The organism is Halomonas sp. FeN2 (assembly GCF_020595105.1).
GTDB lineage: Bacteria > Pseudomonadota > Gammaproteobacteria > Pseudomonadales > Halomonadaceae > Vreelandella > Vreelandella neptunia.
In genome coordinates this window covers 4660685-4776027 of record NZ_CP074200.1, presented here as the reverse complement: position 1 = coordinate 4776027, position 115343 = coordinate 4660685, and the positions used below count along the sequence as shown (strand labels likewise).

Sequence of the window (115343 nt, the reverse complement as noted above, 5' to 3'; positions counted from 1 at the left end):
CCTACTCCCCTCTAGCCGACAGCGTTCCCTCCCAAGAGCGCATTTTAGTTATTTACACGGGCGGCACCATCGGTATGCAACAACATGCAGAAGGGCTCACGCCTGGCGGTGACTTCACTAACCGCATGGCGACAGCGCTTAACCAGCTACCGCTTGCCCAACAGCAATCACTTCCGCCTTATGAGGTGGTTAGCTATACCACGCTGATTGATTCAAGTGCCGCTACCCCGCTCACTTGGCAGCAGATTGCCCACGACATTAACGACCAATTAACGGCCTACGCCGGTTTCGTGATTATTCATGGCACCGATACGCTCAGTTGGACGGCCGCTAGCCTTGCCTATCAACTCCAGGGGATAGATCGACCAGTGATCGTCACGGGCTCAATGCTGCCATTGGAATCGCCAGGCAGCGATGCCTTGGACAACTTGCACGGCGCGCTGCAGTTTGCCGCTAAGCCCGAGCTCCAAGAAGTGGCTATTTACTTTGCAGGACAATTATTGCGGGGCGCCCGTGCCATCAAGCAGCACAGCGAAGCAGCCAACGCCTTCGCCAGCCCCAACTACCCACTGCTCGGTGAGCGGGTAGGCGAAGATTTCGTTTATTACCCCAGCCGCGGACTTGGCCTGCAGCAGCGTGGTGCGCCGCGTTTCGAGCTCCCCGACTACCGCTTGGTCAATCAGGGAGAGATCGTTCGCATCGCCCTTTGGCCGGGCATATCAGCTTGGCAACTAGACGCCTGGCTGAGTGATGCGCGTGTCAAAGGGGCGCTGCTCCAGCTCTGGGGCGCGGGTAACCTCCCCGACGACCCCAGTTTGCTTCACGTACTTGCCAAAGCCAGCGGGGAAGGCAAACTGCTCGCCGCCATTAGCCAGTGCCCCCAGGGAAGTGTCCACTTGGGTGCTTATGCGGCGGGGCATGGCCTGAGCGATGCAGGCGTTCTCGCCGGCGATGATATGACGCCAGAAGCGGCATACACCAAGCTAGCCCACTTACTGGCACAGCCACTCGCGTTAGAGGATCAGCGGCAGCGCTTTTTAACGTCGCTAATCGGTGAACGCTAGCCAATCACAGCATTTGAAAGGTGGCGTAGGCTGAGAATCAAGCTATGTTGTAGGAAGCATTCTAACCGTTTGAAGGAGCAACAGATTATGGAAAAACCGGTGCACCATTTCAGCGAACTATTCGAGCAGTTGGGCCTAGCATCTGACGCAGCTTCAATCGAGCGCTTTATCCAGCGCAACGCCCCGCTTCCAGAAACAATGCCATTGGCTGAAGCCCCTTGCTGGAACGAGGGCCAAGCAGAGTTTTTAAGAGAAGCCGTCGATGACGATGCCGACTGGGCAGAGGTCGTCGACCACCTTGACGCCTCAATGCATAAACCACAGTAAGGCGGAGGCCTATTAATCGGAGGCTTGATAACTTATGCGCCGCTAGTACGGCGCTATCCATTCAATCGCGCTTCTACACGTTCAAGAATTTGGCGGCTGACTTTGCCGACTAGCGGCTTGGCCGCTTTGTTAACGGCTTTCTCCATTAAGCGGTTGCGAATCTCATAGCTCAACATCAACGCCACTTCGGTTCCTTCTGGCACCTCGCGAAGGCGATAACGCCCCTGGTTCTTCACCCCATCCAACGACTCCCAGGCAAGCACATGGGGCGGCTGGATCTCGGTCACCATGACATCAAATGCCCAGTCCATACCCACGGCACGCACATGCCACCGATAGCGGTTTTCGCCCAGCGTTTCTATTGAGCGAATCAGATCCGAGTAATCGGCAAAATCCTCGACACGGCGCAATAGTTCAAACACACGTTCGGGCGGAGCGTTAATGATTTCACTATGTTCAATCGTTGCCATTGGTTCGCCTCTAACGACATGGATGGATAGCGTAGCATGTTGATATTAATGCTGCCCGCCTACGCACTTTCTACCTCACCAAGGTACTTCGATAAGCGCTAGAACTGGTCAGACTAACGGCTATTGCGTAAACTGCCGCCCTTCCGGACCGGACCCCGGAACGCCGCGACAGCTAAACACTGCTCGTGATTAATAAATTCTCCGACAAAGAGTGTTTTCTCATGTCATCAACACCCCCGATGGCGGCTGATACAGCCACCACGACCGTTGTTATCTATTCCGGTGGAATGGACTCTTTTACCGTGCTCCACCGCGCACTGCGTGAAGGGCTTAACGTACACGCGCTTTCGTTTGACTACGGCCAGCGGCACGCCCGCGAACTCGATACTGCACGCCAGGTGTGCGCCTCGCTAGGGCTCCCCCATCAAGTGGTCGATATTCGCGCTATACACGGCCTGATTGATAATTCGGCGCTCACCAACCCAGCCCAGGCAATGCCCCAGGGCGACTATGGCGCAGACAACCTGCGCGCTACCGTGGTGCCTAATCGTAATATGATTTTGCTCTCCCTGGCGATTGCCAAGGCCGTCAATATTGGCGCAGAGCGCGTCGACTACGGCGCCCATGGCGGCGACCACGTTTTATACCCCGACTGCCGCCCCGGGTTCGTCGAGGCTATGAATCATGTCGCGGGCATCGCCAACTTCGAGCCGGTTAAGCTACACGCCCCTTATCTCAAAGTAAGCAAGGCCGACATACTGCGTGACGGCCTGGCAATGGGATTGGATTACCGCCATACATGGACCTGCTATGAAGGCCGTGAACTTGCCTGCGGCGTATGCGGCAGCTGCCGCGAGCGGCTGGAAGCCTTTGCCGCCAACGGCGTGACCGACCCATTGGCTTACAGCGTAGACAGCGCAGTAGGTCAGCGCTGATGTATCAAGTCAAAGAAGCCTTCTACACCCTGCAGGGGGAAGGTGCCCAAGCGGGCAGAGCGAGCGTTTTCTGTCGTTTTAGCGGCTGCAACCTGTGGTCAGGTCGTGAGATTGATCGGGCGACGGCTAAATGCACTTTTTGCGATACTGACTTTATTGGCACTAACGGCATCAATGGCGGTAAGTTTGCCACTGCTACCGCCCTTGCTGAGCACATTGCAGCGCTCTGGCCCAGCCACAGCAGTGACGCCAAGTCGAAGGCAACACCCTATGTGGTGTTTACTGGCGGCGAGCCACTGCTGCAGCTTGACACAGCGCTGATTGCCACGTTGCATAGCCATGGGTTTGAGGTGGCCGTCGAGACCAACGGTACTTTGCCACCGCCCCCAGGCATTGACTGGCTGTGTGTCAGCCCTAAGGGCAGCAATCCGCTGGCCGTTACCCAAGGCGACGAACTAAAGCTCGTTTACCCTCAAGCAGAGGCTCCTCCAGAGCAGTTTTCAAGCCTGGGGTTTCGCCACTTCTTTTTACAGCCGATGGATCTTGCTCCTCTCAATCAGGATAAGACCACCGTCGCTGAAGCGACCGCCTACTGTATGGCTAACCCCCAGTGGCGTCTATCGCTGCAAATGCACAAATTAGCAGGTTTTGATTAATGTCCCTATTCGTAAACCAACTGACCCATATTGACGTTTCAATTTGGTGTTCTGAGCGCGGCCTAGTGGGCTGTAGCTGGCAGGTAGACGCACTGCTGGATGGCGAGCTAGGCGAAGATGGCATGCTCTTCGACTTTGGTGAAGTCAAGCCGTGGATCAAGCGCACGCTTGATAGCGGCTTAGATCATACTCTACTGGTGCCCACCCAAGCCCCCGGGGTGATTGTTACAGAGTGCCTCGAAGGTGTGTGCATACGGACTACCACGCCCTACCCGATGGAAGTAAGGGGGCCAAAAGAGGCGTTTAGCCTGCTGCCGTGGAAAACCATTGAGCTTGACACGGTCGCTGAGTATTTAAGCCAGCAGCTCACTGAACAGCGTCCTAACAATGTCCACCAGGTCACCCTAACGCTGAACGACGAGGCCATTGAAGGCGCTGCCTATGGCTACACGCACGGCCTAAAGCGCCACCTAGGCAACTGCCAGCGTATCGCCCACGGCCACCGTTCGCGGCTACATATCCTTCAGCAGGGGGTACGTCAACTTAAGCTCGAACAGCAGTGGGCCGCATGGTTAGATAATCGTTACCTGCTTGAAGAGGCGGATATCACCTCACGGGATAACGACTTCCTGATCTGCGCCTACCGGGCCGCTCAAGGTGATTTCTCCATTACGCTGCCACAGTCGCTATGCGCGATCCTCCCCGGCCCCACCACGGTAGAAAATATCGCCGCTTGGCTGGCAAAAGAGGTTGCCACGCAAAGCGGCGTAACCACGCGCATTCAGGCCTTTGAGGGCATCAACAAGGGCGCGATTGCCATGTCTACACCTAGTGCTACACCAAGTCAGCTATGAGTGAAGGGTGTCGTGCGGGGTGTGGCGCCTGCTGCATCGCACCTTCAATTAGCTCAGCTATCCCCGGCATGCCTGAGGGCAAGCCGGCGGGCGTTCGCTGCGTGCAGTTAGACGAGGATAACCTGTGCCGTTTGTTCGGAGATCCGAGCCGCCCCAGGGTCTGCGAGCGGTTTAACTTTGACGCCAGTGTGTGCGGCGAGCACCGGGAAGAGGCGCTCGCCACCTTGACGTGGCTGGAGCAGGACACCCGTTAAACAGTGCCCTGCTTTAGTTTATCAACCTTCAGCGCCTACCGGCCGCGGTAAACGGCGATCCAACAAGCTGATCCAACGGGTTAGCACCGGCGCATCGCTGTGGCTGACTTCACTCAATAGCTGCCTAAAACTCTCTTTCGCCTGCTGGTCGTTAGGCTCGATACGCGTCAGCCATAGCTCAAGGGCCGCTAGCTCCTGGTGGCGATTGCCGTGCTCGCGGGACTGGTTTATCGCCATTTCAGCCAATGCTTTGACTTCATTGGCGGGGTGTCCCAGCAGATCACGCACCTTGGCCAGTTGGGTGGCTAATTCAGGCAAAAATAGCGTGGTACGTTCACGGGCAATCACCAAGCACTGGTCGAGGTACTCCTCTGCGGCATTTAGCTCGCCTAGTTCAATGCAGGCATCCGAGTACCACAGCACCGGCCGCTGGTAGCGGTCACGACCATTCAGCTCCGCCATCTGATCCAGGCTATCGCGTAACTGAGTCAACCCGGTGGCATCGCCTGCCAGGGCTCGTTGCCAACCGAGAATGCACTGGCTGGAAATTTGCCACAGCTGTAAATCGGGCGTTCCGGTCATTGCCGCCGCTCGTTCTGCATGCCGCGCGGCCAAGTGAACGTGACCTAGCTGACGGTAGAGCGCAGCGGCAAATAGCAGCGCCAGCGCCAAGGTACCGGGGTGGGCGATTTTCTCCGCCAGCCGAATCGCCGCCGATACTTGCCGCTCGGCACGCTGATAATCACCGCGCAGGCAGAGCGCCCAGCCCTGAAAGCAGGCGGCCGAAACTTGCGGATGATCGGAGAACGGTAGCCACTCGATCATCATTTGCGCATTGAGGGGATCGATTTCATCTAAATGGTCGTGAGCCTGCTGAATGCGACCTGCCCAGTATTCGCAGTTAGCGCGGGCATAGTCGGCCAAACGACGATAGCGAGGGTCTTCAAGACGTGCAGCGAGATCAGCGAGCGTCGACGCCAGTGCAAAGGCATCGGCATGAGCATAGCGCTGGCTACGCCCTACCCAAAGCCCCCATTTGACCAGGAATATCTGCTCTAGATCTTCTGGGTCTTCTAATCTATCGGTACCCGATTCGCGCAGTAGCTCCCTCGCACGCACAAAGCTTTCGTGAGCGGTAGGCGAGCCATGCCCCTCAAGTGAGAAGGCCGCCTGGCCGCGCACGGTGAGCAGACTCACTTCACGCTCAATCTCATGCTCGACGTGGCGCAAGCTCGCCAAACCGAAATCGGCCATGCGTAGTGCAGTTCGGTTGGCGCTCACCTTAAGCGCTTCCCGGGCGGCCAGTTCGAAATAGCGTGCACCACGGGCATAATGACCGCTACGGCGCAGATGGGTGGCAAAATCGCCGGGGTGGCGACTAATCCACACCGGGAAGCGCTCCTCAATTAAGGTCACTACTTGCTGATGCAGCTTGACCCGCACATCCCGCGGACAGGAAAGATAGGCCGCTTCTTGCAGCAGTTGATGGCTAAACTGGTATTCGTGTTCGCCGCTCTCTTTATCGACCGGCTCGACAATCTCAAGCGCCCGCATATGTTCGAGCGCTTGGTTAAGCCGACCTTTTTCCCAGCCGCTACACTCCAGTAGAAAATCCAACCGGAAGCGCTTACCCAGCACTGCCGCTATGTGGGCAATTTCTCGGTCACCCTCAAGCTGATCAATACGGCTTGCCAACAGACCTAATAATCCTTTGGGCAGTTCATCGAACTGGACACTGCGCCCTTCGCGACGATCCATATCCAGACGCCGGCAAATCTCCTGCATATAGAGCGGCACGCCATCGCAGCGCTCAATAATCTGGTTGCGTAACCGCGGGCTCAAATGAATGCGGTAGCGCCGTGACAGCTGTGACAATAGCCGTGAAGACTGCTGCGGATCCAGATTCCCCAAACTAATCTGTTGATCCCAATGTAGCTTCACCGGTAGCAGCTCTCTGCCGTGATGGCTGGCTACCAGCATAAAGGCGGTATTGATTGGCAAACGTGCCTGCAACCCAGCGAGCACTTTAAACGACGGCTCATCAAGCCACTGTAAATCATCGACCATCAGTACCAGAGTATGGGTGGTCGCCTGACGCTCGATTAAGCGGTGCAGCAACATCACCACCAGTTCAACGGCTTCACCGCTTTGGGCAAGCTGGGTGATCTCCTGAACTTCGTGCACCCCAAGCGCCTCTTCCAACAGGTGCTGGCGCTCGGGCGTAAGCTGGTCAAACTCCAGCGTCGCCTGTAGTTCGTGAATCGCCTCAACGGTTAGTGGTCGCTTGAGATACCAGCTAACCAAAGTGCGGGCAACGCCGTAGGGATCCAGCACCGACAGCCGCGTGGTGGGCTGCCAGCAAATTGCCGCATCGCGACTGAGCTCTAACTGGCGGAAACCGACCATCAGTGCCGATTTACCCATACCAGACGCCCCGCGTACTAATACGCTTTGACGCAAACCTATACCTGCCCGCGCCAACGCATCGCGCAGCGTACGCAGCGAGGTTTCACGCCCGACCAGGCTAGGCGGCAGCGCATCTCGGCCGCCTTCGTTTAGGCCAAGCACTAAAGCACGCAGTCGAACGCGACCGTCACTCGCCACCAAACGCGATACCAGCCGCGGCTGTAGATCCAACGCGGGCGGCATGTGCTGGCTGGCTTCTTGAGAGATGACCAGCTCACTGCCTTCGGCCGCGCTCATTAGCTCCAGCGAGGTTTGGGTGACTTGCCCCAGCGGATCAGCCAGTTGCCGCTCGGGTAGATAAACGACTCGCCCGCTATGCAAACCAGCGGCCAGCTCAAATTGCGGCACTTCGCCTTCGCCAGACCAGTGGCGGGCACTCTCTTGGGGAAGCGCCTGTCGGCAGTGCTCATAGAGCGCCACTAACTCAGCCAACTGATGAGCAGGCCCGTGGGTGCCGAAACAAGCTAACCCCAAGCCGCCGGTGGCGCCAGGCAGCCAGAAGCCGCCCAAGTGATGGCACTGCTGCTCTAGCCAACGCAATAGCTCCAACTGCAGAGTGAGACAGTGGCGCGTCGCGGCACGATCTTGCCACTCCCCTTTTAGGCGCAACCGGATAGCCATTACGGAAAGCTGGCGCAGCTCAATCTCATCTTCACGTAGAGGTTTGCTATCCGCCGCCAGCGCGCGGGAAAAAGCCCCTTGAGGACTCATCATGCGCGGGTCATGGTGGCCGTCAGACCAGTAACTGGCCAGCTGTAAGAAGCTAGGTTCAGGCTGCTGACCTGACAATGCCAGTAGCTGCAAGTAGCTATTATACTGCTCATGAGCGGCGGCCATTTGATTCTGTTCAGCCAGTTGGCGTACCAAGCGCTCATGAAACGGGCCATAGCCGGAGAAGCGACTCACCAGGGTTTCCAGGATCAAATCAGGCACATCGGTGTGAGCTTCGAGCACCTGTTCGGCAAAACGAATGACGCGCTGGCGCCATTCATTGCGCACCTGGACTAACCAGCGCTGAAACTCACTACAGCTGGCCAATTGAAGCTCTTCAATCAGGTCACCTTGGTAACAGGTCATCAGTGCTTCCAGTGTATCCAAGTCACGCGGCCCTTCGAGCAGCTGCTGCAGCGTATGCAGGTCGACTTTCCAATTGGCCGGAAGCTGGAAGGCAATCGTTTGCCGGGAGACGCTTAATACTTGGTCAGCACTCTCTCCCAACGACTGCCGTAAACAGTGCAGCGCGTGACGCAGGTTAGTCCTGCCGGAAGATAACCCCTGATCGGGCCACAGCAGTTCCGCCAGCGCGGCACGATTAACCGGCTGACGATGTAGTAACAGATAAACGAGCAGCGCTTTCACTTTGTCGTAGCTGAAGTGAGTTAATACATCTTCACCCTGAGTGAGTGAAAAATGGCCAAATAGGGTTAACTGGTCTGTCTCACGAGCATCGCGCATGATAAACATCCTGCCGGGCTAAGCGGGTTAAGCTGGCACGCCGCTATGAAAACGAAAAGCAGTATCGGTCGAAGTAATCAGCTCCGCTTCACGCGCTACAAAAAAAGCGATCCGCTCGTCAATTGAGTCCGATGTCTGCTGGCGAGCCAGTAGCAGATAATCCTCGAAGTGACGGCCTTCTGACTTCACCAGGGTGCGATAAAACTTGGCAAGCTCTTCATCTAAATAAGGAATTAAGCAAGCGAAGCGTTCACAGCTGCGCGCTTCAATAAGTGCGCCGATGATGAGCACATCAATTAACCGTTCGGGGTCATTGCTGCGCAGGTGTCGCCTTAGCCCTTCCGCGTAGCGTGAAGCGGTCAAGTGCTGGTAGGCCACACCGCGTGCTTCCATGAGCGCGACTACTTGCTCGAAATGCAGCAGCTCTTCACGAGCTAATTGCGACATTTTGCTCAGCAAAAGTGGTTGATCTACATAACGATAGAGCAAGCTCATAGCGGTAGATGCGGCTTTTTTTTCGCACTGCGCATGGTCAATTAGCAGCGTTTCTGGATTTTCAAGCGCCCACTGCAGCCATGCTTCAGGGGTCGCACAGGCCAAAAACTGGTGCAAACTTTCCGGCAGCAAATCATCCGCTTTCACTGCGTGATCAGCCGTTTGCAAGCCACTCTTTTTTGTAGTTTGTGTAGAAGGTTGTATCAACATAACACCATCACCAAGCTTATATCTCACTATTGTACAACATATAAGGCCATAAGGCGCTTATAGTTCCCTGTTGCATACCATTCTCTACGATCTGAATCATCTATTACTAATGTAGCTACGCGTTTAAAAATGCTCCACACACTTTTAATCAATACGCTTGCATAAGCACTACAGCAGTAAAACGGCTCTCCAGTTAAGTAAGTGAGGAGTATGGTAACGCGCTGTAACGATAATCACACCCGCATAGCCTAAGGTTCGCTATGAAATGGAAAAAACTTTCCTGATTTTGAGCCAATTGGCTAATAAAAAGCGTTTTTTTGATCCGTTTAAATCGTGACATCAACATAAAGTACAAGAGTCGTCTCAGCTTGCCAGCTTAACATTGTCGACAGTTTGCCGTAGAATCGCAGCCATCCAACCACACGCTGTTTGTCAAGCGTATGTCATATGTGATCGGCCCCACTTTATAAAAACTGCGCAGCCAACACCGTGCAATGTGCAGGCCGTCACCATAAAGTAAATGAAACGTGAATGAGAGGGCCCCAACGTGCTTGAAGCTTATCGCCAACATGTCGAGGAACGTGCCGCCGAGGGCGTCCCGCCCAAACCCCTAAATGCCGAACAAGTAGCCTCACTAGTTGAGCTACTGAAAACGCCACCGGCCGGTGAAGAGGAGTTTATCCTTGATTTAATCACCAACCGCGTTCCGCCGGGCGTTGACGAGGCCGCTTATGTAAAAGCAGGCTTCCTCACCGCTATTGCGAAAGGTGAAGCGAGCTCTCCGCTGATCGACAAGATTCACGCCGTCAAGCTGCTGGGCACTATGCAAGGTGGCTACAACATCGTTTCAATGGTAGAGCTACTCGATAACGAAGAGCTTGCCCGCGAAGCAGGCGAGCAGCTCAAGCACACCCTACTGATGTTCGACGCCTTCCACGATGTGGAAAGCCGCGCCAAAAATGGCAACAGCGTCGCGAAAGAGGTGATTCAGTCCTGGGCAGACGCCGAATGGTTCCTGTCTAAACCCGCACTGGCTGAAAAAATCACCCTGAGCGTGTTTAAAGTTCCTGGTGAAACCAATACCGATGACCTGTCACCTGCACCGGATGCCTGGTCACGCCCGGATATTCCGCTCCATGCCAACGCCATGCTCAAAAACGAGCGCGACGGCATTGAGCCAGTGGTTCCAGGCACCACTGGCCCGCTCAAACAGATCGAAGATGTTAAAGCCAAAGGCTTCCCCGTCGTCTATGTCGGCGACGTAGTCGGCACCGGCTCATCGCGTAAGTCAGCCACCAACTCGGTGCTGTGGTTCTTCGGCGACGATATTCCCTACGCACCCAACAAGCGCGCTGGCGGCTTCTGCTTTGGTAGCAAAATTGCACCTATCTTCTTTAACACCATGGAAGATTCAGGCGCTCTACCGGTTGAAATGGACGTCACCAACCTGAACATGGGCGACGTCATCGATGTTTACCCCTACGCAGGTAAAGTGTGCAAACACGGTAGCGATGACGTTATCACCACTTTTGAGCTTAAAACGCAGCTGATTCTGGATGAAGTACGCGCTGGCGGCCGTATTCCCCTAATCATTGGCCGTGGTTTGACTGGTAAGGCGCGTGAGTCACTGGGCCTACCCACTTCTGACGTTTTCCGCCTACCCGATCAGCCTAAAGATACTGGCAAAGGCTTCACCTTAGCGCAGAAAATGGTCGGTAAAGCCTGTGGTCTTGAGGGCGTTCGCCCCGGCATGTACTGCGAGCCCAAGATGACCACCGTAGGCTCGCAAGACACCACAGGCCCGATGACCCGTGATGAGCTGAAAGACCTTGCCTGCCTTGGTTTCCAAGCCGACCTGGTTATGCAGTCGTTCTGTCACACCGCAGCTTATCCGAAGCCCGTGGATGTGGATACTCACCACACCCTGCCCGACTTCATTATGAACCGTGGCGGCGTTTCACTACGCCCCGGCGACGGCATCATTCACAGCTGGCTTAACCGCATGCTGCTGCCTGATACGGTGGGCACCGGCGGTGACTCGCACACCCGTTTCCCGCTCGGCATCTCATTCCCGGCGGGTTCAGGCCTGGTAGCGTTTGCTGCTGCCACCGGCGTTATGCCGCTGGATATGCCGGAGTCAGTACTGGTTCGCTTCAAGGGCAAACGCCAGCCCGGCGTTACGCTGCGTGACCTGGTTCACGCCATTCCGCTCTACGCCATCAAGCAAGGCTTGCTGACCGTTGATAAATCCAACAAGAAAAACGCCTTTTCAGGGCGCGTGTTGGAAATTGAAGGTCTGGAAGACTTAACGGTTGAGCAAGCCTTTGAGCTTTCTGATGCATCCGCTGAGCGCTCCGCCGCTGGCTGTACCATTACGCTGTCGGAAGAGAGCGTTACCGAATACTTGAAGTCTAACATCACCCTCTTGAAGTGGATGATGGGCAACGGTTACGGTGACGAGCGCACCATTAGCCGTCGTATTGAGGGCATGGAAGCTTGGCTGGCTAACCCCAGCTTGATGCGTGCTGACCAGGATGCCGAGTACACCGAAGTTATCGAAATTGATCTGGCTGAAATTAAAGAGCCCGTTCTGTGTGCGCCGAATGACCCTGACGATGCGCGTCTACTGTCTGAAGTCGCAGGCCAGAAAATCGACGAAGTCTTTATCGGTTCTTGCATGACCAACATCGGCCACTTCCGGGCTGCTGGCAAACTGCTTGAGAAGCAGCCTGCCGGTAGCTTAAAAACCCGGCTGTGGCTGGCACCACCGACGAAAATGGATCAGCATCAGCTGACCGAAGAGGGCTACTACGGCATCTACGGCCGTGCCGGTGCCCGTATGGAAATGCCGGGTTGTTCACTGTGTATGGGTAACCAGGCCCGCGTTGCCGCTAAGAGCACCGTGGTGTCTACGTCTACACGTAACTTCCCGAACCGTTTGGGTGACGGTGCCAATGTGTACCTCGCCTCTGCGGAACTGGCGGCCGTTGCCGCAGTAGAAGGACGTCTCCCCAGCGTTGAAGAGTATCAACGTTATATGAGTGAGTTTGACGCTATGGCGGGCGAGATTTATCGTTATATGAACTTTCACGAAATTGAGGAGTATCAAAAGATCGCCTCAAACGTGATTCCGGTCGCTCAAGAAGCCTAACGCTTGTTAAGCACTTGAGACAGACCGCCCCATCGCCGATGCTCGCACCATCGCAGAAGATGTGAAACATTGCATTTTCTGAGCCGATGACCGAACGTCCCGCCACTGTTTTACAGGGCGGGGCGTTTTTTTATGCTCTACCTTTCTAAACTGAACGGTAATACAACAGTGTTTACCCTTAGGAGCGTGTAATGACCCATTCGATTGATATCGTGACGCCCGATCTCTGCGATGCGCACCCAGAGGTTGCGGTGCTTGACCCGATGTTTGCCAATTTTGGCGGGCTTGAAGCTTTCTATGGCCCTATTCGTACAATCAAATGCTTTGAAGATAACTCCATGGTGAAACAGGCCGTTGCCGAGCCAGGCAACGGCGCGGTGCTGGTGGTTGATGCGGGTGGTTCGCACCGCTGCGCCATGCTGGGGGATATGCTCGCCGAGCAGGCAGTCGCCAACGGCTGGGCGGGGGTCGTTATGTACGGCTGCGTGCGCGATGTGGAGATACTCGCCTCTCTGCCCATTGGTGTTCAGGCGCTAGGTAGCCATCCGCGCAAAAGCGAAAAACGCGGCGAGGGACAGCGAGATATCGGCGTTACCTTTGCCGGCGTTACTCTTCAGCCCGGCCAGTGGTTGTATGCGGATAACAACGGCATTATTGTTGCCGAGCAAGAGCTGCCACTTTCTTAACAACGACCTCCGTAGTCATTAAATTTGTCTTAAAAGAGGCCCTTGCCAGGTGTGGCGGTTACTGCCACCCTGGTGACTCATTCTTACCGTTTAATGACGATGCAGCCTTTGACCTATCTTGGCTCTGCCTTACTGCGCACGTTACGCGATCACCTTCGTCCACTGATCGCCTATCACCTGTTTTTTACGCTGCTCGCCTCAGCCTTGCTGCTGCCAGCGATCACCTGGGTAACTCGCTGGCTGCTGGCCCAGCTCAACCGAACCGTGGTCACCAACGATGAATTGATCTCGCTACTGTTTAGCCCGCTGGGTTTAGTAGGCATGCTGGTGGGGCTTGGGTTCGCGTTTCTGATTATTTACTGGCAGCAGGCAGGCATGCTGCAGGTTGCCGTCAGGCCCCGTGACAATCACTATCGGCTGGCTCTTGAAGCACTCTGGCTAAGCACTCGTCGGCTGCCTGCCCTGGCAGGTCTCGTCATACTGCAGGTAGGCACCCACTTACTACTGCTCGCCCCCTTTATGGCCGGCCTCGCATGGCTTTACGATTTCTGGCTGAGCGGTATAGACCCTTACTATCTACAGCGCGTGCGCCCTCCCTCACTGTGGTATTTCATAGCTTGCGCACTACCACTGCTTATTACTTGGGTATGGGCGGCATCATGGCTCTACCTGCGATGGCTCTTGGCGCTGCCCTTTGTTGCCCTGGAAGAGTGTAATCCCTGGCAGGCACTTAAACGAAGCGTTAGCCTAACCCGCGGCTGGCGCCGCTCCATTGGCGCAGCAGTACTTCTACTATTGGTCGTCATTGTTAGCCTGCCGCTACTGGTGACACTGCTCTTTGACCGGCTATTCACGCCGCTTCTGTGGTGGCTGCCGGAACACAATGCCGTGCTCATCCCAGCGATGCTGGCGTATTTACTTGGCTATGTGCTGGTCACCCTGGCCATTACCTTCATCGGTATTGCCGCCAATGCGCTGCTTTCCGCCTGTCTCTATATGCAGCTGGCCCATCGAGAAGCTCGCCCTGCACCGCCACCTGAGGATGTTAACGCAGGCAAACTGGCCTGGGCGGTAGAGCTGAGCGTACTTATTTTTGCCGGTCTTCAAGCGTGGTGGATACTCAATAGCTTTGAGATACGTGACAACGTCGCGGTGATTGCCCACCGTGGAAGCTCCATGGTGGCACCTGAAAATACCCTTGCCGCGCTGGAGCAGTCGCTGCTTGATGGCGCTGACTATATCGAGATAGACGTACGTTTGAGCCGTGACCAGCAGGTTATGCTTTACCATGATCGCAGCATGGCACGGTTAACCGGCGACAACCGTGAGTTTGGCGAGCTTACCAGAGAGCAACTCAGCCAATTCGATGTTGGAAGCTGGTTCGGCGATGCTTTTCAAGGTGAGAACATTCCAGGCTTGGATGAAGCGCTGCAAAGGGTACGTGGAAAAGCCGGACTAATGATCGACATCAAGCCGCTGCCGGGTCAAGAACAGGCGCTAGCCGATGCCGTTATTGAGGCCTTAAATGCAGAGAGCGATGTGCGCTATCGCTGCTGGGCGACACAACAAAGCGCCTTCGATGGCTATACAGCGTGCGGTTTTCCCAATGCGCTAATGGATATGCGCATGGCAACCATGTCGCCATCATTACTGGAGTATTTGAGTCAGCGAGCTCCATCGCTGCGCGTTACCTTGCTGGCTCAGCTTATTCTGCCCGGCACGCTAAACCGGCGTGACTTTGCTGCCCTTGGGCTACGCCATAATCGCATTACGGAAGGGGAAATTCACTTAGCACGACTGTATGGCTACGAAATACACGCCTGGACCGTTAATGATCGAGCCAGAATGTCGACGCTAATTGACCTGGGTGTCGATGCGATTATCACCGACTACCCAGACCGTTTAACCGAGCTTATTCAAGTCCGTCGCGAATTAAGCGACGGTGCGCTGATGCTAGTAAAGCTGCGCAACTGGCTTCGCCAATAGAAATTGGCCTAGTCACCCATTACCACCCCTTCGCGCCGGGGGTCAGCACCACCAAACAGGGTGCCATCATCAAGGCGCATAATGGCTTGAAGGCCGCTGGTTAGCTCCCGCTCACTTACCACATGGCCACGCTCGCGCAGTGATTCGATGGTCGCCTCAGGAAAACGCCCCTCTTCCACATAGACATCCCCGCCCAGCGTAATAGCATGGGGAAGGTTGAGCGCCTCTTGAGCGCTTAGCCCCCAGTCGCGCAGTGCTACTAGCGTACGGGCGGTGTAATGAATAATTGCGGCGCCACCAGGTGAGCCCAAGCTGGCGACTAGCTCGCCGGTTTCTTGATCAAATACCAAGGTCGGACTCATGCTAGAGCGTGGGCGCTTGCCAGGCTCTACCCGGTTCGCTACGGGCTCGCCATCCATTTCAGGTGTAAATGAAAAATCGGTGAGCTCGTTATTTAGCAGGAAGCCTCCCGCTAACCCCGTGCCACCATCGGACATAATCCGCGAACCAAACGCCTGCTCAATAGTGGTGGTCATAGCCACCGCGGTGCCCTCCTCATCGACAATACTGATATGGCTGGTACCGTACTCGGGCTGTTCTGGCTGGCTAGCCCAGCTAACGTCTAGCTCCCCAGGGTTACCCGGTTCAGCGCTGTCGCCCATACTCATCTCTTCGATAAGTGCACTGCGCTGCTCCAAGTATTCCGGGGCTAGCATTAGTGACCAGTCGCCTCCCGGCGCCTCGACAAAGTCAGGATCGGCGATGTAACGGCCACGATCCGCAAAGGCCAAGCGCGAGGCTTCCAAGAATTGATGCAGCCACCCACTGCTTGCAGCACCACTGTCTAATGGGGCTTCAAGCAGTGGCTGCTGATCAAGCATACCTAAAATCTGCATCACGGTAAGATGACCCGATGAGGGTGGTGGAAAACCGCATACTTCCCACTGCTGCCAAGGCGTGCATAACGGCTCACGGGTAAGCGCTTCGTACCCGCTCATGTCCTCAATCGTCAAACCACCAGGGCGCTCAGAGTGGTTCTGAACGCGCTCAACAATGTCTTGTGCCACGGTTCCTTCGTGCAAGGCGACGCTGCCTTGCTCAGCAACGCGGCGAAGAACAGCTGCCAACGCTGGGTTTTTGAGCGTTTCGCCAACGGCGATAGCCTCACCGTCTGAATCATAATAAAACTTGCTCGCTACTGGGTCTTGGCGCAGAAACTCATCGTTTGCCAAGCTGGTATGCAACCGATTGCTAACCTCAAAGCCCTCCTCGGCCAAAGTGATTGCCGGGGTAAATAGCTCCTCCCAGGCTAGCTCACCGTGCTCAGCGTGGGCTTTTTCCAGCATGCGCAGCGTGCCCGGCACGCCCACTGAGAGACCGCTAACCACTGCGTCATTAAACGCCAGCGGCTCACCATCTTGCATAAACAGCTCACCGTTAACGCCTTGGGGAGCGGTTTCACGACCATCGTAGGCACGCACTTCATCGCCATCGAAGTGCATCAGAAAAGCACCACCACCAATACCACTGGATTGCGGCTCGACCAGGTTCAACACCATCTGTACCGCAATGGCCGCATCAATGGCATTACCACCGGCTTTAAGGACTTGGTAACCGGCATCGGTGGCGAGCGGGTTAGCTGCTGCTACCGCAAACGACTCAGCTTCCCAGCCGGGCTTCTCTTCGTAGCCCGATTCGCTTTCAGGAGAAATGGAGGGTGTCTCATAGCTAAACCCCCAGCTATACAATGGCGCTACCAGCAGAACAGGTAGCGCAAACTTAACCGATTTTGGTGACATCTCAGCGCTCTCCATGACAAGTTAAAAAACCACTCCAGAAGAGTAGCCTATTAAAACATCAACGCCCGGCACAATGGCCGGGCGTAAAGTAAAAACCAATGTAGGCTTGATTAGTCGATTTTTTGCCCTGCGAGCATAAACCAGGTCTCCAGCACCGCATCCGGGTTGAGTGATACAGAATCGATACCCTGTTCCATCAACCATTTAGCCAAATCAGGGTGGTCTGACGGCCCCTGCCCGCATATACCGACATATTTGCCCTTTGCCTTACAGGCTTGAATGGCCATGGCCAGGAGCTTTTTAACCGCCCCATTACGCTCGTCAAACAGATGCGCCACTATGCCGGAATCACGATCCAAACCTAACGTTAACTGGGTCAGGTCGTTTGAGCCAATCGAGAAACCATCAAAATACTCAAGGAACTCATCGGCCAGCAGCGCGTTGGCGGGAAGCTCACACATCATAATCACTTTAAGCCCGGTGGGGCCACCACGCTCTAGGCCATTAGCCGCCAACAGCTCTACCACCTCACGTGCTTCGTCGGTGGTACGCACAAAGGGCACCATGATTTCGATATTCTCGAAGCCCATCTCTTCACGCACCCGCTTGAGCGCTCGGCACTCGAGTTCAAAGCAGGGCCTGAACGCCTCTGAAATGTAGCGCGATGCACCCCGGAAACCGAGCATGGGGTTCTCTTCACCCGGCTCATAGAGTTTGCCGCCAATCAGGTTTTCGTATTCGTTGGATTTAAAGTCGGACAGCCGTACGATAACGCGCTGGGGATGGAACGCTGCCGCTAGCGTGGAGATACCTTCAACCAGTTTATCGACATAGAAGCTGACCGGGTCGGTGTAACCTGCAGTACGTAAATCGATCACCTGCTGTAGATCAACCGGCAGGGTGTCGTACTCCAACAGCGCTTTAGGGTGGACGCCGATCATGCGGTTAATGATAAATTCCAAACGCGCTAAACCCACGCCTGCGTGAGGCAGACTGGCAAAACCAAAGGCGCGGTCAGGGTTGCCCACATTCATCATAATTTTAAAGGGTATTTCCGGCATCGCATCGACGCTGGAGACTTTGCAATCAAACTCCAACAGCCCTTCGTACACATTGCCGGTGTCGCCTTCCGCACAAGAAACCGTGACGTCGATACCCTCTTTTAGCTGGGTAGTCGCATCACCACAGCCAACCACAGCGGGGATACCCAATTCGCGGGCGATAATCGCCGCATGACAGGTGCGCCCACCGCGATTGGTGACGATCGCGGAAGCACGTTTCATGATCGGTTCCCAATCAGGGTCAGTCATGTCAGTGACCAGGATATCGCCATCATGGATCTTGTCCATGTCGTCTGGACTTAACACCACTTTAACGGTACCCCGGCCAATGCGTTGACCAATCGCTCGACCGGTTATTAGCGTGCGGCCCTTTTCACGCAGCTGAAAACGCTCAAGCTTGCCGCCCTCCTGCTGGGACACCACCGTTTCAGGACGCGCCTGGACGATGTAAAGCCGGCCATCATCGCCATCTAATGCCCACTCAATATCCATGGGCCGCTGGTAGTGCTGCTCGATAGTCATTGCCTGACGGGCCAGATCCATCACTTGCTGATCGTTGATACAGAAGCGGCCGCGGTCGGCATGGGGCACATCGATGGTTTCAACCGATTTACCAGCGCTGGCATCTTGGCCATAAACCATCTTGATCAGCTTGGAACCCAAATTACGGCGCAGCACCGCCGGGCGGCCCGCAGCCAGTGTCGGCTTGTGCACGTAGAACTCATCGGGATTGACGGCGCCCTGTACCACGGTTTCGCCCAGGCCCCAGGAGCCAGTGACAAAAACCGCGTCTTTAAAACCAGACTCGGTGTCCAGGGTAAACATGACGCCGGCCGCGCCGGTCTCTGAACGCACCATTTTCTGAACGCCCGCCGACAAGGCGACATTTTCGTGGGCGTAGCCACGGTGCACTCGGTAGGAGATCGCACGATCGTTAAACAGCGAAGCAAAAACCTCGTGCACTGCACGCTTGATATTGTCGAAGCCTTCAATATTCAGGAAGGTTTCCTGTTGGCCTGCAAAGGAGGCATCGGGGAGATCTTCCGCGGTGGCTGAGCTGCGCACGGCTACTTTCAGTTGCGGGTGCTGTTGCTGCAGCTGGCCGTAGGCATCGCGCAGGGCCGCTTCAAAGCTAGGGGGTAGCGGCGTGTCAATGATCCATTGGCGTATATTGCGACCCGCCTCGGCCAGCGCCTTAACGTCATCGACGTCCAAGCGTGCCAGGGTGGCATTAATGCGTTCGTTTAATCCTTCATGGGAGAGAAATTCATGATAAGCCTGGGCGGTGGTGGCAAAACCGCCAGGAACCGTCACGCCAGCACCGGACAGGTTAGATATCATTTCACCCAGCGAGGCGTTTTTACCACCTACGCGTTCGACGTCCGCCATGCCCAACTGATCGAACCACAGAATGTACTCTTCCACGTAACCCCCTCGCTCATAGATATCTGCATGACCTTGACGATCATGGATAATTGATTGAGACACCCTAGCACCGCGCCAATATATTCGCCATTGGTCTAATAGCGAAGAGAGTGGAGGATTTTTACAACAGCAGGGCTTTTTGGGCTATTTATGTAGTCGGGCGTATTCGATGCAGAAAACCCTATTAGAGATGGCACGTTGTGCTGGCAAACAGCTCGGCTCACAATAGGCGTATCACTCACCCGTGGATTTAGTTATGAAACGTACGGCTTTTTTTATTTCAGATGGTACCGGCATCACGGCGGAAAGTTTAGGACGAAGCTTGCTGGCCCAGTTCAGCGATGTTGAGATTGATATGCAGACCAAGCCCTACATCGATACGTTGGAAAAAGCGCAGGCGTTAGCAGCGATTATTGAGTCGACGGCCAATCGCGATGGTCATCGACCAATCATTATCGACACCATTGTGGATCAGCAAATTCGTGACGTCATTCGTCAGGCATCCGGGTTTAAAGTCGATATTTTTTCAACCTTCCTGGAGCCCTTAGAGCAAGAGCTGGAGACCCACTCTTCCTACAGCGTTGGACGCACTCACTCGATTGGCAGCGATGATGTCTATATGGATCGTATCCACTCCGTCCACTTCGCGCTGGATAATGATGACGGTGCACGCACCCACCAATACGATAAAGCGGATATCATCCTGGTTGGCGTCTCGCGCTGCGGCAAAACCCCTACCTCGCTTTATCTGGCACTGCAGTTTGGCATTCGAGCAGCTAACTATCCGCTGACAGAAGACGATTTAGATGAAGATGGTATGTTGAAGTTACCCAAAGCGCTCGTGCCCCATCGGCAAAAGCTGTTTGGGTTAACCATCGATGCGCGACGCTTATCGGCAATTCGCAATGAAAGACGCCCCAACAGCCGCTATAGCTCAATGGATCAGTGCCTACAAGAAGTGGAACAGGCCGAGTCGCTCTACCGCACCATGAACATTCCTTATATCGATGCGACGCGCTTCTCGGTGGAGGAGATTTCAACGCGGATGATTGCTGAAACAGGCTTAGCGAGGCGTTTTTCGCCCCGCTAATGCAAAACTACGCAAGTGATAAACTGCGCAAGCCCCCAGTGAATTACATGCCTTTGGGGGCAAAAATCCCCGGTGCGTTGCGCCAGTAGCCTTTGTAATCCATACCAAAGCCAAACACGTAGCGGTCAGCGACTTCAAGGCTGCAGTAGTCAGCTTTCAAACCGGGCACGGCTTTGCGGTTGTGCTGTTTATCCACCAGTACCGCTGTGGTGACGCTGGCGGCCTGAGCTTCTTCGCAGTATGCCAAAATAGCCGCCAGGGTCGCACCCTCGTCCAGGATATCGTCAACAATCACTACGTGACGGCCCGCCATGGGCACTTCAGGTGAAACGCGCCAAAACAGCTCGCCTCCGCGCAGCTCGTTACGGTAGCGAGTGGCATGCAGATAATCCACTTCCAGCGGAAAGCCCAAGCGGGTAAGCAGATGACCGGTGGTAATCAAGCCACCATTCATTACGCAGTAAAAAACCGGCAGTTTATCGCCTAAATCCCGAGTAATCTCTTCCGCCATACGATCCAGCGCCCTCTCTACCTCTTGCTGAGAAATTAGGCAGTCGGCGTTATCCATCAGCTCGCGCATCGAGTCCAGCGACTCTAATGCTTCTTTATCCAACTTTGACATCTACCAACTCCACGGCGGGTGAAAAGCTTTATTTAAGTAAGGGATTTAATCAGCGCTGGGCTTCGGCTTATCCGCTAGCGCTTCCAACTTAGCATGAGTACGACGCCAACGGCCCAGTGCACTCAGCGCGTCTAGGTCTGGCCGTGCTCGGCTATAACGCAGTTTAGCGGGGCGTTTAGAATTGATTCCTTGGCATGCTTCCATCACTTCAAGCGCAGCGGCCCGGTCATTACAAACCAATAGCATATCGCACCCAGCTGCCAGCGCTGCCTGGGCACGCGCTTTGGGGTCTCCCGCTTCGTGGGCGCCTGCCATACTCAGATCATCAGAAAAAACGCAGCCTTTAAAGCCAAGCGATTCCCGCAACATACCCAACCAACTGGGTGAAAATCCTGCTGGGCGCGTATCGAAAGCACTATAAATAACGTGCGCCGGCATGACCCCATCTAACTGCGGGGCTAATTGGGTAAAGGGCACAAGATCGTGCTGTTTAATCACTTCCAGCGGGCGATCGTCTACTGGCAAGGCAACGTGGGAGTCCGCCGCAACCCCGCCGTGGCCGGGAAAGTGCTTGCCCACAGCAGCCATACCGGCATCATGAAGCCCTTGAATAAAGGCGCTACCTAGTTGCGCCACGTGCTGGGGGTCACTACTAAAACTACGATCGCCGATAACGCTGGACAGACCGCTCTCAACATCTAATACCGGGGCGAAGCTCAGATCCAAACCACAGGCAGCCATCTCCATACCTAACAACCAGCCGGCATCTTTGGCTAACGCCAGCCCCTCTTCCGGGGTGGTGCGGTAGCTCTCACCGATACGCGCCATGGCTGGCAGGCGTGTTAACCCCTCTTTGATGCGTTGAACGCGACCGCCCTCTTGATCCACGGCGAGCAGTAAATCAGCACGCACGCGGCGAATATCGCTGCAGAGCTTGCGAACCTGATAGCCATTTTCGACATTGCGGGCAAACAGAATAACGCCCCCGACCGTCGGGTCTAGCAGCAAGCGCTTTTCTGCAGCCGTCAATTTGGTGCCTTCAAGGTCAAGCATGACCGGGCCTAACGGTTGAGTCATCGTGATAGGTCCATTAAAAGGGGCGATGATTCTAGACGATCGTCTAGCGGTGTCAAAATCTGTGTAGTTTTGCCAAGGCAATCGTCGTTGGCAATCGATAAACTTCGATGATGAGGGCAGGTTTCCGCGAGGGCGCTGTTACCCCATCCATGGGCGCTACTTTCGCCGTCCCTGAAGCGAAAGACCCTCGCTTCAACCTACCCTCCCCATGTGATCATGGATTTTGAAACAATTGAAAAAGGTCAATCAAAGGATTGGCGGCCACCGTGCAACCAAACAGGTGTTCCCGGCAACGCTAACGAAAAGATATAGAGCAGATCAGGATTGCGTACACGAATACAGCCGTGGGACGCAGCTACTCCCATAGGCTCTTCATACGGCGTCCCGTGCAGGTAGATATAGCGCCTTTGCGAGTCCACCTGACCACCGCGGTTCACGCCTTTTTCCAAGCCACACAGCCACAGTATGCGGGTCAAAATCCAATCACGCTCAGGATGCTCTTTGGCGAGTTCGGGCGAAAAGGTCTCGCCCGTCCAGCGACGACCGCGAAACACCGCATTTTCGGGCATGTCTCCACCAATAGCGGCTCGCACATAATGCCAGCCGTGGGGCGTTTTACCACTGCCATTGCGCTCCCCGCTTCCAGCAGCACCGGAGGAGATTGCACACTCATGGAGCACTTTAGGCCCTCGCCAACAGCGCAGCGCCTGTTGGGTAGTATCAATCTCCAGCCAGATATTCTCAGTGGGAGGTAGCTCAGCTAGCGTAGGCGTTCGCATGTTTTCCTTCTTCAGGTTTGGCTTCTTCAAGGGTCATGGGTAACGGCGCATTCATGGCAGCCACAACGACAGGAAGCAAGCGTCTGACCAAATCACGCACCGAGACCTGTTCGTGGTAATCCTTCTCCGCGATATCGCGCAGTGCATCGAGGCCAGAAAGGGTAAATATTACCGTCCCAAGCATAAAGTGTAGCCGCCAAAAGCGCTCAGCGTCAGGCAGATCCGGCGTTGCTTTACGTACAAGCTCGGTGAAGCGGGTAAACACATCACCATACTCTTGCTGGATATAGCGCCTGAGATGCCCCTGTGCCTGGCTGTAGGCAAGACCGAGCAAGCGCATGAACACTTTTAAGCTATTACGTTCGGCGGGTACCGCAAGAACGGTGGTGGCCATGGTTTCGAGCAGTGTTTCAAGTGGAATAACACGACCAGCGTGTTGGCCTTCCAGCTCATCCAGCGCGGTATGAAAACGCTGAGTAAAAGGATCCAAATAGCGGGAAAAAACGGCCTGAATCAGGGCTTTTTTGGAACCAAAATGGTAATTAACAGCGGCCAGGTTAACGCGCGCTTTGCTAGTGATGTTGCGCAGCGAAGTTTCGGCAAAACCCCGCTCTGCAAACAGCACCTCAGCAGTATCGAGTATACGGGTCACCGTATCAGATTGAGCCATGTCGCTCTCCAGGGAAACAGGTGTTTAAAACATAGCAAAATACTATGCCATAACCTTGGTGGGCTCAACGCTTGATTTACTGACAAAATGTGGCAGGTTAAATAAGCAGAAACTTAGTTTCAAACGATTAAGGGGCCTCTGTTTAACGTAATGAGCGAAGACCAGACAAGGCAAAAATCAACGAAAAAGCGGAGTTTACGGGTTGTAAATGAGCATTTTGAGGCGATTTTTAACGCCGTATGGTCGAGCGCAATAGTTAATCAGAGGTTTCTTAGGAAAATTGTATAGACATAGTCGATAGGCACTGACAGGCCATATACTGGACAGAGGAACATACTGTATACTTAAACACTTATTGATTAAGTCGACATTTAGCTTGTTACTGTCTATTCACTATTTATGGAGTCTGGTATGTCGCGTCCGCTAACCGCTCGCCAACAGCACGTGTTTGATTTTATCGTTAAGACTATGGGCGAATTTGGCTACCCTCCTACCCGTGCTGAGATTGCCAAAGCACTCGGCTTCCGCTCCCCCAATGCGGCTGAAGAGCACCTGCGCGCGCTGGAACGCAAAGGCGTTATTCGCATTATCCGCAACACGTCTCGAGGCATTCGCCTGCCCAACCAGGAACCTCAAGAGACCCTCGATAGCGCAGTCACCGCGTTACCCGCTGCCAACGTTGAACCCCTGCCCGCTGGCCTGCCAGTGATCGGTGAGGTGGCCGCTGGAAGCCCCATTTTAGCCGCTGAACATATTGATCGTTACTGCCCCCTGCCGGCTGAGTACTTCACGCCCAAAGCTGACTACCTGCTGCGTGTGCGCGGGCTTTCCATGAAGGATATTGGCATTTTGGAGGGTGATTTATTGGCGGTTCATCGCACCGAACGAGTGCGCGATGGCCAGATCGTGGTTGCCCGCTTAGACGATGAAGTAACGGTTAAACGCTTCAAACGCCAGGGGCATCAAGTGACGCTGTTTGCAGAGAACCCTGATTTTGCGCCCATTGAAATCGACCTGCGCTCCCAATCCCTCGATATCGAAGGCGTTGGAGTCGGAGTGATTCGAGGCGGTAACGGCCAGGCACTCGGCTAGCAGCCTGTCGGACTTAACACTGATCTACTGCGAATCCCGGTATTTTGGCCAACTTTATTCGATCGATTTCGTTAAATAGCGCGCTATTCGCCTCAATCGATCGATAAATTTGGCTCAAAATCCGTGCTTCTCGCGACGATCGGTCAAGCCCGACAGGCTGCTAGCCCCCACACTATTGCATGTCGATATAGCGGTGGTCATTGAAGGTGGCCACCCAGTTAGGGTGATAGACCAATAAAATACTTAGCAGCATGCCGGTAATAAACGCCTCTGAAGGCATTAACAAGGGCAGGAAGCGCGCGTACTCCTGGGCAAGGTAGATCGCCTCAGGGTCAGTCCCTGCGACGATAATCAGCACTACCGCCGCCAGACCTCCCCCTAGCGTTGCCAGCGCCGCGCCGAAAAAACCGCAGGCAAACAGAAAGACCATCAAGTTATCCGGCAGGCGGCGATCTACCAGCCGCCATACCGTGCCAATAACGGCCGCCGGAACGATCCCGGTAACCAGCACATTTGCCCCCAACAACATCCATTCATTGCGACCAATCACCACCATGGCGATATTGATCAGCACGTTGCTGATCAGCGCTAACGGCGCTTTAAAAACCAGTGTCATCAATACCGTAAAGACAAGGTGCAGCGTTAGCCAATCAACCGCCTGCGCGCGAAGCTGCCACATAAGCATCACCGCCAGCGTGGCGCCTAACCAGCGGTGCTGAAGCGCGGTATCCTCGATCAATACCTGCCAGGGCCGCCGCCAAAGTGTCCACGCTATCACGCCCAGCGAGAGTAGCCAGGTGAGCAGCAGCGCCCAGGGCGCTAGTACACTTTGCGCAAATGACATGGCGGCCTCTAGGGTTGATGAGCGTTAACTAAATACCACTGTCTTGTTGCCGTGCACCAGCACGCGATCTTCCAAGTGCCAGCGCAAGCCCCGAGCGAGCACGGCTTTTTCTACATCACGTCCAAAGCGCACTAGATCAGTGGGTGTGTGGCAGTGGCTAACACGATGGATATCCTGTTCGATGATAGGACCTGCGTCGAGTTCCTCGGTTACATAGTGACAGGTAGCGCCGATCAGTTTAACGCCACGCTGGTAAGCTTGATGGTAAGGCTTAGCCCCGGCAAAAGAGGGCAAAAAGCTGTGGTGAATATTGATCACTCGCCCCGCATAGCGCGCGCACAGCTCGGGGGGCAGTATTTGCATATAGCGCGCCAGCACCACGCAGTCAGCGCGAGCGCTGTCGATTTCAGCTTGAACCTTGGCAAACGACGCTTGCTTATTGTCGGGGTCGACCGGCACATGGTGGTAAGGAATGCCGTACCACTCGGTCAGCGAACGCATATCGTCATGGTTGGAGATAACCCCAACAATATCGCAATCCAGCTCACCCGCCTGCCAGCGGTAAAGTAGATCTACCAAGCAGTGTGACTCCCGCGACACCATCAGCACTACGCGGCGACGCTGCTGGGTATCCACCAGTGACCACTGCATATTGAATTCGCTGGCCACCGGTTCAAACGCCGCGCGCAGTGCTTCCACCGACATACCCACCGAATCCGCCAGAATTTCATAGCGCATAAAAAAGCAGCCGGTTTCTAAATCAGAGTGCTGGCTGGCTTCGGTGATGGAGCCACCCTGCTGGGCAATAAAGTTTGAAACCCGTGCAACAATACCTACCCGATCAGGACAGGAAACCACTAAACGATAATAATGAGACATGTGAGCTACTCTTGACCTATTTCTAAGGTAATTATGACAAACCAGCGGCTTAGGCTGCATATTGTATCGGAAGGCCAAGGATGATTGTTAGCCGCCCCTGCCTTCCCGTATAGTTAAGTCACTACTTTTTAGGTTTTTCATAACAGATGCATTCATCACGCGTTCAAATTCGTCCCCGTCGTCGTCCACCGCTGCGCATTTTGCCGCTGGGGGGTTGCGGTGAGATTGGAATGAATCTAACGCTATACGGCTATGACGAGCACTGGATAGCCGTGGACTGCGGCATGATGATCCGCCAGGATCTTCCCAACTCGCCGCTGCAGGTACCCAATCTCGATACGCCGAAAGCACTAGGGATCGTGCCCAAAGCGCTATTTATCACCCATGGCCACGAAGACCACATTGGTGCGGTCGCCTGGCTCTGGCCAATGTGGAACTGCCCCATTTATGCCACCCCACTGGCAGCTGGACTGTTGCGGCTAAAATTTGCCGAGCATCAGCTTAGCAGCGCAGCAATCCATGTTATTGAACCTGGCGAGGCGTTGGAAAGCGGGCCATTTACGCTGCGCTATCTGCTTTTAACCCACTCGATTCCCGAAAGCTGTGCGCTGATCATGATGGCCGGAGGCTATCGCGTTCTACATACCGGCGACTGGAAACTCGATCCTGAACCGATCATCGGCACGCCGATAAGCGCGGCCCAGTTCAAGGCGCTTGCGCCAGTTGATTTAGTGGTGGGCGATTCTACTAACGCCCCCATGCCCGGGCACTCAGGCAGCGAGGGGGACGTCGCCCGGGCGCTGGCAAAAACTCTCAGCAACTGCCAGGGCCGCGTAGTGGTCTCCTGCTTTGCCAGCAATCTTGCCCGGGTGTTAGCGATAGGGCGCGCAGCCCATCAATGTGGCCGCCGCATCAGCTTGATGGGCCGTTCTATGGAGCGCATGGTCAGCGTTGCACGTGGGCTTGGCTATATGGATGATTTACCGCCGCTGGTGCCCAATCATGACTTAGGTTACCTCCCCCCGGATGAAGTGGTGATTATCGCCACCGGCAGCCAGGGTGAACCCCGCGCTGCACTACAGCGTCTAGCTCAGGGGCGGCACCCTTTTGTGGATCTTCAGCCGGGCGATAACGTCATCTTTTCGGCTAAAGCCATCCCCGGCAATGAGCGCCCCATTGAGCAGCTTAAAAAGCGCTTGGCGCACTTAGGTGTCAGCATCTATGACGAGGTCAATCATCCTGAGTTGCATGCCACCGGGCATCCAGCTGAGGATGAGCTCATCAAGCTTTACCAGTGGGTAAGACCCAAGCATCTTATGCCAGTGCATGGCGAAGTGCGCCACCAGCAGGCTCATCAGGCAATTGCCCAACAGCTGGGCGTTAGCGCGCCGCTAGCGCCGGTGAATGGTGATCTAATTTTCTTCGATAGCCACGGGCTGCGCTGTGAGGCGCGCTATCCGCAGCCGCCCTGCATTGTCAGTCAAAACAGTGTGGTACCCCACCCTGGCCTCGAGGTAAACGACGCCAGCAAGGCCCGTCGCGGCAGCTTATACTTAGCGCTGCCGGTGACGGCTACTGAGACAGGATGGGCGCGTATTGGTCGCTTGATGCTGGATGCCTCGGGGGCCAGCCCGCTGGATGAAGATAGCTTTAGCGATTGGCTGGACGATCAGCTTGATGAGATTGCTGCAGAGACGCTTGCCGACTTGCGCCAGGCATTGCAGCCCCGCTTGGTTCACTGGTTAGCGGAGCATATGCAGCACCTGCCCGACGTGCACCTACAGATTATGGCCGCCGAAATGCCCGAACAACCCATCTTGAAAAATGCGGCTAATCGCTAGCGCCAAGTCATCGCGAGCAACGACGCGGGAAACTCATTCCCACCGCGCGGCATCCTGTTGGTCGGAGTGGCGCTCTTTGACCCAATACTCGCCCTGGGTAGAGTGCTCTTTCTTCCAGAAAGGCGCCTGGGTTTTCAGAAAATCCATAATAAAATCGCAGGCTTCAAACGCTTCACGCCGATGCGCGCTAGCCACCAGCACGCGCACAATCGGATCGCCGGGCCCCAGGTAACCGACGCGGTGAATGATTCGTACCGCCTGGAGCGACCAGCGCTGCCAGGCCTGCTCACCAATCTCCGTCAGCGTACGTTCGGTCATGCCCGGGTAGTGCTCCAGCGTTAACCCTGTGACGTCCGGCGTTTCATTAAAATCACGCACAAGGCCGGTAAAACTCACCACTGCGCCAATATCGCTGCGCCCCGCCAAGGCATCGTCATAGCCGTAGGCCATTGAGAACGGGTCTGCTTGAATGACTACTTTAATATCCAGCTTATTATCCACCCTCACCCCCCTGTTACTGGCGGGAAAAACGCCACTTCGTCATCATCGGTCACTAACGCCTCGTCATTGGCCATGACCTGGTTAATCGCACACAGCGTACGCTGGTCGGTAAGCTGTTTAAAGCGACTATCCTGCTCGGCCAGCGCGGCTTTTAATCCGCTAATGTCGCGGCTAGCCAGTTGATCAAGACTCACGACGGCCTCACTCTCGCCTACCCGCTCGCGTAGTTCGGCTAAAAACTTAACCCGCACACAGGGTGAAGGGCAGCGCTCGCCCAAGCTGACTTCTCCGGCTACACCGTCACCGGTAACAATCGGAGCCTGGGCACTCATACGCTGATAGTCGCCGCGCAGCCCACCCTGCTTGCTATCGAGCTGGATGGCCTCAATACGCATACCTTTATCGACCGCTTTGCACATATCGTAAAGCGTCAAACAGGCTACTGAGACGGCGGTAAGGGCTTCCATTTCAACCCCGGTGCGTCCATTCAAGCGACACAGCGAGGTCACATGAACACAGGATTCGGCCATATCGATATCGAACTCAACCGACACCTTGGAGAGCGCCAGTGAATGGCAGAGAGGAATCAGCTCATGGGTGCGTTTGGCCGCCTGGATACCAGCGATTCGCGCGGTGGCCAGCACATCGCCCTTGGGCAGTTCACCATCACTAAGCAGTTTCAGCGTTTCAGGTTGCATCACAATGCGCCCCGAGGCGACGGCTTCGCGACGGGTTTCTTGCTTATCGCCGACGTCCACCATATTGGCTTCGCCACGGGTATTAAGGTGGGTCAGATGCATGTTTTCACCATTGCTGTTTTGAAGGCATATGTTTTGAAGACGTATTTTTTGAAGACATCGTATCGTTTTTAGCGCTTAACCAGGTCACTACCCATTGTGCAACCGCTTCGCTATCGTCTAGATCTAACTGAGCCACCGAAGCCGCCAGGTCGATAGGCGGTGGCGCACTGAGCGCGACGGCCTCAACCCACTGGCCGGTTAAAATCGCCGCATCGCCAATCCCGTCGCGGTATAACACCAGCTTGGGAATCGGCCAAGCCTTGAAACCCTCGACAATCACCAGGTCAGGTTTGTGCGGCACCATCATGGCAATTAACTGGCCTAAATCAGGCTCATCCTGGCCGGGGGTTTCCTGCATCAGCGCAAACCGCTGACGGGAAGCCACTAGCACCGGTGCGGCACCTGCGCTGCGCAGCTTATAACTATCCTTGCCGGGCTGGTCGACATCAAACGAATGGTGAGCATGCTTAATCACCGCGACGTTTAAGCCATACTCGCCTAATCGTGGTAGCAGCTTCTCTAACAGCGTCGTTTTTCCGGTGCCGCTCCAGGCAGCAATCCCCAATACTGGAAAGGATGCGGTTAGTTCGTTTTCCATGCTGCCGAGACTCCTGATAATCACTAAACGCTACCGTTCTACCGTTTCACACAGCGTTATAGAGAATGACTCTACTCGCCCTCTTGCTCACGGGGTAATAGCCAGTTCAACACAATACCCACCAAGGCGGCTAGACTAACGCCCTGGAGCGTAAACTGGCCACCGCCAAACTGCATGCCGCCAATCCCGAACACCAGTATCAGTGAAACCACGACTAAATTGCGCGGTGCCGTCAGCGATTGCCCGGCACGTACCAGGGTGTTCATACCGACGACCGCAATGGAACCAAACAACAGCGTCATTATACCGCCCATTACCGGCCCAGGAATGGTTTGCAGCAGCGCGCCAAGCTTGGACACAAACGCCAGCACAATGGCAATAATCGCTGCAACGATCATGTACTTGGGATTAAACGCCCGAGTGAGGGTTACCGCTCCGGTGACTTCCGAGTACGTGGTGTTCGGCGGTCCGCCGAATAGCGCTGCTACGCTGGTCGCCAAGCCGTCGCCTAACAGGGTGCGGTGTAGGCCAGGCTTTTCCAGGTAGTTTTTGCGAGTCACTGAGCCAATCGCCACCATATCACCAATGTGCTCTACCGCTGGGGCAATAGCGACCGGAATCATAAATAGAATGGCAGCCCAATGAAAACTGGGTGCGGTAAAGCTGGGGATCGATAGCCACTGCGCCTCGTGCACCGGCGTAAAGTCAACCACCCCCATCAACAACGCTAACAAATAGCCCGTGACAATGCCGCCCATAATCGGTACAAGGCGAAGTAGCCCGCGACCAAATACCGCCAGCACCAGGGTTACCAGCAAGCTGGTCATTGATAAGAAAATCGCTGCGCCATAACCGATGTTATCGCTGGTTTCACCGGTCGCCATGCTAACTGCCACCGGCGCCAGCGCCAGGCCAATCACCATAATCACCGGCCCCACCACCACGGCGGGCAGCAAACGGTGCAGCCAGGCAGTGCCTTTTAAACGCACAGCCTGTGAGATCGCCACATAGACCAGCCCCGCCGCCATTAGCCCACCCATGGTCGCCGAAACTCCAAAGCTCGCCACAGAGCCTTGGATAGGCGCTATAAAGGCAAACGATGAGGCCAAAAACACCGGCACGCTCTGCTTGGTCACCCCATGAAATACCAGCGTGCCCACCCCAGCCGTGAACAGGGCAACGCTTGGGTCTAGTCCTGTCAAAAGCGGTACTAGCACCAAGGCGCCAAACGCTACAAACAGCATTTGTGCGCCGGTTAAGATGATTTTCGGCCACGACTCAGCCTGACTGGCAGCTTCACGCATAAGTGAATTCCTAGTGTTTATTGAATAGCAGGTGTGCAAAAAAATGCCCCTGACGCTAAGCGTAAGGGGCAATCAATATAAGGACGCTTAGCGCGTTCCGAAAATCTTATCGCCAGCGTCACCCAATCCGGGGACGATGTAGCCATTTTCGTCGAGGCGGTCATCTATTGAGGCGGTGTAAATTTCAATATCGGGGTAAGCGTCCTGCACCCGCTTGATACCTTCAGGGGCGGCGACGAGCACGATCACCTTCATATGCTCACAGCCTCGCTCACGCAGCATATCCAGTGTTGCGACCATCGAACCACCGGTGGCCAGCATGGGATCTATCACGATCGCCATGCGCTCTTCGATATCGTTGGCAAACTTGGCAAAGTAAGGCACCGGCTGCAGCGTCTCTTCATCACGATAAAGACCTACAACGCTTACCCGCGCACTCGGAATTAAATCCGTTACGCCTTCCAGCATGCCAAGCCCGGCACGCAGAATCGGTACGACGGTGACTTTTTTACCTTTTAATCGACGCGTTGCAATTGGCTCACCGTTCCATCCCTGAATTTCATGATATTCCAGTTCAAGACCTTTGGTTGCTTCATAGGTCAGCAGCTTGGCGACTTCACCTGCCAGTTCACGAAAGCTCTTAGTGCTCAGGTCAACTTCGCGCATCAGACCCAGCTTATGTTGTACAAGCGGATGGTTAATGGCGTAAACACTCATGGGACTTCCTCACTGCAGGGGATTCAGAATGGCAACCAAGGTTGCATCAACTAGGCACAAAATTGCGCGTATTCTACCCGCAACCACTTACAAGGTTAAGGGGTTTCCGGCAATTGCCACTCGATAGGTGCTCGCCCTTGCGCTTGCAGAAATTGATTGGCTTGGGAAAAATGCCGAGTGCCAAAAAAACCCCGGTGCGCAGAAAGCGGTGAAGGGTGCGGGGCTTCCAGTATCAAGTGGCGCCCCTGGTCGATCAGTGCCTTCTTCTGGCGGGCATGACTGCCCCAGAGCAGAAACACACACGGCGGCGCGTGCTGGCTGACGGTTTCAATCGCGCGGTCAGTGAACGGCTCCCACCCTTTACCGCGATGCGAGGCCGCATTGCCCTGCTCCACGGTCAGCGAGGTGTTTAGCAACAGCACGCCCTGCTTGGCCCATGCTTCTAGATGGCCGTGGCGCACGGGGGTAAAACCGACATCGGTGGCCAACTCTTTGTAGATGTTGACCAGCGACGGCGGCACGGGTACCCCGGGCTGCACGGAAAAGCATAACCCGTGGGCCTGATTGGGCCCGTGGTAGGGATCCTGGCCTAAAATAACCACCTTCACTTCGTTCAACGGGGTCAGCTCAAAGGCACGAAACCACTGCGTTGAGTGGGGATATATGATCTTCTTCGCGGCTTTTTGCTGGGCCAAAAAATCTTTTAGCGCCAGCATATAGTCAGCCTGAAACTCATTACCCAGCCACTGACTCCAATCGTCGGGAAGCGGATTGGCCATTATTACCTCTTCATTTGATCAACAAGCGGCTCAACGTAGGCCACGCCCATATCCCACGGGAATTGAATCCAGCACTGCTGGGCAACTTCAGTCAGATATTGATCCACCAGGGGGCGGCCGTCCGGCTTGGCATAGATAGTCACAAAGTGAGCTTTAGGCAGCATTTTGCGTACTGCCCGCGCCGTTTTGCCGGTATCCACCAAGTCATCGACCAGCAACCAGCCTTCACCGTCATGATCGACGCCCTTCATAATATCCAGGCCGCCTTGATCCATATGGTCGTAGCTTTTAATACACACGGTATCGATCAAGCGGATATTAAGCTCCCGAGCAATCAGCGCGGCGGGAATTAACCCGCCCCGGGTAATCGCTACGATGCCTTTAAAGTCACGTTCGATCATCTGGTGACAAAGCGTACGCACATCACGGTGCAACTGATCCCAGGAGACGGTGAAGTGTTGGTGGTAGCGATCGCTGCTCATGGGGAATTACTCGTCTTCATTGAAAGAACAAACGGCGAATACGCTGTAACCGGCATCGCGAATTTTCTGTGAACCACCCAGCTCGGGTAGATCGATAATAGTGGCTGTCTCAACCACCTGGCCTCCGCTGCGCTGGATCAAGTTGGCCGCTGCCAGCATGGTGCCACCGGTGGCGATCAGGTCATCCATTAGCAGGATACGATCATCTTTCTGGAACGCATCGGAGTGCAGTTCCACTTCAGAATGCCCATATTCCAGCGTATACGTCTCGCTGATGGTCTTGAAGGGTAGCTTGCCCTTCTTACGCACCGGCACAAAGCTGCAGCCCAACTCATACGCAAGCGGCGCGCCAATGATAAAACCACGCGCATCAATCGCCGCGATGGCATCCAGGTTCATCTCCTGATAGCGATGAACGAAGCTATCGATCAGTTTGCGAAAGGCCGCACTATTTTGCAGCAACGGGGTGATATCACGAAAATTCACCCCTTGTTCAGGCCAATCAGGAACCGTGCGAATAACGGACTTAATGTAGTCGCCGTAGATGCTCATCGCGTCTCTCATTGAGTAATAAAAAGTGGTAATGATTAATCAAACCAAGAAAAGATATCTTGTCGCAAACAGCAGCGCCAAAATAATCACCGCCGGGTTCAGGTCGGCAAAGCGGCCCGACAGCGTTTTGATCGCCACATAGCTAATAAAGCCAAGCGCGATACCTTCGGCAATCGAAAATGTCAGTGGCATCGCCAGGGCAGCAATCAGTACCGGCGCGGCATCAGTGGGGTCTTCCCAATTAGCGTGGGCCAAACTACCTGCCATTAACACCGCTACATACAGCAGTGCACCCGCGGTAGCGTAGGCTGGAATTGAACCCGCCAGCGGAGCAAAGAAGAGGCTGATCAGGAACAAAACGCCAACCACTACCGCCGTTAACCCAGTACGGCCACCCGATGCGATACCCGCAGTAGATTCAATGTAGCTCGTCGTAGTGGAAGTACCCAGGGCGGCACCCGCCATTGACGCGGTACTGTCGGCCATCATGGCACGACCAATGCGTGGTAACTTGCCATCCTTGTCCAGCAACTTGCCGCGGTGAGCAACGCCAACCAGTGTGCCTGAGGTATCGAAGAGATCTACAAACAAGAAGGCAAAGATCACGCTAAGCATTGCTACATCCAGCGCGCCCACCAAATCCATTGCCATAAAGGTAGGTGCAATAGAGGGCGGCATCGACATCAGACCGCCGTATTCGTTATGGCCAAGCACCATTGCAGCAATAGTAATACCCAAAATCCCGATCATGACGGCACCCGTCACTCGCAAGTAAGATAGCGCGGTAATCACAAAGAAGCCCAGCAGCGCATAAATAGCCGGAGGTTGGGAAAGATCACCCAGGGAAACAAAGGTCGCAGGGTTGGCAACCACAATACCGGCGTTCTTAAGCGCAATCATCGCCAAGAACAAACCTATACCGGCGGCGATACCTAGCCTAAGCGTCATGGGAATGGAGTTAATAATCCACTCGCGAATTTTAAAAATACTTAGCAAGAAGAAGGTTAAGCCGGAGAAGAAGACCGCACCCAACGCGGCTTCCCAGGTATAGCCCATCCCCAACACCACGCCGTAGGTGAAAAAGGCGTTCAAGCCCATACCGGGCGCCTGGGCAATCGGGTAGTTAGCCCACATCCCCATGACGAAACAGCCAATCGCCGCTGCGAGACACGTCGCCACGAACACCGCGCCGTAGTCCATCCCCGCCTCAGACAGGATGCTCGGGTTTACAAAGATGATGTAGGCCATCGTCAGGAAGGTGGTAATCCCTGCGATAACTTCTGTTTTCACGTTGGTTTTTTGCTCGGAGAGCTTGAAATAGTTATCCAGAAGTTTCATGAAGTTTGTTGTCCTTAGCGCTAACGTCGCATGACGTGTATGCATTCTGGTGCTGAGAAAAGCCGCACATACTACCGAAACGCGCGCCTCGACGCGAGCCTCTTAGCATGGCGACCAATGTCGGCGGAAACCGCTCCGCTGCCGAATACCTAGCAATCTTCAGGCCATGATCTAACCGATCGGTCAGCCCAACAACCAATAAACAACATTACCGGTTCTGTTGCGACAATATGCGCTCAACGGTTTCAACGATTACCTGGGTTTGCGGGTCAATTTCAATATTGACCTGATCCCCAGGTGCACGATCCTGAAGAATGGTGCGCGACAGCGTTTCAGGAATTAAATTGACGCTGAACTCCACGGCCCCACTCTCAGTAACGCGTACATCGCCAATGGTTAAGCTGATGCCGTCTACCCCGATGTAGCCCTTTTCAAACACGAATCGGCCCAGCCTTTCGGGTAGCGAGAACCACAGCCGACGGTTGTTGGGCGCCTCTTCGATGGCCACTACTTCTGCCATGGATATAATATGGCCCGACATGGAGTGCCCACCGATTTCATCACCAAAACGCGCAGCGCGCTCTATATTGACGCATTGCCCAGGGGTGATTGCACCAAGATTAGTCAATCGCAACGTTTCACGCATCAAATCAAAACTAACGTTGCTGCCCTCAATCGCCGTTACTGTTAAGCAAACGCCGTTATGAGCAACGGACGCTCCGATCTCAAGCCCCTCACGCATTGAGGGCGGCAACTCCACCACATGCACACGAAAATCCTCTAGCTCACGCACCGCCACTACTCTGGCTACCCCTTGCACAATGCCAGTAAACATAAGGCTCTTCTCTCCTAAATGTAGTAAAAACCGTGTGGTAAAAATTGAGTCGTAAAGACCGAGCAGTAAGGCCTGTGCAGCCAAAACATTAAATCATTGGCGCAAGCTTACTACTGGTGCCTCATGCTTGTGCACTCAGTAACGATGGTTTCTTGAGCGACCTATTGTACGCCACCCACTTTCCCATGGCTGCTTAAGCTAATTTCCTCCAGTGGAGAGCTTTTCAAACCACGCCCACAGAACTAAAAACCAAAACATTCATAAAAATTAGAAAATAATGCTAATTCACAAGCTTAAAACATAAAATCAGGCGGCTAAAATTGACAAAACAGCAACCTAACTCTAAAATTTTGCCGCAAATGTAATGACGCCGATTTGTACCCAGATTGCGGGCGTCCACTTGGTCACTGACGTAGTATTGGTGATTGACCTAGTGAAGTGCAGCTAAAAGGGTGTGTCCAGCGTTGATGGCCGCCCATTAGGGTGGCCTTTTTTATTTTCACTTCAACACTGGCCCGCTCTCTGTTCGCACCCCGCTCTCCGTCTTCGGCCTACCGTTAAGGCAGACGCTATGATTGAACTTAGCAACGTCAGTAAAACCTATTTCAGTAACAACAAGGGCAGCGGCACTAATGCCGTCCATGCGCTCAAAAATGCCACTCTCAGTGTGCCCAAAGGCACTATTCACGGCGTCATCGGCCTCTCAGGCGCAGGCAAATCAACGCTGATTCGCTGCGTTAATCTCTTAGAGCGCCCCACGAGCGGTAGCGTCACGGTCGATGGTCAGGAAATGACCCAGCTGAGCAACGCAGCACTCAACCGCGCGCGCCACCGTATTGGCATGATTTTTCAGCACTTTAATCTATTGACCACACGCACGGTGTTCGACAACGTCGCCCTGCCTTTAGAGCTCATGGGGCAAAAACGCCGAACCGTTCGTGATCGCGTTATTCCGCTCCTGGAAATGGTAGGTCTGGCGGATAAAGCCAACCAGTACCCTGCTCAGCTTTCCGGCGGTCAAAAACAGCGGGTAGCAATTGCCCGGGCGCTAGCCAGTAAGCCTCAGGTACTGCTCTGCGATGAGGCAACCTCTGCCCTAGACCCACAAACCACCAGCTCAATACTGGAACTGCTGCGCGATATTAACCATCAACTGGGCATTACCATCCTGCTGATCACCCACGAGATGGAAGTAGTCAAATCGATTTGCCATCGGGTGAGCCTGATTTCAGACGGCGAACTGGTGGAAGACTCGGAAGTCGGCGACTTCTTTACCGCCCCACGCACCCAGCTGGGTCGTGAGTTTCTCAACGACTTCCTGCAGCTAACGCCGCCCAAAGAGCTGATCGAGAGGCTTCTTGACGCTCCCGGCGAAAACACCCACCCAGTGGTACGCCTAACCTTCTCTGGCGATGCGGTCTCGACGCCGTTGATTTCCCGCCTTGCTCGAGAGTGCGGGGTCGATGTCAGCATTTTACAAGCAAAGGTAGAGTCGATTCAGGAGCGCACCCTGGGCCTGATGATTGCGGAACTATTAGGTTCACCAACGCAAACCCAGCAAGCCATGCACTATCTCGAATCTCATCAACTGCAAGTGGAGGTACTCGGCCATGTCCAGCGCAATGATTGATCTCATTTTACAGGCCACGCTGGATACCCTTTATATGGTGGCCGTTTCAGGACTTATTTCTACCCTTGTGGGCTTGCCCCTTGGGGTAATGCTGTATGTCACGCGTCCGCGGCAAATATTGGCAAAGCCCGTACTTAATCAAGTACTGAGTATTATTACCAACGTTGGCCGTTCCATCCCGTTTATTATTTTGATGGTGGCGATCATTCCTTTTACGCGCATGCTGGTGGGCACCTCGATTGGCATTAACGCTGCGTCGGTACCGCTTACGATTGCCGCTATTCCGTTTGTCGCTCGGCTGGTCGAGGCGGCACTTAATGAAATCTCGCCAGGATTAATTGAAGCCGCCCAAGCCATGGGCGCAACGCCTTGGCAAATTATTGGCAAAGTGCTGATTCCAGAAGCTCGCGGCGGGATCATGACCGGCTTAACGATTACCGTGGTCACGCTAGTGAGCTACTCAGCCATGGCGGGTGCAGTGGGTGGCGGTGGCCTTGGCGACTTAGGCATTCGCTATGGTTACAACCGCTTCAACCCGACTATCATGCTGATTACGGTGGTTATCTTGGTTGTCATGGTGCAGGGCTTTCAGAGTTTGGGTGACTACTTGGTGCGCAAAAGTGACCGCAAGTAGCAGCCCGATCATTAGCCATCCAATATAACCAAAATGCATTAGACAACGGTTTTTTATTGCCGCATCATTGCATCATCAAGCACAACGTCACTGGAGAGACCTCATGCAAAAACTGATCATTGGTAGTCTTACAGCCCTGGCGCTTGCGGTTAACGTCGCCAATGCTGAAACGCGCAGCATCAAAATGGGCACCGTTGCGGGCCCTGAAACAGAAGTGATGGAAGTGGCGGCGCGCATTGCCAAAGAAGAGTACGACCTTGATGTGGAAATCATCGAATTCACTGATTATGTTACCCCGAACGCCGCCTTGGCCGACGGCAGCTTAGACGCTAATGCTTACCAGCATGAGCCCTACTTACAGTCGATGGTCGATGACCGTGGCTATGACCTGGCAATCGCTGGCTACACCTTCGTATACCCGATTGGCGCTTACTCAGAAAAATACGATAGTATCGATGACCTACCTGACGGCGCGCAAATCGCACTACCCAACGACCCTTCCAATGAAGGTCGCGCGCTGATTTTGATGCACAACGAAGGCCTGATAACCCTCAACGACCCTGAATTTCTCGAATCAACACCGATCGATATTGCTGAAAACCCTCGCGACTTCCGCTTCCGCGAAATTGAAGCCGCCCAGCTACCCCGCGTGCTGCCCGATGTGGACATGGCATTCATCAACAACACCTTCGCGCAGCCAGCTGGTTTAAGCCTAGATGACGCTTTGATCAAAGAGGGCCCTGAGTCTCCTTACGTCAACCTGATTGCGGTTCGCGGCGGTGACGAAGAGCGTGAAGAGATTCGCCAGTTAGTCGACGCCTATCAGCGCGACGAAGTGATCGAGAAAGCTGAAGAGCTGTTCAAAGGCGCAGCAGTTCCTGGCTGGACCGAGTAATACCGCAAGCTATCAATAAATGACATCAGGCCGACACTTTCGCATAGGTAGCCCCCTATGCAAAAGTGTCGGCCTGCTGCGTTAGTAGCAAAGGATCCCTCATGCAAAACAGTGTTGACTACCCTCTTCTCAATCGACAGCTTGAAGCGCTGCTCGATACACGCGATTGGCTCACCAACAGCGCGCAAACCTGTGCGTTTATTCACCAACAGCTTAGCGACTTAAATTGGGCAGGCTTTTATCTTCAGCGCCAGCCTGATGTGTTAGGTCTAGGCCCATTTCAGGGCCAGCCCGCCTGCCATCCAATTCCCTTTAGCAAAGGCGTATGCGGCGCGGCCGCTCGCCAACAAACCACCCAGCGAGTGGACGACGTGCACGCGGTTGCCGACCATATTGCCTGCGACGCCAACTCTCGCTCAGAGCTGGTGATTCCCATCGTGGTGGACGGTCGCGTATGGGGCGTTCTTGACCTGGATAGCCCGCTGCACGGGCGCTTCACCCAACAAGATCAAGTAGGCATTGAGGCCCTGGTAGCAACGTTTAAGCGCCAAACTGACCTGCCCGACCTAATTCAAAAGAGCTCGTAAAAAAATAGCGGTAAAAAAATAGTAACTGTTCAGCTCATGCTGGCAGCCTAAAGGGTCGCGAGCTAAAGCTCCCTCCCACAACACCCTATAGCCAGCACTAAGCCAGAAGCTATTTGTGGGAGGGCGATTTATCGCGCGAAGGGTGCCGAAGGCACCCCTTAGTGTCTTCCGGCTGGAAGCTTGGAGGGTCGCGAGCTAAAGCTGCCTCCCACGGGGCAGCTATCTATGCCTGATGAAACAGCAGGTTGGCGAGTACAGCCTGAAACCTACTGAATAGTTACAAAAAATAAAGGTTAAAAGCCATCGTCTACAAAGTGAAAAGCACCATATAACGCCCACACAAAAACGCCCCAAGCATCACTGCCTGGGGCGCTTCTGATAAAAGCTGGTAGGACCAGGCGGATTTGAACCGCCGACCTCCACGATGTCAACGTGGCGCTCTAACCAACTGAGCTATGGTCCTAAAAAGAGGTGTCACATAGGGCTGGTAGAACCAGGCGGATTTGAACCGCCGACCTCCACGATGTCAACGTGGCGCTCTAACCAACTGAGCTATGGTTCTATTATACTATCTGGAGTGAGCTATTCGGATAGCAACACGCCTTGCAACGGATGCATATCTTACGCTTTTATCACTGAATTGCAAGCTCTTTTCCCATGCGCTCCCTCTCCCGCCAGCGTTAAACCCATTACGAATAGATGTTCAATTCGACACCTACAACCTTCTAGCGCTAGGCTTAGCGCTTCAATGTGCTGGGTGTTATCTATAGGGAGATAAACAATGCTGGGTATTTTGCTAGGAAGCATAGCGATCCTACTGTTATTGGCTACGCTGATTGCACGGATACATTTACACTGGTGGTGGATCCGCAGTTTTGAATTTCCACGCCTGCAGATCGCCTTCCTAGCCTTAATCACCTGGCTATTAGCGGTTATCTTCGTTGAACCTGGCCCCTGGCTATGGGTAGCTCTACTTGCCTCCGGTATCACTGTATTGTTTCAGGTCTACTATATTCTGCCCTGGACACCGCTCTGGCCGGTGCAGGTTAAAGCGGCAGAGAGTAACGACTCAGATAAAACGATTACGCTGCTGATCGCCAACGTGCTGACCCCTAACCGGCAGGCCCAAGCGCTGATCGACATGATCAAACAGCATCAGCCCGACATAGTACTGACCCTGGAGTCAGACCAGTGGTGGCAGGATCAGTTGGATCCGGCGCTCGCAGAGCAGTGGCCACATAGCGTTAAAATCCCGCTCGACAACCTTTACGGCATGCACCTTTACTCTCACCTGGAACTCTCTAGCACCTCGGTGGAATGGCTAATTCAGGACGATATTCCGTCTATTCATACCCGAGTGAGGCTTGCTAACGGCGATAGCATTCGCTTTTACGCACTCCACCCTCGTCCACCGGCCCCAAGCGAGAGTGAAAAATCCCTTTGGCGGGATGCTGAGCTGCTGTTGGTTGGCAAGAAGATTCATGAAGATCCCCAAGCGACGTTGGTCGCCGGGGATCTGAACGATGTAGCGTGGTCACGTACCACACGGCTGTTTTGCCGCGTTGGCGGCATGCTCGATCCACGCCGTGGGCGTGGTTTATTCAGCACCTTCCACGCCAAATATCCCGTTTTGCGCTGGCCCCTTGACCATATTTTTGTGACCGAGCACTTCACCTTAGTCGGCATGCAGCGCCTTAACTACTTCGGTTCCGACCACTTCCCGATACTGGCTACCTTTTGCTATCGCCCCTCACGTCAAGATGAGCATGAAACCCCCGAAGCCGATGCCGAGGAGCGCAGTGAGGCCAGCGAAACGATTCAGGAAGGTAAAACCGAAACGCAGGAGACCTGAACTCGGGTGGCCTGAAGTTAGCTGACCTTAAAAGTGTTACTCAGGGATGCCTCCGTGTGTTAACGCGACCGGATCCAGCAGCCGCTCTAGCGTCTCCCGGTCAAGGTCAGTTTTCTCTTCCGCCACATCAATAATCGGCCTTCCCGCCTGGTAAGCCTCTTTGGCGACTGCGGCGGCGGCGTTGTAGCCAATCACGCCATTGAGCGCCGTCACCAAAATGGGGTTTCTAGCCAGCGGGCCTTGCAGGTTATCTTCACGCACTTTAAAGGTGGCAATCGCACGATCAGCCAGCAGCCGAGCGGTATTACTCATTAAGCTTATGGATGTTAGCAAATTGGAAGCCACCAACGGCAGCATCACGTTCAATTGAAAGTTACCACTTTGGCCGGCCACGGTAATCGCGGCATCTAGACCAATGACTTGCGCGGCAGCCTGAGCGGCCGACTCAGGAATAACCGGGTTCACCTTTCCAGGCATAATCGAACTGCCGGGCTGTAACGCCTCAAGCTCAATTTCTCCTAGCCCCGCTAGCGGCCCCGAGTTCATCCAGCGCAGGTCGTTGGCTATTTTCATGATCACGCAGGCTAAGCCTTTCAACTGCCCCGAGAGCTCTACCGCTGCATCCTGAGACGAGAGGCTGGCAAAGAAGCTGTCGTTAGGGGTAAACATCAAGCCGGTCTGTTCGCTCAACTCCTGGGCGACCTGCTCAGCAAAACCGATAGGCGCGTTAATGCCGGTGCCCACGGCGGTGCCGCCCTGAGCGATGCGGCACAGTCGTTTCATGGCGCTATCAAAACGTTCAATGGCCTGACTTAGTTGACTAGACCAGGCGCCCAGCTCTTGATCCATACGCAGCGGCATGGCATCCATAAGGTGAGTACGGCCGGTTTTTACCACATGGCTCAGCTCACTGGCACGTTGGTCGATAGTGTCGCGTAGATGAACCAAGGCTGGGCGGAGTGATTCGTGCACCGCGATGGCAGCCGAAAGGTGAATGGCCGTGGGAATCACATCATTGCTGGACTGCCCCATATTGACATGATCATTCGGGGTCACCTCAACGCCCTCTCGACTTGCCAATGTGGCCAGTACCTCGTTGACGTTCATATTGGTGGAGGTGCCTGAACCGGTTTGAAACACATCGATGGGGAAGTGCTGGTCATGCTTGCCCGTTAACACTTCGCGCGCCGCCTTTTGAATCGCCTCCCCGCGGGCGCTATCAAGCCCTCCTAACGTTTGATTAGCCCGGGCTGCCGCTAGCTTGATACGCGCGACTGCATGAATGAAAGCCGGGGGCATGGGCGAATGAGAGACAGGGAAGTTATTGATTGCCCGCTGGGTCTGCGCACCATAAAGGGCGTCAGAAGGCACTTCCAATTCGCCCATGCTGTCACGTTCCATCCGTGTTGCCATTGCTCTTTCTCCCATCGGTAAGATCAGTAGTGATACTTATCTGAGCGCAAAGCCGATCTATCGTTCGCCAGCTAAGGCTGCATCCACTACCTTCAAGCTAGCTGGTTAGTTCATGCGGGTAAACACGCCCTTAGCCCGCGGGCATTAAAATGCCAAAAACCAAATGTTGCACTGCACAAAAACAGTTGCTATGCTGCAACGCAAGATAGCTTAAAGAGCTACTCATTCAATAAGCAGCGCCAACCACTGGATAGCTGCTTTTGGCAAGACTAAACCCAGGAGGGTATGACGATGCGTACATTAAATACTAACGAAATGACTCAACAGTTTGACAACATGTTTATGGCACCAGTACGCGCTTACATGGCGCTGAGCATCGATTACAGCGAAAAAATGCTTAACGCTCAGATGGATGCCAGCAAAGCCTATGTCGACACCGGCATTGCGCAAATGCGCCAAATGATGGACGTAAAAGACGCAGAAGGTCTGCGTAGCTACATGGAAGGTCAGCAAAAAGTAGCGAAAGAGCTGGCTGAGCGTGTTAAAGGCGATACCGATAAAGTCGTATCCCTGCAGCAAGACTTTATCCAAAAAAGCCAGAAAATTACCGAAGACAACGTTAAGCAGGCGCAAACCGCTGCTAGCAAGTTGAGCAAAACTGCTTAATCGCTTATTGAATTAAATAAGCTGGTAAGTAAGTCTTAAAAAACGCCCCTGTTGGCTCACGCTGACAGGGGCGTTTTAGTCGTTGCCTTTAGCATTTTTTTACCAGCCACTTCACCAACCGAGGGCGGATTTCACAAACGGAATCGTCAATTTACGCTTGGCTGATAGCGATGCTTTATCCAGGGTCTCAACCGCGCGGCACAGCTCACCTAGATCGCGGGGGCCACGATGCAAAATATAGCGACCAACGTCATCGGGAAGCTGCATTCCTCTCACACTGGCGCGCAGCTTTAGCGCTGCCAACCGCTCGTCATCATCTTCTAAGGGGTGAACGTGAAACGTTACCCCCCAGGTCAAACGAGAAGCCAAATCCGGTAGCACCACGTTTAGCTGTCGCGGGGAAACACTAGCCGCAATCACTAATTTCTTGCCAGCATCTCTGAGCCGGTTAAAGGCATGAAACAGCGCCTCTTCCCAGCGCTTACGGCCAATGACGCACTCCAAATCATCAATGGCGACAAGATCCAGACGCTCGATGTCTTCCAGCATTAGCGGCGGAAAGTGGCCCAAATCATCCAGTGGCAAGTAAAGCGCGCGCTTATCCGCATCAGATGCGGCATGACACGCCGCCTGTAAAAGGTGGCTGCGCCCTACCCCTGGCGCCCCCCAAAGATAGAGAAACTGCTCCCCCTCTGAAGTAAGCTGCTGAGTAAGATGCTCTACCAGCGGCGTATTTGAACGCGCCACATAGTAATTATCAAAGGTCGCGTCATCGCGCAGACCAATGCCCAAAGGAAGCTGTGCCGGTAGTCGGCTCATGATGACTCACCTTGATCATTACGACTATTTCCATCACGACTAGGCCCACTATGCCCCAGCTCATCATGATACGAAGAGCTGACCTCGATAATTGAGGCATGTTTGTCGGTATTATTTTCGTCGTATAACTCGCTATGCTGATAGCGAACTTTTACTTCTTTTAGCAGCACTAGAATCACCGCGGCAACAGGCAGTGCCAGCAACACCCCTGTTAGACCAAACAGATTGCCACCCGCCAGCACGGCAAATATAACCGCCACCGGATGCAGACCAATCTTATCGCCCAACAATTTAGGCTGTAGAACCACACTCTCCGCCATTTGGCCAATACTGAACACCAGGATGACGCCTAGTACCGCCCACCAGGTGGCGTACTGGAACAGCGCGACAACAAGGGCAATCACCAAGCCGACAATAAAGCCCAGGAACGGCACGATGCTTACCAGCCCGGACACAAAGCCGATCAACAGGCCAAAGTTGAGCCCCATCAGCGTTAAGCCCACCGCATAAATAATCCCTAAGCAGAGCATGACCAGCAGTTGGCCACGTAGAAACGATGACAACACTTCATCGCAGCGACGCGCCAACCGGAAAGTATCATCCGCCCACTGGCGTGGCACGAGATTGGCAATATTGGTCAGCAGGCGATTCCAGTCCAAGAGTAAATAGAAGGTCACCACGGGGATTAGCGCTACATAGGTGATCCATGAGGCAAATGCCATTCCGGAACGGCCAATTTGGCCTAACGCCTGAGCTAAGTAGCCGCCAGCATCGCGCCAGTTTTCGACCAGCGTCTCACGCGCATTGATTAACTCCGCGGTTAAGTCATAACCCGTCCACTCTTGCACCTGAGGTGCGAGCGTATTTTCTACCCAATTGAAGATACCCGGGATAGCTTCGCCCAGCTGTTTAAGCTGTTGAACAAGCAGCGGTATTAATATCAACAGACTCGCTACCAGCACGACCAACAGTACTAAAAACACACTGCTCACCGCGAATGGCCGGTTCATGCCCCAGCGCTGGAAACGGTTAGCCAGCGGATCAGCTAAGTAAGCGAGAATCATCCCGGCAATAAAAGGCATCAGCACCGCGTCTAACAAATAGATTAAACCGCCTATTACCACCAAAAATAGGACACCCCACCAAGAATTCCGCATAGTTCCCTCTCAAACGTGGATTTAAACCAACCATTTTCACTTACCGTCACTATTTTACTTATCACTACTATTTTACTTGCCACTACTATGCCGCATATAAGCAAAAGTCGCTCGTAAGCTTTTCATCATGTGCGACAGCGGTGCGGCCTGCGCCGCTGAGTGTTACAATCCGCTTCAGTTATCGTCTAGCACTGGCCATGTCGCCAGCACTACCAGCACCACTATTTGCTTCACAGGATCTGTCATGACCGAGACTTCCTCTTCTTCGGCTACTCCTTCCCTCAGCTACAAGGACGCAGGCGTCGATATTGATGCCGGTAACGCCTTAGTTGACCGCATTAAACACGTTGCCAAACGCACTACTCGCCCAGAAGTCATGGGCGGGCTTGGCGGTTTTGGCGCGCTATGCGAGATTCCCGCGGGCTATCGGCAGCCCGTACTCGTCTCAGGTACCGATGGTGTCGGCACCAAGCTGCGCCTGGCAATGGATCTTGGCAAACACGACACCATTGGTATTGATTTGGTCGCTATGTGTGTCAACGATCTCATCGTGGCCGGCGCCGAACCACTGCTCTTTCTTGACTACTATGCCACGGGTAAGCTCGATGTGGATATTGCTGCTGACGTTGTCACCGGCATTGGCGCTGGTTGCGAACTGGCTGGCTGCGCCCTGGTAGGTGGCGAAACCGCCGAAATGCCGGGCATGTATGAAGGAAACGACTACGATTTAGCGGGCTTTTGCGTAGGTGTGGTTGAAAAAGCAGACATTTTAGATGGCAGCAAAGTGGCCGAAGGCGACGTCATATTGGGGCTTGCCTCATCCGGGCCACACTCCAACGGCTACTCACTGATTCGTAAAATCCTTGAGGTTAGCGACGCTTCGCTAGAGACCGACATCGACGGTCAAACCCTTGGCGATGCGCTGATGGCACCTACCCGCATCTACGTTAAATCACTGCTCTCCTTAATGCGCGGCAGCGAAATTGCCGTGCATGCGTTATCGCACATCACCGGTGGCGGTTTACTAGAAAACATTCCCCGCGTGCTGCCGGACAACCTCGCGGCGCATATTGATATTGCCAGTTGGCAACGCCCCGCCGTGTTTGATTGGCTACAGGCCAACGGCAACGTGAATGAAACCGAAATGCACCGCGTGCTCAATTGCGGTATTGGCATGGTCGTTGTGTTGCCGCAGCATCAAGCAGAGCAAGCAGTGGCTCATCTGCAAGCCGAAGGCGAATCCGTTTATCGTCTAGGCCAGATCGTTGAACGCCAAGGGGACGCCGTTATTCTGGAGAACCTCTCGGCATGACCAATACGGACTACCAGAGCGATACCATTAAAGACGTAACACCAGAGCCTCTTGGTGCACGCCGCATTGTCGTGCTTATTTCTGGCAGTGGCAGCAATCTTCAGGCGCTGATTGATGCTCAGTCTCACGACCGCTTAGGCGGCGGTGAGATTGTCGCGGTGATTTCCAATATCGCTGACGCCTATGGTTTGAAACGCGCCCACGAAGCGGGCATTGAAGCGGTTGCGCTCCCCCACCGTGAATACGATAGCCGCGAAGCCTACGACGGTGCCTTGATCAAAGTCATTGAGCGCCACGAGCCGGATCTGATTGTACTGGCGGGCTTTATGCGCATTTTGACGCCTCGCTTTGTACAGCGCTTCCTGGGCCGGATGCTGAATATCCATCCTTCGTTACTGCCGGACTACCAAGGGCTCAACACTCACGCCCGCGCCCTGGCAGACGGTGTTGCCAGCCACGGCTGTAGCGTTCACTTCGTCACCGAAGAGCTAGACGGTGGCCCAGTGGTACTGCAAGCGGAGCTGCTGGTAAACGCTGACGACACGGCTGAAACGCTGCAAGAGAAGGTTCGCTCCCGGGAACACCTCATCTACCCGATTGCGGTGCAGTGGTTTTTGGAAGGCAGGCTGCAGTTCAGTGCCGAAGGGGCCAAAATGGACGGTCACCTGCTGCCAGAACACGGCATGCGGCTTTCCCATGCCGACGCTGCAGAAGAACTTGATGAAGACCTTGATGAAAAGCTCGACGAAGAGTCTCAGGGCTAGACGGGTATCATCACCATAAGCATTAAAAAGCGCCTTACGGTTTTGCCGTAAGGCGCTTTTTCGTAGCAGTTTACTTCGTATAACTAGGTACGCGGCAGGGTTACCCCACGCTGCCCCATATACTTCCCACCCCGATCCTTATACGAGGTTTCGCACACTTCGTCGGACTCTAAGAACAACATCTGGGCGACCCCCTCATGGGCATAGATTTTTGCCGGCAGGTTGGTGGTGTTAGAGAACTCCAACGTAACGTGGCCTTCCCACTCAGGCTCCAGCGGCGTCACATTAACAATAATGCCACAGCGCGCGTAGGTGGATTTCCCTAGGCAAATAGTCAGCACGTTACGGGGAATACGGAAGTACTCCACCGTACGTGCCAGTGCAAAAGAGTTTGGCGGAATAATGCATACGTCGCCCTTAATATCGACAAAGCTTTTCGCATCAAACGCCTTTGGATCGACAATCGCTGAGTGAATATTGGTGAAGACTTTGAATTCGTCTGAGCAGCGCACATCGTAACCGTAGCTTGAGGTGCCATAGGAAATCACGCGCTGATCGTTCACATAGCGCACTTGTTCGGCTTCAAACGGCTCAATCATCGCTTCGCTTTTGGCCATGCGACGAATCCAATTATCAGATTTGATACTCATTTATTTCGTTATCACTCACTAAAGGAAATAGTTGGGCCGTCGCCTTGATTCGCGCTAACCGCTTCAGCGACTTTTTGGGCAATAGTCGCAAAGGTTTGACTTACCGTCCCCTCAGGTTCAGAGACTACGCTCGGCCGCCCTGAATCCGTCAGTTCACGGATGGAGAGCGTTAGCGGTAACCTTCCAAGCACTTGGGTATCGTACTCCTGAGCGATGCTATCGCCACCGCCGGTGCCAAAGATAGCCGCTTCATGGCCACAGTTTTCGCAGTGATAGAGACTCATATTTTCCACCACGCCAAGCACCGGCACGTTAACCTTGCGGAACATTTCAATCCCTTTACGGGCATCCAATAGCGCAATGTCCTGGGGGGTGGTGACGATCACCGCGCCCGCGACGGGCACTTTCTGAGCCAGGGTCAGCTGAATATCGCCGGTACCTGGGGGCATATCGATCAACAGAAAATCGAGATTATCCCACTGGGTTTGCGTCAGCATCTGCTGAAAGGCACCCACTACCATCGGGCCACGCCACACCATTGGCTCACGGGTATTGACCATAAACGCCATCGACATGGCCTGAATGCCATGGGCCTGGAGCGGAAGGAATTTGTCATTACTTGCCGCCTGAGGGCGTGTGCCCTCTTTAACACCGAGCATTTGTGCCTGGCTGGGCCCATAGATATCCGCATCCAGGACGCCCACGCGGTAGCCCTGTGCTGACAGCGCTAACGCCAAATTCACGGTGACGGTGGATTTTCCCACGCCGCCCTTGCCCGATGCCACTGCAATAATATGCTTAACCCCATCCATTCAATGGCACTCCTCGTTTTAGGCTCTTAATATTTACGTTAGGCTTGCGTGAATGATACGCCTCACAGCCAAAATCATAAACCAACAACAAGAGGGCGGATGCCGGGTTACCGACATCCGCCCCAACTTTACTAACGCGAAAGGTGCGTTACAGCATTACTATTTAGCCATTTATCAGCCTGCGTTTTGCTGTGACTCTTCACTGCCACCATCGCTATCATTGGCGCTCTCACTTGAAGAACCCTCATCTGACGAGCCTTCTTCAGAAGAACTGCTCTGTGAGGAGCTATTCTGTGAAGAGCTATTCTGTGAAGATGAAGCAGCCTCACCGGCGGATTCTTCCGCATCGGCCAAGCGGCTATCTAATGTCGACAGCTCATCGCGCCATTCGCTTAACTGGCCTTCTAAACGCTCCAACTGGCTTTCACGCTCTTCAATATCGCTTTCAACACTCGACACTTCCTCGCGGCCCATCTCCAAAGCGACCATGACGTCGTCGAGCTCGCTGCGCACATCGCTCAAGCTCTGCTCTTCCTCTTCGCGAAGCGCCGTTAGCGAATCAACTTCGTTTTGCAGCTCATCGCGTTCGCTGGTCAGTGAGTCACGCTCATTTTTTAGCTCATCTAGCTCGCTTTGGGCAGCCGAAATATCTTCTTCCAAGCCACTTAGCTGTTCATTAGCCTGACTAATCTGATCTTCGAGCGAGGAGAGTTCCTCTTCGGTGTTGCCCAACTCTTCAACCGCTTCTTGACGCTGCTGCTCAGCTTCCTGACGGGCGGCCTCAGCCTCCTGACGGGCTTCTTCAGCGCTAGAACGCGCTTCTTCTACTTGCTGGAGGGCGCTCTCTGCCTCATCTCGAGTATTAGTGATTTCGTCGCGCTCTTCGCGCAGCGCGGTCATCTCGCTCTCAGCGCTCTCTACCTGCTCACTAAGAGAGGCAATTTCCTCTTCCAGCGCATTACGTTCGGATTCAAGTTCTTCTAAACGCGACTGAACATCGCTGACACTCCCCTGGGCACTATCAAGTGACGAACGTGCTTCTTCTTGCTGCGCTTCCAGGGTTGCCATCTCCTCCTGCAGCGCGGCTAAATTGGTTTCAGCTTCCTCGATTTCGCTAATGCGCTGGCTCATTTGGCTATTTTCCTGCTCAGCGCTGGCGAGCTGCTCCTCTAGGCTATCGACACGATCCTGGCGAGAGCCTGCGTTAGACTGCGCCATAATCGCCCAAATAACCGCAATGGCGGCAATACCGGCAATGGCTTTTACCCGGTTATCCTGGAAGAGGGTTTTCATATCCGACTTTTTAGCCGGCTCTGGCTTGTTGGCTGGCGACTGTTGATCCGAATGGTTTGCTTCCGACATTATGCTTTCCTCTATGGTCTAAGCTAACGTTTGTCCAAGCTAACGATAATCAAGTAAGTGGATATTGCGCTAACCGTGAATGATCTCCCCCTTCAGCATACACAGCTCGCTGTATCTAGCCAGTCTGTTTGCAAAAACGTGTATAAATGTTGCAGTAGTGTTACCAATCAAGCAAAGGTGTTTATCTTTTTAGTCTGAAGGCGGATGCTTTCCCTCATGAAAGCCAGAGGCCTCTCCACTGAACGCATCAAACCAATTCAAGGTGGTATGCAGTGACACCACGCTACCCACTATTAGCAGCGTAGGCGGTTTAATGGAGCCCGCCAAGAAAGCATCTGGCAGCGCAGACAACGTGCCTACGTGAGTAAGCTGTCGGCGAGTGGTTCCCTGCTCAATTAGCGCCAGCGGCGTATCTGGGGCTAAACCATGCTCAACCAGGGCTTGGCTGATTACCTTTACGGTGCCGAGCCCCATATAAAACACCAAGGTTTGCCCTGGCCGCGCTAACGCATCCCAATCAAGCTCACACTCGCCCTGTTGCAAATGTCCGGTAACAAAACGCACCGACTGGGCATGGTCGCGATGAGTCAAAGGAATGCCCGCATAGGCCGCGCAGCCTGATGCGGCCGTCACCCCAGGGATTACTTCCACACTCACTTGTGCCGCCACCAGCGCCTCAAGCTCCTCTCCACCTCGGCCAAAAATAAACGGATCACCACCTTTAAGGCGCACGACACGCTTACCCTGCTGAGCCCACTTTACAAGCGCTTGATTAATACCCTCTTGAGGGACACTGTGCAGCGAGCGTGCTTTACCCACATAAAATCGCTGCGCCTGTGGCGGTATAAAGGCGACAATCTCATCGCTAACCAAACGGTCGTACAGCACCACTTCAGCGGACTGTAGGCGCTTATACGCTTTTAACGTTAATAACTCCGGATCGCCAGGGCCAGCGCCCACTAGACTTACCAAGCCGTATGGCTGAGACATTTGCTCTCGTCCTGCTTCCAAGAATCCACCCCAGGAATAAAAAAGGTTTTTAATATGCAAAAAAGTAATTAATTTTACCACTAAATACCAATAACACCTTGTCTATTGCTTAAAATAGAATCCAATATATACAAGAAAAGAACATGCATATTCTAAAAAAATATAGATAATGGTGATTTTGTCTGCAATGGTTTACAACCTGATTACGTTTTAGGGCTAATCTTCACGATCAAATTCAAATTGGCATATGTTTGGAGATTCACGCATGCCCGTGAATGATATAGACGCACCAGAGCGAGTCAGTGCAGACCACCTTGTACCCCACATACCAGGCGTTATCTTTCAGTTTCATCGCGCGCGCAATGGCCATATGCGGTTCCCCTACTTAGAGGGCGGCGGCGTGGCTCTCAAGCATATTGACCGGGATCTGCTTGCTCAAAATGCTGGCGAGTTAGTTGAACAACTGACCGGCAATGACCACCCCAAGATAATGTCGGCGATCGAACGTTCGGCCCGCTGGATGCTGCCTCTCACGACGCGCTTTCGACTACCGTTTCCAGAAGACAACCCCCGCTGGATTGCGGTGAGCGCCAAGCCAAAGCCCGTTGTCGATGGCGTACAGTGGAACGGCATAATGATGGATATTAGCGATCAAGTCAGCGAAGAGCAGCGGCTTCGCAAGCTATGCGACACAGACCCCCTGACGCAACTGCCCAATCGGCGCAAGCTGATGATGCACTTAACCCATGTTACATCGCTTAGCACCCGCCACGGCACACCGCTCTCCATCATGATGATCGATATCGATCATTTTAAACGCCTTAACGACCGCTGGGGCCACCTACATGGGGATGATGTGCTTAAACAGCTAGCCATGCACGCCCAGTCGCTGCTGCGCTGTGAAGACATGGTCGCTCGGTTAGGAGGTGAAGAGTTTATGGTCGTGCTGCCGCTTACGCCGCTGCAGCAATGCCATGCACTTGCTGACCGCTTACGCCAGGCCATCAGTGTACGCGACTTCGGTATGGGGCCGGGCCAAGTGACATTGAGCATTGGGGTTGCCGAGTATCGCTGTGGCGAACCCCTCACGAGCTTGATCGAGCGGGCCGACCAGGCATTGTATAGCGCTAAAGACGTTGGTCGCGACTGCGTTTGCCATCTACGCTGATAGGGAATCCCCCATTGCAGGAGCCATACAATGACAAGGCTAGCCGACGCCATTTGTGAGCCGTGCAGCAAAGATGCTCAACCTTTTAATAAAGATGAGGCCCAAGAGCGGCTAAAAAGCCTCAGCCAGTGGCAGATTGTCGAGCACGATGGCATCATGAAGCTGTCGCGAAGTTTTAAATTCCGTGACTTTGCCAGCGCATTGGCGTTTACCCAGAGCGTTGGCGATATTGCAGAGCAGGCCGGCCATCACCCCGTTATCGTGACCGAGTGGGGCAAAGCCACCGTTACGTGGTGGTCTCACGCTATTAAAGGCCTGCATCTTAATGACTTCATTCTTGCCGCCAGAACCGACGAGGTAGCCGAATAAATGTTTGAGCATATTGAGCGAGTCCCAGGAGATGCCATTCTCGGGCTGATCGAAGCTTTCAAGAAAGATACCAATCCGCAAAAGGTGGATTTAGGTGTTGGTGTTTACCGCGATACCCAAGGCAATACGCCGGTAATGCGCGCCGTTAAGGAAGCAGAAGCTCGCCTGCTCAAGAATGAAACGACGAAAACCTATATCGGTTCTCACGGCGCGCCTAGCTATGGCGAAGTAGTACTTCCCATGGTATTTGGTGCTGAGTCACCGGTACTGAAAGCCAACCGTGCCAGCGCTACCCAGTCGCCTGGCGGCACCGGCGCCCTGCGCTTGGCAGCCGATTTCATTTCCACTCAGTTGCCGGGCAAAGGTATCTGGGTAAGCGACCCAACGTGGCCCAACCACCACGGTATTTTTACCGCCGCAGGTATTGAGCTACACAAGTACCCCTACGTTGACCCTGACAACCGTCTCGACTTTGACGGTATGCGTGCAGCGCTAAAAAGTATCCCAGAAGGTGATGTAGTCGTACTCCACGCCTGCTGTCACAACCCGACTGGGTTTGATCTTTCCCACGCCCAGTGGCAGGAAGTGCTAGAGATCGTCCGTGAGCGCAAGCTGCTGCCGCTGATCGACTTTGCCTATCAGGGCTTTGGTGAAGGCCTGGATGAGGACGCTTACGGCGTACGCCTGCTGGCGGAAAACCTCGACGAAGCGATCATCACCAGCTCCTGCTCGAAGAACTTTGGTATTTATTGCGAGCGTACCGGCTGCTTGATCATGGTGGCAAAAGACAGCGAGCAGATGGATAACATTCGCTCGCAGGTCGCGATCGTGGCACGGGAAAACTACTCAAACCCGCCTGCGCACGGCGGCGCTATCGTCAGCGAGATCCTCCACGATCCAGAGCTGACTGCGCTATGGCGTGAAGAGCTCACCGAAATGCGTGATCGTATTAATACCCTGCGTCGCGATTTCGTCGAAGCGCTGAAGCCCTACGGGCTTGACGAGAAGTACGCCTGCGTAGCAGAGCAGCGCGGCATGTTCTCCTACACCGGCTTAACGCCGGAACAGGTGGATCGTTTGCGCGATGAATTTGGCATCTACATGGTGCGCTCGGGTCGCGCTAACGTAGCGGGCTTCTCCCATGAGAACCTGCCCTACCTGGCTAAAGCGATTGCCGCTGTTAACGACTAGCTAGCAAGCATTGCCGTACTACAAACGCCCAGGCCTACCTGGGCGTTTTTGTGTGCTGAGCACTTGACCGATCAGTCAACACTTCGGCACACTCAGCGTTGCCTTGTATACAACACACCATAATCAAGAGGCCTACCATGGCGGCTGCCAGCATCCACTACCCCTGGTACAAAAAAGAAGATACCGACGCGTTCTTCGCCCTGTTCCAAAACAATATTGCCAACTTTGTCATTATCGCCATCACCATGTTGGGCATGGGATTCCCCTCATCCATTGTCTATGGGCAGGTGCTGCCGGGAGCGGCAGTCGCGGTCATGGTGGGTAATTTCTACTATGCATGGAGCGCGGCAAGATTGGCCCGTAAGGAGAACCGTGCCGATGTAACGGCGCTCTCTTACGGTATCTCAACGCCGGTCATGTTTGTGTTTCTATTCGGCGTACTGCTGCCCGCCAAACAGCTCACCGGTGATGCTGAAATGGCCTGGAAAGTTGCGGTCGCCGCCTGTTTTATCAGCGGCGCTATCGAAGCCGCGATCAGCGTGGTTGGCCGCTGGGTGCAGTATCACCTGCCCCGCGCCGCGATGCTGGGCGCCGTTGCCGGTGTCGCCCTGACGTTTATCGCCGGTGAAATGCTGTTCAAAACCCTGGAAATGCCGATTATTGGCCTGCTGGTGTTAGCGATCATTATTGTTGGCCTGGTCGCCAGAGTGAGCATGCCGTTTAAACTGCCCACCTCGCTATTCGCCATCATCGTCGGTACTGCCATGGCCTATTTGATTGGCGATGCCGGTACCGAACGCTTTAGCGATGCCTTTACCCACCTAGGCTTTTACCCGCTGCTTCCCAATCTAGCCTGGTTTGAAGGGCTGGGTTTACTGTTCACCAGCATGCTCGCAGTCTTGACCGTCGTTCTGCCGATCACGCTGTATAACGCCATTGAGACGATGAACAACGTCGAGGCGATGGAGGCGGCAGGCGATAAGTACGATGTGCGCGAGTGTCAGGCGGTTGATGGCGCCGGTACCATGATTGGCGCCCTGTTTGGCGGCGTGTTTCCAACCACGGTTTATATAGCTACCGTGGGGGCCAAGTGGATGGGCGCAGGCCGAGGCTACAGCCTTCTCAACGGTGCTGTTTATGCGCTGGCTACCATGTTTGGTTTAATCGCCGCCCTGGCCGCGATTATTCCCGTTTCGGTGGTGGCACCGATTTTGGTCTTTGTCGGCATGTCGATGATTGCCACCGCGTTTCAGGCCAACGACACACGCTACTACCCTGCTGTGGCGCTGGCCATGCTGCCCTACTTCGCCAACTACGTGATGACGCGCTTTAACCGCGGGGCTGGTGAAGTCGTCACCGACATATCCAGTGCCATTGTGGTAATGGGCCAAGGGGCTATGTTTATGGCCATTCTGCTGGGCGCAATGACAGTATCGGTAATTGACCATCAGTTCCGACGTGCGGCCGCCTTCGCAGCCATTGCCGCGGGCTTTTCCTTCGTCGGGCTGATGCATGCCCCCGAGCTGTCACTCAATGCTTCCCCAGAGTTCGCGATGGGCTACTTAGGGATGGCGCTGCTGTTTATCTATTTCTCCTTTCAGGAAGCTGGGCGCCTGCGTTAATTAACGAATCCCGCCTGCCGATGCGGGCGGGACAAAATACGCCGCATGACCTGCCACGCCATCAAGCCCGCCAGCAGGTTGCCTATGGCCGCGCCCGCCGCCAGCCCCCACCAACCGAAGAACTGTGAACCCAACCAGAGGCAGGGCAGATAGCAAACAAACAGCCGAGCGCTGGATAGCAGCATCGCTCGCAGCGGCCAACCTAAGGCATTTCCCGCCGAGACCACTAGCATGCAAACGCCCAGCGCGGCGTAGCTAGGCAGCAGAAAGCGAATCAGCAGAGCCAGCTCGTTTTGTACTTCAGGATTACCCGCTAAAGCCATGGCTAGCCAGGGAGCCCCCAGGGCCAGCAACACGCCCAGACTAAGCTGCCAAACCAGCGCGACCTTGACCGCCAAGCGCATAAGCTGCTGTATCTGCCCCCAATCACCGGCGCCGTAGCAGCGCCCTAACCAAGGTGGCAGCGACATGGTCATGGCTAGAATCACCATCAGCGAGAGTGTTTCCAAACGACTCGCCAACCCCCAGGCGGCTACTTCACTTTCGCCCAGGCCCGCCACCACGGAAATTGCCAGCATCGCCGCCAAGGGCGGCATCAATTGGCTGACCATCGCGGGAGCGGCAATGCCTGTAAACGGCCGCCACGACTGTTTCGCCTCTATCCACAGCCCTAACTGCGACGCCCACTGGCGTTTTAGCAGTTTACGCGTAGTGACCAACAGCCCCACAGAGAAAGCAATTGCAGTTGCCCAGGCAGCACCGGGCAATCCCCAGCCCTGCCAATCGCCTACCCCAAAAATCAGCAAAGGGTCGAGTACAAGGTTAACAAGGCTGCTCAGCACCATCATTTTGCCCGGCAAGCGGGTATCCCCATGGGCGCGGAATACGCTATAGCTAAAATAGAGCAGCGCACCCAGCCATGCAGATAAAAGCTGAGGACCCCAGTAAATATAAATATACGAGAGCGTGGTGTCATCCGCACCCAGCAGTCGAAAAATGGGCACATGAAATAGCCACAATATGATCGCCAATAGGCCGATCACGCCACCGCCCGCCATTAACACCAAACTACTTAAGCGCCTCGCCCGCTCACCTTCCCCTGCACCTAGCGCCCGGGAAATCAGCGCGGCAATCGCAATCCCCATACCCACTTGAATGCCGATAATCAGAAATGACAGCGGAAAGGTGAACGACTGTGCAGCTAGCTGCGCAGTCCCCAAACGGGCAATAAAGGCGCTATCAACAAGTTGAAAACCCAATAGCGCCAACACCCCGATGGCCATTGGCCAGGTTTGCCGCCATAGGGTTATCGCCAACTCGCGTTGCTGCATCACAATTGCCAAGCCAACTCTCCTTTTATTCGCCTTAAACGCAAAAACGCCACCACCCCTAACGGGGTGATGGCGCTTAACTAAGAGTACTCTTTACTGACGAATACCTTCAAACGTGACGTATAGCTCAAGCTCATGCATGGATTCAGGGAAATCGCTCATGTTGATTCCGTAATCGCTCAGAGTCAGCGTGGTGCTGCCTTCGAAACCAGCGCGGTAGTTGCCCCAAGGGTCATCACCCTCACCCATCAGTTTAACCGGCATTTCAATTTCTTGAGTTTCGCCATGCAAGGTCAGATCACCGGTCAGCACACCTTCATCATCGCCCGTTGATTCAAAGCCTGTTGATGTGAAGGTAGCGGTCGGAAATTCGCTGGCGTTGAGGAAATCGTCACTCAGAATATGACGATCGCGCTCTGCGTGGTTACTGGTCAGGCTATCCACCTGTACTTCGATTTCAGCAGAAGATGCATCGAGATCTTCAGGATCGTAGGCAAATTGACCTTCAAACTCTTCAAAGCTGCCTAGAATATAGGAGAAGCCCAGGTGTGAAATTTTAAACTGAACAAAAGCGTGCTGGCCTTCTGTATCAATCTGATAATCAGCTGCCTGCGCTTGGCTCAACGGTACCAGCGCTACAGCGGCGATCGCGGATGCAAATGCGGTCTTCTTGAACATATTGAATTGCTCCTTGCTTTACTTAATAGGCACTGCGGGCAGTCAATTATCTTACCCGCAGTGGTTAGAAAAACTTGTATACAGATAACGTTATTATCTTGGTGCATCGTGACTGCCAGCATGGCTGTGCGCTGGGTTTAGCATACGTACCAAGGTTTTGTGCCGCCCTAGCCAATGATGCTTAAAAGCAGCAAGGGCGTGGCCCGCAGTTAAGATCATTAGTGCCAGTGCGCTGTACCAGTGTACGGTGCCCGCCTGGCTTGCCTGATTGGGCAAGTCATATAGCAACGCCGGCACCTCAAACCAACCGAACACACTAATGCCACTCCCATCGGCAGTAGAAATTAAATAGCCACTCACCATAACGACTAATAAAAGCACATAGAGCGCAATATGACCGAGATGGGCCGCAATAGTTTCTAATTGGCTACCCTCGGCGAAAGGCGTCGGCTGGACGAAGCGCCATACCAAACGCGCAAAGGTAGCCAACAATAGCAAAATGCCAATCGAGCGGTGTACCCAAGGCCCCTGATTATACCAAGGGTTATAATAGCCCAGGTCAGTCATCCACCAGCCCAGTACAAACAGACCAATAATGGCCAGCGCGCTTAGCCAATGAAACAGAATACTAATCAATCCCCAACCGGTGCGACTGTTACGCCACATTGTGCTATTCCTCATTTTTATCTATAGCGGCTTCAACTTAGCCAACGCGCTTATCAGATCTTGGATTACGCTATTCGTCCACGCCCAGAACCTTACCGCTAGAAGCTAATAAAAACTGCTGAAAAAAGCAGGATATTTCATTCGTAAAAACCATTGAATAACCCGATAACAACCTTTACGCAGTTCGCCTTTCTAAAAAGTCAAAGTCAATCCATTCTATAAAATCGAATAAATAGAGCAAATATAACCAATTTTATAATTTTGTTTGCGCGCTTACTATTAGCGCATGTCCTACAAGACATCCAGAAATGACCGAAAAACGGTACATAAACTTTCTATTAGAGAGCGCCAATCATGAAAAAAATGACCCTTATCACCGCTATTGCCATGACATTGACTTCTACTGCCGTTCTAGCTGAACAGGGATCTGGCGAGCTTAACCAGATTATTCAGCCTAGCTCTTCAGCGAATTACAGCACTGACAGCGTGCACCTGACACCAGCTGATTTGCCATTGTTCAACGGCGATGCGAAGAACAACATCATTGTTGCTCCGAGCTCTCACATCAATCACTCTTCCAGCAATGAAGACCAGATTGCGCTGTCAGACTTGCCTCACCGCAACGCTTCTTAAAACAAATAAGGGTGCTTTGTTTGCACAGCATATGACTCATTAGGTTTCAAAAGTACGAAAAACCCACCTTTCAAAGGTGGGTTTTCGTTACTGTACAGGATTGCTTAACATCAATTAGCCAGCCAGAACATCCAGTCCACGAGCAAGATCGCGCTGGATATCCTGCTGACTCTCAAGCCCTACCGCCACGCGGATCAGCCCTGGCGCAATACCCGCCGCATCTTTCTGAGCATCAGACAAACGCCCATGGGTAGTGGTGGCCGGATGAGTAATGGTGGATTTAACGTCACCCAAGTTACCCGTTATCGAAAGCATTCGGGTTGCATCGATCACCTGCCACGCCCCCTCTTGCCCACCTTTCACTTCAAAACCCAGCACCGCGCCAAACCCTTTCTGCTGCTGTTTGGCCAAGGCGTGCTGAGGATGATTCTCCAGGCCGCTATAAAACACATGCTTAACCGCCGGGTGGGCATCCAGCCAACGCGCTAGAGTCAAGGCATTTTCACAGTGGGCCTTCATGCGCAGCGACAGGGTTTCCAGGCCCTTGGTAAAAATCCACGCGTTGAAGGGGCTCAGACAAGGCCCGCAGGTGCGCACCACGCCGAACACTTCTTCAAGCAGCGCATGGCTACCTACCACGGCACCACCGACTGCACGGCCTTGGCCGTCCAGGTACTTGGTCGCCGAGTGGATCACTAAATCGGCGCCTAGCGCCAGCGGCTGCTGGAGCGCCGGGGTAAGAAAGCAGTTATCTATCGCCAGTAGCGCATCGTGACGCTTTGCCAACGCTGCCAGCGCTGGAATATCAGCAATTTCTGACAGCGGATTTGAGGGTGTTTCAGCAAACAGTAGCCGCGTTTTTGGAGTAATCGCCGCCTCCCAGGCTGAAATGTTGGAGAGCTCCACATAGTGCGTGGTAATACCAAACTTACCCAGGTACTTATCGAACAGACTAACCGTTGAACCAAACAGTGACCGGGAGGCAACAATCTCATCCCCTGCTGAAAGTAGCGCCAGCGCGGTAGAGAGAATAGCGGACATACCCGAGCTGGTGGCCACACAGCGCTCGCCGCCTTCAAGGGCCGCCAGACGGCGCTCAAAGGTATGCACTGTTGGGTTGGTAAAGCGCGAGTAGACGTTGCCCGGCTCCTGCCCACCAAATTTACGCGCCGCTTCTGCAGCGCTTTCGTAGACAAAGCTTGAGGTCGGAAAAATAGGCTCCGAGTGTTCCTGCTCGAAGGTGCGCTGATGGCCAGCCCGAATCGCCAGCGTCTCTAGTGACCACTCATCCTGGTGACTTTCCTGGTGATTATCATCCTGCATATGGCTTCTCTCCTAATCGTCCAGGTCATCGTCCTGATTATGCATATCAACCAGGGCATGGTCACCGGCGCTTTGATCCTTGGCGGAATCATTGCGGCTAGCTTCCAAGGCGGCCAGGTAGGCGTCGTCGATATCACCGGTCACGTAGTTGCCGTCAAACACCGAGCAATCAAACTCTTCCATTTCAGGATTCACTTCGCGGCAGGCCGCTTTTAGATCTTCCAGGTTTTGATAGAAGATACGGTCAGCGCCAATCAAATCCCCAACTTCTTCTTCGCTACGGCCATGGGCAATCAATTCAGACGCCGCTGGCATATCGATGCCGTAAACGTTAGGGAATCGCACCGGGGGCGCTGCTGAAGCAAAATAAACTTTACGCGCGCCTGCATCGCGGGCCATTTGAATGATCTGCTTACAGGTCGTGCCGCGCACAATAGAGTCGTCCACCAGCAGGACATTTTTACCCTTAAACTCAACGTCTATAGCATTGAGCTTTTGGCGTACGGATTTTTTACGCTGGGTTTGCCCCGGCATAATAAAGGTACGGCCAATATAGCGGTTCTTCATGAACCCTTCGCGGTAGGTCACACCGAGGTGCTGCGCCATTTCAAGGGCGGAGGTGCGCGACGTATCAGGGATCGGGATGACCACGTCGATATCGTGATCCAGCCACTCATTGAGGATGCGGTCACCCAGCTTGCGACCCATTTGCATACGGGTGCCGTAAACATAGGCGCCATCCAGCAGCGAATCGGGACGCGCCAGATAAACGTGCTCAAAAATACACGAACGTAGCTCGGGACGGTCAGCACATACCTGAGTATGAATATTGCCTTCAATATCGACAAAGATGGCTTCGCCAGGTGAAAGGTCGCGCTCAAGCTCAAAACCGCCCACGTCCAAGGCAACGGACTCGGAGGCGATCATCACCGCCTGCCCGTTCTCCTCTTCGCGAGTACCAAACACCACGGGTCGAATACCGAAGGGGTCGCGGAACGCCACCATGCCGAAGCCGTTAATAATCGCGACAGCAGCATAACCGCCCTTGCAGCGACGGTGAACGCGACGCACGGCGTCGAAGATATCTTCCGCTTCCAGGTGCAAACCCTGTTTGCCCAGCTCGTGAGCAAAGACATTGAGCAGCACTTCAGAATCGGAGCTGGTATTAATATGACGCAGGTCGGTAGAGAACAGCTCCTGCTTCAACTGCTCGGAGTTGGTCAGGTTGCCATTATGCGCCAGCGCAATACCGTAAGGAGAGTTAACATAGAACGGCTGTGACTCGGCTTCACTTGAAGAGCCTGCCGTCGGGTAACGCACGTGACCAATGCCTAGATTACCTTTTAGGCGGGCCATATGGCGGGTGTGAAATACATCACGTACCAAGCCGTTACTCTTGCGCAGTAGGAAGCGTCCCTCGCTCCATGTCATCATGCCGGCAGCGTCCTGGCCACGATGCTGAAGTACGGTCAGGGCATCGTAGATTCCCTGATTTACCGCCTGCTTGCCCAGAAGGCCCACTATACCGCACATTCACGTTACCTCGCTTAATGCCATGGCTTACCTAAGTCACATACCTAAGAAAGCCCGAACGTTCGTAGAATCGACTTCAGTAGCAGGTCAATCACCTGCTGGGATAACCTCACGCTCCGCCGCACCGGGCAGACGCAGTTCAGGTAGAGAGATGTTGCGCAGCGACGATGGCGCTTCTGGGAGCTCGCGATCCCACTGATCTAACTGGCTCACCGCCCAATCGCGCAGTTGAATAAAGGTTGGGCGCAGCTCAGCTTGTTGCCACGCCTGCAGTTCCGCCAGCGGTGTTAGGGTAATCAATACAGTAGCAATAAGCAGAATAACCGCTCCGCGGGCAACGCCAAAAGCGGCCCCCGCCACGCGGTTCAAAAGCCCCATGCCCACCCATTCAATCGCCGCATGCACCAAGCGAATCACTATGCCGCAAAGCAAAATAACGGCAAAAATCACCAGTATAAAAGCGAGTACCAGGCGGGCATCAAAGCTATCGATAAACCCGCTCATCAGTTCGGCCACCGGTTCGGCAAGTACTCGGGCAACCATTAAGGCAACGACCCAGGCTGCCAAACCCAATGCTTCGCGAACAAATCCTCTAACGAATCCGGCTAGCATTGATAGCGCCAGCACGGCCAAGAAAACCGCATCAATCCATGTTAACGCCATGGTTTAGTCTCTTACCCGAACAAGAAGGCCCTGCACATTGGCTCGCTCTTTGATCGAGGTCATGGCGGACTCACCCTCTTCAGAAGTGGCATAAGGGCCCACAAAGACGGTGGTCATATTATTGTCCCGCTCACGCTGATAAACAGTAAACCCCTCCCCCGAAAGTTGCTCGCTAAGGCGCTGCGCATTGCCGGGCTCACCAAAGCTGCCGACTTGCACCGCCCACTCTCCCTGAGCGCTGGCGGCGGGGGGCGAAGAGCTAGACGAGGAGCTTTGCGATGAACGTTGTGAAGAGTCCTGTGAAGAGCTTTGCGACGAGTCTTCACTGCTGCTTTGGGCGCTGCCACTATTGCTGGCAATCAGGTCAGCAATAGGGTCACTATCAGAGATTGACGGAGCTTCATCGGGCTCACTGGATCCCGCCGCCTCGGGACTGGAGGACGACTGATTAGCAGCAGCAATTTGATCGGTTTCCGGTAACCTCGGATCGACGTCAATAGGCATATCCCCCTCTTCATTACGGGGCGCTGACGATAGCGACTGCTCGCCAATGGTTGAAGGCCTTTCCGGTGCAGGAACGTCACGGCGCTCCACTTCAACGGGTTGCTCGATCACAAAGTTCGGCTGGGGACGCTCTTCCCTAGGCGCGGGGTCGCTCATTAACCACGGCACAAAGATCGCCAGTAGCGCGAGTAGAATCACAATACCGCTAATGCGTTCCGTTTTACCGTATTTCATTTCCGTCTCCATCAAGCGACACAGCGCCTGTTGGCAGTGGCCGAGCTAACAGTGCCGCTACTGTAAAGAACGACCCGGTGGCCAAGACACGATCATTGGGCGTTAACACGTTAGCGAGCCAATCGACGCCAGCTTGCGGCGAATCAGCGCGAAAATGCACTCGCCCTCCCTGAGCTATAATACGTTGCGACAACTCGCTTGCCTGGCAACCTCGCTCCCCACTCAGCGAAACGCATACCCAATCACTAATACGAGACGCTAACGCCTGTATGACACCGTCAATATCCTTATCATTCAACATGCCGATAAGGCCCCACTGTCGGCCATCTTCCGGCGGTCGCGGCAAGTGGCGAACGACATACTCGGCGGCATGAGGATTATGCCCCACATCCAGGCACCAAGGCCCAATCCACTGCAGCCGCCCTGGCAACTGCACAGAACTCAGCGCTGCTTGCACGCGCGCCACTTCTAACCCAAGCCCTGCAAGCACAAGCGCCTGCAAAGCAGTGGCGGCGTTATCAACAGGCAGCCCCGGTTCGGGAAGGTCATCAATTACAATGCGTTGCCCATCCACATGCTGCCCCTGCCAGCACCATCGAGAAGGCTCAGAGTCCATCGCCTTATGGGCAAATTGCTGGCCCAAACCAAACATAGGCGCTGCTAGTACCTGAGCACATTCAGCCACACTGGAAGGTAAGGTTTGACTGCCTAACACGGCGGGTCGATTGGCCCGAAAAATACCCGCTTTCTCACGGCCAATCTGGGTTAAATCGGTGCCTAAAAAGTTAGCGTGATCCTGAGCAATAGTGGTAACAATGGCCACGTCCGCATCAATAATATTGACTGCATCAAGGCGACCACCCAGCCCCACTTCGAGGACCGCAAGATCCAGCTTGGCATTGGCCAAGCACCACAGCCCGCACAGTGTACCCGCTTCAAAATAGGTCAGACTGATTTCACCGCCTTGCAATCGCGCACGCTCAACCTGCTCAAAACCTTGCACCAGCAATTGATCGTCGGCTTCCTGGCCGTCGATTTTAACGCGTTCGTTGTAGCGCAATAAATGGGGAGAGGTGTAGGTACCCACTCGCCAACCATGGGCACGGGCAACGCTATCAATCATGGCAAGGGTTGAGCCCTTGCCATTGGTGCCTGCTACCGTAATGACCCGGGGGGCGATGGGGCTTGAAAGCAGCCCCATCCGCTTGGCAACCTGCGAGACCCGCTCCAGGCCCATATCTATCCCTACCGGATGCAGCGTTTCCAAATGCTGGAGCCACTGCTGCAAAGAGTAGAGCGGCAAAGAAGGTGTCTGTAGAGAGTCAGGCATTGCGTGAATGGTCATCACTCTTAGCGGTACTGGTGTCCTTCTGGGGCGCTTCAACCTTCTCAAAGGTGACGTCAGCAGTTTCCGCTAAGGTATCTTCCTCAACGATAGGCTCAACAACCTCCGCATCATCAGGATTGGTCGAACTCACCGGGGTTGCGTCGTGATGCGTTAACTTACGCAGCACGCTGCCCACGCGGGCACGCATTTCATGACGATGAACGATCATGTCGACAGTACCATGCTCAAGCAGAAACTCGCTGCGCTGGAACCCCTCTGGCAAGGTTTCACGCACCGTTTGCTCGATAACCCGCGGGCCGGCAAAACCAATCAAGGCATTGGGTTCGGCAATATTCAAGTCACCCAACATGGCTAGTGAGGCTGAAACACCGCCGAAGACGGGATCCGTAAGCACAGAAATATACGGCACACCCGCTTGTTTGAGCTTTTCAAGCGCGGCGGATGTTTTAGCCATCTGCATCAACGAGAAAAGCGCTTCCTGCATGCGGGCACCACCGGAGGCGGCAAAGCATACCAGCGGGATATTCTCTTCCAGCGCCAGAGTAGCGGCGCGAACAAACTTCTCGCCAACTACGGCCCCCATTGAGCCGCCCATAAAGGTGAACTCAAAGGCAACGGCGACCACCGGCAAACCGTCCAACTCACCGCGCATAGCGACCAGCGCATCTTTCTCGCCGGTATCTTTTTGCGCCGCGGTCAGGCGGTCTTTGTATTTTTTAGAGTCGCGAAACTTCAACCGATCATTAGGTTCGATTTCCGCCGCGATCTCTTCGCGTCCTGCTTTATCCAAGAACCAGTCCAAGCGTTTGCGTGCAGTCAAGCGCAGATGGTGATCGCACTTGGGACAGACGCTGTTATGTTTCTCTAGCTCAGGGAGGTAGAGAACCGCTTCGCACTTGGGACATTTACGCCAGAGGCCGTCGGGCACGCTAGCGCGACGGTCTTTACGCTGGATGCGACCCATAGAGGGTACGATCTTGTCTAACCAGCTCATATCAAAAAGGCTTCCGTTATACGTCAACGCCTGGCAGAACCAGGCTCGATGAGTGTCGTGAATCTATTCAGTATAGGCGATAAAGCATTTTGCCTTAGGCATCCATCGCCGTACGCATCTCTGCTAATACACTTTTCAACTGGCCCGCAATGGTTTCCGGCGCATCGACGCTTTCAGCGATACGGTTAACCAAAGCGCTACCTACAATCACACCATCGGCGACTTTAGCTACTTCTGCGGCCGTCACACCGTCGCGGATACCGAAACCAACACATAGCGGTAAATCGGTCATCCCCCGCAGCGGCGCCAAATGCTCAGCCACATCGTCTGCGTTCAGGGTGGCGGCACCGGTCACGCCTTTCAGCGAAACGTAGTAGAGGTAGCCCTCGCCATGGGCGCATATTGTAGCGGCACGCTCATTAGAAGTGGTAGGTGCAACGAGAAAAATCGCCGCTAAATCCCGCGATTTCAGCAGCGGCCCAATCTCGTCGGCCTCTTCAGGTGGCATATCCACAATCAGCACACCGTCAACGCCCACGCTGGCGGCTTGATCGGCAAAGTTTTCGTAGCCGATACGCTCAATGGGATTCAAGTAGCCCATTAACACAACCGGTGTGGTGGTATCGGTTTGGCGGAACTCTTTGACCATCTGCATAAGGTCAATCAGCCGTGTGCCCTGCTTTAACGCACGTTCACAGGCTTTTTGAATCACCGGGCCATCCGCCATGGGGTCGGAAAAAGGCACGCCTAGCTCAATCACATCAGCGCCTGCTTCCACCAGGGCATGCATAAACCCCACGGTGTACTGCGGCGCTGGATCACCTGCGGTGATGTAAGGAATCAGGGCCTTGCGTCCCTGCTGCTTAAGTTCACTGAAACGCTGATCAATACGGTTCATGCTCGCCCTTAAAAAAGCTGACCTTAAAATTCGATGCCATCAATCTTAGCAACGGTCATGATGTCTTTGTCGCCACGCCCGGAGAGGTTAACCACGATATGCTGGTCAGGACGCATGGTAGGCGCCAATACCTTGGCATGAGCCAGCGCATGGGCCGACTCAAGGGCGGGCATAATGCCTTCCATGTGGGTCAGCTCACGGAACGCTTCGAGCACTTCTTTATCGTTAGCGGCCACATAGGAGACCCGCCCCACGTCTTTCCACAGCGCGTGCTCTGGGCCTACGCCAGGATAATCCAGGCCGGCTGAAATGGAGTGCGTATCCGACACCTGCCCGGCTTCATCTGACATTAAGTAGGTGCGGTTACCGTGGAGCACGCCTCGCGGCGCATTGGATGCCAACGGCGCCGCGTGACGGCCGGTTTCAACGCCATCGCCACCGGCTTCAACGCCGTACATGGCCACGTCGTCATCTTCCACGAAGGGGTAGAACAGACCCAAGGCGTTAGAGCCACCGCCCACACAGGCAATCAGTGCGTCAGGTAAACGGCCGATCTGCTCCAGCGACTGACGGCGCGCTTCGCGCCCTACTACGGCGTTGAAATCGCGCACCAGCAGCGGATAAGGGTGCGGGCCGGCCACGGTACCGATGATATAGAAGGTGTTGTCAACGTTGGTGACCCAGTCACGCAGCGCTTCGTTCATGGCGTCTTTGAGGGTGCGGGTACCTGACTCTACCGGAATGACCCGGGCGCCCAATAGGCGCATACGGTACACGTTCAGCTTTTGGCGCTGGACGTCTTCAGCCCCCATATAAACGTCGCACTCAAGCCCTAAGCGAGCGGCGACGGTTGCCGAGGCAACGCCATGCTGGCCCGCCCCGGTTTCCGCGATAATGCGTGGCTTGCCGGTTTTTTTGGCCAGCAGCGCCTGACCAATGGTGTTGTTTACCTTATGAGCGCCAGTGTGATTCAGATCTTCCCGCTTCAACCAAATCTGTGCACCGCCAAGACTCGCCGACCAGCGTTTGGCGTGGTAGAGCGGCGATGGACGCCCCACATAGTGGGCAAGATCGTAGTCAAACTCAGCCTGAAAGTCGGGGTCATCACGCAAGCTTGAGTACGTTTTCTCCAACTCTTCCAACGCAAAGCTCAGGGTCTCTGACACAAATCGACCGCCGTAAGGGCCAAAATGACCGCGGGCATCCGGCATTTGGGTCAGATCACTGAACTTGGTTTTTGGTGCAGGCGTCGCAGAAACAGTCACAGGGATACCTCACAAGATCGCCAGAACAGGCAAACAATAAATGAATCGTCGTAAACACGTAGCTCGATAAAATACCTATAAGCAATACGTATAAATTACACACAAACTAGTCGCACATAAACGGCGAACGCTAACGGGTGTCGGCTAATGCCACTTGACGCACGAAACACGCCATCTTGTCAGCATCTTTACAGCCGTGGGAGGCTTCAATACCGCCAGACACATCCACGGCATAGGGCGCTACCTGACGCACAGCGTCAGCAATGTTATCAGCACTCAACCCACCGGCGAGGATAACAGGTTTTGCAAGATTTGCGGGGATTCTCGACCAATCAAAGGTCTCCCCCGTGCCCCCTGGCGTTCCCGGCCGATAAGCGTCAAGCAGCAGCGCCTGGGCGTGATGATAGCGCTCTGCCTCCTGAGCAAGATCTATCGCATCGCGCATGCGCAGCGCTTTCATCCAGGGTAGCGAAAAGCGCTGGCATTCATCGGGCGATTCATTGCCGTGAAATTGAAGCATATCGAGATAGGGCAAGCACTGTTCAATGAGCTCTGCAGGCTGGTCGACAAACAGCCCCACGCGGGTCACAAAGGCGGGCACGCGGGCAGAGAGCGCCGCCAGCTGTTCGACATTCACGCTGCGCGCACTTTTTGGCCACATAACGAAACCCAAGGCGTCCACGCCCAGCGCCACGGCGCGGTCAATATCCTCACCACGCGTAAAACCGCAGAACTTGATGCGGGTGCGGGTTAGCGGAGCAGTACTCATGACGACGCCTCCTGTTCAGGGGTAGCTGCCGGGTTACGCAGCGAGCGATTGCGCCGATAAGCCACCCGGGGCGTATCAGGAAGCTCGCGCTCCCCCGTCCACTCTCCGGTAAAAGAGAGCAAATGCGGCCCCAAAGGCTCTTTAGGCAAATCAAAGCGCTCATCGTAAACCGAATCGACAAAATGCAGTCCACAGGCAGGCGCCGTCACATCCCCTTTGCGCCGGTTTTTAAGCGCTAAAAGTTCACCAATATAAGCTTCATCTTGGGCACCACGTCCGACACTCACCAGCGCCCCGGCAATGTTGCGAATCATATGGTGCAAGAACGCGTTGCCTTGAATATCGATCATCACCAGCTGGCCGTACCGCTTCACGTCCACAAAGTGCATATGACGCCAGGGGGTTTTGGATTGACAGCCAGCGGCACGGAAGCTGGAAAAATCGTGCTCGCCTACCAACGCCTGGGCGGCCCGGTGCATGGCATCGGCGTCTAAGGGGTCACGGCACCAAGTCACATTGGCCCGCTCCAACACCGGACGGCTTATCTGATTCAGCAGCACGTAGCGGTAGCGCCGCCCCAAGGCGCACAGGCGGGAATGAAAGTCGTCGCCCACTGGTTTCACCCAGCGCACGGCTATGTCGCGAGGTAACTGGGTATTGGCACCAAAAATCCAGGCTTTCTCAGAACGCCCCGCGGTGGGGTCAAAATGCACGATTTGGCGCGTGGCATGCACGCCCGAATCAGTGCGACCGCTGGCATGCACCTGAATAGGCTCATTGGCCACCTTGGACAGCGCAGCCTCTAACGAAGCCTGGACAGATGCGGCGTGCTTAAGGCGCTGGAAACCACAGTACTGGGTACCGTCGTACTCGATACCCATTGCCAAACGGCCAGTAAGCGGAATTTTCTCATCGAAGTGATAGAACAGCGTCATCAAGCCACATCATTTTGAAGATTTTGAAGGATCGCTATTATCCAGGCCTCGCGGCTTGAATGCTACCTCTTCAATGTCCCACTCCTCTTCAATTGGCCTACGTGGCTGTCTAACAGATGCCTCAGACGGAGCAGATGATTCAGTTGGAAACTCTACCGTGGGTTGCATAGGCGTTTCCAAACGGCTCTGCTCAGCTTTATCGAAGGGAGTTGTTAGCCTTGGGGGCTGATAGTCAATAAAGCGATGACCAGGTTCGCTAACCTCTTCAGAAGCGCTCGTTTCAGCTGATTCCTGCTTTGATGCCGCTCCCCCCTCAGTGACGTCGGTAGCGGTTCTCGGCTCTGTCTGTTGGACAGAGTCCATCTGTACCTCTTCTGGCGATTCAGTGCTAAAGGCGGCAAGCATTGCGCGCAAAGGCCGTGCGCTAGGCGGTGGCGCTAGCGAGGTATGCTCGGCGCTGCCCGCGCCACCTCCATAGGGCTCGTAGCGGCGTTGACGTCCCTGCTCTGCCAGTCCTGCTGCCTGGCTTTTCTCATAGTGAAACGGTGCTTCTTGTGGGGGCACTTCTGGTTCTGCGTTAACAAACCACTCTTTGGTCGAAAACACCGGTTCCTGTTGGTGGCTGAACAGGGGAGAGGCATTCTCGGCACTTGTCCCCTCCTCTGTACTGGCAGCCTGTGACTCATCGACCTTTTCTGTCTCGCTGGCGGCTAAAGGTATATCAGTGGTGCCTACGTTGAAGGGCGTGGTTTGGGACTGGTTGCTATCGCGGCGAGGAGTAGTCGGCTGCACAGGCGAAGCAGTGCTGTTATCCGCGCTTGAAGACGCCGTGGGTGTAGGCACTGACTCCTGCAAAGTGGAAATAGGCTCCCAACTCTCCTCTCGCCGCTTACGGAGCAATAACAGCAACCCTATAAGCAGCACAATAGCAACGGCAGCTAATGGCCACTGATAGCGAGCAATTAAACTAATCAAATCTTGATCAGCCTTTTGGGCATTGCTCGCCTCGAGCTGCGTTTGCGCCTGCTGCTGGGCAGCAAGTGACTCGCTTAAGGCCTGGTTAAGCGAGCCGACTTCACTATCTAACGCATTGATCTCAGCGCGCATCAGCTCACGCTCATCAAGGACTTGCTGAAGGGTCGCCTGACTCAAGCGAAGCTGCTCTGTTAATTCCACGGGCGTTAATGCTTCGACCTGCTCGTCTCTCTCTTCCGCTCCTTCAGGGACTTCTGCCCTAGACGCTTCCTCTTCACTCATTTCAGGCGCACTCCCCTCTGACTCGACTGGCTCTGAAGCCGCGGCAGCCAGGCCAGCATCAGGGGTACCCATACTGTTACTCTGCACTGCTTGGGCAGTCGCTATCGCCAAATCAGAGATCGAGAGAGTTTCAACATTGCGCTCTGCGGGGGGAAGTGGCACCTCCTGGAGACTTCCATTACGCCGCGAGCGCCAAGCTTCATTCATAGCCTGAATAGTCGAGGCGGCATCTACTCGAGAGCGTGCCAGCACGCGCTGGGAATCTGGCACCTGTAGCGTTCGACCCGCGCGCATATCGTGAACGTTGCCTGATGGAAATACATTAAGATTGGCTTCAAGCAGCGCAACCATCATTTGCTGCACGCTAGCATCAGCAGGTTTTATGCGCTCGGCCACGCCCCATAAAGTATCGCCACTGCCTACGTAGGCACTGGTTTGACTGCTGCTGCCAGCAACCTCGCTTCCTATGGACTGTTCTGTCGTTAAAGAATCACTTAGGGTAGATACAGGGAGAGCGTTTGAGGCGTCAATCTGACCCTGATTACTCGCCTGCGAAGTGTTGAGGCCATTCTCTTGTGTATTGTTTTGAGCGCTATCTAGCGTACCGCCCTGCGCCGCGGTCTCAGAATAGCCCTGAGGATCAAACAGCAGGGTAACTTCACGGGTATGCTGTCCACCTGGATAGTCAATAGTCAGCAGCAGCTCTAGCCACGGTTCCTCCATTGACTGTTGCGAACTCAAGACTACCTGACGTTGCCCCTGCTGCTCACTGACTTGAGCTCGAACATTAGCCACTAGTGGTGACCATTCAAGTCCAACTGAAGCAAACTCTGACGGTTCGGCAACGCTTATTTGAATATCTTTAAGCGCGTATTGATTGCTCTCTAGCAACGGCATTGAAGCATCTAAAGGCGCATTCAGATACGAGCTGACACTCGCCTGGCCCAATCCAATGGCTAGTGCGAGAGGACTGACTGCACTCAGTGAGAGCCATGTAATCCACGTCAGTGTTTTTTTCATGAATGATCCCTACTGCCTACCTTTTAATATTCGGTGCCAAGTAAGCTGAGCTTCCAACCTAATGGCTAGTTTTAGCATAACTTAACCAAATAATGATCACTTTCCTACCAACGCTAGAAACTGCCGAGTAAAAAAACGGGAAGCTGCGAACAGCTTCCCGTTTTTGACTTACCTGCGACAACGACAATTACTGTTCGCGCAAAATCTTCAGCATACGCTTCAGTGGCTCTGCAGCGCCCCACAGCAGTTGGTCACCCACGCTAAAGGCTGAGAGGTATTCTCCGCCCATTTGCAGCTTACGCAGGCGTCCAACCGGCACTTGCAGCGTGCCGGTAGCAGCCGCGGGCGTTAGGCCAGCAATGGTGGCGTCTTTGTCATTAGGAATCAGCTTGACCCACTCGTTGTGCTTGGCGATGCGATCTTCTATCTCATCCAGCGGCACATCGTGCTTCAGCTTGATAGTGAACGCCTGGCTGTGTGAGCGCATCGCACCGATACGCACGCACAGGCCATCGATGGGGATCGGGTTGTTATCGAGGCCAAGAATCTTATTGGTCTCAACACTGCCCTTCCACTCTTCGCGGCTCTGGCCGTTGTCTAGCTTGGTATCGATCCATGGCAGCAAACTACCTGCCAGCGGCGCAGCAAAGTTATCGGTCGGGAAGTCACCGCTGCGCATGGCAGCCGTTACTTTGCGGTCGATATCCAGAATCGCGCTTGACGGATCTTTTAGCTCTTCGCCGACGCTATCGCGCAGTTGGCCCATTTGGTTGAGCAGCTCGCGCATGTGCTTAGCGCCCGAACCAGAAGCTGCCTGGTAGGTCATGGAGGTCATCCACTCGACCATATCGGCTTCAAACAGACCGCCCAAGCCCATGAGCATCAGACTCACGGTGCAGTTTCCGCCCACAAAGGTTTTGGCGCCTTTAGCTAGCTGGTCATCGATGACCTTGCGGTTGACCGGATCCAGCACGATAGTCGCTTCATCTTCCATACGCAGCGTACTGGCAGCGTCAATCCAGTAGCCTTTCCAGCCTGCGCTACGCAGGTCTTTATAGACGGGCTTGGTGTAGTCACCGCCCTGACAGGTGACAACAACATCCAACGCTTTGAGCGCTTCAATATCAAAGGCGTCTTTTAGCGGAGGTACGTCTACACCGATGTCGGGGCCGGGCTGGCCGACCTGGGAGGTGGTGAAGAATACCGGCTCGATGCCATTGAAATCACCATCTTCCTGCATACGCTGCATTAGCACTGAGCCCACCATGCCGCGCCATCCCACGAAACCGACTTTCAACATATGAAGTCCTCCTGCAAAGAATGAGTCTTGGTATTATACACAATTCTTTACGCTGATTTTTGAAACCACATTGACCAGTGGTGTAATCACGACTGCGAAATCCAGGGCGCCGGGGATAGGTCGTAGAGGGGGGCATTTGCCGTGGCCGTAAAATGCGTCCATGCAATTACGGCATTTCTGCCATCCATGGCGGTCAGTGGCAAATGTAGCGCCCAGGGAGGGGTTTACAGCGCCCCCTCGTAGACCTATCGCCGGAGTAGCCCGATAACTTTACTCACTGCTTTGCAAACGCCGCCAATACTGCATCACCCATGGCATCGGTACCGATGCTTTGCATACCTTCGGATGCGATATCCGCAGTGCGCAGACCGTCATCCAGCACGCTGCCGACGGCGGCTTCAATGCGCTCTGCCATGGCGTTCTCGTTCAGTGAGTAGCGGAGCATCATGGCCACCGAAAGCATCATGGCCAGTGGGTTAGCTACATTCTGACCGGCGATATCCGGCGCGCTGCCGTGGCATGGCTCGTACATGCCCTGCCCGCTTTCGTTTAGCGAAGCAGAAGGCAGCATACCGATGGAGCCGGTCAGCATAGCGGCAGCGTCAGAGAGAATGTCGCCAAACATATTGCCAGTCACCACCACGTCAAACTGCTTGGGTGCGCGCACTAGCTGCATGGCGGCGTTATCCACGTACATGTGAGAAAGCTCAACGTCCGGATATTCCGGCGCTAAACGCTCCATCACTTCCCGCCACAAAATAGTGACTTCTAGTACGTTAGCTTTATCCACTGAACAGAGCTTCTTGCCGCGCTTCTGGGCCATCTCGAATGCGACACGACCAATGCGCTCAATCTCGCTTTCAGAATAGATATAGGTGTTAAAGCCGACCCTTTCGCCGTTGCGTACTTCAATGCCACGGGGCTGGCCGAAGTAGATGCCGCCGGTAAGCTCGCGGACGATCATAATATCCAGCCCGGCAACTAACTCAGGCTTGAGGCTGGAGGCGCTGGCCAACTGCGGGTAGAGCATTGCTGGGCGCAAATTGCCGAACAGTCCAAGATTTTTACGCAGCCCCAACAGGCCTTTTTCAGGACGCTTGGAGAGGTCTTCAATTTTATCCCACTTGGGGCCACCCACGGCGCCCAACAAAATCGCACTGGCCACTTTGGCTTTTTCGAGAGTTTCCGCGGGCAGCGGCTCGCCATGAACATCGTAAGCGGAGCCGCCCACCAAGCCCTCTTCTACTTCAATATCCAAGCCCGCTTCTTGGCATGCCTTCAACAAGCGTGCCGCCTGAGCAGCTATCTCGGGGCCAATACCGTCACCCGGCAGCAGTAATACCTTATGAGTCATGCTGAATCCTTAACGTGTTATCGAGCGACATTAGCCGCTTTGCGCGTTGCAATGGGATTGCAACGCGCTATCAAACCTACTTTGAAAACTGGAAAGCCTTTACGCAGACTGCCGGAATAACCAGGGACGCGCAGCTTTATGTTTCTGCTCAAAGGCACGAATGGCGTCTTCGTCTTTTAACGTCAGGCCAATATCGTCCAATCCTTCCAGCAGGCAGTGCTTGCGGAACTCATCCACTTCAAATTCTAAAATCTCGCCGCTCGGTGTAATGACCCGCTGGTTCTCCAAGTCCACATCCAACTGATAGCCTTCACTGGCATCCACCTCGGCAAACAGGCGATCGACCACATCTTCTGGGAAAGTGATCAGCAAAATGCCGTTCTTGAACGAGTTGTTGTAGAAGATATCGGCAAAGCTAGGCGCAATCACGACCTTGAAACCGAAATCTTCCAGCGCCCAAGGCGCGTGCTCACGAGAACTGCCACAGCCAAAGTTGCGCCGAGCAAGTAGCACTTCAGCGCCTTTGAAGCGCGGCTGGTTCAAGACAAAATCAGGGTTCAGCGGGCGCTGTGAGCAGTCCTGCCCCGGCTGGCCTTCATCCAAGTAGCGCAGTTCGTCAAACAGGTTAACGCCGAAGCCAGTACGCTTGATCGACTTCAAAAACTGCTTCGGGATAATCAAATCGGTGTCGACGTTAGCGCGATCAAGGGGCGCTACCACGCCTTCAAAACGTTCAAATTTTTTCATGGTTTAGGCCTCCTGAGCGTGAGTGGCGTCGTTAGCGGGCAAGCTGCGAACATCAACAAAGTGACCGGCAATCGCCGCTGCCGCTGCCATGGCCGGGCTGACCAGGTGCGTGCGGCCACCGTAGCCCTGGCGCCCTTCAAAGTTGCGGTTAGAGGTCGAAGCGCAGTGTTCACCGGCACCCAGTTTATCCGCGTTCATAGCCAAACACATGGAGCAGCCCGGCTCGCGCCACTCAAAGCCTGCTTCAATAAAGATCTTATCCAGACCTTCCGCTTCAGCTTGACGCTTCACCAAGCCAGAACCCGGCACCACCATGGCCAACTTGATGGAATCAGCTACTTTTTTGCCCTTGGCGACTTTGGCGGCTTCGCGTAGATCTTCAATACGCGAGTTGGTGCAGGAGCCGATAAAGATTTTATCCAACTTGATATCAGTGATTTTCTGATTGGCGTGAAGGCCCATGTACTCGAGTGCGCGAGTGTGGCTGCGCTGCACGGTTTCATCCAGCGCGGCCTGCGGATCAGGCACTTGACCGGAAATACCGGTGACCATTTCAGGGCTGGTACCCCAGCTCACCTGTGGCTCGATCTCTTCAGCCTGCAAAGTAACCACCTTATCGAACTGCGCATCGTCGTCAGACACTAAGTTGCGCCAATCTGCCACTGCGGCATCCCACTGCTCTGCGGTAGGCGCAAAGGGACGCTTGGCCAGATAATCAATGGTGGTCTCGTCAACGGCGATCAAACCCACCCGTGCGCCCGCTTCAATGGCCATGTTGCAAACGGTCATGCGCCCTTCCATAGAGAGCGAGGCAATCGCGCTACCGGCAAATTCAATGGCATAACCAGTGCCGCCAGCGGTGCCAATCTTGCCGATAATCGCCAGTACCACATCTTTTGCTGTTACTCCCAGGCCCAGCTCACCTTCCACGCGCACCTGCATATTCTTCATTTTTTGCGCCAGCAAGCACTGGGTCGCCATGACGTGCTCGACTTCCGAGGTACCGATACCGTGAGCCAAAGCGCCAAAGGCGCCGTGGGTCGCGGTGTGGGAGTCGCCACACACCACGGTCATTCCTGGCAGAGTTGCGCCCTGCTCGGGGCCAACTACGTGCACGATGCCCTGACGCGGATCGTTGATTTTGAACTCTTCGATGCCGTACTCAAGGCAGTTGTCGTCCAGGGTTTGCACCTGAATCAACGACACCGGGTCTTTAATACCGCTGTTGCCCTCGGCGCGCTCTTTAATGGTCGTTGGCACGTTATGGTCGGGCGTGGCTAAGTTAGCATCCAAACGCCACGGCTTACGGTTAGCTAAACGCAGGCCTTCAAACGCTTGCGGCGAGGTCACCTCGTGAAGCAGCTGGCGGTCGATATAGATCAACGCAGTGCCGTCATCACGCTGCTTGACCAAATGCTGATTCCAGAGTTTGTCGTAAAGTGTTTGACCTGACATATGGCTCTCCTGGGCGTTGCCCTGCTAGTTCGTTATGGCAGCCTCTTCGTGCTGCTTATATGGCGATAGCACGAGTGTTACGCGACTCGCGCATAAAAGCAATTCATGTTATTCATAGATTAGATTCCAAATAGGAATACTTATTCAAGGATTCGTAAGTGGATACCCAAAGCCTACAAGCCTTTCTGGCTGTCGCCGATACGCAAAGTTTCTCCCGCGCAGCGGAACAGCTTTATCTTACTCAGCCCGCCGTTAGCAAACGCATCGCTACCTTGGAGTCTCAGGTAGGTGCAAGGCTGTTTGACCGCATAGGTCGGCGTATTGCACTAACCGAAGCAGGGAATGTGCTGCTACCTCAAGCGCGGCGCATCCTGTTTACCGTTGAGGACAGCCGCCGGGCGCTAGCCAACCTTTCTGGACAAGTGGGCGGCAAGCTCACCCTGGCCACCAGTCACCATATTGGCTTGCACCGCTTACCACCACTGTTAAAGCAGTACACCCAGCGCCACTCGGAAGTCGAACTCGACCTGCATTTTCTGGATTCTGAGCAGGCTTACCAGGGGGTACTGGATGGCACTTTGGAAATGGCGGTGGTGACGCTTGCCCCCCACCCTCATGAGCAACTGCAGGTCGTAGAACTGTGGCGCGATAGGCTCTGCTTTATCTGTGCGATTGACCACCCACTTGCCAACCACGCCCGGGCGCCTCAAAGCCTCCTGTCATTGGCCGATCTGTGCGAATTCAACTGTGTAATGCCGGGGGCGAAGACCTTTACAGGGTCACTTATTGCGAAACGCTTTAACGAAGCTGGCCTTCAATTGCCTGTTAGCATGGCGACCAACTACTTAGAAACGCTAAAAATGATGTGCAGCGTAGGATTAGGCTGGAGCCTACTGCCAGAAAAGATGATCGATAGCGAACTAGTAGAGCTTAAGGTAGACACCCCGCCTATTTACCGACCGCTGGGCTATTTAGTGCATACCAATCGAACGCTTTCAAATGCAGCGCGCCGAATGATTGAGGAGATTGAAGCCGCTCGGCACAGCTAGCGTAATAGTGCAGGGCTTTAATCACGCCTGAATGCTGACGCTTACAGCACCGCAGAAACATGGTCTTGGTGGTGAATAACGTTTGTCATACCCGCCCCATTTCGTAACATCCCGTAACTTAGGCCCAAAATGCAAACTAATAGCCTGCCCTGTCAGACGAATGTTCAGAGCAGCATAGGCTAAAACAGCTCAGCTAATTTCTGAGTAACCATATTTTTTCAAGGCGATACTAAAACCTACCAACCACGGCTATATGAGAGACTTTCATAGACCCTTAATGAATTTTCTCAGCTCTTTTGCTGATGATATTCCTCTGCAAGTTCACGTTTTAGTCCAATATTTACTTAAAGATACTCCTATACACTGGAAAGATACATTTGATTACAAAACAATTGTCATTAGCTCCCAGGGTAGGAATATCACCATGCAAAATCGTCCTAGCTCCCTACTCCCAATTTGCCTACTCGCCTGGCTAACCTCGGGCGCGGCATATGGGCAAACGTCTACTGACGCACAACGCGAAGCCTTGGTTATCCAAGCACGCCAGGGGGCTCTGGAAGCATCAATTGATGGCTTAAAGACGCTTTATTTCCAAACACGCGATGTTCGTGTTCGCGAAGACTTGGTGGCACTGCTAGTACGCGCCTCTCGCCATCAAGAAGCGCTAGCCGTTTGTGACTGGTGCCAAACGGAAAATTACAGCGATTCAGAACTTGCCAACTTGGCGGGAGCTGCGCGCAGTGCGGGTGATTACGATCAGGCCCTTGAGCTGTTTCGAGCGCTTAGCTATCGCAATCCCTCTAACGCTGAGGGATGGCTTGGACAAGCGCTAGTCCAGACCGACATGGGCAACTACACCTTGGCCGATATCTCCCTACAGCAATATAACCAAGTAGCAGGCACCACCACAGCGGGGCTTGAAGCAAAGGGCTATCTAGCCGCAAAAACCGCGAATGCAACACAAGAATTGGATGCCCGCCAAAAGCTGGTTGCGCAAGACCCCAATAATACCAGTGAACTCCACGCGCTTTATCGGCTGGCGGTAGGCTTGGGTGCCAGCTCTGCAGCGCGACGTATTATGCAAACGAATCCCGAGGTATTCAGCGACAGTGACCGGCTTTGGCTTACCTATTATGAAGGAGTAACAGATATACGGCTGGGTATTCACACCGACCAACCGGCAAGAACCCGCGGCGGCCTGGAACAGTTAAATAGCGTTCTGAGCTCACCGAATGCTCCTCAGGAACTCATTACCATCGCCGAATACGACAAGGTAGTGGCATTGGCCGAATTAAGGCGTTTCTCTGAGGCTGAAGCACTTGCCGTGAGGTTAGAGAATCAGCACGGCCAGTTGCCCAGCTACGTTTCCCGAGCCAGGGCTCATGCCCTTAATGGTATGGGCCGCCCAAATGAGGCCATTGCGCTCTACGAAAACCTGATTCGACAATCCCCTGAGCAGGCGACAAATCCCGATGACCCATTAAACGAAGGGCTATTTTACAGCTACACCGACGCCCAGCGCTTTCGTGATGCGGATAGACTGTTAGAACAGTGGCGCGCCAGTGAACCCGAGCAACGCTTGGACTTTACTCGCACCGTTCGTATCGAAAACCCCAACTATCAGAAAGTATTACTTTTAGAGGTGCTTCTTGATGCCTGGCGCGGACGTGAAGCTGAGGCCAGTGAACGCCTTGCCGCTTATCAAGCTCAGGCGCCAGCTGACCCTTACTTATGGATCATCAAAGGTGATATCGAACGCGACAGAGGCTGGCCAAGGAAAGCCGAGGAGTCTTATCAGCAAGCGATGCCCTTATTGCCCCATGACCGGCAAGAAGTCGCCGAACATGGCGTATTGCTTTCTCGGTTACAGCGAGGCCAATGGAAAGGCACTACCAGTGAGATAGCAACAGAAATTGCAACAGCACGACCAAGCACATCACGAGACGATATGGCCCGTGAGTGGCGCGAACTACGTGCGCCGCAACTGAGTTCCTCCTTTGAGCGTAGCAAAGGCCAAGGTAGTGGTACCCAGGCATCGCGTGAATGGCGCTACGAAGTGCTTTTGGAAGGCCCGCGTAACGACAACGGCTCCCGCCCCTTCGCTCAGCGCATTGGCCAGTACGGGGAGTTTGAGGATGAGGATCTGTATGCCTCTTACAATGTGGCGGGCTACGAATGGAACCTGCACCCAGCCACAGTAACGCTAGCGGCGGGCCATGGTTCTCAGCTTAATGACGACTTCCTGGCACTTGCCGAACTGCAGTACGCCCCAACAGACCACATCACCACCACGCTGGGCGTTGAAATCAATACCACCGATACACCGCTGCGGGCGCTACGGGATGGCATCAACGCTGACCGCTATCGCGCTGAATTGGCCTACCGCAGAGACGAGCGCGGCGCTGGCGCGATCGGCGTAATGGCCACCGACTTTGAAGATAGCAACCTACGGCAATCCGTATACGGCTACTGGAATCAAACGCTTTACCACCTGGATCGCTGGCAGATTAACGGCGAGGTTCAAGTATCCGCTTCGCGCAATGATGACGTCGAAGCCAGCTATTTCAACCCAGAACGCGACGCCAGCTTAGCAGGCGTCCTGTCAGTTAATTATGAAATTCCGTTCGATTATCGGCAGTCCTTTATCCAGACCATCTCCTTAGGCTCAGGCCGTTACTGGCAAGAGAGTTTCGACAGTGAAAACACCTGGTCAATTGGCTACCAACATAGTTGGGAGTTAGTCCCCAACGTGAGCTTCGAATATGGCATCACTCGTGAAAGAGCCGTCTATGACGGCGTCCCTGAATACGACAATGTTATTTCAGCCGGCTTTGTATGGAGATTCCTATGACACTCTGGCGCGTCATTGCAATGAGTGCTGTTCTGCTGGTGATCGTCAATATTCAGCAGGCTCAAGCCGCACGCTCAGCGGGTGATTATGTGGTGATCAGCTACCACGATGTCGTGGATTCAACTGTCACTCCCGATCTGGATATCTATTCGCAGACCATCACTCGCGGTCGGTTAATAGAACACTTCAACCTGATTGCTTTAGGCGGATATCAGCCGGTCAGCTTGCAGCAGATCATCAATGCCAAAGCAGGCGGGCAACCGCTTCCTGAAAAAGCGGTGCTGCTGACGTTCGATGATGGCTATCGCAGCTTCCACGATATTGTCTTCCCGCTACTCAAGCTGTACGACTTCCCTGCGGTACAGGCAGTCGTAGGTAGCTGGCTGGATGTGCCAGCGGGCGGACGAGTGCCTTACGGCAACATCACCCTCCCTCGCGAGCGTTTCCTAACCTGGGATCAGGTAAAAACCCTTGATGAATCGCCACTGGTTGAGATCGCATCTCACTCCTACAACCTCCACTACGGCGTTGTCGGCAACCCCATGGGTAATGAGCAAGCGGCAGCAGTAACCAGTATGTGGAATACCCGCAGCGGTTATGAAAGCGAAGCCGACTACCTTGAGCGAATTCGTAATGATATGGCACGAACACGGCAGCGGTTTCAGGAACAGCTAGGGAGTACACCCCGAATCATGGTGTGGCCCTACGGTGCCTACAGCGAAGCGACGCTCAATCTCGCCGCCGAATATGGCATGAACTATACCTTTAGCCTGCTCAGTGCACCTAACCAGCTTCAAGATTCCATGCGCAGCATGAACCGCTACCTTATTGACCAGGAAACCACCCTGGAAACGATTGAGGAGATTCTGTCTAACCGCGTTTGGGAGAATGAAGAGCAGCGTATCGTGCACGTAGACTTAGATTACGTGTTTGACCCAGATCCCATTCAACAAGAACAAAATCTCGACCGATTGATTGAGCGCATCTCTCGCTACGGCGTTAGCACTGTTTACTTGCAGGCCTACGCTGACCCCGATGGTGACGGCGTGGCGGATGCACTCTACTTTCCCAACCGCCACTTACCGGTGAGGGCTGACCTGTTCAACCGGGTTGCCTGGCAGTTAAAGAAACGCGCCAACGTTAAAGTTTACGCTTGGATGCCGGTGCTGTCGTTTGATCTTGGCGATAGCTTCCAATATGTCATCGATGTAAGAACGGGCAGTGAATCACCCGATCACTACCGTCGGCTTTCGCCTTACGTGGCAAAGAATCGGAACATCATCAGTGAGATTTACCAAGACCTTGGCCGTCTAACCAAATTCGATGGCCTACTGTTTCACGATGACGCTTTCTTTACCGACTTTGAGGATGCTAGTCCAGAAGCGTTGACCACCTATGAGCGTGCATCGCTGCCCAGAGATATTAATGCCATACGTAACGACGAAAACTTGATGTCCATCTGGGCTCGCTTAAAAACGGAATACCTGACGGACTTCACTCTAGAGCTAGCGCAAGCAGCTAACTACTATCGTCAGGCCGACAACAAGGTATTTACGACATCACGTAACCTGTATGCAGTTACGGTAATGGAGCCACGCAGCCAGCGTTGGTTTGCGCAAGACATTCAAAACTTCGCGGCGAATTACGACTTCGTTGCTGTGATGGCCATGCCCTATATGGAAGAGGCTGAGAATCCCAACGAATGGCTCAGAGGCTTAGCCAAGCGTTCATTGGCACAGGTAGGCGCCGACCAGTTGGTTTTCGAGCTACAGGCTCAAAACTGGCATACCCAAACGCCAATATCCAGTGAGGAGATGGCTCAGTGGGTACGCATACTGCGTGAAGAAGGCATCAAACACATTGGCTACTATCCGGATGATTTTCATCAAAACCACCCGAACATCAATGTCATGAGGCCAGTATTTTCCATCGGACGTCGATTTAGGGCCATCCAATGAACATTCTCGACCACCTCGCTATTTTTACCCTTGGCTATCCGAGCCTGATGGCGACGATATGGATCTGCGGCGGGATCTACTTTTACCTGCACTGGGAACGTAAGCAGCCCTGGCCCGCCACGTTCGAGTGGGACGATACCGCCCCTAAAGTCACGGTACTGCTGCCCTGCTATAACGAGGAGGCCAATGTAAATGAGACCATCCACCATCTCTTCAAACAGAACTACCCGTTTATGGAGGTGATTGCGGTTAACGATGGCAGCAAAGATGACACCGCCAGTCTGCTCGACGCCTTAGCGCTGCAGTACCCTGCATTGAAGGTGTTGCACCAAGACAATCAAGGCAAGGCCAGCGCCATGAACCACGGACTGAGCCAAGCCACGGGGGACATAATTGTTGGCATTGATGGTGACGCGATACTCGACTACGACGCCATTGGCTATATGGTCGGCCACTTCCTGAGTAGTCCAAAGGTTAGTGGCGTTACCGGCAACCCGCGGGTAAGAACGCGTTCTACAGCAATTGGCAAGATCCAGACCGGCGAGTTTTCCGCCATTATCGGCCTGATCAAGCGAGCTCAACGCATCTACGGAATGGTATTTACCATTTCTGGCGTTATCTGTGCGTTTAGGCGTAAAGGATTGGAAGATATAGGCGGCTGGAATACCGACATGGTCACCGAAGATATTGATGTTAGCTGGCGATTACAGCTAGCAGGTGGGCAAGTACGCTATGAACCCAGGGCCATGTGCTGGGTGCTTATGCCAGAAACCCTGCGCGGCCTTTTCAAACAACGGCTGCGCTGGGCGCAAGGTGGTGGCGAGGTATTCCTCCGCTACTTCTCGCAAACCATCCGCTGGAAAAACCGCCGCTTCTGGCTGTTGATGCTGGAATATATCGTAAGCGTGGTTTGGTGCTACTCGGTGATTACGCTAATACTTGCTTGGTTGTTCTCGCAACTTTTTTTACCCATGGCATGGCCAATCACCGCTAAGTTGCTCACCTATTTTGGCAGCATTCTAATCGCTATCAGCTTTATTCAATTTGCCGTCAGTTTCTATATCGACAGCCGCTATGACAAAGAGATATTCCGCTGTGTTTACTGGAGTATCTGGTACCCATTCGCCTATTGGATTATCAATATGGCGACCGTTGTAATTGCCTTCCCTAAAGCCATGATGCGCCAAAAGGGTCGGCTCGCCACCTGGACTAGTCCTGACCGAGGGGAGCAATTCAATGAACAATAAACTGATGCCCGTCATCATCGACAACCCATGCCAAAAAAGCTGGGGTTATCGATCGCGCGATACTTTAATCACACTCGTCACCCTAGTCCTTTGGGCTTTGGTGATGACCAGAATGTATCTGTTCTTCATCGTGGAAGAAGCGATTCTGGAACAACTTGTTGGATCAGTGATGATCAAGCTAGTTTTAGTCGGCTTTCTGGTCACATTCCTAACATTTCACTGCTGGGCGGTTTACAACAAATATCTCTATACCAGCTACTTAAAGCGCCAGCTACGCCACTTTCAGCAGCCGACGCTCAAACTCGATAACGAGACGGACAGCGAAATGGATGATGAGCACTCAACCCACGAGCAAGCAATAAACGCGCCGCCCAGCCAAGCCACTAACTAACACTGCCCGCAACAATCCATTCAGGCCCTAGGGCCTGAATGGAAAGCACTTCTTTACGCCAAAGCCCTGCCTCTTCAAGAGGGAGAAGAGCTGTTATGAGCGCTCTTAAGGGGCTTGGAAATGGCTAAAAAGGCAATGCCAAGTACAATAAACGAGGGGCTAATCACCCAAAGCGTCCTCTAATGAGCGGCTAGGCCAACAATAAAAAATGTGCTCCCGTTAGCAAGAAAAACGAAGCCGAGGGTTAAAAGGCATCTGACCCTGCTCAATGTGGTGCTCCTTTTAGGATTTAGAGCCTATCGCCACCGATGACGGGTCGATGGTTAAGCGTTGAGCCAGGGATTGATGGAGAGTATGCCGGGCCGCTTCGTTAAACAGCACAAAGCGGATCAGGCGCACTTTATGCAAGCTGGGTATTACGGCTTCGAGGGTAGCCGCACACACTTGTGCGGCTTCTTCCGCCGGATAGCCGAAAGCGCCAGTAGACAGTGCTGGGAAAGCCAGCCGCTTAATACCTTGCTCGTCGGCGAGTTTCAGCGCATTGCGGTAGCAGTCCGCTAGCAACTGATCCTTCGGCTTGTCGGTACCGTATACCGGTCCCAGACAGTGAATTACCCAGCGGTTGGGCAGGTTATGACCGCCGGTGAGTACCGCTTGGCCCGGCTTGATGGGCGCCATTGACTGCCCCTCTTCGGCCAGGCCGGGCCCAGCGGCGCGATGAAGCGCTCCGGCAACGCCGCCGCCGGTTCTCAATTGCGCATTGGCGGCATTAACCACAGCGTCTACATCGGGCTGTTGGGCAATATCACCCACCAAACACTGCACGCTAATTCTGCTCTTGTCGCTCATAAGTTCCTCCGACTATTACCACGCATAACTTAGCGACCGCTGAGGAAGACTCTCCTTTCAAGTGCTGCCGGTTATAATCTTTATTTTGGCAAACTCAATCTCCGGTTCAAGCCCGAATTTCATCTCGCCAATGCCTGATTACACGAATATGTATGCCAGCTTCCTCTCGCGAGAAAAAAAACACGGAGATCGCTTTTCGCAGACAAACCTATACCCGAGGACGCCAACGGCGCCCCCGGGTCGCAGAACCAAGAGAATGACTCAGTCCCAGCTACCTTTGCCGCCGCCAATACCGGTAACAATGGATACGGCCCCCGACTGGAAGTGCCCCAACAGCTTGCTGTGGCTGTCGAAGAACAGGACGCTCAGATAAACCGGCGTGGACTGAAACTCGAAACTCACCGTATCGCGATAGAGCCTATCAAGATCGTCTGTATAGACATCCCCAAATAGGGCGCCGCCACCAGGTGAGGAAGCACCTCCGGCGTGCCCATTGAAGGATTTTCCATCGGTGATATTGACCTGAAACTTGAGATAGAAGATCAGGCTGGCCACGCTACCGGTAGCAGGATAGGACTTCGTGGAACTCATCAATGCTTCGGCGACGCCATCAATTTGTTCAGGTTCGAGCTTGTTGTCCATGGCAACACGAAAGTCGTGAGCGATCAGTTTTCTATCAATGACTTGAGGAGCGTTCATCAGTAGGTACCTCTTGCGGATCTCATGGAATAGACGATCGGTAATCGACCGCGGCTTACTTGCCCTAAGCATTCCAGCTTAGATTCCGAATAATCACAGCATCAGCTTAGTATCACCGAAATCGCTCGATCGACCACACACAGCACAACGGATCACTTCAGTATCAGCTTCTCTAACGCACTTGGCAGCGACGTGCTCTTGAAAGACTCTAGAGCAAACGACTTCATAAGGAGCATTACAATGGACACTACCCCGCTTAGGATCGCCATTATTGGGGGCGGCGTATCCGGCCTGTCGCTGGCTTATTATCTGCAGAAGCTCGGCAGTCAAGTGCCCCAGCAGATAGAGGTTACTATATTTGAGCGCAAAGCCACGCTAGGCGGCAATGCAGAGACGGTGTGGGTCGACCTGGGGAGTCTTCGTCAACCGGAAAAACCCGAATTGCCTTATCGCCGCTGGGCCGACCTTGGGGTCAATGACGTTAACTTAGCCACCTATCATCACCTTCGTGCCATTTTAAGTGATATCGGCGAGCTAGAGCGCATGAAGCCGCTAGAGAATACCGAAAGCTATTTCACCCGTGACGGCACAATTGCCCTAACCGATGACAGCGATCTGGTTCGCGGCGTAAGCGACCCAGCCCACGAGCTAAGCCGGGTCGAAGGTGGCAATCTTGCGCCGCTGATCGACGTAGTACACCAGAGCGCTATCGACTTGGTGGAAAGTCGACGCATTATGCCACGTTATACGGTAGATGACTTTTTCGACAGCTGCGTTGCCACACCCGCCGAGATGCTGGCAGCCGCGGCAGATCGTTTAAAAATCCGCATCGACTGGCAGGATCCTGCACTGCCGGCCCGACTGGAGCGTATACGCCGCATCATCTACTATCCTCGCATTTCGGCAATGTACTTCGCTGATGATCGGGGCCCAGGTGGTATGCCGCTCCAAGCCCCTTTCGAGTATTACCGCATTCAGGAAGGTGGTTCGCCCCCAGACCGCCGCTACTTCCAGCACGGCTCCCAACACTGGTTGGAAGCCCTAGCCGCCCATATCTCCAATCCCAAGACGCCTGCCCCCCGGGTCAATATACTGCGCGGCATCGACGTGGAGGCAAGCCTCTCGCCACAAGGTGTAGTGCTGAACGAGCGCACCGCCCCCAATGAACGCCGCTGGGAGGCCGACCTCTTAATCATGGCCACCCATGCAGAAGATGCGTTGCCGATGCTGACATTTGGTGAAGGCCTGTCCGCCACCCAACGGAGCCTGCAGCATATACTCAGCAAGGTGCGCTACACTCGCAGCTATAGCGTCTGCCACACCGCTGCCGTCCGCTTGCCACCGAATCGCAACCTTTGGCGCACCTACAACATCGAAGTGCGTAACCCCGAAGACACCTTTTTCCCTTACCGTATCGACTATGTGGCAAACCGCCACCAGAATGATGCAGAGAACCCGGCCTACAATCAGGCAGGCCTGCCGCAGTTCTTCGTTTCCCTTGTGGATGACCTCAACCAGATTCCTCGCAGCGAGATGCTCGACCGACGCCCCTCCCCACTGGACGAACCTACAGCAATAGTGGCCGCTGCTCCCGGAGAGGCAGGCTACCGGGATCAGCTGCCACCCTTGGACAACGCCCTGGAGGCCAAGGCCTGGACTTTATTCAAGCACAATGTGCTGGATGCCAACTGCCTTGAGGCTCAAGCAGAAATAGAGTGCTATAACCAAACCATTGCTCAGGGACACCGCGAAGGCCGCCAGGACTTATGCCCGCTGCTATTTGCCGGAGGCTGGACTCGCGGTGCCGGGCTACAGGAACAGTGCCTGGAACAATCGGCACATCTCGTCACCCTGCTAATGGGGGATACAGCATCAACGGAAAGGTAAAGCTTCGGGGCTAGCGCCGACTGGCAGCCAGGCATGGCATCGTCATCAGCAAACCAGCGGCTTCGCCCCTAAGCCAGCAAGCGCGCAAGGTCTCAAGGGCGCTCGCATCGCCGCTCTCCAGCCAATCGGCGTGAGCCTCGATCAGCGCCCGGTGATGCTCACCCCAAGCGCAGGGCTCCCCCGCCATCAGCTGGGTCATGCGTTGGGCATAATGGAGAGCCGCGGACGGGCGGTTGTCAAGCAGACAGACTTCTGCAGCCGTGATCAGAAAGCGATAACCATTATGACCCACGCAGCCAGCATCCAACAGCGCTTCGCCATCTTGTAGCATCGCCGAGCGATCCTCAGGGTCTTCTTCAAGCAGCGCCCGAGTACCTAGCACCCAAGGGCCGATAAAAGCCTTCAGCCTATGTTGTTCCACCAATTGCCAGGCACGCTCGATACTGGCTCGAGCCTCTGCCTGTCGTCCGGTAATCAGCTCGATTCGGGCGCGACTCTCCAGCAGAAAAGCTTCGAACCGCCCTGATCCCAAGCCAAGCGCCACCGCCATCGCCTGAGAGACTTGCTCGTCGGCCTGGATGGGATCTCCCTGGGAAATTAGAATCCAAGCCGCCGTCAGCCGAGCTACCACTTCCGCACGCCGATTGCCGACTCGCTTACCTAGCTCGGCAGCATCGAAACAGTCACTCAGCGCCTGTGCGGTTTCATTAGCATAGATACGGGCCGTACCCAGCATGAAGAGATTGGAGGCCTCCAGGTCGGCGTGACCATGCGTTCGGCAGAGGGTAACGCAGTGGTCGAAAAGCTTATGGGTACTGCGCATCTGCCCCTCGGCATAGTGAGCATCGCCAAGGCCGCTTAGGGCCTGGATCTCAATGCGCACGTCGCCACCATGGCGGGCCTGCTCAAGGGCTCGGGTATGATAGGCGCGACTGGTGGCAAAGTCGCCCCGGGGGAAATAGAGATTACCCTTGAGGTAAAGCGCCTCTGCGAGGGGCAAAGGATCCTCAAGGGCCTCGGCCAGAGGCAGCAGGCCGTCCAGAATCGCCTCTTCCGCCTCCAGGGCATCGAGCATATTCAGCACCCGAGCCAACCAAAGATCTGCGGTAATGCGCTGACACTCCTCCCGGGCAAACGTACGCGACGCCTCGAAGTGCTCTCGAGCCACCTGGATACGCCCTGTCGCCATCGCTACCTGGCCTTGCAGCAGTACAAGTCGGTACTCGTCCTTCGGCGCATAATCGATAGAACGGCATTGCCTAAGAAGTTCCAGGGCTTCCTCATACCGATAGCAAGCCATTTCCGCCGAAACCGCTTGCAGGAAGGCATTCGGTGCCTCCAGAGAACGCGCACGGTGAAGATGGCGTGCTTGCAGCACCGGCTCTACATCGTTATACAGCCCGGCCAAGCGGAGATGCAGACGATCGCGCTGTATCTTGGGAATCCCTTCGTAGATGCCCTGCAGGATCAAGTCATGCACAAAACGGTAGCTCCCCTCTTCTAGGGGGCGCACAAGACTATAGCGCTGGGGGAGTTCGGGGCGATAATCGGTCTGCCCTAGCACCTCCTGCAATAAGCCTAGGGAGAAGCGTTGCCCCATGACGGCGGCAATGCACATAGCCCGACGATCCAGGTCGGTGAGCTGATCCAACTTGGTCTGTACTAAGTTGAAAAGGCTGGCTGGCAAGCTGCGATGGGGATGAAACAACAGCAGTTGGGTTAGAAACAGCGGGTTGCCCTGGGCCTGGGTGACACAGCGGGCGGCATGCTCGGCGTGAACTGTACTGAAGCTGGCTACCAGGGCCTCGGCCTCCTGGGGACGCAGCGGTGGAAGCTCGATCAGTGTCAGGGGCAACTCGGGCAACTGTTGCCTCAAGCGGGTCTCCAGCGGATCCTGCTCCAGGCGCGAAGTAAATAGCCAGATCACTGGCGCTTCCAACGTCTCTTGCAAAAGCCCGGTGAGAGTTCCCAGCAGTGCCTCATCGGCCCAGTGCAGATCTTCAACTACCAGCAATTGGAGGCGATGAATGGAGCGCGCCAGGAGGATATCGCGGAGTGCCAGGATCAAGCGCTGACTGCGGGTCTGCGGGGTCATGGCCGCATAGAGACGCTGGGCACCCTCCGGCTGAACCAGCCCCAGCAACGGGCGTAGCACCAGGGCATGATCGACGGGTAGGCGCAGCGAAGACAGGCGTGCAAGCAGATACGCCTCATCCACCACCTCCACCTCTCCAGATGTTCTCAGCAGAGAACGCGCCAGTTGCATCAACGGGCCCTCATCGGCGCGCGTGCCGAAGTCCAACACCTCGGCCTGATGGTGATCGGCATAGACTGCAGCCATCTCGGCAAATTCGGCGCTAAGGCGGGTCTTACCAATGCCGGCCACGCCGCGGATATAGATTAGATGGCCAGCCTGGTAGGCTTGGGTGCTTTCCAGGATGGCATTCAGCTGCCCCAACTCTGCCCTGCGGCCCACCAGCTCGAAGCGGGCCTCCTGAGCCTCGTCCCGGAGATGGCGATAGCGCAGCCAATCACCGCCTTCGTCGTCGAAAACAAAGCGCTCGGCCAATTGTACCGCTACTCCACGCTCGACCCAGACGCCGCTCAACTCCTCCGCCATTGAAGGGGGCGTAGCCGTCGGCCAGTGGCCAGCCTGGAGGTATACGCTCTTTGCCCCGCCCTGCTCCACCAGGGTTGTCGCGCACAGCAGCGCACGCTGAGCATCGCTACGGTAAGCCCGGGGCAGACCAAAGAGAGCCGTTCCCGCTTCTGCCAGGCTACCGCCAAAGTGCTGAACCCATGTCGCTAGAGCAGAATTGTCGGCAGCCACGGCGTAAAGCTGTACCAGAACACGTGTACTATCCACCTCTTCTATACTAGAGGCAGCCACGGCGCTCTCTCCGGTACCCGCGGACAGCGCTTTGACCTCGACTCCATAGATCTCGGCCAAGTGACGAGCAGTTCGATAGAGCACTGCTCGTCCGCTCTCGGCCCGTTTTATGGACGCGATAGAGACGCATAGGCGCCGGTCAAAGCAGTACTCGGCTAGGGCTTCCTGACTCAGGCCAAGTCGCTTGCGATGCTGCTTCAAGCTCTCACGGTCTAACCGCAGGCGTCCATCATGGGGGGCTAACACTGTTGATTTCCTTTCCAGCGTATCTGGGTCATATAGGTACCGCACTTTATTATTAGCTTTTCAGGATTAGAGGAAAGCAAACTTACCAAACATAGCCAGTATTATGAAAGCGTTCATGCTGGCGTCTTCAATAACGGCGAAAGCAGCATCAATAGGTCGATGCGCCTCATCGGACACTTGCTACCTCGAGCTGCACGGCGAGGAGCCGAATGGCCCTGAGGAGCAAGCTCAACAAGCCTCGGTGGAGTATGGAAAGATGAACCATGTGACTTCCTGTGAATAGTCAACTCGAGCCTAAAACTGAAATCTAGATGAAATCCAAAAAACTGGGACACCCAAACGTTTTTCTCATAAGGGATACACTGTTAGTCTTTTAAGGTTTGCGTGTCCCCGTTGTTGCGCTACCGGTGGCTTATAACGCCGCAATCAAATACTCGTCCCATACACTGACTTTTTATACTTCACTATCAATCTCGCTTTGCAGCTTTTCAAGCTCATCTAGAATACGGAGAAACCTAGTGCCGAACTGGGTTACTTTATACTCAACACGAGGAGGCATCTCGTTGTAGTTAACGCGCTCCAGAATCCCAAATTCCGTATTCTTCCTTAGGCATTCATTGAGCACCTTGGTGGTTAAGCCCTCGACATTACGAACCATTGCCCCAGGCCGGTTGATGCCATTTGCCAGGAGCTGGTAAACAGTTAATGACCACTTACAACCGTAAATAGCTTCAACCATACGCGCACTTTTCTCAGGTGCTGACTTCCTCAAAAATATTTTTTCCTTTGTTTTCATCAATGTGTACCAATAAGTACCTACCGCACCAGTTTGTGCCTAATTTTCAGTAGTTTACATATATTTTAACCTATATCCACACCTTAATACCTACCTGTGGAGATAATCAGATGGAAAACACCAATAATTCTTTGGCCCTGATTGTGGGCGGATCAAGTGGAATGGGTCTTGCTACCGCAAAGTTACTGCTCGAACGCGGCATTCCCACGGTCATAGTTGGTAGTTCATCCTCAAAACTTGCTGCTGCCAAGCAACATCTTGCAGGAATGGGAAATATTGAAACAATCCAAGCAGACCTCTACGAAGCCAATGATGTTCAGCGTATTCTTGACTATGTCGCTAATCACGACCGCCATATAAAATATTTTGTAAATGCAGCGGGCAAGTTTAAACCAACACCATTTCTGGAACACGAGAGCAAGGATTACGACACTTACCTGGAGCTAAACCGTGCTGCATTCTTCATCTCTCAAGCTGTCGCCAAAAACATGGTATCCAATGGTGACGGTTCAATAGTACATGTTGGATCAATGTGGGCGAAACAAGCCATTAAAGCCACGCCTTCATCAGCCTATTCAATGGCTAAAGCCGGTTTACATGCGCTAACGCAACATATGGCGATGGAATTGGCCGACAAAAATATTCGCGTAAATGCCGTTTCTCCTGCGGTTGTGAAGACCCCCATTTACGAATCATTCATTGAACCGAGTGAAATCGACGAAACGCTTGCCACATTTGATAGTTTTCATCCCATTGGAAGAATCGGCGTTTCCGAAGATGTTGCTCATGCGATTAGCTTCTTGCTGAGCGGTGATGCAAGTTGGGTAACAGGCGCCATATGGGACGTGGATGGAGGTGTCATCGCTGGCCGAAATTAACCCGGTGATCAGAACAAACTGAATAGATTTGTTAAACATTTCCCTGACTCTACTGAATGCCCAGAACTTCTGCGGACTCTGAAAGTACCGCAGAGAAAACATTAAGCAGTGGAGCCATTATCGCAATGAAAAAGTGGGGCCAGACTATTAAATCAAATTTCTGACCCACTACCTAACCAAGGAAGCTATTATGACTCAGCCAAGCCGTGTTTTTCTTTATGCAGAATTTCAAGTATCTGCACCTTTCACCAAGGACGTATGGCAAGACGCCAATCCTGCCATGCACAACATACCGGGGCTGCGAAGCAAAACCTGGTTGAGTGGTATCAACAATCATTCTGTCGGCGGCTTCTACGAGTTCGACTCTGTTCCAAGTGCACGTGCCTACGCCGAAGGCCTGTTAGCCGATTTTGCCAAGGCTGTAGATGCCAGCCTCACCGTCAAGCTTTTTGATGGCGATGTGGTAGCCGAAGCGAGCAAAGGAATGAACTCTCCCTTCTTCACCACCTGATAGACACATCGCCTACGAGCCTAAAGTACTGCCGGTTGCGTGGACTCAAAGAGCCCACGCAGCCCTTAGGCGTCATTAGGCAATCTAACTAGTCGGCATACCGTGACGTTGGCTTTATGCCGATCTCGGGATAGGTAAAAATCGTGGAGCCAGCTAGTTGCAAGCCGTTAATCGCTGCGCATTGTTATGACCAGAAGGTAGTATCCGCAACGGCGTACATTTTCCATCCATCGGCCGTCTTGGTGAAAGCATAGAACCCATGAACACTCTCAATTTTTGAACCATCTTTTCTGCATCTGACAGCAGAGGCGACCGCATGAGCCTCACTATCATTGACAGCTGTCACCTCAAACTTCCAATCGACAGAATGATCCCAACCCTTTTCTTTTTTAAGGCTTTTTGGATCTATTGGATAGGAATCACACATTGTCACCGAGCCATTTTTAATATAGGCGATTGGATATTTGACCATTTTATCGATTAGCGTTACGTCGTTGCTCTTAAATCCAGCAACATAGTATTCCATGTAAGTTTTATGCACTTCAGACCGTAATTCTTCAAACGACATACCACCTCCTCAACACGTGCCATAACACCTGGTTAAATGGATCGAATCATGCTTGTATGGCGTTTAAGCATGCATATGGCGACACTACTAAGCCTTGATCGACTGAGCACGATACTTTCCTCACTACGCACGGGGTCGGCTCAACAAATAGTTGAGATGCGCCCGCACCTCTGGCCATTCGCCCTTGTGCAGGCTATACATCACCGTATCGCGAATCGTACCGTCTCGGCGCAGCACGTTGCCACGGATCACGCCGTCCTTTTTCGCGCCTAGGCGCTCAATTGCACGCTGGCTGGCAAAATTGAAGTTGTCAGTACGCCATCCGACTACATTACAGTCCAGCGTCTCGAAAGCGTGTGTCATTAGCAGCAGCTTGCAAGTGGTGTTGACATGGGTGTGCTGCACTCGCTTGGCGTACCACGTGTAGCCAATTTCCACTCTTTTTACGTCAGGCAAAATATCATGGTAGCTAGTAGAACCAAGTACCGTACCGCTGGACTCTTCAATGACGGTGAAGGCAAAGCGATGGCCCTCCTCTCGGGCTTTTAAAGCGGTATCTATATAGCGGTACGTCTCGTCAGGCGCTGGTACCGATGTAATGCGCAGGTTCCATAGCTCCCCGTCCGCTGCGGCAGCACGCAGACCGGCTTCATGGTTGAGTGTAAGCGGCACGATTTTTACGCCGCGCGCAGAGAGGGTGACGGGTTCGACAAAGGCCATATGTGTACTCAAATATCTTCTGAAGGCGGTCAAGGGAGAAGCTTAACGATGAGCGTAAACAGCTGGATTTAAAGCAGCCAGGTCGCATTGACGTTTTTATTAACCAAAGAGGCCAAACATGGGGAGGTCTTAAAGAATCCTCGTCTGCTTGCAGGATTACAGCTTGAGTTTCATTCCTTCGTGAGACGCGACGAAGCCGAAGCCCTCATAAAAGCGTAATGCAGCCGGCCTCAACTTGTCAGTTGTGAGCTGAACCAGAACACACCCTCTTTCTTTAGCGCGATTTATGGCCCACTCAAACATAGCGCGACCAATTCCAGATGACCGGATTTCCTTGGATACGCGAACGCCCTCTATCAGTGCTCGCCATCCCCCCTGGTAGGTTAGATATGGAATGAAGGTAATTTGAAGCACACCCACAATATGATGGCCTTTAACTGCAACTACCAACTCATTGTTAGGATCAGCATCGATAGCTTCGAAGGCCATATGATAGGAATGAGACAGAGGACTTGAAGGATCTTCACGCTTTAGACCAAGATTATCATCGGCTAGCATCTGAACGATAGCTTGCAGATCTTGGCGGGTGGCCACGCGAAACGAAACGCTTTTCTCTAGAGTCTCACACATCTCAATTCCTCCTTTTAATAACTAGAGCAAAGCGCACCAGCGGCCTTTTGGGAGCAAAAAAAGACAAGGCCATCCTCATGCCACATATTGTTATGCACTGTTAGGCATCATGCCGCTGCCCAATGCAAATCAGCGCAGTAGGTTCCAAGTCTGAAGGCAATCTCAATGCTTCCTTCACCCTTGGGTCAGCGAATCCTGCCACTAGAACACAACCAACGCCGAGAGCAGTACTCTGAAGATGGACATTTTGTGCTAGAGCACCAGTTTCCATATATACATAGCGAGCGCCACGCTCTCCCTGGGGTGGCTGAGCTTCAAAGTGCCGAGCTGCCTCTCCCAGTTTCGCGGCAACTCCAATGACGAGAGCCGCTTCTTTCAACCATGGTTGATCGCCAATCCCTAGCGCTTGCACTGCCCCTTCCGGAACACGGTTCCCAATTAACTTTAACGAATGGTTACCAGCCTGATACTCATAGATACCGGGCTCAAGTTGAGATACCCGCTGCACCAAAATTTTTAGGTGCAGCGGGTATAATCCGCCTGCCGATGGCGTTGCTCTTTTTGTATCCGGCCCTGTTACGCCCTGGGCCGACCAAAGCAATTGAGACAAAACACCGATAGGGAGCGGTGCATTCGTGTACTCCCTCACGCTGCGCCGAGCCGCAATACTGCCAACCAATGACGTGGAGCCTTGCTGTTCTGATTCTGGTGCAGGTAAGTCGAAGACCATACGTTTACTCCCTATGCATAACGGTGATTATGCGATGCTAATCGACGACGAACAACTTAGCTCCCTGCTCCGTCGAAGAACGATGAAGTTCGGCATTGTCGGCAACTTGATAGCTCGAACCAGGCGTGAGAACAAAACAACGACCATCGTCTAGCTCAGTATGAAGCTCACCTTCGAGGCAGAGCAATATGTGCCCTTTAGCACACCAATGATCCGCCAGATAGCCAGGACTGTACTCAACCATACGAACCCGAATATCCCCGAAATTTCGAGTCTTCCAATAAGCAACGCCGTGTTCTCCGGAGTGCTCAGTCCTCTCAACTTCAGACCAATCGGTGACCCCAAAAGGTAAATCTGTAATGTTCAAGTTTCTTCTCCATAAGTACATAACGCCAGCCAGCATGCGTGGTCACGGAGTGGAAACAAAGTCGGAGTGGAAAGATGTCCCGTGACTGGCCTCGTTAGCGCCTGGCTTTGCAGCGTGCTAAAGCACAAATTAGGCACGTCCGACAACAGCCATTGGTTCAATGCTCTTGTATGTGCACAAACTGGAGCAATGCATCTTCCGGCCCATTGAAGACTATGATGACCGAACTTTACAACATAGCTACACCCAAAAAAGCGTCAAAATTCAATATCCTACTTCGCCGATATTCAAAGTGGCCTTCTGACGATTCTGGCAACCCATATCGTTATTCCACTGGGCAAGCATTCAACATTTGGAAACCAGTCGATGCGGAGCCTCATACCAGAAATATCGTTCGAAGAACAGCAAGTACTACTAGTAACTCCCCAAATTTCCTCGGTGCCAGAAAAATATTTCAAAAACCCCATCGATCCCCTTTCGCATTGCAGGGATCAGATCGTTGAGGCACTGGATTTCGCAGTCAAACGCAGCCAACACGGGCAACTTTGTAGTGGAAGCGAAGCCGCAATAGATAAACTGTTCTCGTGCTTGGCTTGGTTATGCATTTACGGCTCAATGCGAATTGGGGTTCCGTTTGGCACAGCGTGCCAAATTTCTTCCATCGCGACATTAGTAACCGCTATGCAACCATCCGTCCAATCCCACCGTTGGAGTAGCCGACCCAACCAGCCGAACCCGTTCATCTGACCGTGGATCATGATCATCCCTCCGGGCGAGACACCTCGCGCCTCTGCTTGTGCTTGATCATCCTCGTTTGGGTATGAGACGTGGAGGGACAGATGAGCCATGCTGTTTGGGTTTCTCCAATCGAGTACATAGTCGCCTTCCGGTGTCCGTTGATCACCTTCTTCCTGCTTGTGTCCGACCGGATCACCCCCAAGTGCAATCTGGTATTCGCGGTAGGATTCCCCATCCCTTAAGAGATAAAGCTTCCGCTCTCCCTTTATAACGAGCACTGCTTCTGCCTGCGGAACATCTGCGGCGAACAACGCAGGCAAGCGGGAATCTGCAAAGTAGAGTCCAGCCCCAAGAGCCAGAGCAATTAGTAGGGTTGCTAGTAGTCTATATCGCACTTTAACCGCCTTTAGGCATAACTTTAAAACGAAGCGGCGCGTACCATGCGTCCGCCCTCCGTGATTTGTTAGGCAAAACACGTACAGCCAGAGGCCTTTCGCTAGCCTCGACCTGCCGAGTATGCTCAACACATGCATTAAGATTATAATCACTGGCTAAGCCAGACCCACTCTACTATTGAACGCCAAGCCTCGGGCCAATTACTGTGAACACTCTCCATCGAAGTGAAAAAAGCCAAACTAGGCCTGTTCGCAAAGGCCTGCACCCGAGGAATCTACACAACCAAGGCTATGACTTCCCAGCTCTCGTAAAAAGCCACCCAGCACTAGCCACGCATGTGAAACCGAACGCTTATGGCGACCTTTCCATCGATTTCGCAGACCCACTGGCAGTAAAAACGCTCAACGCCGCGTTATTAAATCGATACTACGATATTGTCGGCTGGGACATTCCAGAGGGCGCGCTTTGCCCTCCAATTCCAGGCAGAGCCGACTATATTCATCACATGGCGGATTTATTGGAGTTTAGGCTTGGACATGAACAGCCCAACATCAAGCTGCTCGATATTGGGACTGGAGCCAATGGAATCTACCCGCTACTGGCCTGCCAACTATACGGCTGGCAGTGTGTGGGTAGTGACATTAACCCTCAATCGCTTGAGAACGTCACCACAATTATTACCAACAACCCCAAGCTCAAAGATCGCTTCACGCTACGTACGCAGCACGATAAAAACCACATTTTTGAAGGGATCATACAAGCTGGGGAGTTCTTTGACGTCAGCGTATGCAATCCACCCTTCCATGCCTCGCTCGATGAAGCACTTAAAGGCAGTCAGCTTAAACTCAATAACCTTGCGCATAGTCGCGGTGAGCAAAAAGCAAACACCTCACCCCCTACGCTGAATTTTGGCGGCATGGGGGCAGAGCTTTGGTGTAAGGGGGGCGAACAGCTGTTTCTTAAAAAGCTGATACGAGAAAGCCAGGTGTATGCAACTCAATGCCGCTGGTTTAGCAGCCTGGTTTCAAAAGCTGACAATGTTAAGCCTGCCAAGAAGTTGATTCGCAAGCTCGGTGCCGTTGATGTACGGGAAATAGAGATGAAGCAGGGAAATAAAGTTACGAGGGTATTGGCCTGGACATTCGTCTGAGCTGTTCCCGAAGTGGAGCATGATTATGCGAAACCTGCAGTGACATTACTCCGTTACAAGCACATCACCAGGGATGGAAAAACGACAAGTCTAGCTTGTGCTCGATTAAATAATACGCTGAATGTTCAAAGGATCGGGGTGGAGCTGGTCTTGGTAGTTGATCACCACCACGGCGTTTTGATCGTGGTTATAGGGCTTGAGGAGCAGCACGCTGACTACTTCGTGTCTGTTTTCTCGAACCTACCAAAACTCAGGCGGCAAAGGGTTTCTCTACAGCCTCAACGCTTGGCTATGCGGCGTGCTGGAGCGCAGCGTATGCACGTTCGGCAGAAACCACTTGTTAAGGCATAATACGCTCCCTGAGCGCCTGAAGTGATTGCGTGCCTGTTCGACTCTTTTCTCTCGTTTGGTCTAAAATTGTTCGCTAACTCAGGCCGGATTGAAAGCTTTCGAGGCACAGTTTTTCAAACAACCTGATATCGTCATCAACTAGATAGCCCCACTCAATATCGTGATATTCCAATAACTCAGGAGCAGCCGAACACCAGCTGAAACCTAATTCTCCGTCTGGGCCTTGAAGAATAGAGCTCATCGCTCACCCCCCACTTGGCCAGAAGAAAGCCCATACGCTCAGCTGTTTTTTTGGCTCAATTTCAAGTATTTCTGCCGTAACGACATTCTCGGGCACAAATGGGTCTTGATTAACTCGGCTCTCAAGAGCTTCCCTTGACTCACCATGAGCAAGAACAGAACCTCCAAGATTAGGTTCAAGTTAAACGCCCGCATCAATTACCTGTTGTGCTTTCTCACGAAGAGGTTAAGCGCGTATTAATCATCTGGGCCTGTGAATGTGATGGTATGAAAGGAATTAGCAGGTACGCGCAGCCTCTAGTCTAATGAACTAAAACGAAACCACGCTACCACCACGGCATACATGGTTTACGTTATAACGCTCCAATGGCGACCGAGTACGCGATGAGGCGTCCCTCCCACAAAAGATGACTAGCGTAGCAACCAGGAAAGCACTAGCAGCAGTAACAGAATTCCCGCCACCCCCTGCCAGAAACGCCGCGGCTCCTGGCGGCTCTCCTCCCGATTAGGTAGCCTCCCAAGCGGCACCCTAAGCGCATGCAAAAACTCGGACATACGCCTAAACCGCAGCGCCCTTTGTGGATCCAAGGCGCGACGTAGCGCGTCGTCTAATTCCTGGGAGATCTCAGGATTGGTGGTACGCGCGCTGCGATAGGTCAGCTCTTCAAGGTCGGTATGGCTGCGCAGCCTGTTGGGTGTCAGTGTATAAGGTAATGCACCGGTCAAAAGCCAGTAAGTAGTGGAGGCTAGCGAGTACTGATCACTACGCCGTCCGATGCTGTCGCCCAAGGCATACTCTGGTGCGGTGTGTTCATTAAAGCCAATCTGCCTGAGCAACTCACCTGAATGGCGATGCCCTTCGCCGTCACGCATATGGCAGGCACTAAAATCGGTGAGCACGAGCTTGCCATGTGGGTCGATCAAAATATTATCAGGATTGATCTGCTGATGAATAATATCCCGATGATGCAGCGCCTGTACCGCTTTACCCAGCTGATTGGCAATATCCAGGCGCTGGGTCAGGCTAGCTTGCGGATGGCGCTCTCCCCACTGGCGTAGCGTCTCGCCTTCAATATGCTGCATCAGGTAATAGAGGTAGCGTCGCGGCCGAGACGGTTCCATCACCTTAACCACAAAGGGCGAGTTAACACGTTCGACCACCCACTGCTGGAGCAAAAAGTGCTCAAGATAGGCATTGCGCAACGAAAGCTCTGGGCTGGGCGCTTTCATGACCATTTCCCGCTCGCTATGCACATCACGGACGCGATATACCCGCGACTGCGCCGTTCGCGATAGCACGGCGAGCACCTCCAGGCCGTCAAGACGTTCCCCCGCAGACAACTCAGGGGGAATGGGAAGGTCGCCATAGAGCTGCCCCGGATGCTCGGTCACCTCTTCAGGCAATTCATCAATACGTACCAACTGGAAACAGAACTGATCACCACCATAGCCGCGCTCCTGGGCGCGCTGCTTCGCTTCATCGGCTAGCCGCTCGCAGGCGGCATCCAAATCACTGGCATCCTGGCGAATCAAGCGTACATAGTCAGAAGGCAGCAAAGTGCCGCGCACGCCCTGGGTAGTGAACAGAAACAGATCGCCCTGTTTAAGCGCAATGTGGGTGTAATCGATATCGACACTGCCATCCAGACCCAGCGCCCGTGAAGGGTAACGATAGCCGCCTAAATCAGTCACATGGTCACGGCTTAGCTGTTCAAACTCCGCACCTCGTAAGCGAAAGACCAGCGTATCCCCCATGTGGAACAGGTGGGCTTCACGGCCACGAAACACCATCGCCGACATGGATGAAACAAAGCTGCCCTCTTTAACATGCTGGCTTTGGCTGTAGCACCAGCTGTTGAGCGCGCGTAATACACGCGTAGCAGAGGTTTTGACATCCCAGTGGTCGGGAGTTGAAAAGTAGTCGGCCAGAAAGCCGCGTACACTTAAATCACCGGCCTGCTTGGCCATGGTATTGCGCGAAATGGAGTCGCTAATCACCGCACAGCCGCCTTTGGCGCGAAGCAGCGGCGCTTCAGGAAAGCGAACCGACATTGAACTGCGGTGTAGGCGCCGATCGGGCGCGACAAACGCTTGACCATAACTGATGAGCAACTGGGCGTGCGACAAGTCATCCTCCTAGGCTGCCGACTCGTTCGAGGGACATCACTGTCAACCAACACTATTGATAAACTCTGGCTATGATACACGCAGCGGAACAGAAACGATCCCCGCCAAACGTCTCTATCGTATTCGGCCCATTTGAAGGGCTAATAAATGATCACTAGCGGCCAACCTATGTCGCATTGGTAATCGGCCAGTCATGTTCGTATAATTCTTCGCCATCAACGACTCTGAAACGATTGCCTAACCACTGCACGACTCTAGCCACAGCACTACCAAGGAATCAACGATGAACTTCGATAATATCCCTGCTGGAAAGGATCTCCCCAACGACGTTTACGTGGTGATCGAAATTCCAGCCAACCACGACCCGATCAAATATGAAATTGATAAGGACATGGGCGCGCTACTCGTTGACCGCTTTATGGCCACGCCCATGTTCTACCCCGCCAACTACGGCTTTATCCCGCATACCCTCGCCGACGATGGCGATGCACTGGACGCCTTGGTGGTGACTCCGCACCCCGTTCAACCTGGCAGCATTATTCGCGCGCGTCCGGTAGGCATCCTGAACATGACCGACGAAGCTGGTGAAGATGCCAAGTTGATCTGCGTGCCCCATGCCAAGCTAAGCTCCCTTTACGATGATGTCCACGAAGTTACCGACCTGCCTGAGTTACTGCGCCAGCAAATTGCTCACTTCTTCGAGAACTACAAAGATCTCGAGAAAGGAAAATGGGTAAAAGTCGAGTCTTGGGAAGGCGCTGACGCAGCTCGCAAGGCGATTGAGAAGTCCGTTACCGCCTATCAAAAAGCGTAACAATCTCCTTGCGGTGTATCTTTCCGCCGCCAAAGGAATAAGAGACCGCCTTCGGGCGGTCTTTTTATATGCGTAGGATTAAGGCACTGTTAGGGGCCGCGTCACGTCACCGCAGCGTATACGCCAGGGGCTTAAGGTTGCGGTATGCTATTCGCCTGTCATTGCGATGCCATTGATTAAGGACGCACCGTGTTATCTCTTAAACGCCTGAGCCTGTTTACATTATTGACTTTCTTTCTTGGCTTGCTATCGCTAAGTGCAAACGCCCAATGGTTTTCATCGTCTAGCAACCAAGACGAATTTTTACCGGTTATGGAGGCCTTTCAGCCGACCGCTTGGCATGATGGCGATACGCTCTATATCGGCATGGATATCGCAGATGAATACTATCTATATCGCCACCAGTTTGCGGTAGTCAGCCAAACGGAGAATGCCAGCCTCGGCGACCCCATCATCCCCGAAGGCATCTTTACCAACGATGAGTTTATGGGCGATGTGTATGTGTTCCGCGACCAGGTAGTGCTTGAAGTACCGCTGGAAACCCCCTTCTCTGGCCCGCTCAATATTGCATTGACCTTTCAAGGATGCGCCGATGCGGGGCTCTGCTACCCGCCAGAGCAAACAACCCTAGAGGCCAGCGAAACCCAACTCCCCAGCCAGTTTGCCGATTGGCAAACCGATAGTAAGGCATCCAGTCAGGCAGTCAGCTCCTCAACTGCTAATTCTTCACAACAGAATGATTTCACCGCCCCCCAAAGCGAAGATAGCCGCTTCAGCGCTTTGATCAGCGATGCCAGCCTACCGTTAGCGCTGGGGCTGTTTTTTATTGCCGGCCTGGGGCTTACCTTTACCCCCTGCGTGCTGCCGATGATTCCAATTTTGTCATCGATCGTGGTCGGCCAGAACCCCACACGCCCCCGCGCCTTTGCCCTTTCGTTAAGCTATGTCCTCGGTATGGCGCTGACCTACGCCCTGGTCGGGGTGTTAATGGGACTGTTTGGCGCCGGGCTTAATCTCCAGGCGCGCCTGCAGTCAGCACCGGTATTGATCACCTTTGCGGTGCTCTTCACGCTTTTTGCCCTGGCCATGTTTGGGGCATTTAACCTTAATATGACGCCTCGTTTTGCCAACCGCGTTGACGCTTGGCAGGCACGCGCTCAGCGCAGTGGCCCAGCCGGCTTAGCGCTAGCTGGCGCGCTCTCGGTACTGGTGGTATCGCCCTGTGTAACGGCGCCTTTAGCCGGCGCGCTGGTGTTTATCTCTTCCACAGGGGATGCCGCCATGGGCGGCTCGGTGCTGTTTGCGCTGGGCATGGGCATGGGCGTGCCGCTTCTGTTGGTCGGAACCTTTGGCACCACGCTGCTGCCCCGTTCTGGCGCCTGGATGAACGGCGTAAAAATTGCCTTTGGCCTACTGCTGCTGGGTGTAGCCATTTGGATGATCGAGCGCTTAGTGGCCGCGCCTATTGCGCTGCTGCTATGGGCAGCCCTTGCTATCGGTACGGCGCTAGCGCTTGGGGCACTGAGTTTCAATCAACCGCAGGGGTGGCCGCGGGCACGCCAAACGCTGGGGCTTCTGCTGCTAGCTTGGGGGGTAGTGTTGGTGATTGGCGCCGCTCAGGGGGGCAGCAACCCCCTGCGCCCCCTTGCCGCAACCTCCAGCATTTCCGGCGAACCACAAACAGAAGCACTCGACTTCATCAAGGTAAACAGCTTAAACGAGCTTGAAGCGACTATCGCCCAAGCTGAAGGCGCCAATCAGCCCGTCTTTGTCCACTTTACCGCCGACTGGTGCATTTCGTGCAAGCTGTTAGAGCGGGATGTGTACCCTGACCCGCAGGTCTCCGCGGCGCTTCGCGATTACACATTGATTGCCGCCGACGTCACCCACACTGATTCCCAAAGCCGTGAATTGCTGAATCAATTTAACCTCTTCGGGCCACCCAGCCTGCTGTTTTTCAGCCAGGGTGAGGAGATTCGAGATGCACGCATTCAAGGCGAAGTGACCGCCAACCAGTTGCGTGAACATCTGGAATTAGTCAGCCAGTGGCTAGCGAATAGCTAACGCAAGCCCTACGCTAGCGACTCATTGGAGTACTTAAGTCGCTTTTTGGCGCGAACATCGTCAAACAGTTGTTTAATTCTTCACTATAGGGTGGTTTGGGCGTTGGCTTAGCCTGTTGCTGGACATCCTGGCACTTTTTCGGCAAACTCCGCTCCCATATTAGCTAAAAACTTGCTTTTTAACGGTGAGAACGGGGTAACGTTCGCTAACATGCAGCGTTCTCTTCATTTTTAAAATTGGTTTACTGCGCAACGTACGCGCCATAAAGAGCTCCCTGTACCTATGCTGGAGCGCTTTGTGACTACCTTTTAAGACATTGATAGGGCTATGCCATGGATATCCGCAAAGTTAAGAAACTGATTGAGCTACTCGAAGAATCCAATATTAGCGAGATTGAAATTCAGGAAGGCGAAGAGTCAGTACGCATTAGCCGCCATCCTAACGGTGCTTCGTGGCAGCCGCAGCCGATGCCGCAATATGCGCAGCATCCTGGCTATGCACCAGCTGCCCCCGCAGCGGGCGCTCCGGCCTCAGCACCGGCTACTGAAGCAGAGCCTCAGGGTGCAAGCTACCGTGGCGAGGCAGTCAACTCCCCCATGGTAGGCACCTTCTACCGCAGCCCTGCACCGGGCGCCAAGTCGTTTGTAGAAGTCGGCGATAGCGTCAAGCAAGGTGACACTGTATGCATCATTGAAGCCATGAAAATGATGAACCAGATTGAAGCTGACCGCGACGGTGTAGTGGAAGCCATCCTGGTGGAAGATGGCGAGCCAGTTGAATTCGATCAACCCATGATCGTTATCGCTTAATCTTTCATTTTCAACACGGGTGGACTCTCCCATGCTGGACAAGGTACTTATCGCCAACCGCGGCGAGATTGCCCTCCGTATCCTGCGGGCCTGTAAAGAACTGGGCATCAAAACCGTAGCGGTACACTCCAAAGCTGATCGTGAACTGATGCACGTTCGCCTGGCGGATGAAGCCGTGTGTATTGGCCCGGCTTCGTCAGCGCAATCCTATTTAAACATACCGGCCCTGATCAGCGCAGCCGAAGTCACCGACTCGACCGCTATTCACCCTGGCTACGGTTTTTTGTCTGAAAACGCCAACTTCGCTGAACAGGTTGAGCGCTCAGGCTTTACCTTTATTGGCCCCCGCGCCGAGACGATTCGCCTGATGGGCGACAAAGTCAGCGCCATCCAGTCGATGAAGGAAGCGGGCGTTCCCACGGTGCCAGGCTCAGATGGCCCCTTGGGTGATGACGACGCAACTAATCTCGCCACCGCGCGCCGCATTGGCTACCCGGTGATCATTAAAGCGGCCTCAGGCGGCGGTGGTCGTGGTATGCGCGTGGTGCACACCGAAGGCCATCTGCTTTCGGCGATTACCGTTACCCGCACTGAAGCCCACGCCGCCTTCGGTGACGGCACGGTCTACATGGAAAAATTCCTTGAGAAGCCGCGCCACGTCGAAGTACAAGTACTAGCCGACGGCCAGGGTAATGCGATCCATCTTTATGACCGCGACTGCTCGCTTCAACGGCGTCACCAGAAAGTACTCGAAGAAGCCCCGGCGCCAGGCCTAGACCCTGAGGCCCGAGCCCAGGTGCTTGAAGCGTGCCGCCAGGCGTGTATCAAGATCAACTACCGCGGTGCAGGCACCTTTGAGTTCTTGTACGAAGACGGTGAATACTTCTTTATCGAGATGAACACCCGTGTTCAGGTTGAGCACCCGGTCACCGAAATGGTCACCGGTGTGGATATCGTCAAAGAGCAGCTGCGTATTGCCTCGGGCTTGCCGCTGTCTATTCGTCAGGAAGATGTGCAGCTCAATGGACACTCTTTTGAGTGCCGCATTAACGCCGAAGACTCGCGCACCTTTATGCCTTCACCCGGTAAGGTAACGCTGTTTCACGCTCCCGGTGGTTTGGGCGTTCGTATGGACTCTCACCTCTATACCGGCTACACCGTACCGCCGCACTATGACTCTCTAATCGGCAAGCTGATCACCTGGGGCGCGGATCGCGAAATAGCCCTGACGCGGATGCGGAATGCCCTCGACGAGCTGCTGGTGGAAGGCATTAAAACCAATATCGACCTGCAAAAGGATTTGGTTCGCGACAGCTACTTCCGCCAAGGCGGTGTCAATATCCACTATCTGGAAAAGAAACTCGGCAGCTAATCCAGCAGCCAAGCGCTTTCCGGCGCACAGTGTGATACCCAACGGGGTGGCCATGTCCACCCCGTCCTTGTCTTTACTGTATGTGTGCTTACTGTATATGTCTTTAATTCGCCCTGCGGAGAACCTTCATGCCCTGGCTTCAACTCAAAGCCCACGTCGCCCCCGAACAGGCAGAGCTCCTAGAAGAACTACTGCTTGACGAAGGCGCAACGGCTATTGGCCTTCAGGATGCCCACGATGATCCGGTATTTGAACCCGAGCGCGGCACAACCCCGCTGTGGGAAGATACCATTCTCACCGGCCTGTACGATGACCTTGAGGGCGTCGAGAGCATGCTGGAGCGTATTGAGGCCGCCTGGTCAGAGCAGATGCCTGGTGAACCCTGCCCGACCATCGAGTATGAGCTGCTTGCCGACCGAGACTGGGAACGCGAGTGGATGGATGACTTCACGCCGCTGCGCATGGGTCAACGGCTATGGATTGTACCCAGCTGGCACGAACCTCCCGAGGCCGACGCCGTTAACTTGATACTCGACCCAGGCCTCGCCTTTGGCACCGGCACGCACCCAACCACAGCCCTGTGTCTTGAGTGGCTGGATGAGCTGGCCGTAGCCGGTCACTTAACCGAGCAGACGATATTAGATGTGGGCTGCGGTTCGGGCATTCTCGCTATCGCCGCGCTCAAGCTGGGTGCCAGCCATGCAGATGCCACCGACATTGACCCCCAGGCGCTGCAGGCTAGCCGCGAAAACGCAGAACGTAACGGTATTGCCGAGTCGGGTTTAAACCTCTACTACCCCGAGCAGTTAAGCGATAGCGGTGATTACCCTATCGTGACCGCCAATATTTTAGCGGGCCCGCTGGTTGAGCTAGCGCCAATGATTGCCGGGCATGTGGCGCCAGGCGGGCGCATTGCGCTATCGGGGGTTTTGGCAAACCAGGCAGATGAGGTTTACGAAGCCTATGCCGCGCAAGGCATTGCTATGGATGAGCCAGTGATTCGCGAAGGCTGGGTACGGCTTAGCGGCGTGCGTCCGCGTTAAAGCGGCAATTGGCCTTCACCCCACCACCGAGTAGGCGTATCATACGCCCCCTTGAAACGCCTACTTGCCACCAGTCCAGCTCTCACGGCTCAAAACCAACGAAGTCCAACGCCATGACGTTAAGCACACTACCTGCCAGCATTGGCCCGTTTGCATTACCTAATCGTGTAATGCTTGCGCCCATGGCTGGCGTCACCGACCGCCCTTTCCGCCAGCTATGCCGGCGGCTTGGAGCTGGCTGGGTAGTAGGTGAAATGGTCACTTCAGACCCCAGCTTATGGCATACTCGCAAATCGCAGCTGCGCATGGATCACCGCGGCGAGCCCGGCCCCCGCGTAGTACAAATCGCCGGAGGCGACGCTGAAATGCTCGCCCAGGCGGCGCGCTTGAATGCCGAACTGGGCGCGCAAATTATTGATATCAATATGGGCTGCCCGGCCAAAAAAGTGTGTAACAAAGCAGCAGGGTCGGCACTACTTCGCGATGAAGCCTTGGTGGCCGAGATTCTCGATGCGGTGGTGGCAGCGGTGGATATACCCGTGACGCTGAAAATCCGCACGGGCTGGTGCGCCGAATCCAATAATGCCCTGCGTATTGCCCGGCTCGCTGAGTCAACAGGCATTAAAGCACTCGCAGTACATGGCCGACATCGCCAGCAGCGCTATACTGGACAGGCAGAGTACGACACAATTGCCGAGATCAAATCTCATCTATCGATCCCGGTGATTGCCAACGGCGACATAACAAGTCCGGAAAAAGCCGCCGAAGTACTCGCCTATACCGGCGCTGATGCAGTGATGGTCGGCCGTGGAGCTCAGGGCAACCCGTGGATCTTTCAACAGATCAACCACTACCTCCAACATGGAGAGCGGATGGCGCAACCAAGCCTTACCGAGCGCCACCAAGTGCTTCACGGGCACTTACAAGCATTACATGAGTTTTATGGCACCACCATGGGTGTGCGTATCGCGCGCAAACATGTCGGCTGGTACCTCAGTGATGACCAACGCTTTACGCCGCAACAACAGCGCGCGCTTAAGCAGCAGTTCAATGCGTTAGCGTCACCTGAAACGCAATTTGATTGGATCAACGACGCGATGGCCCCCGGCGCCGCCACGCGTTTGCTAGCCAAAGGAAGCTATGCTGCATGACCGAACGCGATCTTCTATCTAGCGACAGCTATTCCAGCGACGCCTATTCCAGCGAGGGCTACTCCCATTTAGCGGGCACGCTAGCGGATCCTGCGGCTAACTCACCGCCCCAGCCACTTCGGGAGGCGGTTGAAACGGCTATGCGCCGCTACTTTGAGCATCTAGATGGCAGTCAGGCGACCGATCTTTACGCTATGGTGATGGCCGAAGTAGAGGCGCCTTTACTGGCCTGTGTCCTGGAGCACACCGACGGCAACCAGACCCGGGCCGCAGACGTGCTAGGGCTAAACCGTGGCACCCTGCGCAAGAAACTCAAGCTATACGGACTTATCGAAGGTGACGCCCCATAACCCTGGGGCGTTGTTGTTTTTAATTATCGACTCTGCACACGAGCACTCTAATGGCTGATACCCCTCCCATGGCTGATAATCCTTCCCTGACTGACAGCAACGCTACCCCCGTCCGCCGCGCTCTTCTGAGCGTTTCTGATAAAACCGGCATTGTAGAGTTTGCCCGCGGCCTCACTGAGCGCGGCGTTGAACTCCTCTCCACTGGTGGCACCTTCCGTCTACTGCAAGAAAATGCTATTGCCGTGAAAGAAGTGTCTGAGCACACAGGCTTCCCCGAAATCATGGATGGCCGCGTTAAAACGCTGCACCCGAAAATTCACGGCGGCATTTTGGCCCGTCGCGGCCAGGATGATGCGGTCATGGCTGAAAATGACATCACACCAATCGACATGGTGGTGGTCAATCTCTACCCCTTTGCCGCCACGGTAGCCAAGCCCGATTGCACACTTGAAGATGCTATCGAGAATATCGATATCGGCGGCCCCACCATGGTTCGCGCCTGCGCTAAAAACCATGCTTACACCACTATCGTCGTCAATAGCAGTGACTACGCGCGGGTGTTGGGCGAGCTGGCTGCCCAAGATGGCCAAGTCAGTAGCGCCACACGCTTTGATTTAGCGGTTAAGGCCTTTGAGCACACCGCCGGCTACGACGGTGCCATTGCTGACTACCTAGGCCGTAAGGTCAATGCCGCTGATGAAGCGTTCCCACGCACCTTTAACCTGCAGCTCGATAAAAAGCAGGATATGCGCTACGGCGAAAACCCGCACCAAAAGGCAGCTTTCTACGTTGACCCCCAGGCAAGCGAACCCAGCGTTGCCACGGCAAAAATGCTTCAGGGCAAACCCCTCTCGTATAACAACGTCGCCGATACTGACGCTGCATTTGAGTGCGTAAAAGCCTTTAGTGAGACGGCCTGCGTCATTGTTAAGCACGCCAACCCCTGCGGCGTCGCCATTGGCGCCACCGCCTTAGCCGCTTACGACAAAGCCTTTACCACCGACCCTACTAGCGCGTTTGGCGGCATTATCGCTTTCAATACGCCATTGGACGCCGAAACCGCCCAGGCGATTGTTGACCGCCAGTTTGTTGAGGTGATTATTGCCCCAGGTGTCAGCGACGAAGCGGCCGCCATTGTGGCAAATAAGCAAAATGTACGTTTGCTGGACGTCAGCGCTCACTGGCCCGGTGAGCAGCAGCCTGCGCTGGATTTTAAGCGCGTCAACGGCGGTTTGCTGGTACAAGAGCGCGACGACGGCATGGTCACCCGCGACGAATTGACCGTGGTCAGCCAGCGCGCGCCCAGCGAGCAGGAACTACGCGATCTTGCCTTTGCCTGGCGAGTAGCCAAATTCGTCAAATCCAACGCCATTGTGTATGCCAAAGAAGGCCAAACGGTGGGCGTTGGCGCAGGTCAAATGAGCCGTGTTTATTCGGCTAAAATTGCAGGTATTAAGGCCGCAGATGAAGGCCTTTCGGTTCCCGGTTCGGTGATGGCGTCTGATGCCTTCTTCCCCTTCCGTGACGGCATCGATGCTGCCGCAGCAGCAGGTATTACCGCGGTTATTCAGCCAGGCGGCTCTATGCGCGACCAAGAAGTGATCGACGCCGCTAACGAAGCAGGCATTGCCATGGTCTTTACCGGCATGCGCCACTTCCGCCACTAGGCCTCTAAAGAACCAGCATTAGCAACAAAAAGCCCCTTAGGCGCTCTTTTGACGGAGCATGCCTAAGGGGCTTTCTTGCTTTCACCAACAAATATTAATGGATCACTGGTCAGCAACTCATATCGAGCTTTTCAGCCAAGATCAATACACAAATACTTGGTTTCCAAATACTCTTCCAGGCCCTGATGCCCTCCCTCGCGGCCCAGACCAGAGGCTTTTACCCCGCCGAAAGGCGCAGCAGCGTTGGAAATGGCGCCAGTATTAATCCCCACCATACCGTACTCCAGCGCTTCGGAAACACGCCATACTCGGGCAAGGTCACGGGAGTAGAAATAGGATGCCAAACCATACTGGGTATCATTGGCCATCTCAATAGCTGTCTCTTCATCGTCAAACGGGAAGACAGCGGCCAATGGGCCAAAGGTCTCTTCGTGAGCCACTTTCATCTTGTCAGTGGCAAAGCTGATCAGCGTCGGCGTGAAGAAATTGCCGCCCAGCGGATGCGGATGACCACCTAACAGCAGCTCAGCGCCATTATCGATGGCGTCCTGCACATGCTCGCTGACTTTTTTAACGGCGTTATCATCGATTAACGGGCCGATATTGATGTTGGGTTTGGTGCCATCACCCACATGCAGCTCGCTGTTCATGGCGACCGCCAACTTTTCACAAAAGGCGTTAATCACACTGGACTGCACCAGGAAGCGATTAGTGCAGATACAGGTTTGCCCGGCGTTACGGAATTTAGCGGCCATGGCGCCTTCCACGGCGGCGTCTAAATCGGCATCTTCAAACACGATAAAGGGCGCATTGCCGCCCAGCTCTAGCGAGATTTTCTGGATATGCTCCGCCGCCTGGGCCATCAGCTTGCGCCCTACTTCGGTGGAACCGGTGAAAGTAATCTTGCGCACTTTGGGCGATTGGGTCATCGCTTGGGCAATATCACTAGCGCTACCTGGCACCACGTTAAAGACTCCACGTGGAATGCCTGCCCGTTCAGCCAACAGCGCTAAGGCCGTTGCGGAAAAGGGTGTTTGGCTAGCGGGTTTCACCACTATCGTACAGCCAGCGGCCAGTGCCGCCCCGGCTTTACGGGTAATCATCGCCGCCGGGAAATTCCAGGGCGTAATCGCCCCCACTACACCAACAGGTTGCTTGGTGACGACGATGCGTTGATTGGCGTTCGCCGCTGGAATCGTTTCGCCATATACGCGCCGCGCCTCTTCGGCAAACCAACGTAAAAAACTAGCCGCATAAGCAATTTCACCCGCGGCTTCCTTTAGTGGTTTGCCCTGCTCATAGGTCATCAGCATGGCCAAATCCTGCTGATGCTCCAACATCAAGTCGTGCCACTTCAGCAGCAAGTCAGCACGCTCTTGGGCAGTCAGCGCTCGCCAGGCCGGTAGCGCAGCATCCGCGGCATCAATGGCCCGCTCGGTCTCGGCTTTACCCAAGCGAGGAATATCGCCAATCGCTTCGCCGGTGGCTGGATTCAATACCGTAATCTGCTCGCCGCTATCTGCCGCGACCCAACTGCCGTCAATATAGGCAAAGGGGCAATATAGCTGTGTTTCTTTTAGCGCTTCCATGACAGGCTCCTGACCAAAAATGATGGCCTCGTAGGCTCATTAACGTCTTCATGCTAAGACGAAACACCCCTTTAAACCAAATTTGCAGCGTGCTGTACCGACCAGTGACCAGCTATAAATTAGCTAATGAGCATTAAAAACTCTTGCCGAGTCGCTTGATTCTTGCGGAATCCACCCAGCATCACCGACGATGTCATGCTGGAGTTCTGTTTCTCTACACCACGCATCATCATACACAGGTGTCGCGCTTCAATTACCACGGCAACGCCCTTTGCATCAGTAACGTCCTGCACGGCCTCTGCGATCTCGCGGGTTAGGTTCTCCTGAATCTGCATACGACGGGCAAACATGTCGACGATGCGCGCAAACTTAGACAGTCCTAACACTTTGCCATTGGGTAAATAGGCAATATGGCATTTACCGATAAATGGCAGAAGATGATGCTCACACATTGAGTAGAGCTCAATGTCTTTCACCAGCACCATCTCATCTGTTTGCGACTCAAACACCGCACCATTAATAATATCGTCCAATGACTGAGTGTAGCCCGCATTGAGAAACTGCATGGCTTTGGCTGCACGCTTAGGCGTATCTCGTAGCCCTTCACGATTGGGGTCTTCACCAAGTGCGGAGATTATCTGGCGGTAGTGCTCGGCAATATCATCGGACATATCTAGCCTCATCAATAGCTATCTCAAAAACTATGCGCAATTGCGTCCAGGCGCTAACCAAGGTCTTCACCTTTTTTTACGCGTGAAAAAGTAACATCATTATTAGGATGGCGTTACCTAGCGTCACCCACCACTAGCATTGTACAAAAAGTATACCCAAAAAAAATTCTGCACAACTGATATTAGGCAACGAGTGTATTTTACCGCATATAGGTTGCCTGTGACTTATCTACCTGCGTCAGAGCGCCGCGTCGCTAACTTTGCAACCTAGGGGCCTGTGATATGATTGAGGGGTATATTTTACTGCCTTTATTGCAGGCGCCAACATTGAGAGCTCGCCATGTTATTTAAGCCAACGTCTTTTTGGTTAACCGCCCTTGCGGCCCCCTTTTTTGCTACTCCGCTATTGGCTACTGCTGCAGAAGCCACGCTTTCATTACCCAATGAAGCCACCGTCGGCGTAGAAGTCGTTGAAGAGCTTGCATTTGAGTCAAACCAAGCGCGCCTCAACGATATTTTACTTCACCCCACCCCAGTAACCGACGCCTCGCACTCCTTACCCGAGTACTGCGTCATCGTAGGCAGTGCTCAAATGGTTGATGAGCGCATTCGCGTCACCACCCAAGAGGCGACCTGCATTGAAACACACGATGCAGACAGCGACATTTTTACTGGCGAATTTAGTTCCAGTGCTTATGGCGAAGAGGGTCAATACGGCATCGCTTGCGAGGGCAACCCTTGTACGCTCTCTCCTGGCCAAGCGTTCCTTCTTACGCTGGATCAACCCGTTGAAATTGAAGAGCTGGAAAACCCTTCTGCAGAGCTTAACGAACAGCGTCGCCAAGCAGACGGAGAAGGTATCGCCAATCCTGTGCCTCGCGAAGAAGCCGTGCCTGATTGACCTTGCTCTACTATCGCCATAACTAGCCAGTGGTGTGCTGAAAACCCATTACGCCAACCAGAGTGGGTTCTCTAACTGAAGGCACTGCTGCTCTAATTGGCGGATATGCTGATCCCAATAGCCGCTATCCGCCAGCCAGGGAAACGCCCGAGGAAAAGCAGGATCATCCCAACGTGATACCAGCCACGCTGAGTGCCTGATCAGCCGATAACTTCTCAGTGGCTCGATAAGCGCCATCTGCTCGGCAGGAAATGGACACGTCTCTTCATACCCTTCGGTGATTTCACTTAACTGCGATCGCCATTCCTCGGGGTCATCGGTAGGCAATAGCATCCAGATATCCTGCATGGCGGGCGCCATGGTGCAGTCGTCAAAATCGACCAGGGTAAACTTCTCGTCCCGCCCCAGCACATTACCCAAGTGGCAGTCGCCATGACAGCGAATCATGCTGCTGGCGGGCACATCATGTTTTAGGAGCTGCTGGTGGATCTTTTCGATCACACGGTCATAGGCCCGGCGCTGATGATGGCTCATCCAATTGCTGGCCAACACGCGCTGCTGAGCATCAAGAATACCGCTCGCCATTTCTAAACGCGGGCGATGCTGAAAGGTTTTTTTAGCTGATACTTGGTGCAACCGCCCCAGCAGCTCACCCATGGCAAATAGGTGCGATGGGTTATCAAGCTCCGGCGCCTGGCCGGGGCAGTGGGGAAACAGCGTAAACCGAAAGGCCTTAAAGTAGTGTAAAGACGCCCCCGCCTTATCACGCCAAGGGGCAACGACCGGCACCTGTTGGTCTACCAGCTCCTGCAGAAAATCGTGTTCCTCCTGAATCGCACTATCTGACCAGCGGTCAGGCCGATAAAACTTAACGATCCAGTTTTTTCCGTCGTCGTCGCGAAATAGCAGCACACGATTTTCATAGCTATTTAGCGCAAATGGCTCGCCCGCAGGCCAAATATCCAGCGATTCAACTGCAGACATCACTAAATCAGGCGAAAGAGAGCTAAACGGGTGTGACATAGGCCACTCCTGGGTTGGCGAAAGCGCAATTGAGTATGCGAAAGGGTATTCTATCAATCCTTACCTAACGGTGTCCGCGCGGCCGCCCAAATATCAACACGTTTGGCACCTGCCTCCAGCGCGGCACGCGCCAATGCGTCGCCCGTAGAGCCAGTGGTGACCACATCATCGATTATTAACAAATGCGCCGGGGGCGGTGATTCAAAGACAAAGGCACCTGCCAGATTGGCAACCCGTTGGCGGCGATTCAACGTGCGCTGGGAAGGGGCATCCTTTACTCGCTTGGCAGCCACCATGGGCACCCCAAGCTGGCGGCTGAGCTGTTCCGCCAGCCAGTGCGAGTGGTTGAACCCTCGCGTGCGGGCATGTGTAGCGGTCATCGGCACTGACAACAGTGCATCACCCTGGATCATCGGCGGGGTTAGTAGCATTAATTCAGCTAACAACGTACCCGCCCGCGGTGAAGCATGAAATTTAAAATCATGCACCAAGTGTTTAATCGCCCCTTGATACAGTAGTCCCGCCTGGGTGGTCGAGAATGTCGGAGGGTCAACTAAGCAGTGCCCACACAAGCTCGCACCATGAGCAACTGGGTCACCGCATTGGCGGCAGGCATGCAGGTTCCACGGCAGCTCGCACAAACAGGTTGCGCACCACCCTTGGCCAGCGGATGCCGGTGACAAGCAAAATGCGCAGTAGCCTGGCATGGCCTGCTTTATCCAATCA

104 protein-coding genes, 2 tRNA genes and 2 pseudogenes (2 of these 108 running past the window's edge) are annotated in these 115343 nt (G+C 54.1%); 44 read left to right on the top strand and 64 right to left on the bottom strand.

What is annotated here, in order from left to right; all coding sequences use genetic code 11:
• Together KF947_RS22025 and KF947_RS22020 are read left to right on the top strand one after the other, a co-directional pair.
• Positions 1 to 1064, top strand: partial view of an asparaginase gene (locus tag KF947_RS22025; RefSeq protein WP_133733494.1) — the 3' portion only. It extends 13 nt beyond the left edge of the window; the window shows 1064 of its 1077 coding nt (coding positions 14-1077); the start codon falls outside the window, past its left edge; its stop codon occupies positions 1062 to 1064.
• Between the two features lie 87 nt (positions 1065 to 1151).
• On the top strand, positions 1152 to 1391 hold the full coding sequence (locus KF947_RS22020) for a DUF2789 domain-containing protein (protein WP_133733495.1): 240 nt from the start codon (positions 1152 to 1154) through the stop codon (positions 1389 to 1391).
• A 53-nt stretch (positions 1392 to 1444) separates the two neighbouring features.
• Here the strand turns inward: KF947_RS22020 and KF947_RS22015 are convergent, their stop codons facing one another.
• Positions 1445 to 1861 carry an SRPBCC family protein gene (locus KF947_RS22015; protein ID WP_227405122.1) on the bottom strand — a complete coding sequence of 139 codons (417 nt, stop codon included), beginning with the start codon at positions 1859 to 1861 and terminating at the stop codon, positions 1445 to 1447.
• Between the two features lie 221 nt (positions 1862 to 2082).
• Between KF947_RS22015 and queC the strand changes: the two genes are divergently transcribed.
• Genes queC through KF947_RS21995 form a run of 4 tightly spaced genes read left to right on the top strand, consistent with a single transcriptional unit; the run spans position 2083 to position 4560 of the window.
• Complete coding sequence (gene queC / locus KF947_RS22010; protein WP_227405121.1) at positions 2083 to 2796, top strand: 7-cyano-7-deazaguanine synthase QueC; 714 nt, start codon at positions 2083 to 2085, stop codon at positions 2794 to 2796.
• Complete coding sequence (queE, locus tag KF947_RS22005; RefSeq protein WP_227405120.1) at positions 2796 to 3452, top strand: 7-carboxy-7-deazaguanine synthase; 657 nt, start codon at positions 2796 to 2798, stop codon at positions 3450 to 3452. Before queC ends, queE begins: the two co-directional genes overlap by 1 nt.
• Positions 3452 to 4306, top strand: a complete 855-nt coding sequence (locus tag KF947_RS22000) for a 6-carboxytetrahydropterin synthase (protein ID WP_227405119.1) — start codon at positions 3452 to 3454, stop codon at positions 4304 to 4306. Before queE ends, KF947_RS22000 begins: the two co-directional genes overlap by 1 nt.
• The gene (locus KF947_RS21995) at positions 4303 to 4560 is read left to right on the top strand and encodes a YkgJ family cysteine cluster protein (protein WP_088700028.1); all 258 of its coding nucleotides are present in this window, start codon (positions 4303 to 4305) and stop codon (positions 4558 to 4560) included. The genes KF947_RS22000 and KF947_RS21995 overlap by 4 nt, the downstream gene beginning before the upstream one ends.
• Before the next feature lie 21 nt (positions 4561 to 4581).
• Here KF947_RS21995 and KF947_RS21990 read toward each other — a convergent pair whose 3' ends face one another.
• Positions 4582 to 8481, bottom strand: coding sequence for an AAA family ATPase (locus KF947_RS21990; RefSeq protein WP_227405118.1), 3900 nt, complete (start codon positions 8479 to 8481; stop codon positions 4582 to 4584).
• A 27-nt stretch (positions 8482 to 8508) separates the two neighbouring features.
• Positions 8509 to 9186, bottom strand: coding sequence for a tRNA-(ms[2]io[6]A)-hydroxylase (locus KF947_RS21985; RefSeq protein WP_133733501.1), 678 nt, complete (start codon positions 9184 to 9186; stop codon positions 8509 to 8511).
• A 547-nt stretch (positions 9187 to 9733) separates the two neighbouring features.
• On the opposite strand from KF947_RS21985, the gene acnB reads away from it, so the two are divergent.
• The 3 genes from acnB to KF947_RS21970 all read left to right on the top strand — a co-directional run bounded on the left by acnB (position 9734) and on the right by KF947_RS21970 (position 15009).
• Positions 9734 to 12337: a bifunctional aconitate hydratase 2/2-methylisocitrate dehydratase gene (acnB, locus tag KF947_RS21980; protein ID WP_133733502.1), complete on the top strand. Its 2604-nt coding sequence runs from the start codon at positions 9734 to 9736 to the stop codon at positions 12335 to 12337.
• A 191-nt stretch (positions 12338 to 12528) separates the two neighbouring features.
• Positions 12529 to 13023, top strand: a complete 495-nt coding sequence (gene rraA / locus KF947_RS21975; protein ID WP_227405117.1) for a ribonuclease E activity regulator RraA — start codon at positions 12529 to 12531, stop codon at positions 13021 to 13023.
• Positions 13024 to 13065: 42 nt separating this feature from the next.
• On the top strand, positions 13066 to 15009 hold the full coding sequence (locus tag KF947_RS21970) for a glycerophosphodiester phosphodiesterase family protein (protein WP_227405116.1): 1944 nt from the start codon (positions 13066 to 13068) through the stop codon (positions 15007 to 15009).
• A gap of 8 nt (positions 15010 to 15017) precedes the next feature.
• Here the strand turns inward: KF947_RS21970 and ggt are convergent, their stop codons facing one another.
• The gene (gene ggt, locus KF947_RS21965) at positions 15018 to 16808 is read right to left on the bottom strand and encodes a gamma-glutamyltransferase (protein WP_227405115.1); all 1791 of its coding nucleotides are present in this window, start codon (positions 16806 to 16808) and stop codon (positions 15018 to 15020) included.
• 110 nt (positions 16809 to 16918) lie between these two features.
• Positions 16919 to 19294 (bottom strand): phosphoenolpyruvate synthase, encoded by a 2376-nt coding sequence (gene ppsA, locus KF947_RS21960; RefSeq protein ID WP_227406335.1) that lies wholly within the window; start codon positions 19292 to 19294, stop codon positions 16919 to 16921.
• A gap of 256 nt (positions 19295 to 19550) precedes the next feature.
• Here ppsA and KF947_RS21955 point away from each other — a divergent pair, with 256 nt between their 5' ends.
• Positions 19551 to 20384: a pyruvate, water dikinase regulatory protein gene (locus tag KF947_RS21955; protein ID WP_227405114.1), complete on the top strand. Its 834-nt coding sequence runs from the start codon at positions 19551 to 19553 to the stop codon at positions 20382 to 20384.
• A gap of 43 nt (positions 20385 to 20427) precedes the next feature.
• On the opposite strand, the gene KF947_RS21950 is transcribed toward KF947_RS21955, so the two are convergent.
• From KF947_RS21950 to KF947_RS21935, 4 genes are all read right to left on the bottom strand, one after another.
• Complete coding sequence (locus tag KF947_RS21950) at positions 20428 to 21006, bottom strand: hypoxanthine-guanine phosphoribosyltransferase (protein WP_009286922.1); 579 nt, start codon at positions 21004 to 21006, stop codon at positions 20428 to 20430.
• Positions 21007 to 21051: 45 nt separating this feature from the next.
• Positions 21052 to 22083 (bottom strand): beta-N-acetylhexosaminidase, encoded by a 1032-nt coding sequence (nagZ, locus tag KF947_RS21945; protein ID WP_133733507.1) that lies wholly within the window; start codon positions 22081 to 22083, stop codon positions 21052 to 21054.
• Between the two features lie 242 nt (positions 22084 to 22325).
• Positions 22326 to 22862 (bottom strand): L,D-transpeptidase, encoded by a 537-nt coding sequence (locus KF947_RS21940; RefSeq protein WP_133733508.1) that lies wholly within the window; start codon positions 22860 to 22862, stop codon positions 22326 to 22328.
• Positions 22840 to 23532, bottom strand: coding sequence for a TetR/AcrR family transcriptional regulator (locus tag KF947_RS21935; protein ID WP_133733509.1), 693 nt, complete (start codon positions 23530 to 23532; stop codon positions 22840 to 22842). The genes KF947_RS21940 and KF947_RS21935 overlap by 23 nt, the downstream gene beginning before the upstream one ends.
• Before the next feature lie 411 nt (positions 23533 to 23943).
• Here KF947_RS21935 and lexA point away from each other — a divergent pair, with 411 nt between their 5' ends.
• Positions 23944 to 24624 (top strand): transcriptional repressor LexA, encoded by a 681-nt coding sequence (gene lexA / locus KF947_RS21930; RefSeq protein WP_227405113.1) that lies wholly within the window; start codon positions 23944 to 23946, stop codon positions 24622 to 24624.
• 172 nt (positions 24625 to 24796) lie between these two features.
• On the opposite strand, the gene KF947_RS21925 is transcribed toward lexA, so the two are convergent.
• Complete coding sequence (locus tag KF947_RS21925) at positions 24797 to 25468, bottom strand: energy-coupling factor ABC transporter permease (protein WP_133733511.1); 672 nt, start codon at positions 25466 to 25468, stop codon at positions 24797 to 24799.
• 24 nt (positions 25469 to 25492) lie between these two features.
• Positions 25493 to 26347 (bottom strand): formyltetrahydrofolate deformylase, encoded by an 855-nt coding sequence (purU, locus tag KF947_RS21920; protein ID WP_133733512.1) that lies wholly within the window; start codon positions 26345 to 26347, stop codon positions 25493 to 25495.
• A gap of 230 nt (positions 26348 to 26577) precedes the next feature.
• Between purU and KF947_RS21915 the strand changes: the two genes are divergently transcribed.
• On the top strand, positions 26578 to 28188 hold the full coding sequence (locus KF947_RS21915) for a ribonuclease J (RefSeq protein ID WP_133733537.1): 1611 nt from the start codon (positions 26578 to 26580) through the stop codon (positions 28186 to 28188).
• Between the two features lie 33 nt (positions 28189 to 28221).
• On the opposite strand, the gene moaE is transcribed toward KF947_RS21915, so the two are convergent.
• The 10 genes from moaE to KF947_RS21865 all read right to left on the bottom strand — a co-directional run bounded on the left by moaE (position 28222) and on the right by KF947_RS21865 (position 36094).
• The gene (moaE, locus tag KF947_RS21910; protein ID WP_264478626.1) at positions 28222 to 28689 is read right to left on the bottom strand and encodes a molybdopterin synthase catalytic subunit MoaE; all 468 of its coding nucleotides are present in this window, start codon (positions 28687 to 28689) and stop codon (positions 28222 to 28224) included.
• A gap of 2 nt (positions 28690 to 28691) precedes the next feature.
• A complete protein-coding gene (gene moaC / locus KF947_RS21905; RefSeq protein ID WP_227405112.1) occupies positions 28692 to 29489 on the bottom strand; it encodes a cyclic pyranopterin monophosphate synthase MoaC in 798 nt (265 codons plus the stop codon).
• 4 nt (positions 29490 to 29493) lie between these two features.
• Positions 29494 to 30087 carry a molybdopterin-guanine dinucleotide biosynthesis protein B gene (gene mobB / locus KF947_RS21900; protein ID WP_133733514.1) on the bottom strand — a complete coding sequence of 198 codons (594 nt, stop codon included), beginning with the start codon at positions 30085 to 30087 and terminating at the stop codon, positions 29494 to 29496.
• A 71-nt stretch (positions 30088 to 30158) separates the two neighbouring features.
• A complete protein-coding gene (locus KF947_RS21895; protein ID WP_133733515.1) occupies positions 30159 to 31391 on the bottom strand; it encodes a uracil-xanthine permease family protein in 1233 nt (410 codons plus the stop codon).
• A gap of 87 nt (positions 31392 to 31478) precedes the next feature.
• The gene (gene upp, locus KF947_RS21890; RefSeq protein ID WP_227405111.1) at positions 31479 to 32108 is read right to left on the bottom strand and encodes a uracil phosphoribosyltransferase; all 630 of its coding nucleotides are present in this window, start codon (positions 32106 to 32108) and stop codon (positions 31479 to 31481) included.
• 95 nt (positions 32109 to 32203) lie between these two features.
• Positions 32204 to 32887 (bottom strand): uracil-DNA glycosylase, encoded by a 684-nt coding sequence (ung, locus tag KF947_RS21885; RefSeq protein WP_208862740.1) that lies wholly within the window; start codon positions 32885 to 32887, stop codon positions 32204 to 32206.
• A gap of 2 nt (positions 32888 to 32889) precedes the next feature.
• Positions 32890 to 33369 (bottom strand): xanthine phosphoribosyltransferase, encoded by a 480-nt coding sequence (gpt, locus tag KF947_RS21880; protein ID WP_009286932.1) that lies wholly within the window; start codon positions 33367 to 33369, stop codon positions 32890 to 32892.
• A gap of 6 nt (positions 33370 to 33375) precedes the next feature.
• Positions 33376 to 33921, bottom strand: coding sequence for an adenine phosphoribosyltransferase (locus KF947_RS21875; RefSeq protein WP_071693411.1), 546 nt, complete (start codon positions 33919 to 33921; stop codon positions 33376 to 33378).
• 39 nt (positions 33922 to 33960) lie between these two features.
• Complete coding sequence (locus KF947_RS21870; RefSeq protein WP_133733517.1) at positions 33961 to 35259, bottom strand: NCS2 family permease; 1299 nt, start codon at positions 35257 to 35259, stop codon at positions 33961 to 33963.
• A gap of 208 nt (positions 35260 to 35467) precedes the next feature.
• Positions 35468 to 36094 carry a riboflavin synthase subunit alpha gene (locus tag KF947_RS21865; protein WP_133733518.1) on the bottom strand — a complete coding sequence of 209 codons (627 nt, stop codon included), beginning with the start codon at positions 36092 to 36094 and terminating at the stop codon, positions 35468 to 35470.
• A 571-nt stretch (positions 36095 to 36665) separates the two neighbouring features.
• Between KF947_RS21865 and KF947_RS21860 the strand changes: the two genes are divergently transcribed.
• The 4 genes from KF947_RS21860 (at position 36666) to KF947_RS21845 (ending at position 39840) form a co-directional block, all read left to right on the top strand.
• The gene (locus KF947_RS21860) at positions 36666 to 37724 is read left to right on the top strand and encodes a methionine ABC transporter ATP-binding protein (RefSeq protein ID WP_133733519.1); all 1059 of its coding nucleotides are present in this window, start codon (positions 36666 to 36668) and stop codon (positions 37722 to 37724) included.
• Positions 37705 to 38358, top strand: a complete 654-nt coding sequence (locus KF947_RS21855; RefSeq protein WP_071695914.1) for a methionine ABC transporter permease — start codon at positions 37705 to 37707, stop codon at positions 38356 to 38358. Before KF947_RS21860 ends, KF947_RS21855 begins: the two co-directional genes overlap by 20 nt.
• A gap of 103 nt (positions 38359 to 38461) precedes the next feature.
• Entirely contained in the window at positions 38462 to 39253 is a 792-nt protein-coding gene (locus KF947_RS21850; protein ID WP_133733520.1) for a MetQ/NlpA family ABC transporter substrate-binding protein, read from the top strand.
• A gap of 101 nt (positions 39254 to 39354) precedes the next feature.
• Positions 39355 to 39840 (top strand): GAF domain-containing protein, encoded by a 486-nt coding sequence (locus tag KF947_RS21845; protein WP_227405110.1) that lies wholly within the window; start codon positions 39355 to 39357, stop codon positions 39838 to 39840.
• 386 nt (positions 39841 to 40226) lie between these two features.
• On the opposite strand, the gene KF947_RS21840 is transcribed toward KF947_RS21845, so the two are convergent.
• Positions 40227 to 40303, bottom strand: a tRNA-Val gene (locus KF947_RS21840).
• 22 nt (positions 40304 to 40325) lie between these two features.
• Positions 40326 to 40402 (bottom strand) — tRNA-Val (locus KF947_RS21835).
• A gap of 219 nt (positions 40403 to 40621) precedes the next feature.
• On the opposite strand from KF947_RS21835, the gene KF947_RS21830 reads away from it, so the two are divergent.
• The gene (locus KF947_RS21830) at positions 40622 to 41692 is read left to right on the top strand and encodes an endonuclease/exonuclease/phosphatase family protein (RefSeq protein WP_227405109.1); all 1071 of its coding nucleotides are present in this window, start codon (positions 40622 to 40624) and stop codon (positions 41690 to 41692) included.
• A gap of 36 nt (positions 41693 to 41728) precedes the next feature.
• Here the strand turns inward: KF947_RS21830 and KF947_RS21825 are convergent, their stop codons facing one another.
• Complete coding sequence (locus tag KF947_RS21825) at positions 41729 to 43105, bottom strand: class II fumarate hydratase (RefSeq protein WP_133733523.1); 1377 nt, start codon at positions 43103 to 43105, stop codon at positions 41729 to 41731.
• Positions 43106 to 43396: 291 nt separating this feature from the next.
• Between KF947_RS21825 and KF947_RS21820 the strand changes: the two genes are divergently transcribed.
• Positions 43397 to 43771 (top strand): phasin family protein, encoded by a 375-nt coding sequence (locus tag KF947_RS21820; protein WP_064233518.1) that lies wholly within the window; start codon positions 43397 to 43399, stop codon positions 43769 to 43771.
• 111 nt (positions 43772 to 43882) lie between these two features.
• Here the strand turns inward: KF947_RS21820 and hda are convergent, their stop codons facing one another.
• Complete coding sequence (gene hda, locus KF947_RS21815) at positions 43883 to 44590, bottom strand: DnaA regulatory inactivator Hda (protein ID WP_133733524.1); 708 nt, start codon at positions 44588 to 44590, stop codon at positions 43883 to 43885.
• The gene (locus KF947_RS21810; protein ID WP_227405108.1) at positions 44587 to 45747 is read right to left on the bottom strand and encodes an AI-2E family transporter; all 1161 of its coding nucleotides are present in this window, start codon (positions 45745 to 45747) and stop codon (positions 44587 to 44589) included. Before KF947_RS21810 ends, hda begins: the two co-directional genes overlap by 4 nt.
• A 244-nt stretch (positions 45748 to 45991) precedes the next feature.
• Here KF947_RS21810 and purM point away from each other — a divergent pair, with 244 nt between their 5' ends.
• Together purM and purN are read left to right on the top strand one after the other, a co-directional pair.
• Positions 45992 to 47059 carry a phosphoribosylformylglycinamidine cyclo-ligase gene (gene purM, locus KF947_RS21805; protein ID WP_227405107.1) on the top strand — a complete coding sequence of 356 codons (1068 nt, stop codon included), beginning with the start codon at positions 45992 to 45994 and terminating at the stop codon, positions 47057 to 47059.
• A complete protein-coding gene (gene purN / locus KF947_RS21800; RefSeq protein WP_227405106.1) occupies positions 47056 to 47823 on the top strand; it encodes a phosphoribosylglycinamide formyltransferase in 768 nt (255 codons plus the stop codon). The genes purM and purN overlap by 4 nt, the downstream gene beginning before the upstream one ends.
• Before the next feature lie 83 nt (positions 47824 to 47906).
• Here purN and dcd read toward each other — a convergent pair whose 3' ends face one another.
• The 4 genes from dcd to cobA all read right to left on the bottom strand — a co-directional run bounded on the left by dcd (position 47907) and on the right by cobA (position 51637).
• The gene (gene dcd, locus KF947_RS21795) at positions 47907 to 48473 is read right to left on the bottom strand and encodes a dCTP deaminase (protein ID WP_227405105.1); all 567 of its coding nucleotides are present in this window, start codon (positions 48471 to 48473) and stop codon (positions 47907 to 47909) included.
• 11 nt (positions 48474 to 48484) lie between these two features.
• Positions 48485 to 49285: an iron-sulfur cluster carrier protein ApbC gene (apbC, locus tag KF947_RS21790; protein WP_227405104.1), complete on the bottom strand. Its 801-nt coding sequence runs from the start codon at positions 49283 to 49285 to the stop codon at positions 48485 to 48487.
• 174 nt (positions 49286 to 49459) lie between these two features.
• On the bottom strand, positions 49460 to 50647 hold the full coding sequence (locus tag KF947_RS21785) for a kinesin (RefSeq protein WP_227405103.1): 1188 nt from the start codon (positions 50645 to 50647) through the stop codon (positions 49460 to 49462).
• A 189-nt stretch (positions 50648 to 50836) separates the two neighbouring features.
• On the bottom strand, positions 50837 to 51637 hold the full coding sequence (cobA, locus tag KF947_RS21780) for a uroporphyrinogen-III C-methyltransferase (RefSeq protein ID WP_227405102.1): 801 nt from the start codon (positions 51635 to 51637) through the stop codon (positions 50837 to 50839).
• Positions 51638 to 51902: 265 nt separating this feature from the next.
• On the opposite strand from cobA, the gene KF947_RS21775 reads away from it, so the two are divergent.
• The 4 genes from KF947_RS21775 (at position 51903) to KF947_RS21760 (ending at position 55987) form a co-directional block, all read left to right on the top strand.
• Positions 51903 to 52805: a GGDEF domain-containing protein gene (locus KF947_RS21775; RefSeq protein ID WP_227405101.1), complete on the top strand. Its 903-nt coding sequence runs from the start codon at positions 51903 to 51905 to the stop codon at positions 52803 to 52805.
• Positions 52806 to 52835: 30 nt separating this feature from the next.
• A complete protein-coding gene (locus KF947_RS21770) occupies positions 52836 to 53174 on the top strand; it encodes a 4a-hydroxytetrahydrobiopterin dehydratase (protein ID WP_133733532.1) in 339 nt (112 codons plus the stop codon).
• Positions 53175 to 54365, top strand: a complete 1191-nt coding sequence (locus KF947_RS21765) for an aromatic amino acid transaminase (RefSeq protein ID WP_133733533.1) — start codon at positions 53175 to 53177, stop codon at positions 54363 to 54365. It abuts the gene before it with no gap.
• 137 nt (positions 54366 to 54502) lie between these two features.
• Complete coding sequence (locus tag KF947_RS21760) at positions 54503 to 55987, top strand: NCS2 family permease (RefSeq protein ID WP_227405100.1); 1485 nt, start codon at positions 54503 to 54505, stop codon at positions 55985 to 55987.
• On the opposite strand, the gene KF947_RS21755 is transcribed toward KF947_RS21760, so the two are convergent.
• The 3 genes from KF947_RS21755 to KF947_RS21745 all read right to left on the bottom strand — a co-directional run bounded on the left by KF947_RS21755 (position 55984) and on the right by KF947_RS21745 (position 58662).
• The gene (locus KF947_RS21755) at positions 55984 to 57318 is read right to left on the bottom strand and encodes an MATE family efflux transporter (RefSeq protein WP_223288779.1); all 1335 of its coding nucleotides are present in this window, start codon (positions 57316 to 57318) and stop codon (positions 55984 to 55986) included. The two genes, KF947_RS21760 and KF947_RS21755, sit on opposite strands and share 4 nt — an antisense overlap.
• 93 nt (positions 57319 to 57411) lie before the next feature.
• Positions 57412 to 57996 carry a YceI family protein gene (locus KF947_RS21750; protein ID WP_227405098.1) on the bottom strand — a complete coding sequence of 195 codons (585 nt, stop codon included), beginning with the start codon at positions 57994 to 57996 and terminating at the stop codon, positions 57412 to 57414.
• A 93-nt stretch (positions 57997 to 58089) separates the two neighbouring features.
• Positions 58090 to 58662, bottom strand: coding sequence for a cytochrome b (locus KF947_RS21745; RefSeq protein ID WP_227405097.1), 573 nt, complete (start codon positions 58660 to 58662; stop codon positions 58090 to 58092).
• 354 nt (positions 58663 to 59016) lie between these two features.
• Between KF947_RS21745 and KF947_RS21740 the strand changes: the two genes are divergently transcribed.
• A complete protein-coding gene (locus tag KF947_RS21740) occupies positions 59017 to 59295 on the top strand; it encodes a hypothetical protein (protein WP_227405096.1) in 279 nt (92 codons plus the stop codon).
• 114 nt (positions 59296 to 59409) lie between these two features.
• On the opposite strand, the gene KF947_RS21735 is transcribed toward KF947_RS21740, so the two are convergent.
• The 15 genes from KF947_RS21735 to leuC all read right to left on the bottom strand — a co-directional run bounded on the left by KF947_RS21735 (position 59410) and on the right by leuC (position 76894).
• Positions 59410 to 60618 carry an O-succinylhomoserine sulfhydrylase gene (locus KF947_RS21735; RefSeq protein ID WP_133730697.1) on the bottom strand — a complete coding sequence of 403 codons (1209 nt, stop codon included), beginning with the start codon at positions 60616 to 60618 and terminating at the stop codon, positions 59410 to 59412.
• 12 nt (positions 60619 to 60630) lie between these two features.
• Complete coding sequence (gene purF, locus KF947_RS21730) at positions 60631 to 62151, bottom strand: amidophosphoribosyltransferase (RefSeq protein WP_227405095.1); 1521 nt, start codon at positions 62149 to 62151, stop codon at positions 60631 to 60633.
• Positions 62152 to 62238: 87 nt separating this feature from the next.
• The gene (locus tag KF947_RS21725) at positions 62239 to 62814 is read right to left on the bottom strand and encodes a CvpA family protein (RefSeq protein WP_133730696.1); all 576 of its coding nucleotides are present in this window, start codon (positions 62812 to 62814) and stop codon (positions 62239 to 62241) included.
• 3 nt (positions 62815 to 62817) lie between these two features.
• Positions 62818 to 63552, bottom strand: a complete 735-nt coding sequence (locus KF947_RS21720; protein ID WP_133730695.1) for an SPOR domain-containing protein — start codon at positions 63550 to 63552, stop codon at positions 62818 to 62820.
• Entirely contained in the window at positions 63539 to 64897 is a 1359-nt protein-coding gene (folC, locus tag KF947_RS21715; RefSeq protein WP_227405094.1) for a bifunctional tetrahydrofolate synthase/dihydrofolate synthase, read from the bottom strand. Before folC ends, KF947_RS21720 begins: the two co-directional genes overlap by 14 nt.
• A complete protein-coding gene (gene accD, locus KF947_RS21710; RefSeq protein ID WP_133730694.1) occupies positions 64875 to 65894 on the bottom strand; it encodes an acetyl-CoA carboxylase, carboxyltransferase subunit beta in 1020 nt (339 codons plus the stop codon). Before accD ends, folC begins: the two co-directional genes overlap by 23 nt.
• Before the next feature lie 94 nt (positions 65895 to 65988).
• Entirely contained in the window at positions 65989 to 66792 is an 804-nt protein-coding gene (gene trpA / locus KF947_RS21705; protein ID WP_133730693.1) for a tryptophan synthase subunit alpha, read from the bottom strand.
• Positions 66793 to 66815: 23 nt separating this feature from the next.
• Positions 66816 to 68003, bottom strand: a complete 1188-nt coding sequence (trpB, locus tag KF947_RS21700; RefSeq protein WP_208862649.1) for a tryptophan synthase subunit beta — start codon at positions 68001 to 68003, stop codon at positions 66816 to 66818.
• A gap of 184 nt (positions 68004 to 68187) precedes the next feature.
• A complete protein-coding gene (locus tag KF947_RS21695; RefSeq protein WP_227405093.1) occupies positions 68188 to 68826 on the bottom strand; it encodes a phosphoribosylanthranilate isomerase in 639 nt (212 codons plus the stop codon).
• Positions 68823 to 69761: a tRNA pseudouridine(38-40) synthase TruA gene (gene truA, locus KF947_RS21690; RefSeq protein ID WP_227405092.1), complete on the bottom strand. Its 939-nt coding sequence runs from the start codon at positions 69759 to 69761 to the stop codon at positions 68823 to 68825. The genes KF947_RS21695 and truA overlap by 4 nt, the downstream gene beginning before the upstream one ends.
• Before the next feature lie 9 nt (positions 69762 to 69770).
• The gene (locus KF947_RS21685; protein WP_227405091.1) at positions 69771 to 72038 is read right to left on the bottom strand and encodes a FimV/HubP family polar landmark protein; all 2268 of its coding nucleotides are present in this window, start codon (positions 72036 to 72038) and stop codon (positions 69771 to 69773) included.
• A gap of 187 nt (positions 72039 to 72225) precedes the next feature.
• Positions 72226 to 73338, bottom strand: a complete 1113-nt coding sequence (gene asd / locus KF947_RS21680; protein ID WP_022523215.1) for an aspartate-semialdehyde dehydrogenase — start codon at positions 73336 to 73338, stop codon at positions 72226 to 72228.
• A 274-nt stretch (positions 73339 to 73612) separates the two neighbouring features.
• Positions 73613 to 74692, bottom strand: coding sequence for a 3-isopropylmalate dehydrogenase (leuB, locus tag KF947_RS21675; protein WP_227405090.1), 1080 nt, complete (start codon positions 74690 to 74692; stop codon positions 73613 to 73615).
• A gap of 99 nt (positions 74693 to 74791) precedes the next feature.
• Complete coding sequence (gene leuD, locus KF947_RS21670; protein WP_133730686.1) at positions 74792 to 75439, bottom strand: 3-isopropylmalate dehydratase small subunit; 648 nt, start codon at positions 75437 to 75439, stop codon at positions 74792 to 74794.
• A 3-nt stretch (positions 75440 to 75442) separates the two neighbouring features.
• Positions 75443 to 76894, bottom strand: a complete 1452-nt coding sequence (gene leuC / locus KF947_RS21665; RefSeq protein ID WP_227405089.1) for a 3-isopropylmalate dehydratase large subunit — start codon at positions 76892 to 76894, stop codon at positions 75443 to 75445.
• Positions 76895 to 77052: 158 nt separating this feature from the next.
• Here leuC and KF947_RS21660 point away from each other — a divergent pair, with 158 nt between their 5' ends.
• The 5 genes from KF947_RS21660 to KF947_RS21640 all read left to right on the top strand — a co-directional run bounded on the left by KF947_RS21660 (position 77053) and on the right by KF947_RS21640 (position 84390).
• Positions 77053 to 77943, top strand: a complete 891-nt coding sequence (locus KF947_RS21660; protein WP_227405088.1) for a LysR family transcriptional regulator — start codon at positions 77053 to 77055, stop codon at positions 77941 to 77943.
• Positions 77944 to 78367: 424 nt separating this feature from the next.
• A complete protein-coding gene (pgaA, locus tag KF947_RS21655; protein WP_133730683.1) occupies positions 78368 to 80794 on the top strand; it encodes a poly-beta-1,6 N-acetyl-D-glucosamine export porin PgaA in 2427 nt (808 codons plus the stop codon).
• A complete protein-coding gene (pgaB, locus tag KF947_RS21650; RefSeq protein ID WP_227405087.1) occupies positions 80791 to 82752 on the top strand; it encodes a poly-beta-1,6-N-acetyl-D-glucosamine N-deacetylase PgaB in 1962 nt (653 codons plus the stop codon). The genes pgaA and pgaB overlap by 4 nt, the downstream gene beginning before the upstream one ends.
• The gene (pgaC, locus tag KF947_RS21645) at positions 82749 to 83999 is read left to right on the top strand and encodes a poly-beta-1,6-N-acetyl-D-glucosamine synthase (RefSeq protein WP_133730681.1); all 1251 of its coding nucleotides are present in this window, start codon (positions 82749 to 82751) and stop codon (positions 83997 to 83999) included. Before pgaB ends, pgaC begins: the two co-directional genes overlap by 4 nt.
• The gene (locus KF947_RS21640; RefSeq protein ID WP_227405086.1) at positions 83989 to 84390 is read left to right on the top strand and encodes a hypothetical protein; all 402 of its coding nucleotides are present in this window, start codon (positions 83989 to 83991) and stop codon (positions 84388 to 84390) included. Before pgaC ends, KF947_RS21640 begins: the two co-directional genes overlap by 11 nt.
• Before the next feature lie 282 nt (positions 84391 to 84672).
• Here the strand turns inward: KF947_RS21640 and KF947_RS21635 are convergent, their stop codons facing one another.
• Positions 84673 to 85239: a macro domain-containing protein gene (locus tag KF947_RS21635; RefSeq protein WP_227405085.1), complete on the bottom strand. Its 567-nt coding sequence runs from the start codon at positions 85237 to 85239 to the stop codon at positions 84673 to 84675.
• 261 nt (positions 85240 to 85500) lie between these two features.
• Positions 85501 to 85938, bottom strand: coding sequence for a VapA/VapB family virulence-associated protein (locus KF947_RS21630; protein WP_166650335.1), 438 nt, complete (start codon positions 85936 to 85938; stop codon positions 85501 to 85503).
• 240 nt (positions 85939 to 86178) lie between these two features.
• On the opposite strand from KF947_RS21630, the gene KF947_RS21625 reads away from it, so the two are divergent.
• The gene (locus KF947_RS21625) at positions 86179 to 87825 is read left to right on the top strand and encodes an FAD-dependent oxidoreductase (protein ID WP_227405084.1); all 1647 of its coding nucleotides are present in this window, start codon (positions 86179 to 86181) and stop codon (positions 87823 to 87825) included.
• A 10-nt stretch (positions 87826 to 87835) separates the two neighbouring features.
• Here the strand turns inward: KF947_RS21625 and KF947_RS21620 are convergent, their stop codons facing one another.
• Together KF947_RS21620 and KF947_RS21615 are read right to left on the bottom strand one after the other, a co-directional pair.
• A complete protein-coding gene (locus tag KF947_RS21620) occupies positions 87836 to 90961 on the bottom strand; it encodes an ATP-binding protein (RefSeq protein ID WP_227405083.1) in 3126 nt (1041 codons plus the stop codon).
• Positions 90962 to 91415: 454 nt separating this feature from the next.
• The gene (locus KF947_RS21615; RefSeq protein WP_133730675.1) at positions 91416 to 91757 is read right to left on the bottom strand and encodes a winged helix-turn-helix transcriptional regulator; all 342 of its coding nucleotides are present in this window, start codon (positions 91755 to 91757) and stop codon (positions 91416 to 91418) included.
• 110 nt (positions 91758 to 91867) lie between these two features.
• Between KF947_RS21615 and KF947_RS21610 the strand changes: the two genes are divergently transcribed.
• Together KF947_RS21610 and KF947_RS21605 are read left to right on the top strand one after the other, a co-directional pair.
• Complete coding sequence (locus KF947_RS21610) at positions 91868 to 92635, top strand: SDR family NAD(P)-dependent oxidoreductase (protein ID WP_227405082.1); 768 nt, start codon at positions 91868 to 91870, stop codon at positions 92633 to 92635.
• A gap of 190 nt (positions 92636 to 92825) precedes the next feature.
• On the top strand, positions 92826 to 93146 hold the full coding sequence (locus KF947_RS21605; RefSeq protein ID WP_133730673.1) for a YdhR family protein: 321 nt from the start codon (positions 92826 to 92828) through the stop codon (positions 93144 to 93146).
• A gap of 184 nt (positions 93147 to 93330) precedes the next feature.
• On the opposite strand, the gene KF947_RS21600 is transcribed toward KF947_RS21605, so the two are convergent.
• The 5 genes from KF947_RS21600 to KF947_RS21580 all read right to left on the bottom strand — a co-directional run bounded on the left by KF947_RS21600 (position 93331) and on the right by KF947_RS21580 (position 96161).
• Positions 93331 to 93714, bottom strand: coding sequence for a hypothetical protein (locus KF947_RS21600; protein ID WP_133730672.1), 384 nt, complete (start codon positions 93712 to 93714; stop codon positions 93331 to 93333).
• A 123-nt stretch (positions 93715 to 93837) separates the two neighbouring features.
• Positions 93838 to 94434 carry a GNAT family N-acetyltransferase gene (locus tag KF947_RS21595; protein ID WP_227405081.1) on the bottom strand — a complete coding sequence of 199 codons (597 nt, stop codon included), beginning with the start codon at positions 94432 to 94434 and terminating at the stop codon, positions 93838 to 93840.
• Between the two features lie 156 nt (positions 94435 to 94590).
• Entirely contained in the window at positions 94591 to 95064 is a 474-nt protein-coding gene (locus KF947_RS21590; protein WP_133730670.1) for a GNAT family N-acetyltransferase, read from the bottom strand.
• A gap of 100 nt (positions 95065 to 95164) precedes the next feature.
• Positions 95165 to 95794: a SagB/ThcOx family dehydrogenase gene (locus KF947_RS21585; protein WP_227405080.1), complete on the bottom strand. Its 630-nt coding sequence runs from the start codon at positions 95792 to 95794 to the stop codon at positions 95165 to 95167.
• Positions 95795 to 95831: 37 nt separating this feature from the next.
• Positions 95832 to 96161, bottom strand: coding sequence for a DHCW motif cupin fold protein (locus KF947_RS21580; protein WP_133730668.1), 330 nt, complete (start codon positions 96159 to 96161; stop codon positions 95832 to 95834).
• A 258-nt stretch (positions 96162 to 96419) separates the two neighbouring features.
• On the opposite strand from KF947_RS21580, the pseudogene KF947_RS21575 reads away from it, so the two are divergent.
• Positions 96420 to 96671: pseudogene (locus tag KF947_RS21575) on the top strand (CcdB family protein); the annotation flags it as partial.
• Between the two features lie 95 nt (positions 96672 to 96766).
• Here the strand turns inward: KF947_RS21575 and KF947_RS21570 are convergent.
• Positions 96767 to 97432, bottom strand: coding sequence for a L,D-transpeptidase family protein (locus KF947_RS21570; protein WP_227405079.1), 666 nt, complete (start codon positions 97430 to 97432; stop codon positions 96767 to 96769).
• 68 nt (positions 97433 to 97500) lie between these two features.
• Here KF947_RS21570 and rlmF point away from each other — a divergent pair, with 68 nt between their 5' ends.
• On the top strand, positions 97501 to 98445 hold the full coding sequence (gene rlmF, locus KF947_RS21565; protein WP_227405078.1) for a 23S rRNA (adenine(1618)-N(6))-methyltransferase RlmF: 945 nt from the start codon (positions 97501 to 97503) through the stop codon (positions 98443 to 98445).
• A 427-nt stretch (positions 98446 to 98872) separates the two neighbouring features.
• Here rlmF and KF947_RS21560 read toward each other — a convergent pair.
• Both KF947_RS21560 and KF947_RS21555 read right to left on the bottom strand, forming a co-directional pair.
• Positions 98873 to 99037, bottom strand: a pseudogene (locus KF947_RS21560) (DNA-3-methyladenine glycosylase I); the annotation flags it as partial.
• A 410-nt stretch (positions 99038 to 99447) separates the two neighbouring features.
• Positions 99448 to 101163, bottom strand: a complete 1716-nt coding sequence (locus KF947_RS21555) for a bifunctional protein-serine/threonine kinase/phosphatase (protein ID WP_227405077.1) — start codon at positions 101161 to 101163, stop codon at positions 99448 to 99450.
• Between the two features lie 283 nt (positions 101164 to 101446).
• On the opposite strand from KF947_RS21555, the gene ppa reads away from it, so the two are divergent.
• The 8 genes from ppa (at position 101447) to purH (ending at position 110433) form a co-directional block, all read left to right on the top strand.
• On the top strand, positions 101447 to 101977 hold the full coding sequence (ppa, locus tag KF947_RS21550) for an inorganic diphosphatase (protein WP_022523655.1): 531 nt from the start codon (positions 101447 to 101449) through the stop codon (positions 101975 to 101977).
• A gap of 189 nt (positions 101978 to 102166) precedes the next feature.
• On the top strand, positions 102167 to 104041 hold the full coding sequence (dsbD, locus tag KF947_RS21545; RefSeq protein ID WP_227405076.1) for a protein-disulfide reductase DsbD: 1875 nt from the start codon (positions 102167 to 102169) through the stop codon (positions 104039 to 104041).
• Between the two features lie 332 nt (positions 104042 to 104373).
• On the top strand, positions 104374 to 104850 hold the full coding sequence (accB, locus tag KF947_RS21540; protein WP_133730661.1) for an acetyl-CoA carboxylase biotin carboxyl carrier protein: 477 nt from the start codon (positions 104374 to 104376) through the stop codon (positions 104848 to 104850).
• Between the two features lie 31 nt (positions 104851 to 104881).
• Positions 104882 to 106222 carry an acetyl-CoA carboxylase biotin carboxylase subunit gene (gene accC, locus KF947_RS21535; protein ID WP_133730660.1) on the top strand — a complete coding sequence of 447 codons (1341 nt, stop codon included), beginning with the start codon at positions 104882 to 104884 and terminating at the stop codon, positions 106220 to 106222.
• A gap of 128 nt (positions 106223 to 106350) precedes the next feature.
• Positions 106351 to 107265, top strand: a complete 915-nt coding sequence (gene prmA / locus KF947_RS21530; RefSeq protein WP_227405075.1) for a 50S ribosomal protein L11 methyltransferase — start codon at positions 106351 to 106353, stop codon at positions 107263 to 107265.
• A 113-nt stretch (positions 107266 to 107378) separates the two neighbouring features.
• Entirely contained in the window at positions 107379 to 108416 is a 1038-nt protein-coding gene (dusB, locus tag KF947_RS21525; protein ID WP_227405074.1) for a tRNA dihydrouridine synthase DusB, read from the top strand.
• Complete coding sequence (fis, locus tag KF947_RS21520) at positions 108413 to 108766, top strand: DNA-binding transcriptional regulator Fis (RefSeq protein ID WP_133730657.1); 354 nt, start codon at positions 108413 to 108415, stop codon at positions 108764 to 108766. Before dusB ends, fis begins: the two co-directional genes overlap by 4 nt.
• Before the next feature lie 50 nt (positions 108767 to 108816).
• Positions 108817 to 110433: a bifunctional phosphoribosylaminoimidazolecarboxamide formyltransferase/IMP cyclohydrolase gene (gene purH / locus KF947_RS21515; RefSeq protein WP_227405073.1), complete on the top strand. Its 1617-nt coding sequence runs from the start codon at positions 108817 to 108819 to the stop codon at positions 110431 to 110433.
• A 131-nt stretch (positions 110434 to 110564) separates the two neighbouring features.
• Here the strand turns inward: purH and KF947_RS21510 are convergent, their stop codons facing one another.
• Together KF947_RS21510 and folE are read right to left on the bottom strand one after the other, a co-directional pair.
• Positions 110565 to 112022 (bottom strand): NAD-dependent succinate-semialdehyde dehydrogenase, encoded by a 1458-nt coding sequence (locus KF947_RS21510; protein WP_133730656.1) that lies wholly within the window; start codon positions 112020 to 112022, stop codon positions 110565 to 110567.
• A 119-nt stretch (positions 112023 to 112141) separates the two neighbouring features.
• Positions 112142 to 112693 carry a GTP cyclohydrolase I FolE gene (gene folE, locus KF947_RS21505; RefSeq protein WP_133730655.1) on the bottom strand — a complete coding sequence of 184 codons (552 nt, stop codon included), beginning with the start codon at positions 112691 to 112693 and terminating at the stop codon, positions 112142 to 112144.
• A 340-nt stretch (positions 112694 to 113033) separates the two neighbouring features.
• Between folE and KF947_RS21500 the strand changes: the two genes are divergently transcribed.
• Positions 113034 to 113594, top strand: coding sequence for a hypothetical protein (locus tag KF947_RS21500; protein WP_227405072.1), 561 nt, complete (start codon positions 113034 to 113036; stop codon positions 113592 to 113594).
• 48 nt (positions 113595 to 113642) lie between these two features.
• Here the strand turns inward: KF947_RS21500 and KF947_RS21495 are convergent, their stop codons facing one another.
• The gene (locus KF947_RS21495) at positions 113643 to 114617 is read right to left on the bottom strand and encodes a serine/threonine protein kinase (RefSeq protein WP_227405071.1); all 975 of its coding nucleotides are present in this window, start codon (positions 114615 to 114617) and stop codon (positions 113643 to 113645) included.
• A 53-nt stretch (positions 114618 to 114670) separates the two neighbouring features.
• Positions 114671 to 115343, bottom strand: partial view of a ComF family protein gene (locus KF947_RS21490; RefSeq protein ID WP_227405070.1) — the 3' portion only. 32 nt of this gene lie beyond the right edge of the window; the window shows 673 of its 705 coding nt (coding positions 33-705); its start codon lies beyond the right edge, outside the window; its stop codon occupies positions 114671 to 114673.

What these genes read in the sequence shown, in the direction of transcription:
- pgaA (WP_133730683.1), top strand. Translation starts at nt 78,368, where the DNA reads ATGCAAAATCGTCCTAGCTCCCTACTCCCAATTTGCCTACTCGCCTGG.
- accB (WP_133730661.1), top strand. Translation starts at nt 104,374, where the DNA reads ATGGATATCCGCAAAGTTAAGAAACTGATTGAGCTACTCGAAGAATCC.
- KF947_RS21615 (WP_133730675.1), bottom strand. Translation starts at nt 91,757, where the DNA reads ATGAAAACAAAGGAAAAAATATTTTTGAGGAAGTCAGCACCTGAGAAA.
- purU (WP_133733512.1), bottom strand. Translation starts at nt 26,347, where the DNA reads ATGTCTCATTATTATCGTTTAGTGGTTTCCTGTCCTGATCGGGTAGGT.
- leuC (WP_227405089.1), bottom strand. Translation starts at nt 76,894, where the DNA reads ATGTCAGGTCAAACACTTTACGACAAACTCTGGAATCAGCATTTGGTC.
- gpt (WP_009286932.1), bottom strand. Translation starts at nt 33,369, where the DNA reads ATGAGCAGCGATCGCTACCACCAACACTTCACCGTCTCCTGGGATCAG.
- prmA (WP_227405075.1), top strand. Translation starts at nt 106,351, where the DNA reads ATGCCCTGGCTTCAACTCAAAGCCCACGTCGCCCCCGAACAGGCAGAG.
- leuB (WP_227405090.1), bottom strand. Translation starts at nt 74,692, where the DNA reads ATGACTCATAAGGTATTACTGCTGCCGGGTGACGGTATTGGCCCCGAG.
- KF947_RS21895 (WP_133733515.1), bottom strand. Translation starts at nt 31,391, where the DNA reads ATGCGTGAAGCTGCCAGTCAGGCTGAGTCGTGGCCGAAAATCATCTTA.
- moaC (WP_227405112.1), bottom strand. Translation starts at nt 29,489, where the DNA reads ATGCATCTGACCCACCTTAATACCCGTGGCGAAGCCAATATGGTGGAC.
- dcd (WP_227405105.1), bottom strand. Translation starts at nt 48,473, where the DNA reads ATGAGTATCAAATCTGATAATTGGATTCGTCGCATGGCCAAAAGCGAA.
- ppa (WP_022523655.1), top strand. Translation starts at nt 101,447, where the DNA reads ATGAACTTCGATAATATCCCTGCTGGAAAGGATCTCCCCAACGACGTT.
- truA (WP_227405092.1), bottom strand. Translation starts at nt 69,761, where the DNA reads ATGACGCTGTTCTATCACTTCGATGAGAAAATTCCGCTTACTGGCCGT.
- KF947_RS21820 (WP_064233518.1), top strand. Translation starts at nt 43,397, where the DNA reads ATGCGTACATTAAATACTAACGAAATGACTCAACAGTTTGACAACATG.
- ggt (WP_227405115.1), bottom strand. Translation starts at nt 16,808, where the DNA reads ATGTCACCAAAATCGGTTAAGTTTGCGCTACCTGTTCTGCTGGTAGCG.
- KF947_RS21850 (WP_133733520.1), top strand. Translation starts at nt 38,462, where the DNA reads ATGCAAAAACTGATCATTGGTAGTCTTACAGCCCTGGCGCTTGCGGTT.
- trpB (WP_208862649.1), bottom strand. Translation starts at nt 68,003, where the DNA reads ATGCCGGATGCCCGCGGTCATTTTGGCCCTTACGGCGGTCGATTTGTG.
- KF947_RS21845 (WP_227405110.1), top strand. Translation starts at nt 39,355, where the DNA reads ATGCAAAACAGTGTTGACTACCCTCTTCTCAATCGACAGCTTGAAGCG.
- KF947_RS21610 (WP_227405082.1), top strand. Translation starts at nt 91,868, where the DNA reads ATGGAAAACACCAATAATTCTTTGGCCCTGATTGTGGGCGGATCAAGT.
- KF947_RS21955 (WP_227405114.1), top strand. Translation starts at nt 19,551, where the DNA reads ATGAAACGTACGGCTTTTTTTATTTCAGATGGTACCGGCATCACGGCG.
- KF947_RS21745 (WP_227405097.1), bottom strand. Translation starts at nt 58,662, where the DNA reads ATGTGGCGTAACAGTCGCACCGGTTGGGGATTGATTAGTATTCTGTTT.
- KF947_RS22020 (WP_133733495.1), top strand. Translation starts at nt 1,152, where the DNA reads ATGGAAAAACCGGTGCACCATTTCAGCGAACTATTCGAGCAGTTGGGC.
- pgaB (WP_227405087.1), top strand. Translation starts at nt 80,791, where the DNA reads ATGACACTCTGGCGCGTCATTGCAATGAGTGCTGTTCTGCTGGTGATC.
- cobA (WP_227405102.1), bottom strand. Translation starts at nt 51,637, where the DNA reads ATGTCTCAGCCATACGGCTTGGTAAGTCTAGTGGGCGCTGGCCCTGGC.
- folE (WP_133730655.1), bottom strand. Translation starts at nt 112,693, where the DNA reads ATGTCCGATGATATTGCCGAGCACTACCGCCAGATAATCTCCGCACTT.
- KF947_RS21935 (WP_133733509.1), bottom strand. Translation starts at nt 23,532, where the DNA reads ATGGCTCAATCTGATACGGTGACCCGTATACTCGATACTGCTGAGGTG.
- hda (WP_133733524.1), bottom strand. Translation starts at nt 44,590, where the DNA reads ATGAGCCGACTACCGGCACAGCTTCCTTTGGGCATTGGTCTGCGCGAT.
- KF947_RS21830 (WP_227405109.1), top strand. Translation starts at nt 40,622, where the DNA reads ATGCTGGGTATTTTGCTAGGAAGCATAGCGATCCTACTGTTATTGGCT.
- KF947_RS21695 (WP_227405093.1), bottom strand. Translation starts at nt 68,826, where the DNA reads ATGAGTACTGCTCCGCTAACCCGCACCCGCATCAAGTTCTGCGGTTTT.
- KF947_RS22015 (WP_227405122.1), bottom strand. Translation starts at nt 1,861, where the DNA reads ATGGCAACGATTGAACATAGTGAAATCATTAACGCTCCGCCCGAACGT.
- apbC (WP_227405104.1), bottom strand. Translation starts at nt 49,285, where the DNA reads ATGGATGGGGTTAAGCATATTATTGCAGTGGCATCGGGCAAGGGCGGC.
- rraA (WP_227405117.1), top strand. Translation starts at nt 12,529, where the DNA reads ATGACCCATTCGATTGATATCGTGACGCCCGATCTCTGCGATGCGCAC.
- KF947_RS21950 (WP_009286922.1), bottom strand. Translation starts at nt 21,006, where the DNA reads ATGTCAAAGTTGGATAAAGAAGCATTAGAGTCGCTGGACTCGATGCGC.
- KF947_RS21765 (WP_133733533.1), top strand. Translation starts at nt 53,175, where the DNA reads ATGTTTGAGCATATTGAGCGAGTCCCAGGAGATGCCATTCTCGGGCTG.
- KF947_RS21860 (WP_133733519.1), top strand. Translation starts at nt 36,666, where the DNA reads ATGATTGAACTTAGCAACGTCAGTAAAACCTATTTCAGTAACAACAAG.
- leuD (WP_133730686.1), bottom strand. Translation starts at nt 75,439, where the DNA reads ATGAAAAAATTTGAACGTTTTGAAGGCGTGGTAGCGCCCCTTGATCGC.
- KF947_RS21495 (WP_227405071.1), bottom strand. Translation starts at nt 114,617, where the DNA reads ATGTCACACCCGTTTAGCTCTCTTTCGCCTGATTTAGTGATGTCTGCA.
- KF947_RS21785 (WP_227405103.1), bottom strand. Translation starts at nt 50,647, where the DNA reads ATGTCGGAAGCAAACCATTCGGATCAACAGTCGCCAGCCAACAAGCCA.
- KF947_RS21640 (WP_227405086.1), top strand. Translation starts at nt 83,989, where the DNA reads ATGAACAATAAACTGATGCCCGTCATCATCGACAACCCATGCCAAAAA.
- dusB (WP_227405074.1), top strand. Translation starts at nt 107,379, where the DNA reads ATGACGTTAAGCACACTACCTGCCAGCATTGGCCCGTTTGCATTACCT.
- purH (WP_227405073.1), top strand. Translation starts at nt 108,817, where the DNA reads ATGGCTGATACCCCTCCCATGGCTGATAATCCTTCCCTGACTGACAGC.
- upp (WP_227405111.1), bottom strand. Translation starts at nt 32,108, where the DNA reads ATGAGTGTTTACGCCATTAACCATCCGCTTGTACAACATAAGCTGGGT.
- KF947_RS21600 (WP_133730672.1), bottom strand. Translation starts at nt 93,714, where the DNA reads ATGTCGTTTGAAGAATTACGGTCTGAAGTGCATAAAACTTACATGGAA.
- KF947_RS21725 (WP_133730696.1), bottom strand. Translation starts at nt 62,814, where the DNA reads ATGGCGTTAACATGGATTGATGCGGTTTTCTTGGCCGTGCTGGCGCTA.
- nagZ (WP_133733507.1), bottom strand. Translation starts at nt 22,083, where the DNA reads ATGACTCAACCGTTAGGCCCGGTCATGCTTGACCTTGAAGGCACCAAA.
- KF947_RS21990 (WP_227405118.1), bottom strand. Translation starts at nt 8,481, where the DNA reads ATGCGCGATGCTCGTGAGACAGACCAGTTAACCCTATTTGGCCATTTT.
- KF947_RS21635 (WP_227405085.1), bottom strand. Translation starts at nt 85,239, where the DNA reads ATGAGCGACAAGAGCAGAATTAGCGTGCAGTGTTTGGTGGGTGATATT.
- fis (WP_133730657.1), top strand. Translation starts at nt 108,413, where the DNA reads ATGACCGAACGCGATCTTCTATCTAGCGACAGCTATTCCAGCGACGCC.
- lexA (WP_227405113.1), top strand. Translation starts at nt 23,944, where the DNA reads ATGTCGCGTCCGCTAACCGCTCGCCAACAGCACGTGTTTGATTTTATC.
- KF947_RS21810 (WP_227405108.1), bottom strand. Translation starts at nt 45,747, where the DNA reads ATGCGGAATTCTTGGTGGGGTGTCCTATTTTTGGTGGTAATAGGCGGT.
- KF947_RS21985 (WP_133733501.1), bottom strand. Translation starts at nt 9,186, where the DNA reads ATGTTGATACAACCTTCTACACAAACTACAAAAAAGAGTGGCTTGCAA.
- KF947_RS21925 (WP_133733511.1), bottom strand. Translation starts at nt 25,468, where the DNA reads ATGTCATTTGCGCAAAGTGTACTAGCGCCCTGGGCGCTGCTGCTCACC.
- KF947_RS21500 (WP_227405072.1), top strand. Translation starts at nt 113,034, where the DNA reads ATGTTATTTAAGCCAACGTCTTTTTGGTTAACCGCCCTTGCGGCCCCC.
- KF947_RS21510 (WP_133730656.1), bottom strand. Translation starts at nt 112,022, where the DNA reads ATGGAAGCGCTAAAAGAAACACAGCTATATTGCCCCTTTGCCTATATT.
- KF947_RS21865 (WP_133733518.1), bottom strand. Translation starts at nt 36,094, where the DNA reads ATGTTTACTGGCATTGTGCAAGGGGTAGCCAGAGTAGTGGCGGTGCGT.
- asd (WP_022523215.1), bottom strand. Translation starts at nt 73,338, where the DNA reads ATGTTGAAAGTCGGTTTCGTGGGATGGCGCGGCATGGTGGGCTCAGTG.
- KF947_RS21870 (WP_133733517.1), bottom strand. Translation starts at nt 35,259, where the DNA reads ATGAAACTTCTGGATAACTATTTCAAGCTCTCCGAGCAAAAAACCAAC.
- accD (WP_133730694.1), bottom strand. Translation starts at nt 65,894, where the DNA reads ATGAGCTGGTTAGACAAGATCGTACCCTCTATGGGTCGCATCCAGCGT.
- KF947_RS21740 (WP_227405096.1), top strand. Translation starts at nt 59,017, where the DNA reads ATGAAAAAAATGACCCTTATCACCGCTATTGCCATGACATTGACTTCT.
- ung (WP_208862740.1), bottom strand. Translation starts at nt 32,887, where the DNA reads ATGGCCAATCCGCTTCCCGACGATTGGAGTCAGTGGCTGGGTAATGAG.
- KF947_RS21775 (WP_227405101.1), top strand. Translation starts at nt 51,903, where the DNA reads ATGCCCGTGAATGATATAGACGCACCAGAGCGAGTCAGTGCAGACCAC.
- KF947_RS22000 (WP_227405119.1), top strand. Translation starts at nt 3,452, where the DNA reads ATGTCCCTATTCGTAAACCAACTGACCCATATTGACGTTTCAATTTGG.
- KF947_RS21875 (WP_071693411.1), bottom strand. Translation starts at nt 33,921, where the DNA reads ATGAGCATCTACGGCGACTACATTAAGTCCGTTATTCGCACGGTTCCT.
- KF947_RS21720 (WP_133730695.1), bottom strand. Translation starts at nt 63,552, where the DNA reads ATGAAATACGGTAAAACGGAACGCATTAGCGGTATTGTGATTCTACTC.
- purF (WP_227405095.1), bottom strand. Translation starts at nt 62,151, where the DNA reads ATGTGCGGTATAGTGGGCCTTCTGGGCAAGCAGGCGGTAAATCAGGGA.
- KF947_RS21595 (WP_227405081.1), bottom strand. Translation starts at nt 94,434, where the DNA reads ATGGCCTTTGTCGAACCCGTCACCCTCTCTGCGCGCGGCGTAAAAATC.
- KF947_RS21995 (WP_088700028.1), top strand. Translation starts at nt 4,303, where the DNA reads ATGAGTGAAGGGTGTCGTGCGGGGTGTGGCGCCTGCTGCATCGCACCT.
- KF947_RS21605 (WP_133730673.1), top strand. Translation starts at nt 92,826, where the DNA reads ATGACTCAGCCAAGCCGTGTTTTTCTTTATGCAGAATTTCAAGTATCT.
- KF947_RS21770 (WP_133733532.1), top strand. Translation starts at nt 52,836, where the DNA reads ATGACAAGGCTAGCCGACGCCATTTGTGAGCCGTGCAGCAAAGATGCT.
- KF947_RS21755 (WP_223288779.1), bottom strand. Translation starts at nt 57,318, where the DNA reads ATGCAGCAACGCGAGTTGGCGATAACCCTATGGCGGCAAACCTGGCCA.
- KF947_RS21630 (WP_166650335.1), bottom strand. Translation starts at nt 85,938, where the DNA reads ATGAACGCTCCTCAAGTCATTGATAGAAAACTGATCGCTCACGACTTT.
- KF947_RS21570 (WP_227405079.1), bottom strand. Translation starts at nt 97,432, where the DNA reads ATGCATGTGTTGAGCATACTCGGCAGGTCGAGGCTAGCGAAAGGCCTC.
- KF947_RS21825 (WP_133733523.1), bottom strand. Translation starts at nt 43,105, where the DNA reads ATGGCAACACGGATGGAACGTGACAGCATGGGCGAATTGGAAGTGCCT.
- pgaC (WP_133730681.1), top strand. Translation starts at nt 82,749, where the DNA reads ATGAACATTCTCGACCACCTCGCTATTTTTACCCTTGGCTATCCGAGC.
- accC (WP_133730660.1), top strand. Translation starts at nt 104,882, where the DNA reads ATGCTGGACAAGGTACTTATCGCCAACCGCGGCGAGATTGCCCTCCGT.
- folC (WP_227405094.1), bottom strand. Translation starts at nt 64,897, where the DNA reads ATGACCATTCACGCAATGCCTGACTCTCTACAGACACCTTCTTTGCCG.
- KF947_RS21915 (WP_133733537.1), top strand. Translation starts at nt 26,578, where the DNA reads ATGAATCTAACGCTATACGGCTATGACGAGCACTGGATAGCCGTGGAC.
- KF947_RS21750 (WP_227405098.1), bottom strand. Translation starts at nt 57,996, where the DNA reads ATGTTCAAGAAGACCGCATTTGCATCCGCGATCGCCGCTGTAGCGCTG.
- purN (WP_227405106.1), top strand. Translation starts at nt 47,056, where the DNA reads ATGACCAATACGGACTACCAGAGCGATACCATTAAAGACGTAACACCA.
- mobB (WP_133733514.1), bottom strand. Translation starts at nt 30,087, where the DNA reads ATGGAAAACGAACTAACCGCATCCTTTCCAGTATTGGGGATTGCTGCC.
- KF947_RS21735 (WP_133730697.1), bottom strand. Translation starts at nt 60,618, where the DNA reads ATGCAGGATGATAATCACCAGGAAAGTCACCAGGATGAGTGGTCACTA.
- KF947_RS21585 (WP_227405080.1), bottom strand. Translation starts at nt 95,794, where the DNA reads ATGGTCTTCGACTTACCTGCACCAGAATCAGAACAGCAAGGCTCCACG.
- KF947_RS21855 (WP_071695914.1), top strand. Translation starts at nt 37,705, where the DNA reads ATGTCCAGCGCAATGATTGATCTCATTTTACAGGCCACGCTGGATACC.
- queC (WP_227405121.1), top strand. Translation starts at nt 2,083, where the DNA reads ATGTCATCAACACCCCCGATGGCGGCTGATACAGCCACCACGACCGTT.
- KF947_RS21940 (WP_133733508.1), bottom strand. Translation starts at nt 22,862, where the DNA reads ATGCGAACGCCTACGCTAGCTGAGCTACCTCCCACTGAGAATATCTGG.
- KF947_RS21685 (WP_227405091.1), bottom strand. Translation starts at nt 72,038, where the DNA reads ATGAAAAAAACACTGACGTGGATTACATGGCTCTCACTGAGTGCAGTC.
- purM (WP_227405107.1), top strand. Translation starts at nt 45,992, where the DNA reads ATGACCGAGACTTCCTCTTCTTCGGCTACTCCTTCCCTCAGCTACAAG.
- KF947_RS21590 (WP_133730670.1), bottom strand. Translation starts at nt 95,064, where the DNA reads ATGTGTGAGACTCTAGAGAAAAGCGTTTCGTTTCGCGTGGCCACCCGC.
- trpA (WP_133730693.1), bottom strand. Translation starts at nt 66,792, where the DNA reads ATGAACCGTATTGATCAGCGTTTCAGTGAACTTAAGCAGCAGGGACGC.
- KF947_RS21625 (WP_227405084.1), top strand. Translation starts at nt 86,179, where the DNA reads ATGGACACTACCCCGCTTAGGATCGCCATTATTGGGGGCGGCGTATCC.
- queE (WP_227405120.1), top strand. Translation starts at nt 2,796, where the DNA reads ATGTATCAAGTCAAAGAAGCCTTCTACACCCTGCAGGGGGAAGGTGCC.
- KF947_RS21760 (WP_227405100.1), top strand. Translation starts at nt 54,503, where the DNA reads ATGGCGGCTGCCAGCATCCACTACCCCTGGTACAAAAAAGAAGATACC.